Raw genomic sequence first — 111,652 nt, 5'->3', positions numbered from 1 at the left:
GTCGGGCCGGGTAGGGTCGAGCCCCAGCTTGACCACCAGCTTTTTCCCCGACTGCAGTTTTTTGAGTAAGTCTTCCTGGGGGATGATTTCCACTGCCCCGATTCGCAGTAAGCCGAATGCTTCCTCCGCTGTCATGCTCCCAAGTATACCGATTTGAGCAGGGTATTTTAGGTTTCTAGGAATTTTGGGCAAGGCAAATCCAGACTTGTCTTATACTTGAACCGTGCGAATGCTTTTATTTCTGGCCCTGATTGCAGGTGGTGTGTACTTTTATGCCGAGCGCTATGGCCTGGCGGTGGGTTATGCCCCTTTTACCCCGGTTTACTACTGGAACTACACCGGCGAGACCCGCAACCAGGTGCGTGTGACAGGCATTCGGTCTTTTGTCAAAGTAATGGTGAGCGGCGAGTTGCGCCAAGGGAGCTTTGAAGTGGAGATTCGCCGCGCGGGCCAGAGCAGCCCTGGCCTGATTAAGCGTTACCAGGGCCGCTTTTCGGATGAAATTCGCTACCCCGCCGATGCCAACCTGTACGATGTTTATTTCCGCTTCAAGGATGCGCGCGGCCAGGTGCGTATGGACTGGGTTGCGGCCCGCAACGAGTTTTGAGGGTCTAGGCATGGGGGCTGGCCTTATGCTAGACTTGTGAGCGGTTTGCCTCGAGGCTGCTTTTTCGCCATTGGTGCGAACTCCGCAGCCCCCAATTTGGCAATATTGGAGAACTATGGCACAGAAAAAGACAGCACGTAACCCCTCGGCCATCAAGCGCCACCGGCAGTCGCTTAAGCGTCGTGCCCGCAACAAGTCCAAGATGTCGGCCATCAAGACCATCAGCAAGAAAGCGGTGGCCCTGGCCAAAGAAGGCAATGCGGGCGAAGCGGTTCGGGTCATGCGCTATGCCGAAAGCCTGATCGATAAGGCCGCCAAAGGCTCTACCCTGCACAAGAACGCGGCCAGCCGTCGTAAGTCCCGCCTGATGAGCAAGGTGAACCAGCTTTTGGGCGGAGCCAAAGCTTAGGAGTAAAACATGGGCAAAGGTGATCGTCGCACCCGTCGTGGAAAAATCTTCCGTGGTTCCCACGGTAAATACCGTCCCCGCAAAAAGTAATACCTGTTGGGCCTGACCGGAGGACTTTCCTCCGGTTTTTTTGTGGCAGTTTTGCCACCTGTTTGTTGTACTGCGGAACAATGGCCGTCAACCTCGCAATTTGAACTTTGAAGACCTGCTTTGGGTAGGTGCCCGCGAATGCAGGGGTCAAATGCGCTGTGTGGCGTCTAAACCAAACTGCCTGCTGCTCACCCCAGGTCAGCCTGATGTGTTTGCCAGGCTGCTCGAGCTGCCTCAAGGGCTTCGGTCAACTGGGCCTCGAGCTGCCGCTTGTAGGCCGCAGGCACCCTGCTACCTTCGGCCTCAAAGGCGGCCAGGTACCTCAAGGTGAAGCTCAGGTCGCCCACCTGCCCGAAAATCTCCTGGAGGGCCTTCTCGTCCTGGCTGTCCAGCCCCAGCCACTCCCTGGCGTAGCGCAGGCGGCGCAGGGCCCGGCGCAAGGCGTGTAGGCTTTCGATGCTGTCCTGATTACGCCATTCCTCGGCTTTGCGCGCGGCTTGACGAACAAAGCGCTTTAGTCGAGCTTTGGCTGCTTCCTCGTCCAGGGGTGGCAGGTTGGCGAGGGCCTGAAGCAGCCCGGCCAGCCGAGGGTTATCCAGCAGCGGTACCAAGGCGGCTCGAGCTTGTTCCAGCCTGGAGGCGGCCCAGTTGCGGAAGGCTTTGGGCAGGTCGGGGTGCTGCAACAACACCTCCAGGTCGCGCACCTCGCCCGCCGCACGTACCAGCCAGGCCAGGTCGTCCTCGAGTACCCGCATTCCGGCCAGCCGCAGCCACACCCGCAGCCGCCGTACGGCCACCCGTACCTGGTGAACGCCTTCGGGGTCGCGGCCCTCTTTAGCCACGGGCAGGTGCTTTACGAGGTGCTGGAGCCAGCGGTCTAAGGCAATGGCCGGCATAAGAATAGCCTAACACCAAGGCCAGGCTGCCCATGTGGTGGATTGAGGCTGGCTTCTCCGGCGCAGTGCGGGCAGCCCTACCAGCGGTTGCGCGCACGGGTAATGCCCTGGGTTTGCGCTCTCGCTATAACGCGAGCATCAGTCTTTAATCTCGCCCAGCAACTTAGAAAGCTCGGCGGCCAGCTTGGTCTGGGTTTGGGGCAGGTGACCGCAGTCCACCTCGTTGAGGTTGGCCCCACAGACCGGGCATAGGCCCTTGCAGTCTTCTTTGCAGAGGGCGGTGTAGGGCAGATCGAGGGCAAAAGCTTCGCTCAGAAGCGGTTCTAAGTCGAGGTCGGGATGACCAAAAAGCAGAATTTCCTCTTCGTCCTCCTCGATGGCCTCGAGGTGCTGCAAGCCCGCCTGGTAGCGAAGCAGATACTGAAAATGGGCCCGTACAGGGGTAGGGGTAGGGGTCAGGCAGCGACGGCATTCCATGATGGCGTTGCCGGCAATCTCACCCGAAAGCCAGAACTCCAGCCCCCCCTCACCTTCTATCCGGGTGACCGTTGCCTTCCAGAGCGCTTTTCCTTCCAGGGGTATGCGCTCGTTGTGCAGGGCAATGTAATCCTGGATTTCGTCCCTGGCGCTGGTGCTGCCTCCCTCGCGTAGGAGCTGCGCGAGGTTGATGTTTTGTAAAGGTCGGTGTTTCATTTTTCCCAATGCTTGCGCGCTAAGCGTAGCTCTTTATGTTAGCGCCGAAATGGCTTCAGGTCAATGGCCCCAGCAGGCTGGCTGCATCGCTGCACGCCCGACGGTAGACTGTGGGGGTATGAAGGATATCGGTATCTTAGGCGTTCCGATGGATCTGGGTCAGGGTCGGCGTGGGGTAGACATGGGCCCCAGCGCCATGCGCTACGGACGTTTACAGGAGGTGCTTCAGGGCCTGGGCCACCGTGTGCACGATTACGGCGATATCAAGGTGCCGGTGGTTGAGAGTCTGCGCGCCCAGCAAGCGCTGGGAGGACTGGGCTACCTCGAGGCCATCCGGGCAGTCTGCCTCGACACCATCGAAGCCTTGAACCAGATGCCCGCTGGGGTGTTTCCCATTGTGCTGGGGGGCGACCACTCCATTGCCATGGGGTCGGTAACGGGGGCCAGTCGGGGTGAGCGCATCGGGGTGATCTGGGTAGACGCCCACGCCGATTTCAACACCCCCCAGACCAGCCCCAGCGGCAACATTCACGGGATGCCGCTGGCGCACCTGTGCGGCCTGGGCGACCCCCGCCTAGTAGACCTGGGTCGCCCGGGGGCCAAGGTGCGGCCCGAAGACGTGGTCCTCATTGGGATTCGCAGCCTGGATCCGGGCGAGGTGCGGCTGCTGCGCGAGCGGGGGGTTACGGTATTCACCATGAAAGAGGTGGATGTGCAGGGCATTCCGGCCATTGCTCAGCAGGTTGCGGCAAAGTTCGCTGGTTTTTCCCGGGTGCACGTTTCGCTGGATGCCGACGTGCTGGACCCCGAAATAGCGCCGGGGGTGGGTACGCCCGTGCCAGGGGGCCTGACCTACCGCGAGGCCCACTTGCTTATGGAGCTGCTGGCCGATGCCAGCCTGGTTACCAGCCTGGATCTGGTTGAGGTGAACCCCATTCTGGACATCGCTAACCGCACCGCCCGGATGATGGTCGAGCTGGCCAGCAGTTTGTTGGGGAAGAAAATTTACTGATGATTTTGCTCTGGCAGGCTTGATACAATCCCCCAATGTTGGTGATTCCTGCGGTAGACATCCAGTCCGGGCGGGCCGTTCGCTTGTTTGAGGGCGACCCCCGCCAGGAAACCGTCTATTACGAAAACCCGCTGGAGGCCGCCCTGCACTGGCAGAAGCAAGGGGCCAGGATGCTACACCTGGTCGACCTGGACGCGGCTTTGGGACGGGGAGAAAACCGGGCGGTGTTGCGTACGCTGGCTGCCTCTTTGGCTATCCCCTTTGAAGTAGGGGGTGGGATACGCAGCCTGGAGGCGGCCAGGGAGGTGTTGGCCCTGGGAGCCAGCCGGGTGGTGGTGGGTACGGTGGCTGTAAAAGCGCCGGAAGTGCTGGAGCGGATGCTAGGGGAGTTTGGCGCCGAGCGGGTGGTGGTCAGCCTGGATGCGCGGGGCCTGGAGGTGGTGGTCTCGGGCTGGGCGGAGGAAACAGCCCTCAGGGTGCAGGATTTGGGCCTGCGGATGTGGGAGCTGGGGGTGCGTACCCTTATCTACACCGATGTGCGGCGGGATGGAACCCTGGCCGGGCTCGACCTCGAGGTGATCCGCGAGGTTCGCGCAGCCTGGCCGGGCTTCTTGATTGCGGGGGGTGGCATCGCTTCGGACGCCGACCTCGAGGGCCTGAGGCGCCTGGGTGTGGAGGGCGCCATTACCGGCAAAGCCATTTACGAGGGCCGCATCGACCTGAAGAAATGGGTTTGAGCCAGGGCCCGATGCCATGGAGTAAACTTCTAGCATGAAAGTGCTCAACGCACTGGCCTTCGTGGTGGTATTGGGGGTGGCTGCTCTGGCCTGGGCAGTGTATGTTCTGGAACCGGGTCTTTTGATTGGCACACCCTGGGGCCTGGTACATCTGAGCTTTTTATTGGTGACGGCCTTTGGGCTGGGCTTGAGTGTGATGGGGCTGTACGGGCTTACCGGCTGGGTGAATGCCCAGGCTGCTCTCAACCGGCGCGACCGAGAATTACGCCAGGTTAAGGCTGAACTCGAGGCCCTCAAAAAGCAGCACCCCGAAGAAACCCCGGTCATTCCCGACCGGCAGACCTGATGGGCTGGTTGGGGGTCGTCTCATCCCAGGTAGATGCCCAGGTAGATGCCTTAGATGGCCTGCCCTTGGCAGGTGTTGGTTGGGAGATCTTGCATGATCTGGAAATTTCGTGAATGGCCGCCAGTCTCCGAACTCCGCCCGCTAGTGGAACAACTAGGCATCCCCCCGCTGGCTGCGGCGGTTTTGTGGAACCGGGGCTTCAAGCGGGTCGAAGACCTCGAGCCCCCTCTAAAGCTGCTGCCCATCGAAGGCCTGAGGCAAGCGGCGGTTCGCATTATCGAGGCTTTAGAAAAACGTGAGCGCATCCGCGTGCACGGCGACTACGATGCCGACGGCCTTACCGGAACGGCCATCCTGCTCAACGGCCTGGGAAAACTGGGGGCCGACATCCACCCCTTCATTCCCCATCGCTTGAGCGAAGGCTACGGTGTCTTGATGGAGCGGGTGCCAGAGCATCTAGAAGCCTGCGACCTGTTCATTACTGTAGACTGCGGCATCTCCAATCACGCCGAATTGCGCGAGCTGGTAGAAAATGGGGTCTCGGTGCTGGTAACCGACCACCACACGCCGGGTGCTTCCTCGCCGCCAGGTCTGATTGTGCATCCGGCCCTTTCGCCCTGGCTGGAAGGTCAGGCCCACCCTACGGGTTCGGGGGTGGCGTTTTTGCTGCTGTGGCAGGTGTACGAGCTGCTGGGGAAAGACCCGCCCCTGGAGTATGCCGACCTGGCCGCCATCGGCACGGTGGCCGATGTGGCCCCCTTGCGGGGCTTTAACCGGGCTTTGGTCAAAGAGGGGCTCTCCCGCCTGCGCGACTCGAGCAATCTGGGCCTGAAGGTGCTGGCCGCCGAGCACTGCCGTGAGTTTAGCGCCAGCGAGATTGCTTTTCGCATTGCCCCCCGAATCAATGCGGCCTCGAGGTTGGGACAGGCCGAGGTGGCCCTGGAGCTCCTCACCACCCAGGATCCGCTGCAAGCCCCCTCCCTGGCCGAGCACCTGACCCGCCTCAACCAGCAGCGCCAGCGCATCGAGGAGGAGATGCTACAGCGCATCTGGCCCAGCATAGACCCCACTCAGCCTGCCCTGGTTATTCACGATGCCGAGGGTCATCCGGGCGTGATGGGCATCGTGGCCAGCCGGGTGCTCGAGCGCTACTACAAACCGGTCTTTATCATTGCCGATGGCAAGGGCTCGGTGCGCTCGACGCCTGGTATTAGCGCGGTGGGGGCTTTGCAGGCTGCTAGGTCTTTCCTCAAACGCTTTGGGGGCCATGCCCAGGCGGCGGGTTTTGCCATTCAGGAGGAACAGATTCCCGCTTTCACTGAAGCCATTCACCGCTACGCAGCCCAGTTTCCGGTGCCAGTGCCTGAAATTGTTCTGGACGGATGGCTGGATGGGGAAGACCTGGCCGAACTACACCAGGCTTTGAGGCTACTCGAGCCCCTGGGGGAGGGCAACCCTGAGCCGCTGTTTTATACCCAGGGCAAACCGGAGCATGTGCGCACTATGGGCGAAGGCAAGCACCTGTCGTTCCGACTGAATGGCATCCGGGTCATCAAATGGCGTGACAATGGCGAAAGCCTGCCAGAACACATCGAGCTGGCTGCGGGCCTGGTGCTAAGCGAGTGGAACGGTGAGCAAAACGTCGAACTGAGGGCGCAAGCCTACCGCCCCTTGCCCACCCCTAAAGCGGGGTGGGCCATTCCAGTGCCATTTGCCCAAGCGGTGCGCCAGGCGGTGGCCCAGGCGGCCCGGGTCTATGTTCACCCGGAGGGTGCCGACTGGTTTACCAGCAGGGGGGCCGCGGTGGTCAAACCCGAGGAGGCTAGCTACTGGTTCAGCCTGCCGCCCGTACCGGCCCATCCGGAGCAGGTATACATAGCCCTTTCAGAGAAAGCCCTGGCAGCCCTGGAGGCCAGCTCCGATTCCCTGGCTCGTGCACTGGGCAAGCGGGTGGCCACTGCGTATCGCTTGGGTCTGGCCCAGCAGTTGGCGGAGGACCTCGAGCGCTACTGGCAGGCCCTGGCTGACCACACCCCCGCAGCCTATTGAGCCATGCCATTCCTGGGCTCCGAGGGCTTTTTGCACTCATTTGCGCCGGTTATGGCCAGGCTCCAGCAAAGTTTGCAGCTCATGCCGCAGGTTCTCGCGGGCGGGTTGCTCCAGCATGGCAAAAGCAGGGGTCTGGTAGATGCGCTGGCGCGACAGAAACTTTTGTAGCACCTGGGCGCGTCGTTCCCGGAACAGCGCCTCTGGAACCCAGGCGTACTCGTCCCGGATGGCCTGGGCATAGGCTTTGTAGGTTTTGCGGTCGGCGCCCAGAATGGAGAGGTCGGCGTCCAGAAACAAAGCCGTATCGGGGTCGTTCGACTGATGGCTTTGCGTGGCCAAGATGATATCTACTACAGCTTGGATAAGCTCTGGGTCTATCCCTAGGCGTTTTAGGCTCTGTTCGGCCAGGTGTGCGCTTTTGGCTTCGTTGTCGGTGCGGGTGGGGTCGTAGATGGCATCGTGGAACCAAATGGCGAACTCGAGGTGGGGCTTTGCCGGTAACAGCGAGAACAGGGTGCTGAGGTGGAGCAGATTGTGGTAGTGCCGCTGGGGCTCGCTGTGGCGAGTGAATAGGTCTTCCAGCATGTGAAAGTGCGAATTGGGGTCTATCCCAAGCGAGCTAAGCAAGGCCTTCCAGCGGCCAATGAGCCGCTTGCGGCCCCCGTGTGAAAGTTCGAAATTGCGTCCCATGTGCTGCAGGGCCAACTGAAGGAGAGCTTATCATGGTTCCTCTGCAGCGAAAACCAGGGTGCTTTTGGCTTGTGGCGGCGTGAGGGCGTATAAGTTGCGCCAGGGCAGATTGGCAAAACCAGCGGAATGAGTCAATGCATACCTGGCGCAATTCCCCGACAAACTTTCGGTATGGCATCTTGCATTTCGCTTATGGAGACACTTAGTCGCTCAAGTTTTCAAGGGGATGCCCAAAGCCTTGGCCTCATACATGCGGTTGTCTGCAGCGACAAGTAGTTTATCTGGATTAGAGCCATCTTCGGGATAAGCCGCTAGCCCTATACTTACGCCGAGGCGTTGCTGGCCAAAGCTGATCGATTCGATTATCTGTGCGTAGCGTTTGGCCACAACCAAGGCTTCGCCCTTGTCGGTATGTGGGAAGATGGCTGCGAACTCGTCGCCGCCCCAGCGGAAAAGATGGTCTCCGCCACGACGTTCTTCTTCCAGCAACTGGGCCACCCGGATGAGCGCGAGGTCGCCGGTGGCGTGGCCCAGTTTGTCGTTTACGGCTTTGAAGCCCTTTAAGTCCATGATCGCCAGCGAAAGCGGATAACCATACCGAACGGCCCGCTCGAGCTCCTCAGAGAGCACCTTGTCGAAGGCCCGACGGTTGGGCAGCCCGGTCAGGGAGTCGGTAAGGGCTGCTTCCTCCAGCAGACGATGAATTCTGACATCGTGCAGCAGGGTGGCCAGTGGCGCTGCGAAAAATTGGGCTGCGTGCAGGCTATCCTCTGCGAAGGCCTGCGGATCGTGCAGGTTGTCCAGGTTGAGGTAGGCCAGCACCTCGCCCCGGTAAGCGATGGGCAAGCAAAGGTTGGCCTTAATCTCGCGCGCCCTGCCGGCAGTGTCCATGATTTCTGGTGGCGCAGTCTGGTAGCTGACCTTGTAGATTTCGGTCTCCTCTGCACTCAGGATGCGGGGTTCCCCCTGGCGGGAGCGTTCTTCTCCCAGGCCATACCAATCGAGCATATCCGCCGGGCTGCTGGGTGCGGCCTGTAACCCCACAAGGTCGTATCCTACAGCGGCCTTGTAGCGGTATTTTCCATCCTCGAGCACCAGGAGGCTTCCCGCTTCGCTTCCGGGCACCTGCTCGATGGCCTCCACCAGCACCAAATGGTAAAGATTCTCCGAGGGCTCTTCCAGCAGTTCTTGCGTCAGGCGATTTACCCCCTCGTGATGGAGCCGCTCGATCAGCCGCTCAAAGCCAATGCCCAGGTTGCGGCAAAACAGCAGCAGGAGTTCCTTTTCTGCTCTTCTCCAGGCTCTTTCCTGGGGGGAGCCTACCACCAGCACAAAGCGGCTTCTCTTGCTGCCGGCGGTGGGGATGGGGTGTGCCACGAAGGTTTGCCAGCCCAAATCCTGTAGGGGTTTTACACCGCGTGTCTCTTCCGCATAGCGCTGGGTAAAGTACGGTTTTCCTGTGGCATAAACCTCCCAGGCCAGGCCATACCCATAGGGCAGCCCGTTGTGCAACACCTCCAGCAGGCTGGGTTCGTTTACCCCCTGGTGGGCCAAGGCCCGCATCCTTGCGCCTCGAGCCTCCCAAACCACCCCGGCCTCGAGGGATAGACCGTGCAAGAGGAGCAAAAGTGCCAGCTCGGCAGCTTCCTGCAGAGATCGTACCTTTTGCATCTGGATGGAAAGGTCGGAGAGCAGGCGGCGGATCTCGAGGTCGGCCAGTCGGTCTAGTTGCAGGCTGACCGTTTCGGCAAAGCGAATTAGTCCATCCACTTCTTCGGACAGAAAGGGCCTGGCCCTTTCCAGATTGAGCACTGCCACCACTTCCCCCCGTTCAAATAGGGGAAGGGCCAGTTCGGCTACACTGGTAAGGCCAGGTGTTGCGATAAAACTCGAGTCTTTTCGTACATCGGGCACATACTGGGGTTTGCCCTCACGAAATGCCCGGCCCACCACACCCTGGGCTGAAATTTCCTGTAGGCCAATATCAGGGACACAGGCGAGAAGGCGGAAACTGTGCGCTTGGGGTAGCCAGATGCCCACGTGGCCGCCTGAGGCAAAGCTGACCAGACGCTCTGGGAGGCTTTCCAACAAGGCCTGACGTTTGTCGATCTTGGGAAAAATCTCCAAGGTCTCTGCAATTAACTGGTGGCTGCGGGCCAGCGCTTTAGCGTGGCGGTGGGCCGTGCGAAGGCTGCTCCCGATGCTACTGGCAAGAACCACCGACAATAGCAGCAACACCCCGTCCAATGCCTGAAGCCCCATCCACTGGGCCAGCAGCAAGGCCGACGCCCCAGCGGCCAAAAACCCCCAGCCCATACCATAGATGCTGGCGGTGGTGGCCGTAAAAACCATCAGAAAGGGCAGCCTGTACGTCTGATGGGACTCGAGGGAATCTGGCAACAACACAAACACCAGCACACAGAGCACCACTGCACCATAGAGTAGGTTAGCAGCTGAGCGACTAAATACGCGGCTCATGGGCCTCCTTGCTGTAAGGCCTGCAGTTGCGCGTAGGACTCAATTGCAGTGGGTCTTCCGAGCAGGTAGCCCTGACCCAGCGAAAACCCCTCGGCCAATAGAAACTGAAGCTGGGCTTCGCTCTCGATGCCCTCCACGATTACCTTGAGCCCCAGGCCGCTGCCCAGGGCCTGTACTGCCCGCAACAGGCGGGCCTCAGAGGTTTGGGCACTGGGGTCGGAACCCAGGTTTTTGATGAACCCCTGGCCCAGCTTGATGGCCGCCAGGGGCAGGGCGGTAATTCGCTCCAGGGAGGAAAACCCGGTGCCAAAATCGTCGAGATGCAGGGGATGCCCCTGCAGGGCCAGTTGCCGCAGCACCGACAGGCTGGTCTCGTCCAGGGCCACCTGTTCGGTCACCTCGAGGATCAGTGCTTGTGGGGCCAGGCCGTGGCGCTGTAGATGTGCGCTGATCTGCTGGGGAAGCCAGGGCTCGAGCTGGCTTGCGGCCAGGTTGACCGCAATCGGCACCCCCCATCTCGCAGAACATGCCACAGCCTCCCCTATAATCCAGTCGCCCAGCTCTCCCATCCAGCCTTCTTCTTCGATGATGGGCAAAAACTTGGCCGGAGAAATCAGGCCCCGTTCGGGGTGCTGCCAGCGCAGCAGGGCCTCGAGGTGCTGCAGTTGCCCGCTGGCAAGGGCCCGGATGGGCTGGAAGTGGAGACGGAAGCCCAGGGGCGCTTCGCCAGACTTGAGCGGCCGCAGGGCCTGCCCCAGGGCCTGGTGGAGCCAGTCGTCCTCGAGCACGTTTTGCTCCAGCGAGGATTCATAAAAGCGCACCTGACCAGGCTGCTGGGCTTGCTTAAGGGCTATTTCGGCGGCCTGGGGCAGCTTGAGCGTGGCGATACCGGGCTGGGCGAAAGCCACCCCCACCCGTGGGTTAAAGTTGAGCTGACGCCAGCGCGGGGCCAGTTTGCTGTTTATGCTTTGGTATAGCCGCGAGAGCACCGCCTGAATGCCTGATGGGTTGTCTACCCCTTCCAGAAGCAACCAGAAGGTGTTCTTTTCGTAAGCCAGATGGTCGGCTGGGCGTAGCTCGGCCAGCATTGCATTGGCTACGGCTTGCACCACTGCCGCCCAGACCTCCTCGCCTTCCAGCCGCCGAATGCGCTCGAGCGAGTGGCAGTGCAGGGCCACTAAGGCCCGGGGGGCCGGCAACCGCTTGGACAGCGTTTCCGTAAGGCTTTGCAGATTGGTCAACCCGGTTTGAGGGTCATGGTAGCGTCTAAAGTGAACCTCGCTGCGCAGCTCACTTCCGTAAAGCAGCCCGGCCACATGGTGGGCTAGCCCCTCCAGGTGGTGTAGGTCAACCTCGTCGAAGGCGTCGGGACGGTCGAAGTGGTCGAGGTACAGGTAGGCTCGAGCCGTACCCTTGACCACTACCGGGGTTGCCAGCATAGCCTGGATGGCGCTGGCATGCCCCGGCCCCTCCAAAACGGCCCGCCGCTCGGGGTCGAGGCGTTCGTTAAATCGGATGATATCGGCATGGGTAAATATCCTGGCTTGAATATGCTGGCTTAGCGAAAGCGGCTCCTGGGGGAACAGATGAACCTTCTGCAGTGCTGCCAGATCGTAGCCGTGGGCCGCCACAAAGCGAAAATGGCCTTCTGGATAGAGGAGGGTTGCGCTGCCCGCCTGGGCTACCGGGACTACCTTCAACGCTGCTTCCAGTGCCTGCTTTAGAACCTGCTCGGGCGACAGCGTTTCCTTCAATCCCGAGGCCAGAAGCTCCAGCGAGGCCTCCTGGAAGCGGGCCTGGCGGTAGCTGTCGCCAACCTCGTAGCCTATACACTGAATGCCCACAGGCTTGCCCTGTTGGTCTACCAGGGCCATAAACTCCCAGCGGCCCAGGTTCCAGGGTTTATTAAATGGCTTGCTGAACTCTACCCAACCGGTTTGACCGGGATGCTCGAGTACCTTTTTTACGGTCTCCACTACAGCCGGTAAGTCTTTAGGGGCGATGTGTTGCAAAGCGCTTGTTCCTATAGGCAGGGTTTGCAGCCCCATATATCCCAGGTAGGCCCGGTTTGCATAAACAAAACGCCCCTCGAGGTCGGTACGCACCACCATAATCCCCTGGGATAAGTCCAGTGGATCGGGGGTGGGGCAGGCGGCAGGGCGGCGGTCTGGCTTAGCCATTAGCGACCCTCCCTTTTCCTGTAAAAAAGACACATAGCACCTCCTGCTACCGAAAAGATAGCAGAAGCGGGTGCGTTAAAGTTGGTTATTTGAACCAAAGCTGCATTTAGCGGGAGGGCTGCTGGTTATTACCAGGTGTTTTGTTGGTCAGACGGACTTTCGGCTTCGATGCGATAGCGGCAGCAGTCGCCTCCGGCAGAAATGCGCTTTTCGCGGGTTACGGGCACGCCCAGCAGCTTCTGGTACAGCTCGAGCTCGGTCTGACAAAACTCACTGTGCTCGAGCGAAAGGGCCAGCTTGGGGCAGCGCCCCTGCTCCAGGTACCAGCGTCCATTTTCGTAGAAAAAACTGGCCTGATAGCCCTGTTCGGTGAGAAACTCGGCCAGGCGGTAAAGTTTTTGTTCCAGGCTCAGACCTTCTAGGTGTGGGGCGAGTTCCTCGAGCAGCTTGTTGTTACGCCGGTTCAATACCTCCAGCACCAGCCCTTCACCAAAAAGCTCTTTGAGGTGGGTGAGCACATCGGCGCACATGCGGGCATAGGGGGCTTGCTCGTCTACGGCCTGATAGACCTGCTTGGGGCGGCCTCGGCCTTCGTTTTTTTCCAGGCGGGCCCGCACCAAACCTTCGCGCTCGAGGTCCTCTAAATGGCGGTGCACCGCAACCTTGGAGATGCCCAGCGACTCGGCCAGCGAGCCGGCACAGCTCGACCTCGAGCGCAGGGTCTCCAGGATTCGCAGTTTGGTCTCGCCCATTCCCAAAGCCATAACACCCCTAGGCCATCGGCAGCAGCAGGTGAGACTGTACCGACAACTGACCTGCTAAATTGCGCGCAGCCTGACGGAAAGCCAAAGCTTCTGGCGAATCGGGGGCCCCAATCACCACCGGCACGCCGCTGTCGCCCCCCTCGCGCACCGAGAGCGCAATAGGGATTTCACCCAGGAAAGCGGTTTTGTATTGCTCGGCCATTTTGCGGCCCCCGCCCTGCCCAAAGATGTAGGTTTTTTGTCCATTTTGCTCAAAAAACGACATGTTCTCGATTACGCCCAGGATACTGACCTGTACCCGCTTGAACATGTCCAATGCCCGCTCTGCGTCGATGCGCGCTACGTCCTGTGGTGTGGTGACGATGACGCCCCCCGAAAGCTGGGTGAGCTGCGATAAGGAAAGTTGCACATCACCGGTGCCAGGAGGCAAATCCACGATTAGATAGTCGAGCTCGCCCCAGGCCACCTCCTGCAAAAATTGCTTGATGGTGCCGTGCAAAATGGGGCCGCGCCAGACCATGGCCTGGCCCGGCGGGACGATGTTGGCGATGCTGATGAGCTTGATGCCATAGCGCTTTAGCGGAACCATCCGCTTTTGCTCGTCTACGCGCAACTTCTCACCCTGGGTGCCAAACATCTGAGCCTGGCTGGGGCCGTAGATGTCGGCGTCCAGCAAACCCACACGGGCGCCTTCCTGGGCCAGCGCGATGGCCAGGTTGGCAGCAACGGTGCTTTTGCCCACGCCCCCCTTGCCCGAGCCGATCGCCACAATGTGCTTGATGCCGGGCAGAGGCAGGTTCTGAGGCCCGCGCACCTGGGCGCCAAAATGCACTTCGACCTCGCTCGCACCAATCTTGCCAAGGGCCGCGCGCACGTCCCCCGCGATTTTTTCCTTTAGAGGGCAGGCCGGGGTGGTTAGGTTGATTTTGACTGTGGCTTTGCTTCCTTCTACAGCAATTTGCTCGACCATCCCCAGCGACACCAGGTCCTTATGTAGCTCAGGGTCGTTGACGGTTTTCAGGGCTTCCAGTACCAGGGCTTCGCTGAGCGTACTCATCTCGTATTCAGATTATGCCTGGAAATGCTCTGATGAACGGGGCTGGGGTCACATTACAGGTGACCAAAAACACAATTTTGTCAATCCAACCAATGGTGGATACGCAGAAACACGTGATGGTCAAATCGCACAAACGGTAGCCACCCGCCCCCATATAATCCGCTGCAAGATGAGCACGGAAAAGCTGCGTGATGAAGATATTAAACTGCTGCAAATGCTCGAGCAGATGCGTAATCAGATTGCACAGTCCAGCAGCAGCCTCGATTCGCTAAAGGATATTCTGGAGTCGGTAGAGCGCTTGGTAAAAGAACGCAACCATAGCCTGATCAATGCCCGTAGCCCCCTGCTGGAGGGCTATGGAATTGAAGCCGATGACCCACTGACCGGCCTGCCGGGCAAAGTTGCTTTTGAAAAGGCCCTCGAGCGGGTTTTTGCCAGCGGCGAAGTTTTTACAGTGGTCAGCTTTGACCTGGATGGCTTCCAGGCCATAAACGAGCGCTTTGGCCAGTCCACCGGCGATGAGGTCTTGCGCCGCATCGGACAACTGGCGCGCAAAGCCCTGCGCGCCTCAGATGTGGCCGGAAGGCTCGGAGGTGAGGAGTTTGCCCTGATTTTGCGTGGCATCACCGGCGACCGGGCTTTTGGGGTGTGCGAGCGGCTGCGTATGTCGGTGCAGAAATACCCCTGGAACCAGCTCCACCCCGAACTTAAGGTAACCATCAGCCTGGGCTTTGCCAGCCGCGACGACGAAGCCACCGCTCAGGCCGTACTGGCCCGCGCCGACCGCTTTCAGGCCGAGGCCAAAAGCTCAGGCCGCAATCAAACCTTCCCCGGAATGTATTACTAAAAAGGAGTGATGCCCCATGGCCAGCCGCAACCCAAACCTCCTCAAAAGCATTTTTGGCCGCAGTGCAGCTGATAAGACCTCTGTACGCTACGCCATAGCGGTATTCTCGGCGGTTTTCTTCTTGGGCTGGCTCGTTCTGGAGTTAACCCAGGCCTTTTAGGCGCTTGCCGAATCCACCTGACCGCAGTTCGGCACGCCATTACTGGCCTTTGGGGGCCGATCCAAAGGCCCTTGGGATTGCTGTATAATGCCATTAGGCGTAGACCGGGAAGAGTAGGTTTGCTGCCCCCACAGAAAGGGTGCCCCACAGGCTGAGAGGGCATCTGGGAACGGCACAAACCGAACGTCGCCCGCGAGCCAGCAGGAAGAAACTCCTACGGGAGCGTAGAGCCTGCCGGGGGTGCCCGATACAGCACGTTAGAGTGCCTGAAGCGCCTGGAATCGGTGCTTCAGGAAGCGCGGTGGTACCGCGGGGAAAGCCCTCGTCCGTGCAGCCAAGTCTGCAGGGGCGTTTTTGTTTTACAAGTGAGGTATGAAGGAACAATGGATGAGACACAACGCCAAGGATGATTTAGTCAATGCACCGCTTCGGGCTGTAAGAGCTTGATGCGGTATCAATTTGGGCGATATGCAGGAGGTTACATGAACAGCATCCCTAAAGAATGGCAGCTCGAGCCCCACTACGAGCCCGGCCTGCTGTGGCTGAGCCGGACGCCCCGGTTCTTCAAGCTTCTGGGGAAGGAAATCCCAGCCGTGGAATCCAAGGAGTATCCCGGCTGGTACTTCTTGCAAAGGGGCGATGCCATGCGGATTGTGGATAGCCTCGAGGAAGCGCTTGGCGAGCTGAAGTCCCGCCTCAAGCACTGGAAGATGGAAGATTTCTTGGGCCGAGGTGCACCCATAGAGGTTAGTGGCAAGGCACGCAAGCGGATGGTCGTCGAGCTGCTCAACGCGCCCATCGCCACCCCTCCGCCCGACCACGACCCCGACCGGGACGAGCCGCTGCCGCCCTTGCTGGAGTGCAAATGGGAGCTGGGCGAGTACATGCTGGTGGCGCTCATCGAATACACCCCCTTCCGTCCGGAGTTCAGCACCCGCTTCGGTCAGCCCAACAACCCCGTCCGCAGCCTGGTGGGTCAGGTCTGTACCCTCAGCGCGATTGACCTGGACGACCTCGAGGAGGACGATGACGACCTGGACGACCTGGACGAAGGCGACTATGAGCTCCTCGGCATAGAAGACTTTGAAGTGGATGAAGAATTGGATCAAGGCGACCTCGACCATGACGACGAAGACGAAGATGAAGACGGGTGGAAGGAAATAGCGGTAGGTACGGTGAGCCTCGAGGGCAACCGCCTGACCGTGGGCTTCTGGAGCCACACCTTTGACGAAAATACCAGGGTGGTTGGGGTGGCTTACGAGGAAGCCAGCTTCCAGGACGAAAAACAAATATACCACCTGTCACCCCGGAGCAACCATGACTGAACCTAAGGAACTACCCAAAACCTACGACCCCCAGACCGTGGAACCCCGCTGGGCCGAGGAATGGGCCCGCAATCCCCTCAAGCCCGAACTCAACGCCCACAAGGGTAAAGGCCCTTTTACCATCGTGATCCCACCCCCCAACGTGACCGGCAACCTGCACCTGGGGCACGCGCTGGACAACACCATCATCGACACCCTGATCCGCTTCAAACGCATGCAGGGCTACGAGGCTTTGTACCTGCCCGGCACCGACCACGCCGGTATTACTACCCAGGTGCTGGTGGAGAAAGAACTGGCCCAGGAGGGGCTATCCCGCCACGACCTGGGACGCGAGAAGTTTTTAGAGCGGGTCTGGGCCTTTAAGGAGAAAAACGGGGGGGCCATCCTGCACCAGCTCAGGCGCATTGGGGCTTCCTGCGACTGGACTCGAGAACGCTTCACCATGGACGAGGGGCTTTCCCGCGCGGTGCGTCGGGCCTTCATCGAGTACTACCACCAGGGCCTGGCCTACCGCGGCCAGCGCATCGTGAACTGGGACCCGGTGGCCCAGACCGTGGTGAGCGACCTCGAGGTCAATGTCGAACCCACCCCCGGCAAGCTCTACACCCTGGCCTACCCCCTTTTGGGCGGCGGCGAGATCCAGATCGCCACGGTGCGCCCCGAGACCATCTTTGCCGATGTGGCCATTGCGGTGAACCCCGCCGACGAACGCTACCGTCACCTGGTGGGCCAGAAAGCCCGTATTCCCCTGACCGAGCGCTACATCCCCATCGTCGCCGATGAGGCGGTGTTGATGGACTTTGGTACGGGGGCTTTGAAGATTACCCCGGCCCACGACCCCACCGACTTCGAGATCGGCAGCCGACACAACCTCGAGATGCCCAGCGTGATTGACCTGAAGGGCTGCCTTACGGGCGAGCGGGTGCCAGAGGCCTTTAGGGGCCTCGAGCGCTTCGAGGCCCGCAAGCGGGTGGTACAGGCCCTGGAAGAAGCCGGCCATCTGCGCGAGGTGCGGGACTACACCATCGCCCTGGGCTACTCCGAGCGCACCAAAGCCCCGGTGGAGCCGATGTTGCTCGAGCAGTGGTTCGTGCGCATGAAGCCGGTGGCCGAGAAGGTGCTGGCGGGCCTGGACAGAGGCGAGATGCGCTTTGTACCCGAGCGCTGGGAAAAGGTCAACCGCGACTGGCTGGAAAACATCAAGGACTGGGCCATCGCCCGGCAGCTCTGGTGGGGCCACCAGATTCCGGCCTGGTACGACGAAGAGGGCAACATCTACGTGCCCGACCCCTCCAACCCCGACCTCGACTGCGACCAGGACCCCCGCTACGCCCACCTCAAGCTGCGGCGCGATGAGGATGTGTTTGATACCTGGTTCTCCTCGGCGCTGTGGCCCTTTTCCACCCTGGGCTGGCCCGATGCTACCGACGACCTGCAGAAGTTCTACCCCACCGATGTGCTGGTCACGGGCTACGACATCATCTTTTTCTGGGTGGCCCGTATGCAGATGTCGGGCTACCAGTTCACCGGCCAGGCCCCTTTCCACACCATCGTGCTGCACGGGCTGTACCTCGATGCCAAGGGCCAGAAGATGTCCAAGAGCAAGGGCAACGGCATCGACCCCCTCGAGCTCATCGACAAATACGGGGCCGATGCCTGCCGCTTCGCCTGGGACTACCTGGCCACCGGCGGGCAGGACATCCGCCACGACGAGCGGCGCTACGAGCAGGGGCGCAACTTTGCCAACAAGCTCTACAACGCCGCGCGGTTTGTGCTGATGAACAAGGACGCACTCCGCCAGGTGCCCGAGGCCAAAGGCCAGGATCTGACCCTGGCCGACCGCTGGATGCGCTCGCGCCTTAGCCGGGGCATCGCCGAGATTACCGAGGCTTATGAGGCCTTCGACCTGGGCCGCGCCGCCCGGCTGGTCTACGAGCTGGTCTGGAGCGAGTTCTGCGACTGGTACCTGGAGGCCGCCAAGCCGGCCTTGCGCGAGGGCAACCGGGCCACCTTGCAGACCCTGGAGTCTACCCTAGCGGCCCTGCTCAAGCTGCTGCACCCCATCATGCCCTTCATCACCTCCGAGCTTTACGAAGCCCTGACCGGCGATACCAAGCAGCTGGCCCTGCAGGACTGGCCGGAGGTGGGGGAACGCGACCTCGAGGCCGAAAAAGCCTTCGAGACCCTGCAACAAACCATTACCGCCACCCGCAACCTGCGGGCCGAGCTGGGCCTTGCGCCCCAGCAGGAGATCGTGGTGCATTTGGACGGGCCAGGGGCCGAGTTGGTGATGGATAACCTGTCTTTGTTCCGCTTTCTTAGCAAAGCCCAGCCTGCGCTGGGGATGCCCCAGAAGGCCATCGCTCAGGTGACCGCCAACACCACTGTGTACCTCCAGCCCGAGGGCGACCTGTCGAGTTTTTTGGAACGCCAGCGCAAGCGGCTGCTCGAGCTGGAAAAGCAGGTTGAGCAGGGGCAGAAGAAGCTAGCTAACCCTGGTTTTGTGGAGCGGGCCGACCCGGCTATTGTGCAGGCCGAGCGGGAGCGGCTGGCCGAGAACCAGGCCCAGCTCGAGCGCATCCGGCAAAACCTGGCCCGGCTTTCCTGACCTGCGGCTAGCGCTTTTCGTCGGGCTCGAGGCCGAAGTAGCCCAGCTCGTACAAGTGCTGCCAGACCCGGCTCACGGGCAGGCCCATCACGGTGTAGAAGTCGCCCTCAATGCGCTCCAGCAAGACCATGCCCAGCCCCTGTGCGCCGTATCCTCCGGCCTTGTCCAGCCCTTCGCCGCTCTGGGCATACCACTCGAGCTCCCACGATCGCAAAGGGCGGAATGTTACCTGGGCCAGAGCCACCTCGCGGTGCAAGAAGCCATCCGGCTTCAGGATGGCAAAGCCCGTGTAGACCGTATGGGTACGACCCGAAAGGCGCCTTAAGAAGGCCTTGTTTTCCTCCAGGTCTTTGGGTTTGCCCAGGGTCTCGCCTTCCAGCGCGACCACCGTATCGGCAGCCAGCACCCAAAGCCCCGGTTGCCAGATGACCCTGGCTTTTTGCGCGGCCAGTTCCTGGGCCATCTGAGCGGGCTCGAGGTGCCTTAGGGCTTCTTCGTCAATATCAGCAGGGCGCGCTTCAAAAGGCAGTGCCAGCCGCTTTAAAAGCTCGGCCCGGCGCGGGCTTTGCGAGGCCAAAATCAAGGTGGGGAGGTTTTTCATAAGCGGCTTCCGGCACGCCAGATGGCCTCTACCTCACGCTGGTAGCGCTGGGCTAAGCTGCTGTCGCGCAAGATCAGCAGGTTTTCGTTGTTGCGGCCAAAACCCGAATTGGTGAAATTGTAACTGCCGGTAACCACCCATTCCCCGTCCACCACCATTACCTTGTGGTGCATGGTGTAGGGGTTGCCGTCTTTGCGCACGTCTATACCGGCCTGCTTTAAGGTTTCGTCCCGAGAATTGGCCAGGTTGCGCGCATCAATCACCACCCGCACCCGAACCCCACGCTGGTGGGCTTTGACCAGCGCCTGGGTGATGCGGGTATCGGTCAGGACATAAGCAGCCACCCAGATTTCCCGGCTGGCGCGCCCCAGCACCTCGAGGATGGCGCCGCGGGCTTCGCGGCCACCGGCGGGGCTGAAGTAGACCGTGCCCAGGGTGTTGCCTATCTGGAAGCGTTCAAAGCGGCCCAGGCCGTTTTCCTGACCGGCAAACAGGGCTTCGAACTCGGCCCGGTACACCTGCACCAGCCCCTCCACAGGAAGCCATAGGCTGTTTTCGTTGTTGCGCTCAAAGGCGTTCCAGGTCAGGTTGGTGCTGCCGGTCCAGACCCCCAGGTTGTCTATGAGTACAAACTTGTGGTGCATCAGGGCGTGGGCGCGGCTGTCATAGCAGACCTGCACCCGCTTTAAGGTTTCGCAGCGGGCCGGATTGTTGCTGCGCACGCCCAGGCTTTCGCGGGTCTCGCGGCGGTAGTCGCTGTCGTTGAGCATTCGCACCTGCACCCCGCGGGCTGCTGCCTGCAGGAGGGCCTGGCCAATTTCGCGGTCTTCGAGCTCGAGCGCAGCCACCTCGACCCGGTTCTGTGCAGTGCTGATCAGGCCAATCAGACGGCCCTTGGCCTCGCGCCCTTGCTGGGGGGCAAAGTACAGCTCGAGGCCCCCGCTGGACTTGTACGCCTGAGGGATCGGGCGCAGGTAGGCGTCCCAGAGCAGATAACCCACCACGCCCAGAAAAAGCAGGAATAGCCAAAGCCGGTCGCCACCAGAGCGGCCCCGGCGGCGGCTTGTTCTGGGGCGGAACAGGCTCCACACAGCCCCAAGCAGATTTAAATTGGCACGACGACGCATAGCAGATGTCTACTGTACAACGCTGGGCAGCTTTTGTTCGTTTGCCGTCGAGGCCAGGGACGTGGGCTACGGGCAGCGCATCCTCAGCTCGAAGTGGTTTTCTGAAACGGCTCTACCGGGATCTACCCTATGCTATGCGAAGAGATATTTCCGACCAGGTGCCGACTAGCACATTTTATTGGACTTGGGTACAATCTCATCATGCCCACGCTTCGGGAAAGGCAAAAGCAGCGCCGTCGAGACCGCATTTTCCGCACCGCCATCAACCTGTTCCGTGAAAAGGGTTTTCACCACACCACAGCCACCGATATTGCCAAGGCTTCCCACGTTTCGCGGGGAACTTTTTTCAACTATTACGCCTATAAAGAGGCTGTGCTGCTCGATTTTGGGGCGCAACAGCTGGGCGAGCTACGCGAACAGGCCCTGGCAGAATTGGCTCAGGGCGAGCCGCCGCTTCAGATCCTGCGCCGCTTGTGGAACCGCCTGGCCGCGCTGAGCGAGCGCGAGCGGGCCTTGCTATCGCCCCTGGCCTACGAGCTTTTGAACCCAGACCCCCAGCGGGCCAAAGCAGCTTTCGAGGCCCTGCCCCTGGGTGACCTGATAGCCGAGATCCTGCGCCCACTAAAAGCACAGGGCCAGCTGCGGCAAGACATGTCGCTCGAGCGCATCTCCCGTTCGATTGCCGATGTGTACCTGCTCTCGGCGTTGCGCTGGGCGGCCTATACCCCAGGGCGACAGCTCTCAGACGAGATGACCAAATTCCTCGACCTGATGTTGGAAGGCGCCCTCGCCAGGGAAACCGGCAAACCCGAGAAGGCCGCGCGAACTGCACAAAAGTCATGACCTGGGTTTGTCTTTGCTGTTATGTACAGCCTGCTGATTCCCACCCCCATTGGCCCCTTATACGCCAGGGCCAGCACCCAGACCTTGCAGTCGCTGGAGCTGCTGGTGCTGGGCGAGGGTCTGCCAGAGCGCCCCAACCCCTTGCTGCACGACCTGGCCCGGCGGGTACAGGGTTATTTTTCCGGCAGGGGCGAGACTTTTTTGCAGGTGCCCCTGGATTATGGGGGCCTCGAGCCAAGGCGGGCAGCTTTGTATGAGGAGGTTCGGCGTATTCCCATGGGCCAGACCCGCAGCTATGCCCAGATGGGGCGCTTGTGTGGCCTTTCCCCCAGGGCGGTGGGGGCGGGTATGCGGGCCTGTCCGTTCTTCCTGGTGGTTCCGGCCCAGCGGGTCATCCACGCCGATGGTCGCCTGGGCGGGTTTGCCGGGCGCGAGGGTGTTAAGGAGTGGTTGCTGCGGTTTGAGGGGGTTGCCTGAAGGGGGCAATTTTTACCAGCAAGGCTTGCGCCGGCTTTTGCCCACGCTTGATGAAGCCAGTTTTTCTGGGTGTACTGCGCCATGAACTGGGAGCTGCGAGGTAGGTTGCTGCGTTTGTTTTTTACCCAACAGGATTGGATTCTTGCGGTCGGGCGGGCCAAGCGCAGCATGCCCGAGTTTGCCGCCCGCCTCAAAGCAGCCGAGAAAGAGGCTGTGGCTAGAGGCGTGCCCCTGCCGTTTGTTTTTCATGCCGCCCTGCGTAGATACCCACAGCCCCAGCCTGCTCTGGTGCGGGGCTACCTGTCGGCTGTGGAGGCCTCCAATAGGCTGCTCTGGGAGGCGATTCAAACGGGCTGGCCGGGCAGGCGGGTGGTTGGGGCAGCAGGGGCTTTTGCGGCTGCCGTGCTGCTGGCCCACGCCGACGACGACCCCCTTTTGCGCCAGGCGGCGCTAAGGCCAATGCGGGTGGCCGTAGAAAAGCGGGAGGCCGACCCCCGGGCCTATGCCCACATTGTGGATCGGGCGCGGGCTTTTGAGGGCAGGCCCACCCTTTTTGCCACCTTTGGCCTGGGCGGTCTGGGGGAGTGGCCCTCGGAGGCCCTCGAGGTGGTGGCGTTGCAGCGCGAACTGCTGGGCCTGCCCAGCCTCGAGGCCGACCTGCAGCGCTTTGCGAAAGGGGCCCGCCCCGGCCCCTTTCTGGCCCCCTATACCCAGTGGGACTGGTTCAAGCTGGCTTTTTTGTTGGGCACCGCCCGCCTGAGTCTGGGGCCCCGCTTGCCGCGCTACGAAACTTCCCTTTAGGCGCCGTAGGGAACCCAGATGTTTTTGACCTGGGTGGCCTGCCGCAGAATCTCCTGGGTGTCGGGCAGCGGGCCGCTATGGGGCAGGGTCCAGGTGCGCTTCATATTGCCAGCGCTGGCCTTTTCCACCAGGGCCCACGCCGCCTGCGGGCCGGCGTACCAGACGGCGTCCACGTCGTCGTGCTCGGCCAGGGTACGGGCTAATTCGTCGCGCTCGCCGGTGACGATGTTAAAGGTTCCGGCAGGGACGTCGGAGGTCTCCAGCACCTGATAAAAATCGGTGGCGCTCAAGGGGGCCAGCGGCGAAGGCACCACCACCAGGGTGTTGCCCATGGCCAGGGCGGTTCCAGCCAGGCGGGCCAGCGCCAGCAGGGGCTGGTCGTCGGGGCAGAGAATGCCCATTACCCCAATCGGTTCCGGGATGGCCAGGGTTACGTTGCGGAGCGGGGTGGGGTGCACCAGGCCCTCGTATTTGTCGGCCCAGGCTGCGGCGGTGAACAGGGCCTCGAGGGCCGCCTCGACCTCGGCCCCTCCATCCTGCCCGGTCTGCTCGCTGAGGCGGCGGGCAAACTCCTCGGCCCGCTCGGAGAGGTTTTCGGCCAGGAAGTAAAGGATCTGGGCCTTGCTGTGTGCAGCGGTTTTGCGCCAGCCCTCCTGGGCTGAGCGGGCGGCTTCCACGGCGTTGCGGATGTCCTTGCGGTTGCCCAGCCCCACCTCGCCCACCAGGCGCCCATCCGGGGCGTACACAGCCTTGCTGTAGCCGCTATCGGGGCGAACCTGCTTACCCCCGATGAAGAGTTTGGCGGTGCGGTCAATGGGGGGGAGGGACTCGGCGCTGGCCCTGGCTGTGAGGCCCCGGGCACTGGACGTTTGGCCCTGGGCGGTACGATGCTGCTCGATTTTCTTGACGTACTCCCACAGCCCCTCTTTGCCCCCCTCGCGCCCAAAGCCCGACTCGCGGTAGCCGCCAAAGCCGCTGGCGGCATCGAAGAGGTTGGTGCTGTTGATCCAGATGGTGCCCGCCTTAATCTGGGTGGCAACGTCGAGGGCCAGGTTGATGTCCTCGCTCCAGATGGAGGCGGCCAGGCCGTAACGGGTGTTGTTGGCCAGCCGGACGGCCTCCTCGGGGGTGCGGAAGGTCAGGGCGGCCAGCACCGGCCCGAAGATCTCTTCCTGGGCGATGGTCGAGGCGGGGGCCACCTCGGTGAAAAGGGTGGGGGGGTAGAAGCAGCCCTCGGCAGGGACAGCCCAGCTCGGTTGCCAGAGTTTGGCCCCTTCCTCTACGCCCTTTTGCACCAACTGCTGGATTTTTTGTAGTTGCACGGGCGCGATGATGGCCCCGATGTCCACCGCCTTGTCCAGCGGATCACCTACCCGCAGTTTTTCCATGCGGGCGCGAAGTTTGGTGTACATATTTTCGGCGATGCCCTCCTGCACCAAGAGCCTCGAGCCCGCACAGCAGACCTGCCCCTGGTTGAACCAGATGGCATCCACCACACCCTCTACGGCGCTGTCGAGGTCGGCATCCTCGAACACCACAAAAGGCGACTTGCCCCCCAGCTCGAGCGAGAGCTTTTTGCCGCTTCCAGCGGTGGCCTTGCGGATGATTCGCCCCACCTCGGTGGAGCCGGTAAAGGCAATTTTGTCGACACCGGGGTGCTCCACCAGGGCTGCACCGGTTTTACCGTCGCCGGTAATGATGTTGACCACGCCCGGCGGAAGGCCGATGTTCTGACAGATTTCTGCAAACAGCAGTGCGGTCAGGGGGGTAAACTCGGCGGGCTTGAGCACCACCGTGTTGCCCATGGCCAGCGCGGGGGCTACCTTCCAGGCCAGCATCAGCAGGGGAAAGTTCCAGGGGATGATCTGCCCCACCACGCCCAATGGCGCATAGCCCGCCAGCTCGCTTTCCATAAGCTGGGCCCAGCCGGCGTGGTAGTAGAAGTGGCGGGCTACCAGGGGAATGTCGATATCGCGGGTCTCGCGGATGGGCTTGCCATTGTCCAGGGTTTCCAGCACGGCAAACAGGCGGGCGTGCTTCTGAATCTGGCGGGCCATGGCATACAGGTAGCGGGCCCGCACATGGCCCTTGGTCTGGCTCCAGCCTGCAAAGGCTTTGCGGGCCGCCTTGACGGCCTCGTCCACGTCGGCGGCGCTGGCCTGGGCCACTTCGGCCAGCTTCTGGGCGGTGGCCGGGTTGATGGTGGTGAACCATTCCTTGCTGGCGGGGTTGCGCCACTTGCCCGCGATGAAAAGCTGAAATTTGCCCTTATGGGCTTTGAGCCAGTCCATGGCGGGCTGGGCAGCCTCGGGGGCGGGGCCGTAGGGGAGGGTTTCCATAATTTCTGTGAGGGTCATGGGTGGCTCCTGGATTTGATAGTGCAATATGGCTCTGGGCCGACCACGCTCGAGTTTTGCGCGCCGCTGCTTTTATCCCAGCGGCTGGTACTGCATGGAGGCATAGCGCCCGTAAGCGAAGTGCTCGAGCTGCCGTTCGATGTCGTTCAGAAGGGCGCTGGCCCCAATCCGGAAGAGGTGGGGCTGCATCCATTCGTGGCCGAGTTCTTCTTTCATCAGGATGAGCCAGTCCAGGGCCTGCTTGGCGGTGCGGATGCCCCCGGCGGGCTTGAAGCCTACTTTGTAGCCGGTCTGCTGGTAGAAAGTCCGGATGGCCCGAACCATCACTAGGCTGTTTTGCAGGGTGGCATTAACGGCTTCTTTGCCGGTGGAGGTTTTGATGAAATCGGAGCCGGCCTGCATGCAGACCATGCTGGCTTTATAGATATTCTTGAAGGTACCCAGCTCGCCCACCGCCAGGATGCTTTTCATGTGGGCCGGGCCGCAGGCCTCGCGGAAGTCACGCACCTCCTGGTAGAGGGCCTTCCAGTTGCCCAGGAGGACATGGCGGCGCGAGATGACGATGTCTATTTCGCTGGCCCCAGCCGCTACCGAGGCCTCAATTTCTTGCAGCTTGAGGCGGTGCGGATTGAGGCCCGCCGGGAACCCCGTCGAAACCGCAGCCACCGGGATGCCGGAGCCCTCGAGGGCAGCTACCGCAGTGGGCACCATTTCGTGATAAACGCAGACTGCGCCGGTGGTGAGCCGCAGGTGAGGCACACCCAGATCCCGCAGGAGCTCTGGGCGTACCGGCTGGCGGGCTTTGGCGCACAGGCGTCGCACCGTGCCGGGGGTGTCGTCGCCCGAGAGGGTGGTGAGGTCTATGGTTTTGATGGCGTGAAGAAGCCAGGCCGCCTGCCACTCCTTCTTGACGGTACGGCGGGTGGGCAGAGTGGCGGCCCGACGCTCAACGGCGCTCTTGTTGACCAGAGCGCCCTCGAGCACACCGGGATCGAAGGGGGTGCCGGGGTTGCGTTCCGGCAGTGGATGGGCTTGAGGTATGGTTGCGGTTGCCATAAGTGGGCCTCGTAGGGCTCGAGTACAGCCGATTATAGCTTAGCGCCAGCCAGCCTGTAGGGTTCGGAGATAACGCCTGTGAAGAGTGCGATAAGCTGGTGCTGAAAACCAGCATGGGTTGTTGCCCGGTGGCTACGACTCGAGCTGTAACAGTCGCGCTGGGACATTCGATCCACCCCAACCTGCCATGCTGGTGCTGGGTACAACAGTTTGGGTGCGGTCAAAGCTGTGGGAGGTGAGCATGGAAACCCTGGAAGCTGCACAATGTCCGGTCTGTAGCGAGCTGATCGAGGTGCCCAACCCCTGGGTGGGCCTCGAGGTGGAGTGTCCCGAATGCGGCGAGGTGCTGCGGGTGGTCGAGGTGCATCCGCTCAAGTTTTACTACGCCTTCGACCCCGACGACGAGCCCCTGCCCGACGAGTAGCAGCGGGCCCCGGGGTGCAGGAGGCCGCGCAAGGGATGCTTGCTCAGGCGGGCCCCAGCACAATAATCACATCGTAACCCCTGGGCTCGAGGCGAATGCGGGTTTGCAGGGGCAGGTGGAGCAGATCGGCGTAATCTTTGGCCAGCAAGAACGCCGGGGATTCACGCCCCACCACCGAAACCCCGCTGCGCACCAGAACCATGCTCGAGCCCCCTACCTCCCCCACCTGCACGTCGGGCGCGGGAATGCCCATTTCTATAAAGCCCTGGCGGTAACGCTCACCCAGCCTAGTACCGCTCTGGTCGAGCAAAAGGCTTTTGAGACCCAGGGCCTCGGCCTGCACCAGCCGGGCCATCGCCTCGGCATCGGAGGCGTGGCCCAGGAGCCCGGCGGTAAAGGAAGACATGGCGGCCTGGTCGAGGATCAGGTAGTTGCCCTCCTCCAGCGTGGGCAGGGTAGCGCTCCTCAGGCTCAGGCTACGCAGGCTGGGCAGCAGCCGCAGGGCTTCGCTGGCGGGAAGGCTGGTCTCGAGGGAGTCCCATACCGCGCTGGCAACCCCCGGCAGGCGCGGCCAGTAGCGGGGGCTTTGGGCCTTGCGGAGGGCCAGCCCCATCACCTCCTTAATGCGATCCAGCCGGCCCAGGTCGGAGCCTTCCCAGCGGCGAAAGCGCATGTACTTAACGGCATCTTTGCCGTCGAGGTGCACGGGCCCTGCCGGAAAATCTATGTACAGCCCGGCGGCCCGGTCGGTGTACTTCATGGGATAGGGCAGCACCACATCCACCCCGTCCACCGCATTCACCAGCTTCATCACGGCTTCAAAGGTTAGAATCAGGTAATGCTGCACCGGTACACCCAGCAGGTCTTCTACTGCTAGGCGCAGGGCATCGGCCCCACCCCCTCGCTCGTAGACGGCGTTAATCTTGCCCTCGAAGTAGCCTGCTGGCGTTTCGCCGCTGTAGCGCAAATCGCGGGGAATGGCCACCACGGTGGCCTCCGAGCCGCGCAAGCGCATATAAAAGATGGTATCGGTGCGTAGCCCCGGTCCGCAGGGGGTATGGTAGCCGCAGTATTCGGTGTCGCGGGCTGCGACCACCAGACTGAGCTCTTCGGGAGGGCTGCCTCCCTGGTATTCGCCAAACAGCCCAGCCCGCACTTCCTGAAGCGCAGGCCCATAGGCCAGGGCCCCGGCCAGGGCCAGCAGGGCCAGCCCCAGAAAAATTAGTGAAAAGCGTGGCCCAGCCCGGTGGTAAGCCAACGACCCCGATTTGCTGTGGGGGGGTCTGTGCGGTTGCGCCATGACCACTAGATTACAAAATTGAACGGCCTATGGCCTTCCCGGCTGGGCCACATAGCAGGTTATACCGGATTCAAAAAGATAATCTTCAAACAAAAAGCGCTAAGAGGCTATCTTTTTGAATCCTAGAGCACTCCCTTCGGTCGGGTTAGTTCGTCACCGTTCGGTGACGAACTAACCGAATCTGGTATTAGAGGCATGGTGGGCTATGGCTCATCTGGCGCTGCTCGCAGCGCTTGATAGGCGGCCCAGGTGCGCGGGTGGGGCTCGATGCCCTTTTTCTGCAGATACCGGACTTTGCAGATCACGGCTTTCTGGTAGGCCTCCTCGAGCTGCCCCGCCAGCGCCATTTCGCGGATCTCCTGATTGACCCCGCGGCCCGGCTCGGAGACATCGGCGATGTAGAGCGCCATGCCGATTTTATGTTCGGGATCAACCCCGTAGACGTGGCCCTCGATGGCCTCGAGCACCTCTTGATCCTCGATGCCCCATTCCTGGGCCAGTCGTCGGCCCGCCCGCCCATGCAGGGCCAGGGGATTCTGACGCTCGATATCGTTTTCGGGTGGAGCAAGCTGCTGCAGGCGTTCGGCGCTGAGGTCGCGCGCCGCGTCGTGCAGGATTGCTGCCAAATAAGCTTTCTCCTGGTCAAGCCCGTTGGCTGCGGCAATCTGGGCGGCCAACTCGGCTACCCGCAGAATATGTTCGTAGCGCTCAGGTTTGACCAGCTGGCGCACCTTTTCAGCGTAATCAACGACAGAGCTTGTGCTTATCAATCTAAGCCTCCGCCGAGGGCGGGAGCAGGTTTGGAAACTCCTGCCCATCCGCAAAAGAGAGCCTACCACATTTTTGGAAGTTTCCAGCAAGCGCCCCCACTGGGGCCGCGAGGCCGCGACAAGCACTTGAAACAATTGGCCATAGCCGCTATAGTTGTCAGTTGGCTGGGTCAAAAGGCCCGAGCCGTTTGGTTGGATTGCACCTGCATCCCGGACGGCTAACTGGAGAGTGTGGTCATGTACGCAATCATTAAATCCGGTGGTAAACAGTACCGCGCAGAAGCGGGCAGCAAGCTGCGTGTGGAGAAGCTCGAGGCCAACCCCGGCGATACCGTGGAGTTCGACGCCCTGATGCTGGGTGGCGAGAAGACTGTGATTGGCAGCCCCACCGTACCCGGCGCCAAGGTGGTGGCCGAGGTGCTCGAGCACGGCAAAGGCAAAAAGGTAGTGGTGGCCAAATTCAAGGCCAAAGTCCAGTACCGCCGTCGGCGGGGCCACCGCCAGCCCTACACCGAGATTGTGGTGAAGGAGATTCGCGCTTAGCTGATAGCCGATAGCTTTTAGCCATCTGCTATGAGCTATCGGCGCCCTGAAGGAGCTCACTATGGCACACAAGAAAGGTCTGGGTTCAACCAAAAACGGGCGCGACAGCCAAGCCAAGCGCCTGGGGGTCAAGCGTTTCGAGGGCCAGGTGGTCAAGGCGGGTAACGTGCTGGTGCGCCAGCGTGGTACCAAGTTCCGCGCCGGTGCGGGCGTGGGCCAGGGCCGCGACTACACCCTGTTTGCGCTCATTGACGGCGTGGTGGAGTTTGCCGACAAGGGCCGCATGGGCCGCTTCGTGCGGGTCAAGCCCCTGGAAGTAGCACAGGCGGGCGACTAACCAGAATTTGCCCCGAAGGCGGAAGCCTGTGCTTCTGGCCTTCGTTTTTTTTGGTGAAGGATTTATGTTCAGAGATGTGCTCGAGATTAGCGTGACCGCCGGACGTGGGGGTGACGGCTGTATTAGCTTTTGGCGTGAAAAATATATCGCCAAAGGTGGCCCTGATGGGGGCGACGGGGGCGATGGAGGCTCGATTATCCTGCGCGCCCTGGGCCAGGTGGACTCGCTTTCCAACCTTTCCAAGCGGGTGTACAAAGCCGAGAACGGCCAGCACGGGATGGGCAAAGGGCTGTTTGGTAAGTCGGGCAAAGACCTGGTTATCGAGGTGCCGCGAGGAACCCGGGTCTACGATGCCGAGACCGGCGAACTGCTGGCCGACCTGATTGAGGAGGGCCAGACCCTGGTGGCTGCCCGAGGGGGGCGGGGAGGCTGGGGTAATACCCGTTTCGTGACCCCTACCCGGCAGGCCCCCCGGTTTGCCGAAGCCGGCGAGGAAGGACAGAAGCGCAGACTGCGCCTCGAGCTGATGCTTCTGGCCGATGTGGGGCTGGTGGGCTACCCCAACGCCGGCAAGAGCAGCCTTCTGGCGGCCTTGACCCATGCCCATCCCAAAATTGCCAGCTATCCTTTTACTACCCTTTCGCCCAACCTGGGGGTAATTGAGCGCGACCTCGAGCGCATCACCATGGCCGACATCCCTGGCATCATCGAGGGGGCCGCCCAGGGCCGGGGCCTGGGGCTGGAGTTCCTACGCCACATCGCCCGGACTAGAGTTCTCTTGTACGTGCTCGATGGCACCGACCAGCCGGTGCAGACCCTGCACACCCTCCGGGCCGAACTGCGGGCTTACAACCCCGAGCTCTTAGGGCGCCAGGCCCTGATTGCCCTCAATAAAATAGACCTGCTGACCCCAGAAGAGGTGCAGACCCTGGTGGGCGAGCTGAGCCAGACGGGCCTGCCGGTGCTGCCCATCTCTACCCAGACCCGCGCGGGGTTGTCCGAGCTGGTAGAGGCCCTGTTTGCCCTGGTGCAGGCCGCGCCCAAACCCATCATGGAACAGCCCAGGCCCAGGCCCGAGGCCCCCGATTACATCAAGGTGACCCAGGTAGAAGAAGGGGTGTTTGAGCTCGAGGCCCCCCAGGTGCAGCGCCACCTGGATCGTCTTAAGGGCGACCTTATGGAGGCTGCGGGCTACCTGCAAGAACTGTTCAAGCGCTACCGGGTGGAGCAGGCCCTTAAAGCCCACGGGGTGCGGGCGGGGGATACCGTGCGCTTTGGGCAGCACGAGTTCGAGTACATCCCCGAGGTCAGGTAGCCTGTCCTGCCCACTTGTGTACAATAAGGACGAATGGTCAAAGCCATTGATACCCAAACACTCATCCGCCAGATCAAAGAAGCCCTGGAAGACAAGAAGGCCGAGAATGTGGTGGCGCTGGACCTGACCGCTGTCTCCGACTCGCTCGACTACTTTGTAATTGCCACCGGAACCTCCCAACCCCACCTGCAAGCCCTCGAGCGGGCCGTGCGGGAAAAACTACAGGAAGAAGAAGGTATCCGGGCCAACAAGGTCGAAGGCCCCAGCCCACGCTGGGTGCTCCTGGACTATGGCCCGGTGCTGGTGCACCTGATGAGTGCCGAGGCCCGTGAGTACTACGACCTGGAAGGCTTCTGGGCTGACGCAAAGCGAATTTAGAGCACATTGACCCCCTACCACCTTGATGGCTGTGCCCTGCACAGCACAGTTGCCCCCCGGATGGGAGGCAACGTCTGTGAAGGGTGCGATAACGCCAACAACACATCTGACGCCCCACCTCCTGCTTGAGGCGGTTGTGTGGGGCCTCGGCAGCATGTGCCCTCCCTAAAAAACAGCCCTGGTGTGTTGTGGTTGCACGGTGTGCCGGCGGGGCTACCACGCCAGGGGTATACCAGGAAACTTTGTGCACGCGGCCAAAGACAGGCCGCGACAAAGGCAACTACTTGGCTTTGGGCGTGCTGGAGGGGTTGGCCTGCACAGGTCGGTAGTTGCGGATGGGGCCAAAGATAAACTTGTTGAACACGATGTAAGCCGCCAGATAAGCCCCCATCTGTACCCAGAAGTTGTTGAACAGCGTAACCCCACTGCCGCCCAGGATGGTCATGAGCAGGGTTAGCGGCATGACCACAATAAAAGCCCGCAGGAGCAGACTGGGGAATATACGCAGCATGTCCCGGCCCGAGAGCGGTACGCGCTGCTGTGTTTTGCGTTTGAGCTTTTCTTCCCGACGCTTCTTACCCATGCCTCCAAGTTTAAGCCCTGGGCTTGGTGGGGACAAAGGGCCTTTCGCACAAAGTGTGATGCAAAACCCCCAGACCCCCCGTGTCCTGTTTTTTGTCTGCAGCGTTAAGCTACAGCCATGCGCCACCTCTGGGAAGAACTCTGTGCCCTGCCCCACCGGGGGAGCGCCACGGCTTGCGAGGCCCTGGCAGCCCGGAAAATTAAAGCCTACCTCGAGCAGACCAGCCCCCGCACTGCGGAGGATCCCGAATATCAGGTGGAAGTGCAGCCCTTTATGGCCCCGCGCAGCTATGGCCCTGAGCTCATCCTGATCAGCCTGTTGCTGGCCCTGGGAGGCTGGCTGGGGCTTTGGTGGCTGGCCCTGGTGGGCGCCCTCGGCTTCTGGGCGCATTTTTCGGGCTGGTGGGTACCCTGGCGGAAGCTTTTTGACCGCTACCCCTCGCAAAATGTGCTGGCCCAGACTGGACAGGGCCGCAAGACCCTGGCTTTGATGGCCCACTACGATACGGCCAAGACCTTTTTCCTCTACCACCCCAAACGGGTACGGTTTTTTCGCCACAACTTTCTGATTAATGCAGCGCTGGCTACGCTGCTGCCCTTGGGGGCTTTGTGGACAGGGGTTTCGCAGCTACTGGGCCTGTATTTTCTGGTACAGGCAGTGCTTCTGGCTTTGCGTGAACTGGGCGCGCCTTATGTCAATGGAGCCAACGACAACGCGACAGGAGTGGCGGTGGCGGTGGCCTTGTTCGAGGAGCTGCGCCGGGATCCCCTACCCGACCACCGGGTGGTGCTGGCCCTTACAGGCAGCGAGGAGGTTGGAGCAAAGGGGGCCGAGTTCCTGGTGCGCTCGGGGCGAATCCCACCCGATGCCCTGGTGCTTAACATCGACAACGTGGGTCAGGGCGAGCTGTTTTATGCCACCGGCGAGGGGATGCTGATCTACCATGCCTATCGGGGGGCCCTGCTCGAGCGGGCCAAGGCCACCCCAGGCGCGCAACCTTTGGCCTATCGCCTGGCCTACTTCGATACCCGCCCTTTTGCCGCAAGAAAAATCCCCTGCCTGACGCTTATTCGTTTGAAGAACGGGATACCACCCAACTGGCACTGGCCTACCGACCGGCCCGATGGGGTCGACTGGGAGGCAGTGCAGGAAACCCTGTTTTATGCCCGTACACTGGTGCGCCAGCTGGTTTGAGCAGAACCGGCCCGGAGGCTGGGTTAGCCTGGGTATTGACATTCGGGATGGCTACCTGAAATTTGACCCATGGATTGCCAGCGGGGGCTCGAGCTACAAGGACTGGTACCGCGACCTGCCAGGTTACCGCGAGACCAGCAAGCTGATGAACCTTCCCTCGCTGGCTCATCCGGGCTCCAACCGCTTTAAGTAAGATTTTCCCCTGGACTGCCCAATCGGTAGGGCCAAACCAGCTACCGATTGATTGCTGGCCGGGCCTGCCCGAAGACCAGAGGGTGTAGACTTGAACAGGTTCAGGCTACAAAGAGGACTATAATCTGCTAGTGCTGCGGATCCTACTGGCGACCCAAAACCCTCACGATGACCCGCTTATTCAGCGAAGCCTCGAGGGTTTGCGGGCAGAGTGGCATACGGCCAGAGACCTGCCCACGCTCCAGCAGCTTCTGAGTAAAGGGGCCTGCGATGTGGTAATTCTCTGTGCCGGGCCAGGGTATGGCCTGGAGGCGCTGCGCCTTGTAAAAACTTTTGCCCCCGATACCCCGGTGGTCGCGCTGGTGCCCGCCGAGTTCGAGGCCCTGGCGCTGGTGGAAGCAGCACCCACCTTGACCGAGTTTGTGAGCGCCTCGAGGCTTCCCCACGGCCTGCAAGAAGCGTTGGACAAGCTCCTCGAGCGCAAGCGCCGCTGGGAACTTTTCGAGTCGGTACCGGTGGGCCTGTACCGCTCGACGCCGGACGGGCATATCCTCGAGGCCAACTCCACCCTCTGCACCATGCTGGGCTACAGCCGAGAAGAGCTTTTGGGCCTGAATGCCCGGGCGCTGTACCTCGAGGTCGCAGAGCGCGAACAACTTATTCAGCAGGCCGCTAAATCCGGCTTGATGCTGGCCCAGCGCATTCGCCTGCGGCGCAAGGATGGCCAGGTGCTGTGGGTGCAGGCGTACTCCCTTCCGGTGCGGGATAGCCGCGGGCAGGTGCTCTATTTCGAGGGCAGTTTAATTGACATCAGCGAGCAAGCCCGGCTGGAGGAGCGCTTCCGGGCCCTGGTGGAGAATACTTCCGACCTTATATACCTGATGGACGAAGCCGGCACCATGCGCTACGTCAGCCCCAATGTGGGGCAGGTGCTGGGCTACAACCCCGAAGGCTATTTGCACCAGCCGATAAATATCCTCGACTTCGTGCACCCCGACGACCGCCCCTATGCCGAGGCCGCGCTCGAGTACATGGTGCACCACCCCGGCGAGACCCGCGAGTACCGTGTGCGCATCCTGGATGCCTCTGGGGAAGACCGCCATGCGCGCATCTGGGGGCGCAACCTGCTGCACCACCCCGCGGTGCGGGGCATTGTGCTCAACGTGCGCGACATCACCGAGGAAGACCGGCTCCGGCGCTCGCTGGAGCAGGAAAAAAGCCGCTTCAAGGCCATGGTGGAAGCACTTTCGGGGGTGGTGTTCCAGGTGGAATTCCTACCGGGAGAGCCCGGCCGGCTGCTTTATGTCAGCCCCCAGGCCCAGACAATCCTGGGCCACGCCCCCGAGGCCCTGCTGCACAACCCCTCTTTGTGGTGGGACAACATCCACCCCGAAGATCGGGCCAGCCTGCCCAACAATGCGGGCACCCCTGGCGAGGTTAAGGTGCTGCGCTACCGCTACCGCCACGGCCAGAGCGGGCGGTGGATCTGGCTCCAGGAGCAGCGGGTGGCCGCCCCAGAAGGCCAGCTCCTGACCGGTTTTGCCTACGACGCCACCGCCGAAATTGAGGCCCAGCGCGCCCTGGCCGAGCAGGAAGCCCTCTTCCGCACCCTCTCCGAGACCGCACCCGCCCTCACCCTGATGTGGCAGGAGGATCGTCTGGTTTTTGCCAACCTCGAGGCCAAGCGCATCACGGGCTACTCGCTGGAGGAAATCAAAAGCCGCCCGATCTGGGAGTTTATACACCCCCTCGACCGGGAGATGGTGCGCGCCCGCGGCCAGACCCGCTTGCGGGGCGAGGAGGTGGAGGGCCGCTACCGCTTCCGCATCCAGACCAAAAGCGGCCAGACGCGCTGGCTGGACTACTCGGCGGCCCGCGTAGACTTGGGGGGGCATCCAGCGGTTCTGGGTGTGGGCTTCGACGTTACCGAGGCCCAGGAGCGCCAGCTCGACCTCGAGGCGGTGGTTCGGCTTTCCGAGGCCCTGCGCCGCTCCGACGACCTCAAGGAGATGCTCCAGGCCGCCCTGGACGAGACGCTGGCCCTCCTGGAGACCCCTGTGGGCAGCATACTGCTCTACGACCCCGAGACCCACGCCCTGGAGGAGATGGCCAGCCAGGGCTGGTTGCTCAAAATCCCCACCCCGCCGGTCGCCCGGGAAGAAAGCATAACCGGCTGGGTGCTGCTGCAGGGGATGCTCTACCAGAGCCGCGAGTTTGCCGCCGACCCCAGGGTGCGCCCGGGCATCCGCCACCTGGTACCACCCGGCTGGGGTGGGGTGGTGCTGCCCCTGCGGGCGGGAAGCTTGCGGGTGGGCGTGCTCACGCTGGCGGTGGCCCACCCCCGCGAGCTTAGCGCGCGCGAAGTGCAGCGCCTGGAGCTTATGGGCGAGGTGATTGGCAACGCGGTGCGCCGGGCCTCGCTGCGACGCAAGCTCGAGGCGCGTGTGGGCCAGCTCGAGGCCTTACGCACCGTTGACCAGGCCATCAATTCCAGCCTGGACCTGCGCCTGGCCCTGGGGGTCTTGTGCGACCAGCTTATGCGACTGTCCCTGGATGCGGTCGCGGTGCTGCTGTACCGCAAGGAAAGCCACCGGCTCGAGCCGGTTGTGGCCCGCGGCTTCCACTCTCCCTTTGCGGAGATCCACCGCTACAGCATTCCGCTGGGGCAGGGGCACGCGGGCCGGGCCGCCCTGGAGCGGAGGCCGGTGGTGGTAGACGACCTTAGCCGCGACCCTGGCTTCGATCCCGAGTTCACCCTGCGCGAGGGCTTTTTGGCCATGCGGGCCTGGCCCCTGCTGGCCAAGGGGGAGCTGCTGGGGGCGTTGGTGGCCTTCACCCGTGGCCCCTGGGAGCTCTCGGGCGAGGAGGAGGAGGTTTTGCAGGCCATGGTCACCCAGGGGGCCATCGCCATCGAGAACAGCCAGCTCTTCGAGAATTTGCAACGGGCCAAGCTCGAGCTGGAAGTGGCCTACGACCTGACCCTTATGGGCTGGGCCCAGGCGGTGGAGCTGCGCGACCAGGAGACCGCCGGCCATACCCAGCGCGTTACCGAACTGACGGTGAAGCTGGCCCGCAAGCTGGGGTTGTCGGAAGAAGACATCGAACACCTGCGGCGCGGGGCCATCCTGCACGATGTGGGCAAGCTGGGCGTGCCCGACGCCGTGCTGCTCAAGCCTGGCCAGCTCAACGAGGAGGAGTGGGCGCTCATGCGCAAGCACCCCACCCTGGCCTATCAGTGGCTCTCGGGTATTCCCTTCCTGCGCAAGGCCCTGGCCATCCCCTATGCCCACCACGAGCGCTGGGACGGCTCGGGCTACCCGCGGGGGCTCCAGGGCGAGGCCATCCCCCTCGAGGCCCGTATCTTTGCGGTGATCGACGTCTACGACGCCCTCACCTCCGACCGGCCTTACCGCCAGGCCTGGCCAAAGGAGAAAGCCCTGGACTACATCCGCGAGCAAAGCGGGAAGCAGTTTGACCCCCGGGTGGTGGAGGCCTTCATCGAGCTCATCGACCAGGACATGCACTCCGCTGAGCCCCCTGGTTAAGCGTTTTGGCTTGTTCATTTAAGGGGGATGAGGCCGGGCAGGTATTCTATACTCATGGGCGTGGATTTCAGATGGACACCGACCGTGCGGCCAGGCCGGTATGGATACCAGGCACTCATCGCAATAGCGGCTGGGTCGCGGTGGTTGGTGGACTCGAGCACAATCCACCCCGTCAAGTGTGGACACAAGGGAGCCTTCAGATGAGTACCACCCAAACCCCCACTCCCATCGCTGAAATGCTGCGCAGCATGGTGCAGGCTCGAGCCTCCGATATTCACCTACAGGCCGGTGCGCCCCCTACCGTTCGCATAGATGGCAAACTCAAGCCCTTTGGCAACAAGGTTCTCTCGCCGAGCGACATCGAGGCCATTGTTCGAAGCCTGCTCAACCCCGTGCAGCTCGAGGAGCTCGAGTACAAAAAAGAGATGGATTTTGCCTACACCGTGCCGGGCTTGGCGCGGTTTCGCTGCAACCTGCTGCACCAGCGTGGCAGCTTTGGGCTGGTAATGCGGGTAGTGGCCGAAACCATCCCCAGCTTTGAGGCCCTGGGGCTACCCCGCCCGGTGATGGAAGAGCTGGCCTGCAAGGAACGCGGCCTGGTGCTGGTTACCGGCCCCACCGGCTCGGGCAAGTCCACCACCCTGGCCGCCCTGATTGACCACATCAACCTGCACTACCCCAAAAACATCGTCACCATCGAAGACCCCATCGAGTTTTTGCACAAGCACAAGAAAAGCCTGGTGGTGCAGCGCGAGGTGGGAGTAGACACCGACTCGTTTAGCTCGGGCCTCAAGTACGCCATGCGGCAAGACCCGGACGTGATTCTGATTGGCGAGATGCGCGACCGCGAAACGGTGGAAGCGGCCATTATGGCAGCCCAGACCGGTCATCTGGTTTTTTCCACCCTGCATACCCTGGATGCGGCGCGCACCATTAACCGCATCATCGACTTCTTCCCCCTGCACGAACACCAGCAAATTCGCATCCTCCTGGCCGAGTCGCTCCTGGGCATCATCTCGCAACGCCTGCTGTCGCGCGCCGACGGCCACGGCCGTGTGCTGGCCCTGGAAATTCTGCTGGCCACCCCCTTTGTGCGCGACCTCATCAAGGATGAGAACAAGACCTCTCAAATAAAGGACGCCATGCTACAGGACAACCTGCGGGGCATGCAAACCTTCGACCAGCACCTGGTCGAGCTTTACAACCAGGGATACATCAGCCTCGAGGACGCCGAGGGTTCGGCCACCAGCCCGCACGAACTCCGGCTCATGCTGACCAAGGCCACCGGACGGTCTTTTTAGTCGGCATAATCCCCAGAGCCTCTCATACCGGATTCAAAAAGATAATCTTCAAACAAAAAGCGCTAAGAGGCTATCTTTTTGAATCCTAGAGCACTCCCTTCGGTCGGGTTAGTTCGTCACCGTTCGGTGACGAACTAACCGAATCTGGTATCACATCGGGGCAGGCCAAAGCCGACCGGATGCCAGGGCAGCTCCTGGCGCAGCTTCGGGTGGGGCCCCAGCAAAAAGACATTTCTTACGAGGGGGCCTTGCTACCTGGCGATCTGTTGAATGGCCTCTACCGCCTGGGGGTTCTCGAGGGCCGATAAGTCGCCAGGGTTCTGGCCCAGAAAAGCCGCGCGGATCACCCGGCGCATCACCTTGGCGTTGCGGGTTTTGGGCAGGTCGGGCACGAACAGTATGCGTTCGGGTTTGAGGGCCTTGCCCAGGCGGTGTGCGATGGTCTCAGCGATGGCTTGCTCGAGCTCGGGGCTGGGGGCCTGCCCGCTTCGCAAGACCACAAACACCACTGCGGCCTCGCCCTTTACCGGGTGGGGAATGCCGATGGCCGCGGCTTCTTTTACGGCGGGGTGCTCCACCGCGGCGCTTTCGTACTCGGCAGGCCCTACCCGTTTGCCGGCAATCTTGAGGGTGTCGTCGCTGCGGCCCTGGATGACCCAGTGGCCTTCCCGATCCAAAATGGCCCAGTCGCCGTGTACCCAGATGTTTTCGAAGCGGCTCCAGTAGGCCTCCAGGTAGCGCTCGGGGGCTTTCCAGAAACCTTTGGTCTGGCCCGGCCAGGGGGCCAGCACGGCCAGCTCACCCACCTCGTCCCGTACCGGCTGGCCCGTGCTGTCGAGTACCTCGGCGTGCATGCCCGGTACGGCGGTGTTGAAGCCCATGGGCTTGATGGGCCGCCAGGCCGTACAGCCCAGGATGCCGCCGCCGATCTCGGTGCCGCCCGAGTAGTTGATGATGGGGATACGGCCCTGCCCCACAGTTTTGAAGAACCAGAGATAGGGCTCCAGGTTCCACGGCTCGCCGGTGGAGCCCAGCATACGCAGGCTGGATAGGTCGTGCCTGCGAACAAATTCGTCCCCCAGGGGCATCAAAGCCCGCACCAGGGTAGGGGAGAGGCCCAGGTGGGTAACCCGGTGCCGCTCGCAGATGGCCCACAGCCGGCCTGCATCGGGGTAGTCGGGGGCCCCTTCATAGAGCAGCACCGTACCGCCAATGGTCAGGCTGCCCAGAATCGCCCAGGGCCCCATCATCCAGCCCATATCGGTAAACCAGAACAAGGTTTCGTGTGGGCGCAGATCAAACAGGTGGGCCATATCCTGTGCGGCTTTAATGGGAAAGCCGGCGTGGTAGTGCACGGTGCCCTTGGGTTTGCCGGTGGTGCCGGAGGTGTAGATCAGCATGAAGGGATCCATGCTGTCCATAGGCTCGTAAGGTGCGGCTGTAGGCTGGGCTAAAACGATCTGATCCCAGGCCAGCTCGTTTTGGGCCAGGGCCACGTCCCCAAAGCGGCGCACCACCAGGAGCTTCTCTACGCTGGGCGATAGGGCGGCTGCGCTGCGGGCGTTGTCCAGCAGGCCCACCCGACCACCCCGGCGATAAAAGCCATCGGCGGTGATGAGCAGTCTGGCCTCGGCATCCTGCAGCCGGGTAGCGGCGGCCTCGGCGGCGTAGCCCGAGAAGATGGGAACGATAATTGCCCCGACCTGGGCCACCGCCAAAGCGCTAATGGCGGTCTCGGGCAGCATGGGCAAAAAAAGGCCCACCCGGTCGCCTTTCTGCAACCCCAACGACTTAAGCGCATGGGCAGCCTGGGCCACGGCGGCCTCGAGCTCGCCATAGCTTAGCCGTACCACTGCCCCGTCCTCACCTTCCCACAGAAGGGCAGGGTCGGCTGGCCGGGTTCTGGCATGGTGCAGGGCGTTGTGGGCTAAATTGAGCTGCCCCCCCACAAACCAGCGGGGCCACTGCGGCCCCTGGGCGATGTCCAGCATCTGCCGATAAGGGCTAAACCACTCAATGCCCAAAAGCTTCAGGGTGGCTTCCCAAAAAGCCTCGGGCTGCTGGATGCTAAAGTCATAAAGCGCTTCATAGCTACCCAGGTTCAGGTGCTTGAGCAGGGCTTCAATATGGCTGCCGTGCTTGTACGCGTCGGATGGAAACCAGATGGGTTCGCTCATAACGGGCCTCACTTTGCTTGCCTATAGTTTATCGGCAGAAGCTCTATCGCACCCTTCACAGACGTTGCCTCCCATCCGGGAGGCAACTGTGCTGTGCAGGACAAAGCAATCGAGTTTTGAGCGGCTCAATTGTTGTGAAGAGCGCTCTGATGCGCCCACCAACACCCTGAAAGCATTTTGTGCGGACTTGTTGGGAGGCGTTCTTGATGGGTGCTTTTCGTTGAGGCCCCCACCTGCAGCAGGCGGTTTTGACCAACAAAATTGCGCTGAGTAGCGCAGCGCGCATTTGAGAGACACCGTTCACACGGTTTTTGTGGGCAGCGGCTTCTAGCGCTTGCGAAACAAGCCAAACAGCCCCTTGCCCCTGGAAGGCTTCTCTTCCGGGGAGCTTTTGCTGGGGGTAGCCTCGGTCTGGGTGTTGCCCTGCACGACCTGGAGAAAGGCTTTGGGGGTGGCCCGGAGGGCGGGGTCTTTGGCCAGGAGGTTGCGTACAATCCGGTCGAGGTGGGGTGGAAGGTTGGTGGGGGGCGGCAGGCGGTGCAGGTGGGCGTGGGAGATTTCTTCCAGGGTTTCGCCCACAAAGGGCCGCTTGCCAGCCAGCAGCTCAAAGGCCATTACCCCAAACGAATAGGCGTCCGAAGCGGGGGTGGCTGGTTCCCCCAGAAATAGCTCGGGGGCCATGTAGAAGGGGCTTCCGGCCCGTTCCAGGGGTTTGGGGTTTTCGCGGGTCTTGGCTACGCCAAAGTCGCCGAGTTTGAAGAGCGTGCCAGCGATAAAAATGTTGGACGGTTTGACGTCCTGGTGGATGATGCCGCGGTCGTGGAGGTAAATGAGCGCATGGGCAATTTGACACAAGCACTCGAGGGCTTCTTCGCGGCTAAGGGGGCCTTTTTTGAGCCTGTCCTCGAGGGTGCCTTCCTCGAAGTACTCCAGCGCCAGAAAGGCCCCTTCCCCCTCAGGGCGGCCCGAAAGCCCCCGCACCAGGTTGGCGTGGTTCAGCGTAAGCGACAGGGCAACCTCCTGGGCAAAACGCTCGGTGAGGGCCCGGTCGGTGCGCACCTCGCGGCGCGGCACCTTGAGGGCCACTTTGGTGCCGTCGGGGGCATGGGCCAGATACACCTGGGACGATCGCCCCAGGCCCAGGAGCATCTCGAGCTTATAGTGTTGTCGGGTCAGTCGGCGATAGTCCATGAGGTTGTGGCTAATTGCAACAAAGGGCCTGTTACGAAAGCGTTATGTGTTCACCTGGTTGAAGGGCCTGGCCCCCCACCCCCAGCAGGCCGGCCCGCTGGACAAAGGCCGCACCGTCCTGGGCAATGGGGGGAAAGGTGTTGTAGTGCACGGGTAAAACTTGTTTGGCGCGGGTTAGCTCGAGGGCTTTTAGCGCATCGTCTGGCCCCATGGTGAAATGGTCGCCAATGGGCAAAATAGCCAGGTCGGGGCTGTACTGGGCGACCAGGGCCATATCGCTAAAAAGGGCGGTATCGCCAGCGTTGTAAATGCGCTTGCCGCCGAGCTCGAGCACAAAGCCCTGGGCTAGCCCACCATAGGTGCCATCCGGGAACGACGAGGAGTGCCAGGCCGGAAACCACTTGAGCCAGCCGCCTTTAAACTTATAGGTACCGCCCAGATTCATACCCACCCCCTTAGCACCCTGCTTTTCGGCGTAGCTGACAATCTCGAAGTTGGAGATGATGGGGGCTCCGGTGCGCTGGCTGATGGCCACGCTGTCGCCGTAGTGGTCGCCGTGGGCATGGGTAAGCACAATCAGGTCGGCGGCTACCTGGTTGGCTGCCAGGGCTGCTTTGGGGTTGCCGGTAAGGAAGGGGTCTACCACGATGCGGGTGGTGCCATCGCTAATGAGCAGCGCCGAATGTCCCAGATAGCGTACCTCGAGCATAGTTCCACCTCCGACAGTTACTAGTATATGTCCGAAGCTGTGTTTGGGCCTGCTGAACCAGCCTGGCCGGGGTTGGTGATGGGGGTCAGCCCTGGGTAAGGCGCTCTAAAACCCGCTCCACATTGCGCTCGAAGGCGGCTTCGGCCAGGCGCCCCAGGGCCCGTCCGCCCCATTTTTCGCCCTGGGGCAAGGTGGCGTGGATGCGAAGGGTGAGCTGGTAGACCAGGCCCCCCTCGACCACCTCGCCGTGGCCCTCGAGCTCGGCCCAGAAGGCCGGGGGGTCGGGGAGGCGCAGGGCCTCGAGGCGAGCCGTTATGCCCTGTGGGTGAATACGGCTCTGGAAAGGAAAATGGATTTCTCCAAACAGCGGGGCCTCGGCCACCAGATAGCCCTGGAGGGTGGTATCCGTGCGGGTCAGTTCGCCAAAAGGGGGTTTGCCAGCAAACACCCGCTCGGGCTGGAGCAGCCGCTCAGGGGGTTCTGCCAGCCGTAGGTTGAAAGACTTTTCCAGTACCATCAGTTGACCCACTCGATGCGTAGCTGCCCGGCCTGGGCTAGTTGCTCGATTTCCTCATCGGATACGTTACGCAGGCGTGCAAGATGGCCGAACTCGGGGGTGGCTGAGGCCAGCCCGACCCGTACCACCAGCACCTCCTCACCCTCGGCCTTACCAATGCGCCAGACCAGATAGTTTCCCAGCCGTTCGAGTAGGTCGTCCATGCCACTAGGGTATCGGTTGGTGGGGCCTGGGTAAAGAGAGGCAGGCAACCAAGGGTAAACTAAGCGGGTGGAAGCGATTGTGTTGGCCGGAGGCTATGCCAGCGATCCCCTAGCGCAAAAGTTTGGCGTGGCCAGCAAAACCCTGGTGCCCTACCGGGGCCGTCCGCTGGTGGAGTACACCCTCGAGGCCCTGACGCAGGCCGGGTTGGAGGTAATTTTGGTGGGGCCGCCCGTGCCCCTGAGCCCTCCACCCAGGGTAGCCCTGCCCGACCAGGGCAGCCTGATTGCCAACCTCGAGGCGGGAATTAATGCCGTCGAGGGCGACAAGGTGCTGGTCGCTACCGGCGACATGCCGTTTTTGCGCCAGGAAGCTGTACGCTGGGTGCTGGAAAACGCGCCCCAGGCGGGTTTCGTTTATACCATCATTGCCAAAGCAACCATTGAGCAGCGCTTCCCTGGGATGCGCCGCACCTATGCCCGGGTTCGCGAGGGCTACTTTACCGGGGGTAATCTGGTCATCATCGACAAAAAACTCTTTTTTACAGCCCTGCCTTTGCTCAGGCGGGCCCTGGAGCTGCGTAAAAAACCCCTGGCGCTGGCCCAGATGATTGGCTTTGCAACCCTGCTTAAGGTGCTTTTGGGTCAGGCCGATATTGCCGGGCTCGAGGCCAGGGTCTCGCAAATTATCGGGGTTCCGGCCAGAGCGCTCATTACCCCTTATGCCGAGGTGGGCGTGGACATCGACAAAGTAGAGGATTTGCAGTGGCTCGAGCCATAGCCCGCAAACACTCCGTACCACGGCCCAGGCTGTGCCGGAGGTGATGGTGCACCCGCGCAAACCCTGTGGCCTCAGGTTCTGCTGTAGACACCCCTTGGGCCGGTGTAGACTAGAAGCCAGATGCGAACTGTTCGTGACTTACGCCTGGCGGGTCTAATTGCTTATCTCGCAGCCCTGATTGCAGGGCTGGTTGTTTCGGGGCTTATACACCTGGCTTTGGGTGGGCGAGGCCGCTTTGGGTGGGAGGGCTTTAACTTTTTTGGTGTCCTCGAGGGGCTGGCTTTCTTGCTGGTTTTTACCCTCAGCCTTTTGCTTGCCAAAAAAGCGGTCAAAGTAACCACCACCACCCTGCTTTCTGCTGGTATTTTGGCCCCCACCTCGGCCCGCAAGCTGGCCAGGCCGGTGCCGGTTATCACCGCGCTACAATCCTTCGAGGGCAATATTGCTGTTTTGCTCGAGGCCGGGCATCCGGTGGGCGTTATCGGCATCGCCGACTCACTGGTGCCCTGGGACGAGGCCCCGGTGGTTTCTGGCGATACCGCCGCAGGTGAGCTGGGTTCGCTGTTCCGCCAGCACCCGATTGTGTTTGTGGCCGATGGCGATACCGTGCACGGCATGATTACGCGCGAGCGCTACTTCAAATACCTGGGTGCCAAGTAGGGCCAGGTGCTGCAAGCGCAAAACATTGGTCGGTGGGGGCTGCGCCAGCGACCTTCAAAAGCTTTGCTTGGGCATATAAACATACCCGGCCCTCGACCTGGCGTATCCTAATTGGCAACTGGAGAGGCCTATGAGTAAAGCACCTGATATTGTAGACCTGCTTAACCTGGCGGTAGAACGAAGCGCCTCAGACCTGGTAATCACGGTGGGTCTTCCGCCGATGGTCAAGGTGGATGGCGAGTTTCACCCCACCGAATTTGAACCCCTGACCCCCCAGGAAACCCGGCGCCTGACCTATGCCCTGATGGACGAAAAGCAGCAGCGGGTTTTTGAGGAAGAAAAAGAGCTCGACTTCTCCTTTAGCCTGCCCGGCAAAGGCCGCTTCCGGGTCAACATCTTTTTGCAGCGCGGCAGTGTGGGTGGGGTGTTGCGGGTGGTGCCTTCCAGCATCAAAAGCTTTGAGGAGCTGGGCCTGCCCAAAGGCGTGGCCGATATTGCCCTGAACCCGCGGGGCCTGGTGTTGGTGACCGGGCCTACCGGCTCGGGCAAGTCCACCACCCTGGCCTCGATGATTGACTACATCAACGAGAAGAAGCGCTGCCACATTGTGACCATCGAGGATCCCATCGAGTTTTTCCACCGCCATAAGTCTTCCATCATCAACCAGCGCGAAATCGGCTCCGATACCCACGGTTTCGACAAAGCCCTGCGCTCGGTGCTGCGCCAGGCCCCCGACGTGATTCTGGTAGGGGAGATGCGCGACTACGAAACCATCGCAGCAGCTATTACTGCTGCCGAGACCGGCCACCTGGTCATGGGCACGCTGCATACCAACAGCGCCCCCGAGACCATTGACCGCATCATCGACGTGTTTCCGGAGTCGCAGCAAGAACAGGTACGGGTACAGCTTTCCAACAACTTAGTAGCGGTGCTGACCCAGCAGCTTCTACCCAAGGCCTTTGGCGGTGGGCGGGTGCTGGCCTATGAGCTGATGATTGCAACCCCGGCCGTGCGGGCGCTCATCCGCGAAGGCAAGAGCCACCAGCTGATCAACGTGATTCAAACGGGTGGCCAGCTCGGCATGATTACCATGGACGCTCACCTGGCCGACCTGTACAAGCGCAAGCTGATTACCTACGAAATGGGGATGTCGCGCGCGGTAGACCCCAAGGAGTTTGCCCGCCTGGCCGGTGTGGGTGCCTCTGCTCCGCAGGCCACAGGCGCACGCCGACCGTAGATACTGGCATCCATCACAGGTGTTCCCTTTACCTGTTACCGCTCAGGCTCACCACATCAAGGGAACAACCCAGCGAGATTTCATATCACGTGCCGGAGCGCATGAAGCGGCTCGCCTGAGCCCCATCCTGACTTTGCCAGGATGGGGCACGCACAAAGCGTTCAAGAAATGTCTTTGATTTGGTCTTTTCTGGGGCCCCCGCCTGAAGCGCGGGCAGCAACAGCCTGAAAAACGATGATGCCCTAACCTCTGTGTAACGGAACGATTCAGGCGGGGTTCATATTACCCAGTCCAACGGTTTTGGTTGGACTGGGTATTCAGGCGTGCCGCGACTAGTCCAGCAGCCCCGACCGGGCCAGCAGGGCCTTGGGGTCGGGGTCGCGCCCCAGGAAGCGGCGGAAGAGTTCGGCCGGATCGGCCGCGTTGCCCTTGCTAAGGATGTGGGTGATGAAGTCTTCGCCGGTCTGGCGGTTGAAGATGCCTTCGGCCTTGAAGCGCGAGAAGGCATCGGCGTCGAGCACCTCCGACCACTTGTAGGAATAGTAGCCGGCAGCGTAGCCCACCGGATGACCGAATAGATGAGCAAAACCAGCCACGAAGGCGAAGTCCTGGGGAAGCGGGGCGGGCATGAAGGGTTGCATGACCTGCCGGGCGTAGGTGACGACATCGCCATCGCTGGGGGTGTAGTGAACGTGCAGGGCCAGGTCAAGCGTACCAAAGGCCAGTTGGCGCATGCCCAGGTTGGCGGCCCAGTAGTTCCTGGCCCGCAGCATTTTCTCAAAAAGCTCGTCCGGGATGGGCTCACCGGTCTGGTAGTGACGGGCAAACAGATCCAGGGCCTGGCGTTCCCAGCACCAGTTTTCCATAATCTGGCTGGGCAGCTCCACAAAATCGCGGGCCACCTGGGTGCCCACCAGGCTGCGAACCTCTACGCTCGAGAGCGCCAGGTGCAGCAGGTGGCCGAATTCGTGGAAGATGGTCTCGACCTCGCGGTGGGTCAGCAGGGCAGGCTGGTCGCCCACGGGTGGGGTCAGGTTGCCGCACATCAGGCCCAGGTGGGGCTCCGTAGTTTCGCCCTGGCGCACCCCGCGGATGAGTGAGTTCATCCAGGCCCCACCGCGTTTGTTCTCGCGGGGGTGCCAGTCGGTGAAGAAGCGGCAGATGCGCCGGCCCTCGCGGTAAATCTCGTAGGTTTTGACCTCGGGGTGCCAGGTGTCCACGCCCTGTACTTCCCGCACCTCGAGGCCAAACACCCGCTGCGCCACCTCGAAAAGCCCGCTGAGCACCTGGGGCAGGGCAAAGTAAGGCCGCAGTTCTTCCTCGTCGAAGTGGTAGAGGGCCTTGCGCTGCTTTTCCGCATAGTAGGCGATGTCCCAGGGCTCCAGCGGGGGTGCTTGAGGGCCCTCGAGCTCCCGGCGAAAGGCCTCGAGGGCCGCCAGCTCTTTTTTGAAGTAGGGCTCATAGGCGGCCTTCAGGTCTTGCTCGAAGCGAAGGGCCGTCTCGGCTTTGCCCGCCATGCGGTTTTCCAGCACGTAGTCGGCAAAGTTGGCATAGCCCAGGAGCGCGGCTTTCTCGCGGCGGAGGGCGAGAATTTCGTCAATCAGGGGGCGGTTGTCGCGGCCCAGCTCGGTGGCGCGGCGGTGGTAGGCCAGGTAGACCTGTTTGCGAATTTCGCCGTCGTCCAGGTAGGTTTGCAAGGCCAGATAGCTGGGCTGCTGCAGGGTGAAGCGGTAGCCCTCCCGCCCCTTGGCGCGGGCGCTCTGGCGGGCGGCCTCGAGGGCACTGGGCGGCAGGCCCGCGACCTGGGTCTCGTCCAGGTAGAGCTCCCAGTCGGCGGTGGAGTCGGTGAGGTTCTGCTCGAACTGGGTGGTGACCTCCGAAAGCCGGGTGTTGAGGGCCTCGAGGCGGGCTTTCTTTTCGGGCGGAAGGTCGGCCCCCTGGCGGCGGAACTCGTCCAGCCGCAGCTTGAGGAAGCGGGCCCAGTCGGGGCTGAGCTGCTGGGCCTCGGGGGAGGCCGCAAAGTCTTTTAGGGCCTGGTACAGCTCGGCAGAAATCTGCACCCGGGTGTAGAAAGCGGAGATGGCGGGGATGACGGCGTTGTAGGCGGCCCGTAGCTCGGGGCTCGAGACCACGCTCTCGAGGTGGGCCACCAGCCCAAAGGCGTAGCCCAGCCCCTCGCCCAGCCGATCCAGGGGCAGCAGGGTGTTTTCGAAGGTGCGCGGGCCATCTACCTGCAAAATGGCCTGAAATTCGGCTTCGGCCTGGGCCAGCAGGCTCTGGATGGCGGGCTCGATGTGCTCAGGGCGGATCTGGCTAAAAGGAATATCGTAGCGGATTTGCAGTAAGGGGTTTTCCGGCATAGCAACTCAGTATAAAGGGGTCTGGGTCTATAGAATGTGCAGTATTCAGGCGTAGCTTTGCACCGCCCGCACCACTGCTTCTACCTCGGCCTCTTCCAGGAAAGGGTGCATGGGCAGGCTCAGCACCTCGCGGGCGGCTGCCTCCGCGGCGGGAAGGGAGCCTGCAGGGGCTAGCCCGCGGTAGGCGGGTTGCAGGTGTACCGGTACCGGGTAATGGATGCTGCTACCGATGCCCTGTTGTCTAAGGTGGGCAGCCAGCCGGTCGCGCTCGGGGTGGCGGATGGTGTACTGGTGATAGACGTGCAGCGCGTAGGGCATCTCGCAGGGGGTTTGCACGTAGCCCTTCAGGGCCTGGGTGTAGCGTGCGGCAATCTGGCGGCGGCGTGCGTTCCAGGCCTCCAGATGGGGCAGCTTGACCCGCAGGATGGCAGCCTGCATGGCGTCGAGCCTCGAGGTGTAACCAGCCGCACGCAGGTGGTGATAGCGCTCCCTGGAGCCGTGGTTGGCCAGCAGGCGCGACTCCTGAGCGATGGCCTCACTATGCGTGGTAATAAAGCCCCCATCGCCATAGGCACCGAGGTTCTTGCTGGGATACAGGCTAAATCCGGCGGCGTGGCCCAGGGTGCCGGCGTGGGCGTGGGGCTGGGCTGCTGGCTGGTCTGGGTAATATCGCGCGCCGATGGCCTGGGCAGCGTCTTCCAGCACCTGTAGCCCGTGCTTTTGGGCGAAGGCCAGAATTGCTTGCATGGGCGCGACCTGGCCGTACAGGTGCACGGGCAGTATGGCCTTGCTGCGCGGCGAGAGGACTGGCTCGAGGAGGTCGGGATTAAGGTTATAGGTCTGAGGGTCGATGTCTACCAGCACCGGCCTGGCCCCAGCGTGCTGGATGGCCTCGATGGTGGCAACGAAGGTAAAAGGCGTGGTAATGACTTCATCCCCTGGCCCAATTCCCATAGCCCGTAAGGCAATGGCCAGGGCATCGGTGCCGGAACCGCAAGAGACCACGTAAGGAACGCCCAAATAGGCGGCCAGATCGTCTTCCAGGGCAGCGACTTCGGGCCCCCCGATGAACCCGCCAGAGGTTAGAACCCGTTCTATGGCAGCATCAATTTCCCCTTTGAGCTCGAGGTACTCCCGCTTGAGATCCAGAATCGAAATCATAGAAAAAACACCCTTGGATTAGCATAATGCACCCTTCATAATCATCGAGCCTCTAAGCCTGATGGCAACGTTTGTGAAGGGTGCGGTGGTTTTTCGCTGGGGCCCAACAGCCTGAAAAATCAGCGCGTTTCGACGGCTTTTAGGGGTTCACAAGAAATGTCTTTGATTTGTTCTTTTTCTGGGGCCCCCGCCTGAAGCGCGGGTAGCAACAGCCTGAAAAACGATGGCGCTCCAACAATCCCCAACGGAACGATTCAGGCGGGGTTCATATCACATGACCCTGATCCCCAGCAGAGGTGAAGCCTAAGGCTGCAATGAACCGGGTCACCGTCAACGGTAGATGCCTTTCCCCATCCACAAACCCACCCCCAGGCCCAGCAGGTTTGCGCCCCAGGCCCCGACCTCGGGGGGAACCGGGCCAGAGAGGGCCAGTACCTTGCCGGTGCTAAAGGCCACGTAATAGGCGATGGTGAGCACCAGGGCTAGGGCCAGCGCGGTGCCTGGACTGGTGGCCCGGCGTACCGCAACAGGCAGGGCCAGCACCATCACCATCAGGTTGGCCAGGGCCAGGGCGATGGCGGAATGCCACTGGGCTTTGGCTTCGCGCAGCTCGCGGGGTGGGGTGCGGGGGTCTTGGAGCTTGCGCCACCACTCCGAAAGTGAAACCGGTACCTCGAAGCCGCCCCCGGCGTACTGGGCTTCCAGGTCTTGGCGGCTACGGGAGAGCTTTACTGAGAGTTCTGCTCCGGGCTGGCCGATGTTCTGGGCCTTAAAAACCGCCTGCAAGCCTTCCTGGGCTGCTTCCAGGCTGGCAAACTCGGGCAGGGGAAGCTGGGCAAAGTCCAGGGTGAACACCTTGTAATTCCGAAGCACGATTATCCGATCCTGCAGGCGGGCAGTCTGCGCCAGGATTACGGTCATGTTCTGGCCCTGCCAGCGCTCGAGGCGCACCTGCTGAAACTCGTCTTTGGCGGGGTCGAAGCCATCGTAGCGCAGGGTGTACTCGCCCACCGCAAGCTCGCGCCCAACCAGGTTGAACTGGGGGGTGCGCTCGGGGATGAGCTCGTTCCAGTACACCACCGCGGTGGCCCGGTTGGCCCAGGGCACCACCCACTCCGAAAGGGCCAGGGAAAGGCCGCTCAAGAGCAAGCCACCCAGCAAAAACAGCCGGGCTGTGCGCAGCAGCGAGATGCCGCCGGCCTGCATCACCAGCAGTTCGTTTTCCCGGGCCAGCCGCCCGAAGGCCAGCATGACCGCCAGAAGCCCGGCGATGGGTAAAGCCTGCACGCTGGCATAAGGCACCTGCAGGGCCAGCCACTTCAGGATGCTGCCGAGCTCGGCGGTGGTCATCCACTGGGCCCTGGGCAGGATATTGCTGATGAGCCCAAAGCTCACATAAAGCACCAGCCCGAACAAAAAGACGGGCAGGGCTTCGCGCAGAATGTAACGGTCCAGGCGGGTCATCGAATTTCCAGTCCAAACACTAGTTTGCCATTGGGTACTTCGCTGGGGTCCTGGGCGATGCGGACTTCCTGGTAGCCCAGCCGCCAGATCAAGCAGCAGTCGGCATAGCGCAGCTCCAGCCCCCAGCGGCTCACCCCCTGGCGCAGGAAATCATACCCGAGCAGGGGGCTCAGGTTGAGGTCGTAGGTGCAAGTTAGAGGAACGGGGGTAAAGCCCACCACCAGCTCCCGGCGCTCCCAGTCGTCCCGCCCGTTGCTGAGAGTTTTGCCTACGCAATTCCAGCAGCTATTAAGTTGGGCCCAGACCTCGCCATAGCTTTGCGCATAGCCGATGCGCAGGCTAGCCTGGGTCTGGTTTTTGAGGAAGTCGTGTTCGGTCTGAAGCTGAATTTGCTGGTACTGCAGGCTGCCCGAGAGCTTTTGTGTGGTCTCGCGGCGCTCGAGCCAGAAGCGTCCGGGGGTAGACTCGATGGCCCAGGCATAGCCCAGGCGTACGCTAAAATCGGCCCGGTAGTGGCCTTCGACCTGCCCGCCGTAGGCCAGGTACTGCTGGGGCTGGTTGTAAAAGCCCAGCACCCCAAAAGGCTCGAGGCGAAAGCGAAAAGGCCCCTCCTGCAACTCGAAGCGGTAGCGCAGCTCGGCGCCAGCGGCCAGGCCCTGCTCCTGGGTGGCCGGGGTTCCGTCCCGCCAGTCCTGCGCAAACCAGGCGTAAGGAATCAGGGTAAAGCCATCCAGCGCAAAAGACTGTTTGAGGCCAAAGGCAAAGCGTCCTTTTTCGCTATCGTGCGTAAAAAACACCGGACCATCTACCACCTCGCCCCGGCTGGCCGGGCCGCTGGACTTAAGGTCGAGCTCGAGCCGAGCCCGCCTGCCTTCCTCCTGCCCTGAAAACCCCAGCCTGAGCACCGGGTCGGGGCTACCTAAGCGCAGGCCCAGCAGGGTGATGCGGGTGCTGAACCTACCGCTAAAGGTGTTCGACAGGGGAAACTCGCTCAGGCCCAGGTTTAAGCCCTGGTCGAAGTCTAGCCGCAGGGGGAAAATCAAAGTGCTGGCCTCTGTGCTGTGCAGGCCCAGGTTTTCGCTCAGGGGCTGGTTTACATCCAGGCGCAGCGCGTCGAAGCGGGCCAGGCCCAGCCGATAGGCCTCGAGCCGGCTGTCTTCCAGTACTACCTCGCCGCTCTTGGTGTCAAAGCGCAGGCTTTGCGACAGCATTCGCAGGTCGTCGCCGCACCGGCAGGTGGTTACACGAATTCCGTGGGCTTGCAAGACCTGGTTTTTGATCTGACTTTCTTCGGCCCAGAAGCGGTAGCGAGGGGTTTCTACCTCAATTTGCTGGGCGGTCAGCAGGCCTTCGGCCTGGTCGTAGCGCAGGCTAGGGGCTTGCAGCCGCAGGCCTTTGGTTTCCAGGCAGGCCCCATCGGTAAAGATAGCCACGTCGCCGTCGAACTCGAGGTTGCCCCCACCTGCCAGCCCTTCAGGCGTCTCCAGGGTGTAGGGTTGTTCGGAGCAGGGCGTGCCGGGGCTGGCCCAGGCCAGGCCGGATAGCAGAACCACCACAAAAAGCAGGCGCACAGGACAACCAGAGGGAAGGGAAAGCAGCGGCTGTTTGTTGCCGATGGGCATCTGAACCGCCAGGCTGCCCTGGCAACCCGCGAAAGCCTTTGCAGCCGCGGCGGGTTCAGTGGGTTTGCTGCACTTGCTCGGATGCTCAGCAAAAAACGAGCTCAGCACAGCTTTTTTGTGTTCGGTTGGGGCGGGGTTACTGTGGAAAACAGCTTTAAATGCGGCCAGACCTGGGCTCTTCCACCCGATGCTCTCCATGCGCACGCCCTACAGTTTATCGGCATAAGGGCGCAGGCGGTTCAAGACCTCGGCAGGAACACGGGTGTTGGCCCGCACTTTACCGCTGCCAAAGGTCAGCAGCAGGGTGCTGTCGGGCCGGTTGCCGCGCAGGGTGGTGGCCCCATCGCGGAAGGTGAAGGCCCCCAGCACCAGGGCCTGGTCTTTGCTGGTGTCCACAATCAGGGTGCTGGCCTCGAGGGCCGGGTCGCTCGAGCGCACCTCGCCCTTCAGTACCAGCACCTCTTCCTTGAGCAAAAGCCCCTGCTGGGCCGAGAGGGCTTTGAACTCTTTGGAGCTAAAGCGCACACCGCTCATCCGCAGGGTATCGGGCTTTTGCAGGTACTCGAGGCTATTGGCGCTAAACTCGCCCTCCCTGGCCTTGAGGGTGGCTCCCTGGGCCCGGATAAACTCGCCGTCCTTGTACTGGATATAACGGGCTTCCAGCACCAGCCCGCTCTTGTTATCGGTGATGGTGCCACCGGTGGGCAGGGTGTAGATGCCGGTGCCCACGTCGAGTTCGGAGTTGCCCTTAGGCCTGACCTCGAAGCCGGCAAACCTCGAGGCAGACGCCACCACCGATAAAAGGGTGAGCAAAATCAACCAGCGCTTCATCCCCAAAATCTTAGAGCCTCCCGCATGAATCGAATGAGCAAATCTTCAACCCTGCCCGGTTTGGTTATGGCGCTACGTTTGAGGCCAGGTTTGCTTTGGCCCCGGCATCTGGATCATGGGCTTTGGCCGGGCAGGTATGGTCGAATCCCCAGAACGGTTGGGGTTTTTTGGCTATACTCCGAGGAGATGCGCTTGCTGGCTTTTCTGGGGGTAGTTCTGGCCTCAGCCCTGGCTTTTCCACGCTTGGGCCTGCACGAAGGCTATACCCGACTGGTATTCGACCTCGAGGCCAAAACACAGTACCAGATTGCACAATCGCCCGATACCCTGACCATCCGCTTCCAGGGTATCAAGGTGGGGGCCGCCGATGTGGACGTAAGTTCGCCCCAGGTGGCCTCGTACCAGGTGGTCGTTGCCAGCAACAGCGTTACAGTGTTCGTGCGCCTGAAGCCCAGTGTCGAGATTAAGAGTGTGGTTCTGGAGGATGGAAACCGGCGCCGCCTGGTGGTGGACGTGCTGGCCTCGGCGCAGGCCCCCGCAAAACCGAACCCCCCACCAAAGGGCCTCGAGCCCCCCAGACCCCGCACCCAGCCCAAGGTGGTGGTAATTGACCCCGGCCACGGCGGTGTGGACTCCGGCGCGGTGGGTTTTGTGGTGGAAAAAGAGGTAACCCTCGACCTGGCCCTGCGCCTCAGGCAGCTCTTGCAAAAAGAGGGCATTGAGGTGGTGCTCACCCGCAGCAGCGACACCCACCTTTCACCCGACAAGGCCACCGACCTGGGCTTGCGGGCCGAGATGGCCAACTCCAAGCGCAACCTGTTTGTCTCAATTCACGTCAACAGTGCGCCCAACGTGGCCCAGGGCATCGAGACCTACTACTTTGGCAGTGTCCTGGACCCCAGTTTGCTGGCCCAGGTTATCCGCGAAAACGGTGGTGGGGAGCTGGGACGCCGCCTGACCCAGGAGGCCCAGAGCGTAGGGGAGCGGCTGGTGCGCGACCTGATTGCCCAGTCCAACCTGAAGTTTTCCCGCCAGCTGGCGCACTACGTGCAGGGTGCGCTGGTACAGGCTACCGGGGCGGTGGATCGGGGGGTGCGTCAGGCGCCGTTTTATGTGATTCGCAACGCCCGCATACCCGCCATTCTGGTTGAGGTGGGCTTTGCCAACCACCCCGAAGAAGGCCGCCGCCTCCAGACCGAGGCGTACCGCCAGACCCTGGCTCAGGCCCTGGCCCGTGGCATTTTGCGCTTTCTAAGCAATGGGGAATAGGTGGGTAGGTCGTTTCTGCTGGGCGATGCGCAGTAAGTCCCACAGCGCAAGGTCGCATAGACAGCTGAGCAGCAGGTCGGCCTGGCTCAGGTCAAGGTGTTGGGTAAGGGCGTTGGGAATAGCCACCGTAAAAGCCCCCGCCGACCTGGCCGCCAGCACCCCGTTAAGCGAGTCCTCGAGCACGATGGTCTGAGCGGGAGAAACCCCCAGCCCTTCGGCAGCCCGCAGAAAAAGGGCTGGGTCGGGTTTGGTAAGGGCCACGTCCTCCTTGGTGCGGATGACCTGGAAATACCCCAACAACCCCAAGCGCTCCAGGTGACCTTCCACCCAGGCCCGTCTGGAACTGCTGGCGACCCCTAGTTTGAGGCCCATAGCCTGGGCGGCCTCGAGGTAGTCCAGCACCCCCGGCAGGGGCTGTAAAGACTGATTGAGGGTTTGCTTGCGGGCTTCCACCCATCGCTCGAGGCCTTTTTTGTCCAGGGGTTTGCCCAAAAGCTTTTCCAGGTTGTCGGCAGGGTCGAAAGAAATCGAGTTATTGCCGATGAAGGGGAGCCAGTAATCCAGCGGGAGCTCGAGGTCGTACTGCCGATACACCTCCTGCCAGGCCTGGAACTCGCTGCTTTCGGTATCCAGAATGGTGCCGTCGAAATCGAAGATGAGTGCTTGCATATGCTGTGCATTGTAAATCATGCCCGCTTTGAGGAGTCCGCAGGAGATTACAGGAATACTGTGCTAAGCAAGCACCAAACTTTTGTAGATGGCGATATAAACAACATCCTGGTCGCTTAAAATGTTGACCTGATTCAATTCTGACACAAGCTGGTGTAGGCTATTCGGCGTATGAAACGCAGCCTGTTTCTCATTTTGGCTTTGCTGGCTTTTGCGCTGTCGATGGGTCTGGCTCAGAACCCAATCAAGGTGCGCATTGGCTTCAACCCCACCCAGAACTCTGACCAGCTTCGTCCGGCGGCTCAGGCCATCGCAGACTATCTCGAGCGCCGCTTCCAGGGGGCCATCGAGGTGGAAATCTTCATCCCTACCGAGTACCGGGGCCTGATTGAGGCCATGCGCGGGGGCAACCTCGACTTTGCCTTCTTCCCCCCCGATGGCTACGTGATTGCCAACCAGGATGTGGGGGCTCAGGTGCTCCTCAAGAGCGTGCGCGGCTCCAGCCCCTTCTACTGGAGCGCCATTATCGTGCGTAAAGACTCAGGCATTAAGAACCTCCAGGGGCTTGATGGTAAGAGCATCGCCTGGGTTGATAAGAACTCGGCCGCCGGGTACGTTTTCCCCCGTGCAGCGGTGGTAGGGGCCGGCTTCGACCCCGACAAGCTGTTCGCCAAGCAGACCTTTGCGGGCCGGCACGATGCCTGCGTGCTGGCTGTGCTTAACAAGTCGGTGGATGCCTGCGCTACTTTTGCCAACGATACCCGCAACAAAAGCGGGGCCTGGACGCAGTTCCTCAAACCCGAGGAAGCCGCCCAGCTCACAGCAATTTTCTACTCCAGGCCTATCCCTGGCGATACCTTCTCGGTTTCTAAGCAATTCATTACCAAGTACCCCACCCTTTCGCGGGGCATTGCCGCTGCTTTGCAGGGCATCAAAACTCCGGAAAATAAGCTTCTGTTCAACCTTTACCGCATCGACTACATGATTCCTGCCCAGGACTCCGACTACGATGTGGTGCGCCAGGCCCGCAAAGTGGCCGGTCAATAAGACCAAATAGACCTCTGGCGCTCTTTTGCCCCCGGTGCTGGCTGGGGGCTTATGATTTGATGAAAAAGCCGGGCGAAAGAGGACGAAACCGGATACGAAGAGCTTTGCCACATCCGAAAGCAAAAAAACTGTGCTGGACGTGTGTTTTGCCGACAGGACTGGTGGCAAAAAGGCAAGCCAATGCAAAGCTATGCGCCCTGGAGGACACATGATTGAAGTCCGAAACCTTAACCAGACCTTCCAAACCGCCAAGGGGCCCCTCAAGGTTTTGATGGATGTGAACCTCGAGATTGCCCCAGGTGATTTTGTCGCCGTAATTGGACGTTCGGGTGCTGGCAAGAGCACCTTTTTGCGTACCCTGAATGGGCTCTTGATTCCTACCTCGGGCTCGGTGGTGGTGAATGGCACCGACATTACCAAGCTGCCCAAGCGCGAACTGCAAAAGTACCGCCGCACCGTGGGGTTTATTTTTCAGCAGTTCAATCTGGTCAACCGTTTGAGCGCCCTCGATAACGTTTTGCATGGCCGCCTGGGCTACCTTCCGACCTGGCGTGGTTTGCTGGGTTTGTACAGTGAGGCCGACTACCGCATTGCTCGGCAGCAGCTCGAGCGGGTGGATCTGGCGGCCAAGGAGAACGCTCGAGTGGACTCGCTCTCGGGCGGGCAGCAACAGCGGGTGGCCGTTGCCCGGGCCATGGCCCAGCAACCCACCCTGATGCTGGCCGACGAGCCTGCCGCCAACCTCGACCCGGTTTTGTCGGAGGAGGTGATGCGCACCCTCAAGCGCTTCAACGAACAGGACGGGGTTACGGTGGTCATCAACATCCATGCCCTCGACCTGGCCTTGAAGTACGCCAAGCGCATCGTCGCCTTCAAACGGGGGCGACTGGTGTTTGATGGCCCGCCCGCGCAGCTTTCCGAGGCGATGGTGGACGACCTCTACGAACGCAAGGAGATGCTGGCATGACCGGACTGCTGCTTTACACCCTGTTCGGGCTGGCGCTGGCGGTGCTGATGGGCGTGGCCAGGGGTTCCATGCGACGCTGGATTGTAGGGGCGGGGATGGCCCTGCTGGTGGTGTTTGCGGCCTTCCCTTTTAGCCGGGCCAGGGGCTTCCTGAGCCGCGACACCATCGATCCCACGCTGCTAGGTTTAACGCCATTTTATCCCCTGCTGCTGCTGATTCCTTTGGGTGTGCTTGTAGCCCTGGTGCTGGCCCCTCGAGGTGGAAAAGCTGCTGGATGGGGTGGGGTGCTGGGGGGAGTAGCGGTGGTGGTGGCCGCCGGGAGCTGGTATTTGCAGCCAGCCCAGCTGGTTCGCTTGCAGCCCGTTAATGGTCTGATGGAACTGCTCGTGGCGGCTTTGGTAGCAGGCTCGATTGCCCTGCTTTCCTTTAGCCGACCCCAGCTACGCATTCCCATTCTGCTGCTGGCGGCTTTGGCAGGGGTTCTGGCCTTCTTCTGGTTTCACACGCCTCAAGGGGGTGGGGCTTACCTTCCCAAAAGCCTGGGCTACTACAAGCTGTTTTTCTCTACATCTCCCCAGAGCCAGCAGGAGATGGTTGAATCCTATAACCGGGCCCTGCCCGAGCTCAACGCAATACGCAAGGAACTGGGCCAGGACGAACTAAAGCCCATTCAGGGCCTCTCCGACCTGCAAGGGGCCATACCCCAGCAGGCCTCGAGCCAGGGCTTCCGTCTGGTGCAACCGGCCACCACCCAGTACGGGGCTTTTGGGGTTTTCTTTTTAGCGGGGCTAATGCTGGGGGCAGGGCTGGTGCTGCTGCGAAACCCGGCCCTGCAAGAGCCCGACGATTTCCGCGCAGGCATCCTGATTGCCCTGGTGGTGAGTTTCTTAATACCGGCGTTCGATGCCACCGAGTTCGACCTCAACAAACTGGTGGAGGGCTGGCCCTTCCTGCAGCAGTTCGCCGACAAAGCCTGGCCGCCCATGCTGGCCGATGTTGCTGCAGAGCGCTACCCCCTCCAGGAGGTGTTGAGCCAGATCGCCGTAACGGTGCAGATGGCCCTGGTGGGCACCTTTCTGGCCGCGATTTTTGCCATGCCCATCTCGTTTCTGGCGGCCCGCAACGTAACCGCGGGTACGCCCTTGATGCGTACGGTGTTTTACCTGACCCGCCTGTTTTTGAATGTGCTGCGGGGGGTGCCTACCCTGATTATTGCCCTGATTTTAGTGGCGGCGGTAGGACTGGGGCCTTTTGCGGGGGTGATGGCCATTGCCATTCACTCCCTGACCGAGCTGGGCAAACTCTACTCCGAGGCTATCGAAAACGCCGATAAAGGGCCGGTGGAGGCCCTCGAGTCCACCGGTGCTTCGGGAGTAAATGTGGTGCGCTGGGCCATTCTGCCCCAGGTGTTGCCGCTGTTTGTGTCGTACACGGTCTACAACTTCGAGATTAACTTCCGCTCCTCGCTGGTGCTGGGCCTGGTGGGCGCAGGTGGCATCGGCTACTTCATCAACGAGAAGATGGCCTCGGGGCAGTACGACCAGATGATTGTGGGGGTTATTGCGATTGTGATTGTGGTCAACATCATCGACTTTGCCTCTTCGTGGCTGCGCAGCCGACTTGTCTGATACCAGATTTGGTTGGTTCGTCACCGAATGGTGGCGAACCAACTTATTTTGTTTGAAGACTATCTTTTTGAATCCGGCATCACCTGCCATTGCTCAGGCTCACCACACCAAGGGAACAATCCAGTCAGGTCTGATAGCGTCCCAAGCCCCTGAAGCGCTGGTAGCGATCCTCAAAGAGCTCCTCGGGACCCAGGCTCGAGAGTTCTTTGAGCGTGGCTGCCAGGGCTTGCTTGATATTGACCAGGGTGGCAGCAGGGTCGCGGTGGGCGCCGCCGCTTGGTTCGGGGATGATCTGATCCACGATCCCCAGGCTCAGGAGGTCGGGGGCCGAGAGCTTGAGGGCCTCGGCGGCTTTGGCCGCTTCCTTGGCGTCGCGCCACAAGATGGCCGCGCAGGACTCGGGCGAGATGACCGAGTACCAAGCGTTTTCCAGAATCAGCACGCGGTTGCCCACGCCAATGGCCAGGGCCCCTCCTGAACCCCCCTCGCCCAGAATGATGGCAATGGCCGGTACCCGCAGGCGGGCCATGCGCTGGATGCTCTGGGCAATCACCCAGGCCTGGCCGCGCTCTTCGGCAGAGATGCCAGGGTAGGCTCCTGGGGTGTCGATGAAGGCGATAAAGGGCCGTCCGAACCGGTCGGCCAGATCCATCAGGCGCATGGCCTTGCGGTAGCCCTCGGGGTGGGGCATGGCAAAGTTGCGCCGGATGTTTTCCTTGGTATCGCGGCCTTTCTGGTGGCCTGCCACCACCACCGAGGTACCCTCGAAGCGGGCCAGCCCCCCCACCACAGCGGGGTCCTCACCATAGGTGCGATCTCCGTAGAGCTCCACAAACTCCGTCATGATGCCCCCGATGACCTCGAGAGTGGTGGGTCGGCCAGGGGCGCGGGCCAGTTGTACCCGTTCCCAGCGCGACAGGTTCTCGAAGGTTTCGGACTTGAGCTGGGCTAAGCGCTCCCGCAGAACCTGAATCTCTCCCGAGAGGTCTACCCCGCTGCTGGCGGCAAACCCCTCGAGCTCGGCTATTTTGGCCTCGAGCTCTTCAATGGGCTTCTCGAACTCAAGCGGCATGGGTACCCCCTTTAAGGCCCGCTGGGGTTGCCCACGCCAGTCCAGGCCTGACCCGACCCCTATTCAGCATGGTTCACCGTCCTGGGGTGCAGTAGCTTCAGTATTTTTGCCACAGTTTCCTTGAGCTTGCGACGGTCTACGACCTGATCCACCATGCCGTGCTTGAGCAAAAATTCCGAACGCTGGAAGCCCTCGGGCAAATCCTGGCGGATGGTCTGCTTAATGACCCGCGGCCCGGCAAAACCAATCAGGGCGCCTGGCTCGGCCAAAATCACATCGGCAATAGCGGCGAAGCTGGCCGTTACCCCCCCGGTGGTGGGGTCGGTGAGGATCGAGATATAGGGCAGTTTTTTAGCCCAAAGCCGGTCTAAGGCCAGGGTGGTTTTTGCCATCTGCATGAGCGAGAGGGCTGCTTCCTGCATTCTGGCCCCACCCGAGACCGAGACGATCACCACCGCCCGGTTTTCCTGGGCCGCCAGCTCGATGCCACGGGTAATTTCTTCGCCCACCACGCTGCCCATCGAACCGCCCGCAAAGGCATAGTCCATCACCAACAGCACGCTCTCCACACCGCCAATGGTGCACCTCCCGCCCACTATGGCGTCGGGCCGCCCGGCTTCTTTCTGGTAGCGCTCGAGCCGCTTGGGGTAGGGTTCGGTGTCCACGAAGCCCAGGGGGTCGGTGGGTTTGAGGCCGGTAATCTGCTCAAAGCTACCTGCATCGGCCAGCATCTCGATGCGCTTATCGGCAGACATACGCAGGTGATGCTCGCATTTGGGGCATACGTGCAGGTTGGTCTCGAGGTCCTTCTTGTATATCTGCGCGTCGCACTTGGGGCACTTGACCCACAGCTCGGGAATATCCCTTGCCTCGCCCTGTGCCCGGCGACGGCGGAAAAGCCGCTCTAAGGCCATAACGCCCTATCTTATACCGCAGAATGAGAATCGGGCGAAACCCCCTTTGTTTGAACAAGGTACAAACAACATCCGAATACTGCAAAACTAAAAACCCCCTGGGAAGCGGGTTTTTCATGGCAAGAATTTTTAGGAGCGGCTTATGGCGGCGACGCGCTCTTCGTCAAACTTCGGGTTGTCTGCCAGTGTTTTCTCGCGTGCAATGGCGTACAGCAGGAAGCCAAAGACCGGCTTAGCGAGCAGATCGGCCAGGCTGTAACCCACTTGTAAACCCACAATACCCACTGCATCGCCCACACCCAGGGTAGGAATCAGGTAAGCGATTGGGTAAAAGCCCCAGGAGGCGAGCAGCAAAAGGCGCATGTTTCTGGTAAGGAGCTTGACCCGCTCTGGCTGCTTATCCAGCGCCTTTGTCAGTTCAACCCAAAGCACGTACAGGATGTAGACAAAAGGTATGCTGGAAAGGGTTCCCCAAAGCCAGCGTGTGCCGTTATCGGTTGAAACTTCGCCTGGATACCCGAGTACAAGCATCAGGACTGCAGCAGTAATTAGCTTGAAAAGGAGGTTGTTTGTGGTTGCCCTTGGAAGTGCCAGCACAAGTATCAGTTCAGCTAAGAGAAGAGGAACGGTAAGCAACCAGTCTGCGTAGCGGTACGCGTCGTTGAACAGGGTGCCGCTGGGCAGGTATAAGCCAGCGTTGCTGCCTGTGCCAACAACGTACGCGTCCTGCCAGCTTTGGAAGATACGGTAGTAGTGGTAAGCGGCAATCCAGCAAACCAGAGTGGAGAGGTACATGGCCAGGTGGTACTTAGGGGAGATGAAGCTGCGGGCAAAGAGAAAAAACAGTCCCCCCGCAGCCATACCTGCGATGGTTAGGGAGAGCATGTTGTATACCAAAAGATACTGACCTGTGGTGATGGGTGTGTCTGCTCCGATCATAGCTGTTGCCTCCACGTTTGGTTTTTTTAAACCATGAACAGTATTTGGCTGGCCATCGCCAACTACCGTAGGCTAAGCAACTTTTGTATAAGGTGTGTATGATTCTTGTGTAACTTTAGATCGTTGTTTACAAGGCCCGGGTGCAAAAGCCCGATCTCTCAACGAATGCTTTTTCCGGATATAAAGGGCAAAGGGTCAACAGCTTTCCCGTAGCGATAGACGGTGTAGTGCAGGTGCGGCCCGGTGGAGCGTCCGGTAGAACCCACTGCGCCAATCAGGTGGCTCTGCCCGACCTGCTGGCCTTTTTCAACATATGAGGAGGCGAGGTGGCCATACAGGGTGTGCAGGCCATTGCCGTGGTCTAGCAGCACCATTAGCCCAAAAATGGGGTTCCAGCCCATCTCGCTTACCGTGCCGGTGGCGGTGGCATATACCGGGGTGCCTTCGGGGGCAGCAAAATCTACCCCGTTGTGGAATTCGTAGGCTCCGCCGCCAAAAGGGTTGGTGCGGTAGCCAAAGGCCGAGGTAAGGCTGGCTTCGACCAGCAAGGGCAGGCCGGTGGGGATGAATTGCGCCGGGTCGGGGGAGCGGTTTTGGGGTGTGCGGGCCAGGGTGGGGGGCGGAGGACGCCGCAAGATGCGTCCCGGTTGGGGGTCGGGTGGAGGTGGGTTGTTTAGGGCGAGGGCGGTGGCCTCGAGCTCGGCAGCAAAATTCCCAACCTGTGAGCGCAGGCTGAGCAGCAGGCTGCCCGGGTCGATGGGCTCACCAGCCCCTCTGGGGGCGCCGATCGGTTTGGGTACCGGGTTGGACTGGGATGGCTCGGGTACCAGGCGAATCCTGGGCAGACCGGCCTTGACCCGCAGCCGGTTAATTTCGGCCTCCAGCACGGTAAGGCTTTGCTGGAGCTGGACAGCTTCGATGCTGTAGGCTTCGTTGCGGCTTTTTTCGGCCTCGAGCTCCAGGCTAAGCTTGCGGGCCTGGGCCTCAAGCTGGGCCAACTGCTCACGTTGGCTCGAGCTTTTGACCCATCCCAGCAGCACCACCGCTACCAGCAAAATCGGCAAAACAGCCACCAGCCAGAGCGGCACCGTTAGGGTAACGCTCGAGGCGAGGGGGTGGGGCGCTCTGGCCATAACCTTACCAGCCTACACGGGACCGACTTTGGGTCGAGTGATTACTGACCCGCGCCCCAGGTGCTCAGCGGAAGGGGCAAAGCACTTCCGCTGGACTCCAGTCCGACAAGCCAACGCTGTAGGCTGCCAGGCTCAATGGCTCAGGCTGGCTTGGGTTACGGGCTGTTGCCTGTCCGGGTGTTCTGGGGGAGGGCACGGGGCTCGCCGGTCTGGCTGCGCCCGACAAAAACCGCGCCAGCCTCCACATCCAGCGACATCGCCCGCACGTCCCCTTCTACCCTGGCGCTCTTGGTGATGTGCAGCTTGCCGCTGGCGATAATCTGGGCGTGAATCTGCCCATGCACAATAATGTTATTGGCCTTGACTTGATCGCCTTCTATGTGGGCGTTGCTGCCGACCTCGAGGTCGCCCTCGACCACTACCGAACCCTTGACCCTGCCGTCAATACGCGTGTTGCCGGGGGTCTTCAGGTTGCCTTCGATCTCGCTGCCTTCGCTCAGGTAGGTGAGCGTAGCTGGGTTGGATTTACGTCCTGCGCCTAACACCGCCATAGTTTACACCCCCGCTCTGGTAGAACTTCCTGCAAACCAACCCCCGGATCATACCCTTTTGTGTCTGGGCCGATGCCTGATGCTAGTCGAGGTAGCGGTTTGGATTAACCTCGCCCCCGTTGCGGAAGACGGTGTAGTGCAGGTGCGGCCCGGTGGAGCGGCCTGTGGAACCCACCAGGCCCACCCGCTCACCGCGCTCGAGGCGCTGCCCAACCCGTACCGAGATGGAAGATAAATGCCCGTATAAGGTGCGGTAGCCGTAGCCATGATCCAACACCACCGCCAGGCCAAACGGGCCCTTCCAGCCGGCCTCGACCACCACACCAGCGCCAGTGGCCTGTACGGGGGTGCCGTAGGAGGCCGAGAAGTCGACCCCGTTGTGGAACTCAAAACCCCAGCCAAAAGGGTTACGGCGATAGCCGAAATACGAGGTGATGCGGGTCTGCCCGCGGATGGGGTAGCCATAGGGCATGGCCGCCTCGCGCCTTAGGGCCTCGTTCAGGGCTGGGGATACCTCGCCAAGCTTATCGGCAAGGGCCGCGGTTTGCTGGTCGGCATACCGCAGCACATCCTCCAGCGCCGCCGGAGCCGCAGCACCCCCACGTCCCCCGCCTTCGTTACGGCTTGGGGTGAGCTTGATTTTGGGCATTCCGGCCCGCTCGCGTAAGGTGTTGATCTCGTCCTCGAGCACCCGAAGCTGCTTAAGAATGTTTTGCGCGTCCTGGCTCAGGGCGTTGTTACGGGTGCGCTCGGCCGCCAACTGGTTGTTGAGCTTGCGGGCCTGATCCGAAAGGCTCACCAGCTGAATTTGAAGACTGCGCATCTCGGCGGTGCGCTGCCAGAGCCAGAGGTTCAGGCCGCTCCAACCGAGCAGCCCCAGCACCAGTACCACTGGAACCCACACCGGGAGCGAGAGCGTTTTAGGGGCGGCTCCGGTTCGGGCCAGCCACAGGGTGTAACGCACTGGGTGTCGGCGGGGTGGCATCAGGTGCTATAAGTAACGCCAGCCTGTGATTAAAGTCAAGGGCAATTTAGCTGGTTTCATTAATGTTTTCATGCAGGGTTGCCGGGTTTTTGCTTTTATCAAGCCCCAAATTGCCCTGGGGGCAGGGTCGCTGGTATGAGAGTTTCTTTAGGGTATGCGGGTGTTACATGAAAAGCTTGCTCCGTAGCCTGTATTACAATCTGGCGGAGCCGGGGCTTTTGGCCGCTCGTGCGCTACGCGAACTGCGCCGCAACCTCCATGGCCACATCTATGGCCCTCTGCACGGCCAAATCCTTGGCTTCCAGGATGGGCTGCTCGGCCTTGGTGCGCTGCGCGATGATGCCGCAGATGCAGGCTGCGGCAAACCCATAGACGTTGCCCATCTTGAATAGGGTTCCGGCCTCCATCTCGTAGTTGAGTACCCGCAGGTTGCGGTACTCTTCGGTGATGCCTTGCAAGGAGCGCAACAGATGCGGGTTGGCCGACCCGGTGCGCTCCTGGCCCTCATAGAAGGTATCCACCGAAGCAGTGATGCCCAGGGCGTACTCGATGCCCATCCGCTTGGCGGCCTCCACCAGGGCTACGGTGAGGAAAGGGTCGGCGCTGGCGGGGTACTCGGGTGGGGCAATGTCGTTGGCGGCTCCCTGGCGGCACAGGGCGGCTTTGGAAATCACCACGCTTCCGGGCCGTACCTCCTCCTGGATGGAGCCGCTGGTGCCTACCCGAATGATGGTGCGGATACCTACCTGCACCAGCTCGTTGACCACAATGCTCAGGCTGGGGGCGCCCATGCCGCTGGTGGCCGATATAACCGGGCGTCCGTTGGGCAGACGGCCCAGGTAACTATTCAGGCCACGGTTCTCCGAGAGGGTTTTGACCTGGCTTAGCTTGGTGTGGGCAATCCGGGTGGCGCGGTTGGGGTCGCCGCTCAGAATGGCCAGGGTGGGGGGATTGTCGCCTAGGTCTTGGGGCCCAAAGCCGATGTGATAGAGCTCTGCCATGGGCTCATTATGGCACTTGCGAGGGTTCAATCAAACCGCGCTGTAGCCCAACCAGGGATGATTTAGAGCGGTCTGCACAGGTTCTAAACTATGCTCAGCGCCTGGTGCAAGGTGGGGTGCTTTCCCCGGCGGCCCTGGCAGAAATGCGCCGCCGCTTTGGGCTGGCAAATCCCCCAGCCTGCTTTTAGTGGTGGCAGCCTGTGCAGCCGTCAGACCCTGGGCCACACCGGGTTTACCGGAACCGGCGTGTGGCTGGATTTTGAGCGGGGGTACGCCTGGGCTTTGCTGACCAACCGCGTACACCCCAGCCGGCACCAAGAACTGCGCCGCTCAGTTGGGAATGCCATTGCCGCAGCCTGGAAAGGCTGATCAGTCCGGTACTTCTTCTGCAGGGCTGTTCTCCAGGAGGCCCTGCCATAAGAGGGCAATAACCGGTAGGGCCACCACCAGCAGCAGCAATAACGCAAGCAAGCCTTCCACGCTTTAATGATGAGCCGCGCTGGTCAGCCCGGTATCAGCCAGAGGCTTCATCCCGGCTGGGGTTTTTGCGGCGCTGATTGGCGCGGATGCCTGCTTCGAAGTCGATCTCCGGGGGGGGGCTTGTCATCCATATCTACAAACACTGAGGGATGGCTGGGTTTTTGGTGAGGTCTGCCCGCAGGGCCAGTCGGTCGGCTCAGGCGTCCAAGCTGAAAGGAGACCAGCGCCACCAGCAGCAGCAAAATCAGAACCCCTAAGGCCCACTCGAGGGACATGGCCCCATGCTACCGCAAAAGGGCCCTTGCGGTTTGGGTTGGTAGCTTGCCTAACCCGAGATAGACCCTTGCCATTTATTGTTTGGTTTCGTTGTCCTGCACGTTCTGTTTTTGCTTGGCGGCCCAGCGGATAACCCAGGGCATCAGAAGCCAGTAAAGAGCCCCCGCCAGCAGGCCCAGCGGCAGGCCCGCCAGCAGCGAAGCCCAAAAGCCCATCTGCTGGATCTGCGCGACGATGCTAAAAATCCAGACAATGGCGAAGACCATTGCCACTTCCTGCCAATGCACCCTCATGGCTGGGCCTCTAACAGATCGGCCAGATAGACCAGCGCCATCTTGTAGGACATCGGCCCGAAGCCCGAGATGATGCCTTTAGTAGCCATGGCCGTAACCGAGTGGCGGCGGTACTCTTCGCGGGCGTGAAGGTTGGACAGGTGCACCTCCACTACGGGCAGGCGCTGCCCCCGGATGGCGTCCAGCAGGGCCAGCGAGTAGTGGGTGAAGGCTCCGGGGTTTAGCACAATGGCCCGGAAGCCCTCGTCTGCGGCTTGCTGAATCCATTCCACGAGCTGCCCTTCGAAGTTAGACTGGCGGCAGGCCACCCCCAGGCCCAGCTCGGCGCCCCAGGCTTCGCAGAGTTCCTCGAGCTCCTCGAGGGTGGTGTGGCCGTAAATTTCAGGCTCACGCCTACCCAGAAGGTTCAGGTTGGGGCCGTTGAGGATCAGGATCATTTGACCCTATGCTAAGGGAACATCGTCTCTATAAGCAATCAAAAGGTTCCTGGCCTCTGCCAAGCCACTCTCCCTTGCCCAGGGGGGCTTTGTTGGAATCGCGTTAACGACAGGATTACTGCTATACTCCCGGTATGCGCGACCGCATCCTGGCCCGTATAAGGCGGAGCCTCGAGCACCGTCCTCAGCCCGCACTGCCTGAGCCTTTAGTGCAGCCAGGACTGCCACAAGCGGAGGCCCTGGCCCTCTTCAGCGAGCGCCTGACGGGGAACGGGGGAGAGGTGGTGCGGCTAGAGCACCTCGAGGCCGCCCAGGAATGGCTGGCTCGCTTTGCCCAGACCTTTGCCGGGGTGGCGGTGGGCCGCACCGTTCCGCCGGAACTGCACCCCAGGTTGCCGGTTCTGCCCCCCGAAGAAGCTCCCCTGGGCATCTCCTGGGCCCTTGGCGCGGTGGCCGAGACCGGCACGGTCATCCTGAGCAGCCGGGAAGGCCGCCGTACCCAGCTTTTGCCGCCGTCCCACCTGGTGTTTGTGCCCGCGAGCAGGTTCTACGTAAGCCTTGGGGAGGCCCTGGATGTGCTAAAAGCCGAGCTGCCTGCGGCCCTGGGGCTGCACTCGGGCCCCAGCAAGTCTGCCGACATCGGCCAGATTATGGTCAAGGGGGTGCATGGGCCGGGGCGGCTGGTGGTGGCCCTGCTGCTTAGCGAATGAAGACTGCCGATGCTGGTATTGGTTCATTGGTTCAGCTCTACCACGTGCGTTTTTCGCAATACCAATCTGATTTACACAGTCTTGGGGCCAGCCGGTCTAGACTTGAGCCATGACCAAAGCCCGAACCCTCGGAGAACTCAAGCGCACCTACCCCCTGGAGAAACTCCGCCGTAGCGTAAAGGACGAGGCGCGGGAAAACTTGATTGCCAAACTTCGTGTAGGTGAGCGACTATTTCCTGGTATTCAAAGCTACGACGACTCGGTAATTCCCAACCTGGTCAATGCCATCCTGGCCCGCCACAACTTTATTCTGCTGGGGTTGCGCGGTCAGGCCAAAAGCCGTATCCTGCGCCAGCTTACCGAACTCCTGGACGACGAGATACCCGCCCTGCCCACCGAGATCCGCGATAACCCCCTCTTTCCGCTCTCGGCAGAGGCCAAACGCCTGCTGGAAGAAGCCGGCGACGAGGCCCCCATCGTCTGGATTCCCCGCTCGGAGCGGTATGTAGAGAAGCTGGCCACCCCCGACACCACCGTGGCCGACATCCTGGGCGACATCGACCCCATCAAGGCGGCCAAGCGGGGTACCGGCCTGGGTGATCTGGAAGCCGTCCACTACGGCCTTCTGCCCCGGGCCAACCGGGGTATCTTTGGCATCAACGAGGTAGCCGACCTGGCCCCCAAGGTACAGGTGGCCCTCTTCAACATCCTGCAGGAGGGCGATGTGCAGATCCGGGGCTACCCGGTGCGGCTGATGCTCGATGTGTGGATTGCCTTCACCGCCAACCCCCAGGACTACACCGCCCGGGGCAAGATCGTCACGCCCCTCAAAGACCGCATCGGCTCGGAAATCCGCACCCACTACCCCCGCACCCTCGAGGAAGGCCTTTCCATCACCCTTCAGGAAGCCTGGGTGGCTCGAGAGGAAGGCATGTACATACCCGCTTACGTGGCCGAGGCCTCGGAAGCGGTGGCTTTTGTGGCCCGCGAGGACAAGCGGGTGGACAAGACCTCGGGGGTCTCGCAGCGCCTCTCCATCAGCCTGCTCGAGCTGGTGGCTTCCAACGCCGAGCGCCGCGCGCTGCAGGTGGGCGAGCGCCCGGTGGCCCGGCCCTTAGACCTCTATGCGGCGCTGCCGGCCATTACCGGCAAAATCGAGCTGGAGTACGAGGGCGAGCTGCAGGGAGCCGAACGGGTGGCTAAGGACTTGCTCCTCAAAGCCTTTGGCCTGTCGTATGGCGAACGGGCCCGGGGCTTGCCGGTGGATGAAATCGTGCAGTACTTCGCCGAGGGCAACCTCCTCACCCTGCCCGAGGGCAGCTCTAAAGCGGTGCTGAAGGAAATGGAAAAAGTGCCGGGGCTGATTGCTGCCGCCCAAAAACTGGAACCCCAGTCCACCCCCGAAGCCCTGGTGGCGGCGGGGGAGTTTATCCTCGAAGGTCTGGCGGGCCGCAGAAAAATCGCCAGGGGTGAAGAAAGCTACAGCGCCCCCATCGAACGGGAGCGCGAACGCTGGGGAAGCGGCAACTGAACCCAAAGGAGCCACCCATGCGCGTCCGATACTCCAAATACGAACCCGGCTTCGACGACCTCACCGGCGCCGACCTGATGGACATGATCCAGGACTTCCTGATGGACTCGGGCTTTTCCGACCCCTACAACCGCTACCAGCCCGACCCCAACCGCGGCCCCACCGCCGAAGACCTGATGGACGCGCTGCTGCAAGCCCTGCTGGAACAAGACCGCATTCCCGAGGAGTGGCTGCAAGAGGCCCGCAATGCCCAGAACTTTCAGGAAACCCGGCTGGGCCAGGAGCTGCAGCGCCTGATGCAACGCCTACAGGACGAGGGCTTCATCCGGCTGCCCGGCAACGACCCCACCGCCCCCCAGGGCCAAGGTATGCGGGGTGAGGCCCAGGACACCCGCCTCGAGCTCACCAACAAATCGGTGGACTTTCTGGGCCTCAAAAGCCTGCGTACCCTGCTGGGTTCGTTGGGCAAAAACGCCCCAGGGGCGCACGTCACGCGGCACTTTGCCTCGGGGGTGGAATCGAGCGGCGAGACCAAGCCCTACGAGTTTGGCGACCAACCCAACATCAACATCGGCGAGACGCTCAAGCAGGTGGTGATGAAGGGGCTGGAAAATATCGAGGAGCGCGACCTGACCATCGAGCTATCCGAGTACACCGCCGCCATGAACACGGTGGTGCTGCTGGACTGCTCGCACTCCATGATTCTCTACGGCGAAGACCGCTTCACCCCCGCCAAGCGCGTGGCGTTGGGCCTGGCCCACCTGATCCGCACCCAGTACCCCGGCGACCAGGTGCGCTTTGGGGTCTTCCACGACAGCGCCGAGGAAGTACCGCTGGGCAGGCTCCCCACCGTGCAGGTGGGGCCCTACCACACCAACACCGCCGAGGGCCTCAAGCTGGCCCGCAAGATGCTCAAGAAGATGAGCGGCGAGATGAAGCAGATCATCATGATCACCGATGGCAAGCCCTCAGCGCTCACCCTGCCTTCGGGCCAGATTTACAAGAACGCCTGGGGCCTCGATCCCGTGATCCTGGCCGAGACCCTAAAAGAGGCCACCCTGGCCCGCAAGGAGGGCATTCCCATCCACACCTTTATGCTGGCAAGGGAGCCCGAGTTGCTGGCCTTCGTCAAGAAGCTCACCCAGATCACCAAGGGCAAGGCCTACCTCACCACCCCCGGCAACATCGGGCGGTATGTGCTGATGGACTTTTTGAACCGCAAGGTTAGCCGGAACTAGAGCGACAGCAGATTTGCTCTAACTCATCCTTTGCCTTCCGTTTCCGACTAGACTACCTCTTGTGAAAGCAGCTCAAAGCTGGGGAATCGCGGCCTATCTGGCCCTTCTTATCGAGCGTGTGTCCCAGGCGGTGCAGCTTCGGCCCCGGCCTGCCTTTAACCCGGCCCAGCTTCGCCGCTTTGAAGGGATAAGGCGAGAGCTCTCGCTCGAGGTGGCCTACTACCCTGCCCAAAGCCTGGGGGGTTATGTCTTCATTCCCAAAGACACCTACTTCCAGCAAGCAGAAGAGGTTTTGCGACAACTCTAGCGGGTTGGGCCGTAAGGTGCACTGCACCCTATAACTTTGTGGCGGTATGGCCTACCCTGGCGGTATGCACCGCGTGTGGGCTATCAGGCGGGCTTGGCGTGTGCGGCTCTGGCTGGCCGCAGGACTGGCCCTTTTGCTGTTGCCTTTGGCCCTGCTGGTACACCCGGCCTGGGTGCTGGCCTCTTTGCTGGGCTTGCTCTACCCCACGCGCTGGGAAGAACCGCGTGCGCTGGCCGAGCTTGACCGACGCTATGGCCTGGCCTACCGCAGTGCGCTGGAAGCCCCGCTTCATCATCCCTGGCGGAGCCAGCTACAAGCGGAAGCAGAAGCCAGCCTGCGCGAGGCGCGCCCGCCAAACTGGCCCTGGGTGCTGGCGCTGGCTTACCTGGCCCTGGTAGGAATGGCCTGGGTTTTGCCCCCGCTGCACTGGCCATCGGCAGCGCCGCCGGTGGTTGCTGACAGTCCTTCTGGCCCAGGCGATGCCCTGCCGCAAAATGGGGGTTCTGCCTCGAGCCCACCCCCACCCAACCCCGGCCTGCAAACTGAGCAAGGCCCAGAGGAAGCCCCTCCTGCGGAAAAGGAGCGTGTGCAAGGGGCAGCAGATCAGAATCAGACCCAGAATCCCGCCGCTCAGGACGCAGCCCGTACCGAGCAAACCGCTCAAAGCTCGCAGAACCGTGAGCAGCCCGCACCCAACACCGTTCAATCGCCGCAAAATACCCCCACGGGCCAACCCCAGCCCAACCAGACCGGGCCAGAGACCAACCCCGCGGAGCAGAGCCCGCCCACATCCCAACCCGGTCAGGCACAGCCCCGGCAACCTGGACAAGCGCAGCCTGCCCAACCTGGACAAGTGCAGCCACAACAACCTGGACAGGCAAGGCCACAACAACCTGGACAAACCCAGCCGCCTCAGACGGGCTCGCAGGGGGAGCAGGCGCCCCCTGCACCTGGGCCGCGGGCTTCAGAGACTGCCCCTCAACCTGGACAAACCCAGCCCGCCCAGCCTGGACAGGCGCAGCCCCAGCAACCTGGGCCGCAGCCGGGTCAGGGGCAGGCTTCGGACCAGAGCCAGCCTCGAGGTGAGCAAGGGAGCGGCCAGGTAACCAATCCTCCCTTGCGCCCTCCGACCAACGCACAGCGCCCGGCAGGAGAGGCCCCGCTTGGCCGGGGGGAAAACCGGCAGGGAAGACCCCAGCCCCTGCCCAGCCCCTGGCCCTCGGGCCAGCCCCCGCAAAACGTGCAGCGCCAGGCCGAGAAGTACCTCGAGTCCGAGCCCCTCCCCCCCGAGGTGCGCGACCTTTTGCGGCGCTACTTCGAGCTGCCGCAGCGGTGAAAAACACACGATTGGGAACAGCTCTCGCGACTACCCAGCGACAGCTTTTGTTGTGCTGGAACAAGCGCTCTGCACTTTGTTAGGATAGGCCGCTGCGCGGCTGTTCGACAGTGGGACGATCCCCATCGGTACGGGCCTCCTGTTTATAGCTTGATGGTACCTTTGCCAGCACCCCAAGTGATGGTGAGCGTGCAGCTCCCCACACTGGGGTGCGTGCTCACGGTTCCGCTGAGGGTGAGGGTGTTGGTGCCGCCTCCTTTGAGGATGGTGCCCACATTGCCTAGGTTGTTGAATACCAGCTCATTGCCCGAGAGGTTGCTCACGATGAAAGCGCCCCCACTGAGCGTGACAGAAAAGCTCAAATTGCTTGCGGTTGCGCTGGGTTGCTTGGAGGGATCGGTAAAGGCAGGGTCGGATAGCACCACTTTGAAGTTCTGGATTTGCACGGTGGTGTTGCCGGTGAGGGTGCAGCCACTACCAAAGTTCACGTTGCTTATGGCGACCGTGTAGCTGAAGCTGTTCGGCGTGAGGGGAATGTTGAGGTTTAGGTTGTCATCAAAGGTAAAAGTGGCGCTTGCGCCCCCGATTGTGCCCGTTGATTGGATGGATGCGGAACCCGTCCCTGTCAGCGTAATGTCTGTGGTTTTTCCGTTGAGCGCCAGCACATCCCCCACATCAATGGGAGGAATCAGGCCACAACCCACAAATGCTAACACCAGAAAACCGCCCAAGGCCAAGTTACGTTTCATAAATTCCTCCTGCTCGCTTTTTGAAGCAATGAAATTGTACACCCATGCCAGAGGGGTACTCAGTTACATTTGACCCAACATGGGTTTGCAGGGGCGTTGCATAACGTCCTTGCGGCCTACACGGTCTTAAAGCTTTCGAAGGGCTCCTTGCAATTGTTGCAGACGTAAATGGCTTTGCACAAGGTAGGGCCAAAGGTGTTCTTTACCGATGTGTTAAGGGAGCCGCAACGGGGGCAGGGGGTGGGGGAGGGCTCGAGCTCTATCAAAAAGTCCTGCTCGCTGCTGGGCTTGGGGGGTGCAATGCCGTACTGGCGCAGGCGTTCCTTGGCTTCGGGGGTAATCCAGTCGGTGCTCCAGGGCGGTGAGAGCACGGTCTGCACCTCGACTTCCTGGAAGCCCAGCGAGCGGGCGGTTTGCTCCAGTTGTGCTCGGATCAGGTGCAGGGCCGGGCAGCCCGAGAAGGTGGGGGTCATGGTGATGACGGCTTTGCGGCCCTCGATCACCACGTCCCGCACGATGCCCATCTCGACCACGTTGATTACCGGAATCTCGGGGTCGGGAATCTGGGCTAAAGCCTTCCAGACTTGCTTGGTATCGGGCAGGGTGGTCATGTTACCAAACCTTGGCTTCGGCATCCCAGCGGGCGGTGGACTGCATCTCGGCCAGGATGCTCCACAGATGCTCGGTGTGGTAGGTGCGGGAGGTGGGTTGATAGCCGGGGTTGATGGGCAGCTTGAGGCCAGCGTTTTGCAGGTGGCGGGTGCTGTGCTCGAGCCAACCTTCTTTTACCAGGGCCAGGTCGGGTACGATGCCCTCGGCCACCAGCAGCTCTTCGCCGGGGATGGGCACAAAAAGCTGCTGGGCATAGCCCCACTGCATATCCAGGGCCTGTTGCAAGCGCCGGTTGGATTCTTCGGTGCCCTGGCCCAGCCGTTCCACCCAGGCTTGGGTATGCTGGAGGTGGAAGCGCTCCTCGCGGATGATCTTTTGCACGGCGTCGGCTAAGGGTGGATAGCTGCTGTGCCGGGCGGCCTCGAGCCAGAGCGCTTCGTACAGGTCGAAGAGGTACTGGCGCAGCATGGTGAAGGCCCAGTCGCCTTTAGGTAGCTCGACCAGCTCGCAGCAACGGTACTCGTTGGCGTCGCGGAAGAAGGCCAGCCGGTCGGGGTCGGAGCCATCGAGCTGCTGGCGCAGGCCAAACCACAAGGTGGCGTGGCCCAGCTCGTCCTGCACGATGTTGGCCAGGGCAATGTCCTCTTCCAGAATGGGCCCGTGGCCGGTCCACTCGCTGTTGCGGTGGGCCAGAATCACCTCGTCGTCGGCCAGGGCGGTCAGTTTGGCGATCAGGGCCTCTTTAACAGCACTCGTCATCTTCCACCCCCCGCCCCAGCTTGTGCTTGCTGATATGTGAGCCCACTGTGGCGTAGAACTGTTGCTGTTTGTAGGTTTTGTCTTTGGCTGGGGCAAACCAGCTTTCGATGGTGTCCGGGCTGGGGTCGGTCTGGTAAACCTTGTCGGCGGGCACAACCCACCAGGCCAATGCTTCTGCATCGGTAAAAGTAGTCTGGGCCTGCGCCAGGGCCTCTTCGGGTGTGCGGGCCTCCACCTCGCCCACATGGTCTACAAAGGTCATGGAGCGTTTGTGGCTGGTTTTGCGGAAAACCAGATATTTGCGCGGCGAGGAAGGAGGGCTATAGGCCCTGTCGTGTTCTGCTTGCAGGAGCTGGCTTTGGGCAATTTCTTCTTTGGTCCAGGCGTAGATATCTTCTGCCCGCGCCACCCACATGCTCACGGCCTGGGGCCGCCGGGCGAAGACGTTGCGGGCAGTTAGGAGGGCATGTTCGGGGTCGGCAGCATGCACCGAACCCACCGCCTGATGGGGCTTGTGGGGGGTGTCCTGCTTGAAGACTTCCCAGCGGGGCCACTGTGTGTCCATAAAACCTCAAATGCGGGAAAAGAGGAAAGAGAAACCCAAGAGATTAACTTTGCTTTCCGCTTTCCACCATTCTCTTTCCTCGCTGTTAGACGGCCACGGCCGTCTGCCGTGTGGCGTATGCTTCTAACGCTTCACGCACCCAGGCCCCCTCGGCATGGGCGCGCCGGCGGGCTTCTAAGCGCTCTTTGTTCATGGGCCCGTTGCCCTTCACAACTTGCCAGAACTCGTCCCAATTGATGGGGCCGTGCAGCCAGTTGCCCGTGGCCTCGTCGTAGCGCAGGTCGGGGTCGGGGAGGGTGAGGCCGGCCTCGAGGATCTCGGGCGCGTGCTCGTTGATGAACTCCTGGCGTACCTGGTCGTTGGTCTTGGTCTTGATGCCCCAGCGCACCAAAACTTCGGTGTTGGGGCTGTCTTTATCGTGGGGGCCCATCATCATCAGGGCGGGCCACCACCAGCGGTTGATGGCGTCCTGGGCCATCTGGCGCTGCTTGGGGGTACCTTTGGCGTACAGCAGCACCATCTCCTTGCCCTGTTTGTGGTGGAAGGTCTCCTCGGCGCAGATGCGCACCATGGCCCGGCTGTAGGGGCCGTAGGAGCACTGGGCCAGCATGGTCTGGTTCTTGATGGCTGCCCCGTCTACCAGCCAGCCGATGGTGCCGATGTCGGCCCAGGTGAGGGTGGGGTAGTTGAAGATGGAGGAGTATTTGGCCTTGCCCGACAGAAGGGCCTCGAGCATAGCTTCACGGCTGATGCCCAGGGTCTCGGCGGCATGGTAGAGGTACTGACCGTGGCCCGCTTCGTCCTGCACTTTGGCCACCAGAATCATCTTGCGCTTGAGGGTGGGGGCGCGGGTAATCCAGGCCCCTTCCGGCAGCATTCCCACCACCTCGGAGTGGGCGTGCTGCGAAATCATGCGGATGAGCTGGCGGCGGTACTCTTCGGGCATCCAGTCGCCGGGCTCGATCTTTTCGCCCCGCTTTATGCGGGCTTCGAACTCGGCCAGGCGCTCGGGGTAATCGGGGTCGCTGGGTACTCCGTACTTTACTGGCATCTTTCCTCCCACTTGCCAAACTAACGCTTGTTAGTTTTCGCTAGTTTAGCTCGAGTTCCCCCAAATTTCAAAGTGGCCCGACCCAGCTTGCTATACTAAAGCCATGGTGAAGCACCGTTTCACCGTCGAGGACTACCACAAAGCCTACGCCGCCGGGGCCTTGGGGCAGGGCCGGGTGGAGCTGTTGAATGGTGAGGTCTATCACATGTCGCCGATGGGTTATCGTCATCGCTATTTCGTCACGGCACTCACCGAGATGCTGGTCAAAACCTTTTCCGAACGTGCCGTGGTGATGCCGCAGTGCTCACTGATGGTTGCGCCCGACTCCGAGCCCGAGCCCGACCTGATGCTCTTGAAACCGCCCCTCTCTACCTACAAAGATCGCGACCCCAATCCCCAGGACGTGCTACTGCTGATCGAGGTAAGCGACACCACCCTGGCCCAAGACCGTAGCCTGAAGGTGCCGTTGTACGCCCAGGCGGGAATTCCAGAGGTATGGCTTGTGAACCTGCTGGAAGAGAAGCTGGAAGTTTACCGCGCCCCAGACTACCAGCCCATCTACTTCGATAAGGGCACACGGGTTGCGCCGCTGGCGTTTGGGGAGGATGGGCTCGAGTGGTGGGTGTAGGAGTTATGTGAACTACCAGACAGGCCAGACCCTGCGCGTCGAGTTCTGGAAGTATCCTGCCGATAAGGTGCACTACTGGTGGGAGGCTCGGGTGTGCGAGATTCGCCCGGAGGCAGTGCTGGTTCATATGCCCCTGGGTTTTGAATTTCATCATGTCAGCAAAAACCGGGTGCTGCGGGTAGACCACCAGGCGTATGTAGCTTTTTTTCTGGGGCGCTGGTACTCGGGTGGGCCGGATTTGGATGCTTCAGGAAGGGTATTGGAATACTACTGGAACATCCAGACCCCACCCCGCTTTGAGCCAGATTGCATCTGGCAATACGACCTGGAAATTGACGTGAAGTGCAGGGCCGACCACCGCTGCCAGACCTTCGACCTCGAGGAGTTCGCCGCCAAAGCCCCGCTCTATCCTGCCGAATGGGTGGAGCAGGCCAGCCGGGCCGTGCAGCAGATTGAGCGGCACATGCGCCTAAAAGCGTGGCCGGTTTTGCCGCCGGGGCAGGGCAGAGCCTGGCTCGAGCGGCTCTAGCCCGTTGCAGGTCTTGACCCCCGACCCTCAACCCCAGACAATCTACAAATATGCGAGGCCTGTCCAAGCGCGTCAAAACCATGAAGCCCTCCTCCACGGTAGCGGTTAATGCTAAAGCCCTCGAGCTGCGTCGTCAGGGGGTAGACCTGATCGCCATGACGGCAGGCGAGCCCGACTTCGATACCCCGCAGTTCGTCAAGGATGCGGCAGCCCGGGCTATGGCCGCCGGCAAAACCAAATATGCCCCGCCGGCAGGCATTCCCGAGCTGCGCGAGGCCATCAGCGCCAAGTTCAAGCGGGAAAACGGCCTCGAGATTCCCCCCGATCAGATCGTGGTGACGGTAGGCGGCAAGCAGGCCCTGTTCAACCTGTTCCAGGCCATCCTCGACCCCGGTGACGAGGTGATTGTGATTGGCCCCTACTGGGTCAGCTATCCAGAGATGGCCCGCTTTGCTGAAGGCGTGCCGGTAGAGGTCAACACCGGCCCCGAGTCGGGCTTTATCCCCGACCCACAGGAGGTCGAGCGCAAGATTACCCCCCGCACCAAGGCCATCGTGCTCAACTCGCCGGGCAACCCCACGGGGGCGGTTTATCCCAAAGAAGTGCTGGTGGCCATTGCCGAACTGGCCAACAAGCACGACCTTTACATTGTTTCCGACGAAATTTATGAGCACCTCATCTACGAGGGCGAACACTTCTCGCCGGCCCATGTGGCCCCCGACCGCACCATCACCATCAACGGTGCGGCCAAAGCCTACGCCATGACCGGCTGGCGCATTGGCTACGCCGGTGGCCCCAAGGATGTGATCAAGGGCATTATCGACGTCTCCAGCCAGTCCACCACCAGCCCCGATACCATCGCCCAGTGGGCCATGGTGGAAGCCCTTAATAATGTGGAGGAAGCGCAAAAGTTTATTTCCATGGCCCGCGAAGCCTACCGGGCGCGGCGCAGCATTATTGTGGACGGCTTGAACGCGCTGGGGCTCCCTACCCCCAGAGTCAACGGGGCTTTTTACGTCCTATCGGATGTTTCCAAAATTGACCCCGACGAGAACAAGGCGGCCCTCAAACTGCTCAACGAAGCCCGGGTAGCCGTGGTGCCCGGAACCGATTTTGCAGCGCCCCACCACGTGCGCTTTAGCTATGCCACCAGCGAGGCCAATATCCGCCAGGCCCTGGAACGCATCGCCTCGATTCTCTAGAGCACTCTTCACAAATATTGAACTGCTCACAGCTCGATTGCTTAATCCTGCACAGCACAGTTGCCTCCCAGATGGGAGGCAACGTCTGTGAAGAGTGCGATAGAAGCGATTGCACGCTGCCAGGCCAGAGGCTGGCGGCTGCTGATTCTGCTTGCACGGCGCCCTGGTTTATGTGGGGTGAGCAGGAAGTAAAGTTGACTGCACAGGCTCTAAAAACCCAAACTGGCCGAATATTAAGACCAAAAAGCCTTTCGTAACGCTTGCGTAACGCCTTGCCGTTTATCATCGGCCCACGGTGTGAGCCAGCTACACCGAATTGCGTCCCGGTGCTTTGTGCGCAGAAGTACACTGGGAGAAACGGAGGGGGTATGTCCCAGAAAACCCTGCAAGCGCTGATCGAACAGCACACCCCCAGCCTGATGGCCCTACCCAATGTGGTGGGGGTGGGGTGGGGGGAAGAGCAGGGCCGCGAGGTGGTGGTGGTGCTGGTAAGCCGCAAGCTGCCACCAGAGGCTTTGCAGCCCCACGAGCGGGTGCCCAGGAACCTCGAGGGGGTGCGGGTGCGGGTGCGCGAGATAGGCGCGGTTGAGGCTCAAAAAAACCACAAGTAGGGTTTTCTGGTAGGTGCGGTGTCGAGGCCATCGGTTTTAGGTGCCTCTTTTTGTATTCCGTCGAATTGAGGGGAGTATTACCCAACCGCAGGGGGTAGGTATGCCTATAAATGAAGCCAAAGCCATGCTTTCGGCCAGTGCCCAGGCCGAGGCCGAAAAGGCCAAACAGGCTACGCAGGACGACTTTCTGACACCCGAGGCCATGCGCGCCAATGTGCGTGGAATGGGTGTGGGGGTCAAGTGGAAGAACGGTGAGCCGACCGGTGAGCCGGCCCTGGTGGTGCTGGTCAGCCAGAAGCTGGAACGCAACCAGCTCAGCCGGGCCGACCTGATTCCGGCCAAGCTGGGGGATATGCAGACCGACGTGCTGGCCATTGGGGAGGTTTTTGCCGGAAATGCTGGGGAGCCTGGGGTGCAGACCCTCACCAGAAGGGTCAGGCCTGCCGAGGGGGGCTACAGTGTAGGCCACTTCAAAATTACTGCTGGCACAATGGCCACAGCGGTCTACGACTTTTTGCCGGGGGCTACCGTGAGCCCTCCGGCCCATGGTCTGGGTATTCCGCCCCGCTTTTACATCCTCAGCAACAACCACGTTTTGGCTAATTCCAATGGCGCCAGCCTTGGCGACCCCATTCTGCAACCGGGGGTCTTCGATGGGGGCACCCTACCGGCAGACCTCATTGCCCGGCTGAGCCGCTTTGTTCCCATCACCTTCGAACCCCCGGTGCCAAGGTCTAACCACCGCAACCTGGTGGATGCCGCCATAGCCGAGGGGCAGTTCCACGACCTCGACCGGGAGATTTACTGGAACGGCTATGTGCAGGGCTGGCAGCCCCGCTCCAAGACCCTGGTGGGGCAGCGGGTCAAGAAAACCGGCCGCACCACCAACATGACCACGGGACGCATTACGGTGCTGGGGGCTACGGTAGACGTTAACTATGGCGGTGGGCGAATTGCACGCTTCATTGACCAGATTGTGACCACCAACATCTCGGCGCCGGGGGATTCGGGCTCGCTGGTGCTGAGCGAGCGGGGCAATTTGGCCCTTGGGTTGTTGTTTGCTGGCTCCCCGGTGGCCACCATCGTCAACCACTTTGAGCATGTGCGCTCACTGCTGCGTATAGAAGTGGCCGAAGGCATTGGTTGATACTCGAAAAACCCTGGGGAGCGCGTTTGGCGCTCCCCTTTGGCATCCCTATTTTCGCGCAATCCAGCTACGAAAGACGCTGCCGCTATCTTCAGCCTGGCCGCTCAGAGCCAGCCCCACCCGGCGGATTTGCAGGCGGTCGGCACCTGGGTATATATCGCGAAAGGCTCGGTACAGCACAGGTTCGTCGTCGAGGTAGGCTTGAAACTGCTCGCCGTCGCAGACCACCCGGAGCCGCACGGGCACACCGTGGTAGAGCCGATCGGGCACACGGGTCCACACCTTGCCGTAAGGGTCTTCGTAGCCAGCAAAGCGCAGCATGCCCACCACGGCACGCTCGGTGTGGTCGAGGGAGAGGGCCACCACCAGATGATGCTGGGCGTCCTGCCAGAAACAGACCCCGGCCCGGCTTTGCTGCCCGGATGGAAGAATCTCGCTTTCCAGGTCGGCAAAGTTGGGTTTATCCCAGGGGATGGTGTACAGGGTGCGCTCGGTTCCTGCTGCTTCGATGGCGAGGCCGCCCTCTTCAGGCACCAGAGCCCCCGGGCCTAAAGTGGGTTCCCACGAGACCAGCAAGCTTTCGGCAGGCTGGTTCAGGTAGGGCGCAAAAGCTATTTTTTGTCCCCTGGCTTGCCAGGGCTGGCCCAGCTCCAGGGTAGCTGGCAACACTATTTCGCGTGGGTGCACCTCGAGGTCGGCGGCCTGGCCTATCAACCCAACGCCGGTTTCGCTGCTTAGACGGGGCTCGAGCAGGGGGAGTTCGGAGAAAAGGGCTCGGCCATCCAGACTGATGTTGAGGGCCTGCCCATCGTCGAGCACCTGCACCCAGTGGGGTTGCTGGTTGGTCTCGGTGTGGCGCTCGCTGGCCAGCACATACTGCCCTGCACCAAACCGCAGGCACAGCCGGACTTCCCGGGGGGTGAGCTGAAGCGCCAGGTAATGCCTGGGGTCGCGGTAGCGCCAGATCAGACTGGCAGGCGCCGTAAGCCGCACATGGAACAGCCCGCCCGGCTCTTTGGTCTGCAGCAGCATACCTGGATCGTTTAGCTGCCATACTCCACCCAGAGCGGCCTTGCGCCCGAGCTGTGGTTGTGGGTCCGCCACTAGGGCTGTACCATGCCCTTGCCACTCTGGGATAACCGCCACCCGTACCCCGTAGATGCGGGTGTCTGCCCGGTGTCCATTCTCGCCCAGGATGGACTGGTAAACCCCAGCATATAAAGCCGCAGCGCCGAGGTCGTAGGGGTCTATGGCTACGGGTCGCACCCTGGGCAGCGCCGGTAAGTGCCGACTGCCCTCGAGCGAACCGGCGTAAAAGGCCACCCCCTTTTTGCGCAGCACCGTGAGGAAGTAGATGGGGTTGTTCGGAATGTCCAGTAACAAATGGTGCAAACCCTGTACCTTGGTTGCACATAACCTGCCATTGACGCTGCGATGTCCTTGCATCACAAAAGCCTGACCGGCCTCGAGGGGATTGGAGGGTGCAGGATGATTAAACCAGCCCACGGCCAGATTTTCACGCAGCGGAGTGGACGAAAAGTGCGCCTTGAATGGGAGTTGTATTTCAGGCTTGGCGCTGCGCAGCTGCAAGGGGCTTTCGCTTAGGGTTTGCGAATTGTTGTGCCCATTGAGCATGAAGACCCCAAAGGCCAGACCCGCTTTGTGGGCAAAAGGCCCGTAGGCAATTCCCTGGCGACCCCAGCCTGGGGTATCCAGCGGCGCAAAGCGCACCCCTCCTGCCTCGACCGAGATTTTGGCCTCCGCATCTACCCCCAGGCGTACAACGCCACAATCGCTGGTGCTACCAACCACCTCGCCATACAACACTTCCTGTGTAAAGCGATCGAGAATTTCGTCGAGGGAGGGCTTGAGGCTTTTCATTGAATCGCTCTGTGATTTTCAAATTTATGAAACCACGCATAACGGCAACGTGAAACGCGAATAGCGCTATGCTTAACAACCTGTGTCTTAAACCGTTACAGGTATTTGCGCGGTGGCTGAAAGCGAAACGAGTCCATAACGCCCTCAGATAACGGCCCGCTGCACCTCGACAAAAACCTTTGGGCATTTGGAGTCCTCCATGTACCCTTAGGGTATGCGCCTCAGGATGAAATTCTGGCTCGAGTCTGAATCGGGCGATTATATGTTGGGCCCTGGCACCTTGCGCCTGTTGCTGGCTGTTGCCGAGCAGGGCAGCCTCAAGGCGGGGGCCAGGGCAGTTGGGCTTGGCTACCGAACGGCATGGGATCGGCTCAAAAAAGCCGAGGAGGGCCTGGGGTTTGCTTTGCTCGAGCGCTTCTCGGGCGGCGAAGGGGGTGGCGGCAGCTCCCTGACGGCAGAGGCCCTGGAACTGGTGGAGCGATACCGCTGGTTCGTCCTGGGTACGCAAGAGATGCTCGAGGCCCGCTTTTATGAGGCTTTTGCGGGCTGGTCTCAAACCAGGCCTGATGTGCCAGATGTCAAAGAAAAAGGTGCAAAGTAGCTATATTTACATGTACGTTATGCAATAAATACGCAATACCGTGTAAAGTGTTGACAAAAAACAAGTCATATGTTATGTTTTTCTTGCCAGACGCTTCATGTGCCCCCGGTCGCCAGCCGGGGGTCCTCCCTATTAAGGGAACAATCCAGCGAGATTTCATATGAACGGCGTTTTCTGGGTGGGTTTCAGAATGTCGGGGTGGGGTAAGGCAACGATAAACTTGCCGCCCCCGTGCAAGTATGCCTCGAGCGGCGCTTTCATTTCATGTGTGGGGGGGTTAAGCAGAAGCAGGTAGTCGGGTTGTTCATCGAGCAGCTTTTTTACTCCGTATATGGGGATATGCACCCCAGCTAAAAAGCGCCCCTGCTTGCCTGCATCAGGGTCAACCACAAATTCAATTACTTCGCGCCCCAAACCCGCATAGTTGAGCAAAACCATACCCTGGGTGCTGGCTCCGTAGGCCGCTGCCCTTCGTCCGCGCGCGCGCAGCTCGGTAAGCAAAGCCACCAGGGCTTCACGCACTGCTGCTGTGCGTGAGGCAAACTCGAGGTAGTAGGCAGTATCGCTCAGACCCAGCTTTTGCTCTTGCTCCATATAGCGGCCAGCCGGAGTTTCGACCTGGCGGCTTTTGCTCAGAAAATAGCGCAGATAGCCCTCCGCCAAAGGTTCAACCTGTTGAATCCAGAGGCCATGACGGCGTGCAAGCTCGTGTATGGCCCGAACCGAGAAGTAGTGCGGCTGCTGGTGGCAAAAATGCTCGAACTGCCGGGCCTCGAGCAGCTCCAGCACATAAAGCAGCTCCATTACGACCACGCCGTTATCGCTCAGAAGCATGGCCAGGCCTTCGAACAGCCCATTGAGGTCGGTGTGATAGGAAGGTAGTTGATTGGCCAGTATCACCTCGGCCTGTAGCCCCTCGTTGTGCAGTGTGGCGGCATAGCTGCGCTCAAAACGCTCATTTCGGATAAGGAGATTCTTGCCAGAAACCGCTTTAACCCGCTCTGAATGGGGCTCGAGGTAAACCACTTTAGCCCCTGCTTGCCCGAACTCGTGCAGCTGCGCCGGGCTACTGCCTTCCAGGGCCAGAACCACAGAACCTGGGCCGAGCTGGTGGCTACCTGGAAGCCCCTCGAGTAAGTCTTCTACTGGAAATGCCGGGGGTGTCGGGGTACTGCCTACTGGGTCGCCAGTGAGCTGAACCAGCCCGCAACGCTTACAAAAAGCGACCTCGAGGCTGCGTCGCTCTTCGGGGGTGGCCAGTTGATCACTGCTCAGGATGCTAACGAGGGGAATCCTTCCCAGGCTCAGAAAGAGCATTAGCTCCCCCGAACCACACGAGCGACAGGTCTTGCGCTTTTTCATTTAATCCCCTGGCCACATGCGCGGCTTTATTGCAAGAAGGTACAAACTCGGCCGTAATCGTACCGTTATCGGATTTTGCTTGCTTTGATTGCGGGTTGCGGCGATTCGTTAAGCGGAATTGCGGGTGCTTTGATAAATAAAACGTACCCGTAACGCAACAATTAACGAGATGGCTCTAAGGGTACAGGCTATCCGAATCTTGGCGGTTTCCCAGCGTCGAGCCTGGCGCAGGCCGTTAAAGCAAGAACGCCTTGAGGGCCTGTAGGGTTGGGCCAATGGTCTGCACGCGGGTTGGGCGGTTGTAGAGTACCTGCAGGGCTTGCTCTGGAGGGGGCTCCTGGCCCAGGGCGCTAAAGACCACCTCGGGAAACTTGGCTGGATGGGCGCAGGCCAGGCTGATCGTGGGGGTGGGGTCGGCGGTTTGCGCCCGGTAGCGGGCCTGGGCTTCCAGGCCCACCGCCGTGTGGGGACAGGCCATATAGCCGCAGGTCTGGTGGGTTTTTTTCATGCGTGCCAGGGTGGCCTCGTTCGAAACCGTGGTGCCCCAGACCCACGCGCGCAGCTTTTCCGGCCCCAGCAGGGTGTACAGGCGCTCGAAGTTGCTGGGCGAACCCACGTCCATGGCGTTGGAAAGGGTGGCGATGGTGGGGTGAAACTGATAGGCCTCCGCCTTGCCCTGCAAGAAGTCGGGGAAAAAGTGGTTGTCGTTGTGGGCAGCAATGAACTTATGCACTGGCTGTCCCATCAGCGCGGCCAGGATGCCAGCGGTAAGGTTGCCCAGGTTGCCGCTGGGAACGCAAAAATTGATTTCCGCCCCCACCCTTTCCCCGAGCGAGTTGACCTGACGGGCGGCCCACAGGTAGTACAAAGCCTGGGGGAGCAGGCGCCCAATGTTGATGGAATTGGCGCTGCTTAAAGGCAGGTGGGCCAGCTCGGGGTCTACGAAGGCTTCCTTGACCATGCGCTGGCAGTCGTCGAAGGTGCCCTCCACCGCAAAACTGCGTACGCCGGGGCGCTCTGTGATGAGCTGGCGCTCCTGCACCTCGCTCACCATGCCTTTGGGGTAGAGCAAGACCACCTCGATATTGTCCTGCCCGGCGAAGCCATCGGCCACGGCGCTGCCGGTATCGCCGGAGGTGGCTACCAATATGATGCGGCGTTCGCCCCGCTGGCGCAGGAAATACTGCATCAGGCGGGCCATAGTGCGGGCCCCAAAGTCCTTGAAGGAAAGGGTGGGGCCGTGGAAGAGCTCGAGCACGAACAGGTCGTCCGAGAGCGGCACCAGCGGGCAGGGGAAGTTCAGGGCATCGCGGACGATGGCTTCCAGGTCGGTGGCGGGAATCTCGTCCTTGAGCCAGGTGCCCAGTACCGCTATTCCCACCTCGGCGATGGAGCGGGCCTCGAGCCAGGCTTCCGGCTCAATCTTTGGAATGCGGTTGGGGATGTACAGGCCCCCATCCGGGGCCAGGCCTTTGAGCAGGGCCTCCTCGAAGCGCACCAGGTTCTTGTGGGGGTCGCGGGTGCTGTAGTAGCGGATCATAGTGGGTACTTATACCATCTCTGCGTGCTCATTTCGCACTGTGGGCTTCTACATGGCACTCGGGGGAGCTCTACATCAGACCTCCTCGAGCTGCTCCAGCGGCTGCTGGGGTGTGGGAACCGAGTCCGGAATGGGCAGGTGGCCGGGTGCGCCCAGCAGCAGCCGGTACAAATCGCCCAGCACCGCACTGGCCGTTACATCCCCACCGGCCCCGGCCCCGGCGAAGACCAACTGCCCCACCGGGTCGCCCCTGTAGACCAGGGCGTTACGACCGCTGCCCATGCTGACCAGGGGGTGCGACTCGGGCAGGCGCACTGGACGTACCGCCGCCACCCATTCGCCCTGTTCGGGGTAGAGGCTAGCCACCAGCTTGATGGCGTGGCCTTCGGCCCTGGCCTGCTGGAGCAGCTCAGGGGTGAGGTGCTGGATGCCCCGGGTGCGCTGTAAGACCTTGTTCCAGGAAAGCCCGGGGTCTACCGTGAGTCGTCCCAGCACGCAAATTTTGTGGGCCGAGTCAATGCCGCCCACATCCAGGTTGGGGTCTGCTTCCAGGTAGCCCAGTTGTTCCGCTTCCTGGAAGGCCTGGTCGTAGGTAGCACCCTCCTCCATGCGCCGGATCAGGTAGCTGCAGGTGCCGTTCACGATGCCGTGCACCTCCAAGGTTTGGTTGCCCCACAGGCTTTGCAGAGCGCCCAGGATGGGTGTTCCGGCCATCACGCTGGCCTCGTAGTAGAGGCTGCCTTCCTCGGCATATTCGCGCAGTTCGCCCCAGCGCTCGGCCAGCAAGGCTTTGTTGGCGGTTACCACCGGCAGGCCCATCTCCAGCGCCTGCAAGACCAGATCCCCGGCCAGGGTGGTGCCGCCCGCCACTTCTACCAGCACGTCCACATCCTCGAGGAAGCCTTTGGGGTTGTTGGTCAGAAGCCTAGCGGGAATACCCGGGCGGCTTTTCTGGGTGTCGCGCACCAGCACCCGGGTTAGCTCTACCTCGACGTCCAGCGCCCTGAAGCGCGACCGATGAGCAGGTAAAAGCTGGGCAAAAGCGCTCCCGACAGTTCCGCCCCCCATCAGGGCCACACGCACGGTTTCCATAGGCGTAAGCCTACCGTGTTGAAAAGGGGAATGCCAGTCTGCTTAGCGGAGGGAGCCGTCAGGACTCGAGCTGACTCAAACAGATGACCCCTGAGAAGCGGTGGCTACGCCCAGCGCCTTCAGAACCGCCTGTGCGCTGCGCTTGTCGAGGCCCGGCAGCCGGGCCAGCTCCTCCACGCTCATGGCCTTCAGTTCCTCCAGGGTGGAGAAATGGTTCATCAGGGCCAGCTTGCGGGCCGGGCCAATGCCCTTGATGTCGTCGAAGATGCTTTTGAGGGCTTTTTGGTTGCGTAGCTTGCGGTGGAACTCGAGGCCATTGCGGTGGGTTTCATCGCGCTGGTAAATCAGGAGCTGCAAGGCTGGATGGCTCTGGGGAAGGGCGATGGTCTTGCCGTCGGGCAGCACCAGGGTCTCCTCGCGCTTGGCCAGCCCCACCAGCGGGATCTCCAGTCCGGCCTGCTTGAGTGCTTTCTGCGCGGCCCGCACCTGGCCTAGGCCCCCGTCCACCAGGATCAGATCGGGGATGGGCATCTGCTGGGCCAGGCTGCCGGTGAAGCGCCGGAGGATGGTTTGTTCCATCGAGAAAAAGTCGTCGGGCTGCTGCAGGCCCCTGATTTTGATGCGGCGGTACTCGGCTTTTTTGGGCCGACCCCCCTCGAAGACCGTGATGGAGCCCACCACGCTATCGCCCAGCAGGTTCGAGATGTCGTAGCCCTCGATGCGATAAGGGCGGCGGGAAAGCCCCAGCACCTCCATCAGCCCCTTGAGGCCGGGGTGGTCGCCTTTGCGCTCCAGAAGCTTGAGTTCGGTTTGCAAGGCGGTCTGGGCGTTGTGCTGGGCTAGCTCGATCAGCCGGGTCTTGTCGCCGCGCTGGGGGATGCGCACCTCCACCTTGCGCCCTTTGGAACTCAAGAAGGCCGAGAAAGCTTCCTGGGCTTCCAGTTCGAAGGGCAAGAGCACCAGCGGGGGCAGCGGGGTGGCCTCGAGGTAGTAGTCGCGCAGGAAGGCTTCCAGCAACTCCGCATCGCTGGCCTCCTTTACCCCCTCCACGAAGCGGCTGATGCGCCCCAAGATCTGGCCCCCGCGCACCTGGTAGTGCTGCAAGAGGGCATAATCGCCCGCCCGGGCAAAGCCCAGAAAGTCCAGGTCGCCCAGATCGGGGTCGTAGGCCTGCTGAGCAGTACCAAAAAAACTCTGTACAGCGCTTATCTGATCGCGTATTTCAGCCGCCCGCTCGAAATCCTGGTTTTGAGCCGCGGCCCGCATCTGCTTTTCCAGGCTTTCGTATAGGGCCTCCATCTTGCCATCCAGCAGATTTTCTACCTGCTGCACGGCTATGCGGTACTGCTCTGGGTCAGCTTTGCCCACGCAGGGGGCCAGACAGCGCCCCATCGAGTAGTTAAGGCAGGGGTAGCGCCTTTTTTTGAAGGGGTAGCCTGAGTTCTGGCGCAAAGGGAAAAAGCGATCCACCAGGCGCTTGATGCGCCGCACTGCCGAAGCCTCGGGAAATGGCCCCCAGTAGCGGGCCCCATCGTCCTCCACCCGCCGCACCACCATCAGCATGGGCCACTCCTCGCGGGTGAGCTTCAGGAAGGGGTAGTGCTTATCGTCCTTCATCAGGACGTTGTAGTGAGGGCGGTGGTGCTTGATCAGGTTGGCTTCCAAGAGCAGGGCTTCTACCTCGTCGCGCACCACGATAAAGTCGAGGTGGGTGGCTTCCTGGCAGATGCGCAGGCTCTTGCCCTCGCCATGAAAATAGCTGGTTACGCGGGCTTTGAGGTTTTTGGCCTTGCCCACGTAGATGATAGCCTCGCCGGTTTTCCACAAGTAGACCCCCGGTGTTTCGGGTAGCGGGGGCAAGTCTTCCAGCCGCATCTGAACCCTATCCTAGTACACCCTCATGCAGCCAGTGTGACCTGGTGCCAATCCTGGCTGGGGGCCCGCCCCTCAGTATCTGTCGGTTAAAAAGCCAACTCCGTCTAAGACATTTTGGGGGGTTTTGGGCGTTCTTTAGACTTTATCACCCCAAACCGATAAACTAAAAGCCATGAGCGCTGCTCACGACCATCACCATGACGAGATGCTTTACCAGGCCTGGGTGCAGGTTATCGAGTGGATGAAGGAGTACGCCACCGAGAAAGGCGTGCAGTTTTCCAAGGAATCCGATTTCCCCGACTTCATCTACCGCATGGAGCGCCCTTACGAACTGCCCACCACCATGATGGCGGTTTCGCTTTCGGACGAGCGGGGAGAACCGTTCTTCTTTGCCTCGGTCTCGCCCCGCCATGCCAAGCTCAAGCATGTGGCTTTCCGGGTTCCGGGTGGGCATATCCACTACCACGCCCACTGGGAGGATGGCAAAGGGCTGGTTCTCGAGGGCAAGTTCCCCGTTACCAAAGAAAAGCTATACCAGATGGCCGACCGGGCCAAAACCGCACTGGCCAAGGCATAAAGTGCTATTTTTGGCACAATCCCCCCAGCCAAGGGGGATTTTCCTTTCCCCAAAGGGCAATCTGTCCCGCTTCATAGGGGCATGATGGATGGGGGAGGCGGGATGCTCGAGCTGCTGAGGGAAAACTCTTTGTTGCTGCTGTTTTTGGTGGCTGCGGTTGGCTATCTGCTGGGCCAAATTCGCATCGGGAGCTTCAGCCTAGGGGTTTCGGCAGTGCTGTTTGTGGGGTTGGCTTTTGGGGCGCTCTCGCCTGAACTCAAGCTGCCGGATTTTGTCTACCTGTTCGGCCTGGTGCTGTTTGTCTATACCATTGCGCTGGCCAGTGGGCCGGGGTTTTTTGCTTCGTTTGGCAAACGCGGGCTGCGTTATAACCTGCTGGTGGTAGGGGTGATAGGGGTAGCGGCCATTGCGGTAGCAGCGGTTGGTTCGCTATTTGGCCTGAATGGCGCCCTAAAGGCCGGTTTATTTGCAGGTGCACTCACCAATACCCCGGCCCTAGCAGCGGCCCTGGAAGCCCTGAAGGGAAGGGGGACCGCCGAGGCAGTGCAGGGCTTGCCGGTGGCGGCCTATGCGGTGGCCTATCCCATGGGTGTCATCGGGATGCTGCTGGCTTTTCACCTGGCCTGGCGCAGGTGGGGTCGTCGGGAGAAAACCCAAGCAGCCGAGGCAGAGGGCCTGGTTTCCCAGACTGTAGAGGTCACCCAGGCCAAGGTGGTGGGTTGGACGGTTGAACAACTGACCCGTGCGCACCGGTGGCGGGTGGTGTTTGGACGTCTGCAACGGGATGGAAAACAGCAGGTCATCACCTCCGATACCGAGTTGCAACTGGGTGATCGCCTGAGCGTGGTGGGCACTGCCGGCGAACTGAAGCGCGTAGTGGAAACCCTGGGGGTCGTGGTGCCGGAGCGGCTGGAAGAAGACCGGCACGCTTTAGATTTCCGCAGGGTCTTTGTGAGCAGCCGGGAGGTTGCGGGGCGCAGCCTGGCCGAGCTCGAGCTACCCCAACGCTTTGGCGTGGTGATTACCCGGGTGCGCCGGGGTGAGGTAGAGTTTTTGCCCGACAAGGAGACCGTCCTCGAGCTTGGCGACCGGGTGCGGGTGGTGGGCCCCAAGGACCGTATTTGGGCGGTGAGCCGCTACCTGGGCGATTCATATCGGGCCCTGGCCGAGGTAGATGTGGTCAGCTTCAGTCTAGGGATTGCACTAGGCTTGCTGCTGGGCAGCCTCCCTATTCCTTTGCCAGGGGGCCAGACCTTTGAGCTGGGTTTTGCCGGCGGGCCGCTGGTGGTGGGCCTTCTGCTGGGTGCCCTGGGGCGCACCGGCCCCATCCTGTGGCAGATTCCCTTTAGCGCCAACCTAACTCTGCGCCAGCTCGGACTCATCTTGTTCCTGGCCGGGATTGGCACCCGCTCGGGCTATGCCTTTGTGCAGACCCTGACCCAGGGCGAAGGCCTGAAGCTCTTTTTTATCGGGGCCGCGATTACGCTGGGGGCGGCCCTGCTAACTCTATGGATTGGCTACCGCTGGCTCAAGATTCCACTGGATGTGTTAGGGGGCGTGTTGGCAGGGCTTCAGACCCAGCCGGCGGTGCTGGCTTTTGCCTTGGAAAAAACTGCCAACGACCGGCCCAACCTCGGCTATGCCACCGTCTACCCCTTCGCGATGCTGCTCAAGATACTGCTGGTGCAGTTGTTGCTGCTGGGTGGCTAGAGTGCTCTTCACATCTACTGAGCCACCCGAAACCCAATTGCTGAGTCCAGAACAGCACAGTTGCCTCCCGGATGGGAGGCAACGGCTGTGAAGAGCGCGATAAAGGGCGCTACCAGATGGCCGACCGGGCCAGAAACGCGCTGGCCAAGGCCTAAGGCGTAACCGTGGGAACGATCCTCCTGCTAAGGGGGATTTTACCTTTTCCAAAGGCAATCTGCTCCACCCTAGGGACACGATGGATGGGGGAATGTTATTGCGGTCTTCGCTGTTTTTGCCGCTGCACGAAAACCCCCTGCCAACATTTCGGGTGGGGCCCCAGCCTTATGATACCAGATTCGGTTAGTTCGTCGCCGAACGGTGACGAACTAACCCGACCGAAGGGAGTGCTCTAGGATTCAAAAAGATAGCCCCTTGATGTTTTTTGTTTGAAGAGTATCTTTTTGAATCCGGTATGACAAGGCTGGCATCTACATGTATAAGTTGACGCTTCCCTGTTGGAAGGCATGGCTCGAGCCTGTAATCGCTTTGGCCCGGTATGGGAGAGGGTTTACACCGGGGGTATCTGGCTGGGGTTGACCTTGACTTGCGCGGCTTCCTTCCAGACTGCCCGAAGCCTGCGCCATACAGTAAACCCAAGCAGGGATGCAATCCCAGTGGCGGTAACCCCTATGACCAGCGGGTTCACCCCTTGAACCCACATGGCTACCAGGTTCAATACCAGGGTCGCTATCCAAAGTATGACGGTGGTGCGACGCTGAGAGAAGCCTCGGGCTAAAAGCTGGTGATGGATGTGGTCTTTACCGGGTGTAGACAGGGGGTTTTGCTTTCTAAAAAGACGACGGATGAAAACCTGGGTGGTATCCAGAATGGGCAACAGCAGAAACAGCGCTATGGGAACAAGCGAAAATACCGTAGCAACTTTCAGGCTGCCCAGCAGGGCTGTTGCGGCCAGAACATAGCCAAAAAAGTAGGCTCCAGCATCGCCCATGATGATGCGCGAAGGGTAAAAGTTGTGCCGCAAAAATCCCAGAGCAGCTCCCCCGAGTGCGGCCAGCACCAGGGTGGCAGCGGCCCAGTGCGGATTCTGGGCCGAGACAGCCAGCAGGCTCATGGCAGTAATAAAAGCGATGCCGCCGGCTAGCCCGTCTATGCCGTCCATCAGATTGACCGCGTTGGTAACGCCAATGACCCATACTATGGTCAGGACCATACCCCAAAAAGGATCCAGTGCGGTGCCGAAAGCAGCATGGAAACGAATGTCTACAGCCACCAGCAACAAGGCTGCGAGCAATTGCACCAAAAGCCTAAATAGCGGTGGTAGACCAAACTGATCGTCAACAAAGCCAACCAACACCAAAATAGCCCCGCCCAATAAGATGGCCAGTACCTGTACCTGCACTTCCTGGATCAGGATTGGGCGAAGGGTAGTGGCTACAATCAGGGCGGCAACCACCCCGGCAAAAATCGCCAATCCCCCGGCGTTGGGCAAGGGCTCCTTGTTCAGACGGCGGGCGTTGGGCTGGTCTGCCCAGCCAACCTTGAGGGCAAACTGCCGTACCCGGGGCATAAACCGCCAGGTTACTACCCAGGCCACTATAAACGTAAATACCACAATGAGCCAGCCCGAGCCGCTTGGGTTGGCTATGCCGATCGACTTCAGAAACTCGCTCATCCCAATTCCCCTAGCTTAGAGTGTTTGGGTGAGGAATGGGATAGCCTTATTTGGTTCCATAGATTCGGTCGCCCGCGTCGCCCAGTCCAGGCACGATATAGCCATGGTCGTTGAGGTGGCTGTCCACGGCGGCCACCACAATCTCCACATCGGGATGTGCTTCCTGGACGCGTTTGATGCCCTCTGGCGCAGCAATGATGCTCATCAGCTTAATTTGCTGAGCCCCTTTGGACTTCAGGATTGATATGGCGTGCACTGCGCTACCCGCGGTGGCCAGCATGGGGTCGGTCAGGAAAACCCGTCGCTCGGCGATATCGGAAGGCAGCTTGCAGTAATACTCCACCGGCTGCAGGGTTTCGGGGTCGCGGTAAAGGCCAATATGCCCTACTTTGGCGGCGGGTACCAGCTTCAGGATGCCATCCACCATGATCAGCCCGGCCCGCAGGATGGCTACCACGGCGAGCTTTTTGCCTGAAAGCATATAGGCGGTCATGCTGGTGAGGGGGGTTTCGATGGTGACCGGGGCAAGCTCGAGGTCACGCATGGCCTCATAAGCCATCAGCATGGTGACTTCTTCCATTAGCTCGCGGAACTCTTTGTTGCCGGTGTACTTGTCGCGAATGATGGCCAGCTTGTGTTGTACCAGGGGGTGGTCTACTACGGTCAGTTTCATGCTGCTTGAATCGTAACACCGCTACTTGTTAGCGGGCAAACGTGAATGTGATTTGAATACCACCCACAACCTGCTGTTCAGGCCAGCTCGAGCTTTTTTTGATAAAACCTCAGCGCTTTGGGCATTTTTTCGGCTACTGCAGCCTCGAAACCCGATGGTTCTTTGGTGCGGAACCAGTGCATATCGTGCAGGTAGGTGAGGGGTATCCAGAAGCGTAATCGGCGCCAAAGGGCGTTGGGCTCAGGGTAGTGGGCCACAATGTGCTGCAGAGACGCCAAAGCCTGCTCTTCCCCCAGCATGGCCAGGGTTCCGGTGGTCAGGATAGCCAGGTCGCGAGCAGGGTCGTCGGCCTGGGCGCGAATCCAATCCACGACCAAGGCCTCTGGTACCCCGTGGGCTTCTGGGTGCTTCAGAAGAATGTTGCCGGCATGAGGGTCGCGGTGGCAGAAAGCCTGGGGCGTTCCGGCGATCTCCTCGAGGTGTTGCCAGAGCCAGCCGACCAGCTGCTGGGCCTGGGGCAGGTCGTGCAGGGTGCTGCCAAACTGGCGCAGGCGGTCTTGTAGGCGCGAGCGACTGACCACCCCAGGCTCCTGGATGGCATGAAGGCGGACAAAAAACTGTGCCAGTTCGTCCAGGGCAGCCTGGCTAAAGCGCTCGGGGGTGAAGTTTGCCCCAGGGTAACGCCGGGTGACCAGGATGCCGTATTGCTCCAGGCTGTAGGCTTCCACCACCCACTCGCCCAGCCCGGCTTTGGTCATGTTGAGGGCCTCGAGCCGCGCGGCATAAATGCCACCGGGCTGAGAAGCTTGGGGCGGATAAACCTTGAAAACCAGCCCATCCCCCGCAAAGGTACGGGCTTCAGCGCCGCCCACCAGCGGAGTAAGTCGCATCCGATAGCGGGCCTCGAGGGCCGGAACAATCTCCATCTTGCACAGAATACTCGGGCCAGGTCAGTCTGAGGCAACCTGGGGAGGTGGTATGGGCGGCTCAACTTTAGGGGCTGGCGCAGGGGTTAGTACTTTGGGCCAGGGAAGCCGGATCATCCAGAGGGCGGCCAAAAGGGTGAGCAGGCCCATGGTGGCCACACCGAAGCGGGCCCCCAGGGTGTCTATCAGCCAACCAGAAATATAGGCCCCCAGCGGGCCGGAGCCCAATAAAACCATAGAATAAACCGACATCACCCGGCCTCGGATGCGGTCGGGGGCCAGCAGTTGCACGGTGGTGTTGGAGTTTATCAGGGTGGTAATCATGCCCAGCCCAGCTAGGCCAAAAGTGAAGGCCACCCAGCCGGTGGGCAGAGGTAGGGCCAGGGCGATAAGCGCCAAACCCAGCAAAGCACTGCCCAGCACAGCCCGCAAGGGCCGGGCCCGGGAAGCAAGGGCCTGCATCAGGGCCGCCACGATGGAGCCCAGTCCTACCGCTGACATCAAGAAGCCAAAGCCCTGGGCGTCGAGTTTTAGCTCGAGCCTTGCGTAGGCCGGCACGATGGTTTGAAAGTTCATGCCCAGCAGGCTGGTGAGGCCCACCAGCACCACCACCTGCCGCACCAGCGGATGCCCCCATACAAAGCGCATGCCCTCGAGGGCTTCCTTTATGACCCCGTCGCGCCGGGCCTCGAGCCTCGAGTTGGGCACACTAAACAACACCAGAATTAATGGAAAAAAGGAGAGTGCGTTGGCCAGGTAGCTCCAGGAAAGGCCCAAACCTGCAATCAGCAACCCGGCTAAAGCGGGCCCTACCAACCTCGAGGTATTGAAGCCAAAGGAGTTAAGCGCGATGGCACCCGGGTAGCGTTCTTTGCCCGCTAGCTCCACGGTGAAAGCTTGCCGCACCGGCAGGTCGGCGGCATTGAAGATGCCGTATAGAAAAGCAAACACCAGCACGTGCTCGTAGCGCACCAGCCCACTGGCAATGAGTGCAAACATGCCAAAAGCCAGCATGGCCATGCCGCCCTGGGTTATGAAAAGCAGGTTGCGGCGGCTATAGCGATCGGAGAGCACCCCTGCGGGTATCGAGAAAAGCAAAGAGGGCAAAAACTGTAGCGCTACCACCAGACCCAGCCGCTCGGCACTGCCAGTGAGCTCGAGCACCAGCCAGCCCTGGGTGGCCGCCTGCATCCAGGTGCCCATCTGGGAAAGAAACAGCGCAATCCAGTAAGTGCGGTATTTGGGGTCGCGCAATAAGGCCAACGCCAGCACCTGTCCATCATACCCCTAAACTGACCGCTGGGTCAGTTTAGGCTGGCTTTTGCAAAGGGCGCTAGCCTCTTGCAGCCAGCCAACTTTCCAGGCTTTCGCGGATGCGCTCGAAGTGTTTTTGCAGGGCTCTGGCGGCTTGCGGGGCACTGCGGGCCTCGAGGGCCTTTAGCACCTCCTGATGTTCCTGGAACCCCCGCTCGAGCTGACCCAGGCTGCGGGCTGCGGGTTCTAAGGCCAGGTGGAACTGATCCTTGAGTAGCCCCACCATGCGCTCCAGTACGGGGTTATAGCTCAGGCTGCCCAGCATTTTGTGAAACTGCAGGTCGGTGGCCTGATAGCCCTCGAGGTCGCCGTTTTGAACAGTTTCGGCCTGTGCTTGCAAGATACGCTGGAGCTCCTCCAGGTCGCGCGTGGTAGCGCGGCGGACGCCCAGCTGCACCGAGGCCAGCTCCAGCGCTTCCCGGGCCTCGAGTATTTGCAGGGCGTCCTCGAGGCCAAAATGGGCTACCACAGCTCCCTTGTGGGCCTCTTCCTGGGCCAGGCCATCGGCTACGAGCTGCAAGACCGCCTCGCGCACCGGACTGCGTGAAACCCCCAGCAGACGGGAGAGCTTGGGAACGCTCAGGGCATGCCCTGGAGGCAGCTCGCCATTTAGAATTTGGGCACGAAGCAAGGCGTAGGCCTGATCGGCCAGGCGTTGGGACTGCAGCCTGGCTTTTGGTAAAACTTTTTGCCTGGGGGCCGAATCAGCTTTCATCTGAGTGCTTTCCCTCTCGTCCCTTGACATGTTACATGCAAAATGTAAACTGTCGAAAGCCGGAAGCTTAACCCGTGGCCGCATCAGTTCGTGGCTTTTTTTGATGTGGCCAAACGTTTGCTCCCAAGCCGGTTTCAGGAGGTTTGCTAATGAAATTGTGGAAACTTGCGATGGTTGTTTTGATGCTGCTGGTAGGCACGGCGTTTGCTCAGCAGCGTCCCAGGGTGGTTATCCCTACAGGCAGCACCGGTGGGGTATTTTTCTTTTACGGGCAGGCTATCGCCAAGATTTTGAGCGAGGCGGGCGTTGCCGACGCCACAGCCCAGCAGACGGGCGGCTCCTACGACAACCTGCTGCTCTTGCGCGACCGCACCGACCCCCGCTCCAACACCTACTACTGCGCCCTTGCCACCACCGACTCGGCCCTGGTTACCTACACCGGTGAGGAACCCCGCTTTGCCCAGCGCAAGGCCGATATGCAGCGCATCATGTTCTACATGTACCCCAGCCTGATTCATATCGTGACCACCGAAAAGTCGGGCATCAAGTATGTGGGTGATCTGCGCGGTAAAAGGGTATCGACCGGGCAGCCCGGCTCCTCCACGGAAAACCTGGCCCTGCTGGTGCTCAAAGGCGCCGGGGTGGATGTGCGTGAGTTTGCCAAGCGCGAGCGCCTGCCCGCTGCCGAGTCGGCCAAGGCCCTTTCCGAAGGCACCATCGACGCCTACTTCTGGGTGGGGGGTGTGCCCACCTCGAGCGTAGTCGAGCTGGCCCAGAGTCTGGCCCGTAAAGGCGACCAGATTAAGTTGGTGGACTCGCCCCGCACAGGCCCCACCGCGCAACTTTTGCTCAAGGAGTTCCCCGGTATTATCACCACCGGTAAGCTGCCAAAGAGTGCCTACGGCACTAAAGACGACGTATTTGCACTCTACACGGGCAACGTCTTTCTGTGTCCGGCCTCCATGCCCGACGACCTGGCCGCCGCCATCATGAAAGCGGTGTTCAGCAACCTGCAGACCCTGGTGACCACCACCGCTGCCGCACGGGACACCACCATCAAGAACACCGTAGACCTGTACAACCAGAAAATGGTGGTTCCCTTCCACCCTGGCGCCGTGCGCTACCTGCGTGAAGTTGGCGCCATTCGCTAAACTGGGCCAGTTTTTGTAAGCTCCCTCGAGCCTGGGGGAGCTTTTTCACAGCAGCCGGGGCTTTAAGCAATCCCGGCAGAAGCTAAAGGCCCGTTATAATCACGCACATAGCAGGTTTTTGGAGGTCGGCTTATGGAGATACCCAAGGACAGCGCAGGTAGAACCACCCCGCTGGGACGCATCATCTGGTTCATCCTCCTGGTGGCGGCTTTGTTCAGCCTGTACCTGGTGCTTCATCCTTTCACGCCGTTGAGTCGGGAGAATATCAGCATTCTGGATCAGGTGCAGCTACGACGGGCCACCCACGTGCTGCTGCTGCTGGTGGCTGGCTACCTGATTACCTCGCAACTGCATGCCGCAAAGCCCACCATGGGCTCCTGGGTTTTTGCGCTTTTGTCGCTACCGTTCTTGTACACCTTCTGGGTGCCTAACGTGCCTGGGGTGGATATTCCCCTGCTCGGCAAGCTAATGGGCACCCTGGCCTGGGCCCTTGCGGTAGGCCCCAACCTGCTGCCGCGGTTGCGGCGCTACGCCGATATAGCCGCAGCTTTACTGGCCATTGCGCCCTGGGCCTACCAGGTGCGCTACTACGAAGAACTGGTCAACCGGGCGGTAATTCCCGCAGGCTGGGACATGGCCATGTCCTTCACCATCATCATTCTGGTGCTGGGGCTGGTGAGCAGGCTGCTGGGCCCCATCATGCCCTCGCTGGTGCTTATTTTCCTGACCTACAACATGTACGGCCAGTATGTGCCCGGTACCTTCCGGGGGGCCAAAAACGGCATCGACCTGATCCTGGGCAAAACCTTCAACGAAACCGAGGCCGGCATCTATGGCCTTATCACTGGGGTTTCGGCCAAATATATCGTCTACTTCACCATTCTCTCGGGACTCATTGGAGCCCTGGGGCTGGGTAAGGTGGTGGCCAATATGGCCCTGGCCATGGTGGGCCGCACCCCCCAGACCCCTGGCCGGGTAACCGGCATCGCCTCGGTGTTTATGGGTATGTTTAGCGGCTCTGGGGCTGCCGATACCCAGTTCGTGGCTACCCTGACCAAGCCCCTTTACGAAAGAGCCAACTACGACAAGATGATCGCCGCTGGCCTGGTGGCCACCGCCGGCACCATTGCCCTGATTACGCCGCCAGTTCTAGGCTCCATCGCCTTTGTGATGGTGGAAATCCTGCAGATCAGCTACCTCTGGGTGGTGATTATGGCCCTGGGGCCCATGCTGCTGTATCTGTTGGGGATTCTCACCTTCAACGAGTTCTATGCCCGCAAGGCCAAGCTACCCCCGGTGGGAGCGGATATTCCTCTGGGACGACGCTACGCCCTGCGCTACAGCACCATCTTTATCCCGATTGTTTTAATCGTGACTTTGCTATACCTGGGCACTGAAGTGGCCACTGCAGTCTATCTGGCGGCGCTGGCCTTTGTGTTGATCACCTACCTCGACCCTACCCTGCGGCCTGCCCCGCTGAACGAGGCCATGCAGGGATCGGCCTACAAGATTGGGCTGCCCCTGGGCATTGTTCTGGGCATCGTGGGTAGTTTGACCCCATTGCTGGCGGGGTGGAACCTGGGCAACATCCCGGTGCTGCCCATTACGCTGGCGGTGTTGGGACTGCTGTTGGGTACGTTTGTGTACCCTGCTGCGGTCACAGGCAAGTTGCGCGCGGCCATCGAACCCATTGCCCAGGGTTTGGTGGAGGGTTTTCGCCAACTGATTCCCATCGGCTCGGCCATTGTGGCGGCCAACCTTATTTTCGGCATGATGGTGATCACCGGGCTACCCTCCAAATTCTCGATTTTTCTGGGGCAGGTCTCGGGGGAAAGCCTGCTGCTGGCTACGCTGGTCACGGCGGTTTTTAGCCTGGTTCTGGGGATGGGCGTACCCCCAACGGCCACCTACGTGCTCACTGCCTCGCTCACGGCGCCGGCCATCATCAAAATTGCCGCGGCCAATTTCCAAGGCTATGGCCTCGAGCCCCAGCAGGCTGTGCTGGCCGCGACCCTGGCCACCCACATGTTCCTCTTCTACTATGCGGTGCTGGCCGACGTCACCCCACCGGTAGCGCTCTCCGGCTATGCGGCGGCCTCGGTGTTCAAAACCAACCCCATCCTGACCGGGGTGTATGCGGCACGGGTGGCGCTGGCCAAGTACATCATCGGCTTCTTCTTCCTGCTCTCCTTTACCGGCACCGGCCTGCTCATTCTGCCGGTGCTGCAGAATGTGCCGGGAATAGAGGGGTGGTTGATTATCCTCGAGCGCTTCTTCTTTACGGCGGTCGCCATTATTTTCCTGGCTGCGGCCACGGTGGGTTATACCCGTCACCCGTTGCGGCGCTGGGAAAGCTGGGTGATGGGCCTCTTGGCCCTGGCCCTGTTCTATCCTTATCCCAACCTTTGGATGGCCTTTGTTCCCTTTGCGCTGGGGCTGCTGTTCTTTTTGCGGGGCGAGCAGAAGGCAACCCCCCGGCCCCAGTCAGCCGACTAGAGTGCCCTTGAAGGATTATTGCGCCACACACCAACTTGATAGCTGTGCAGGGTGCGATAGGTTGGCTTAACGTCCTGGTTGGTCAGAAGCACCGAAGGCCAGCCCCGGAATGGATAAACTTGAACCATGTTGACGCTGATGCGACGGGGTGGTTTTCGCTTTTATGTCAAGTCGGGCAGCGCCCAGGAAAAACCGCATATTTTTGTGACCCGCGACGGGGAGGCATGGGCCAAGTTCACCCTGAAACCGGTGGGTGTGGTCATCAACAACGGCCTGGCCCGCAACGAGCTGGTTCGCCTACAAGGAATGGTGGCCGACCTCGAGCCCCAGCTTTTACAGCTCTGGTGGGAATATGCTGTTACCCAGGGGGTCAAGCCCGAGCCTGAGAAAGACGCCAAACATGGACATAAGCCTGACGCGTCCGTCGAAACACCTTTAACACCGGTCGAGCAGACAGCCGAAGTGGGCTCGCTAGAGCCTGTTTAATCGCGCACGTGGTCGCATGGGTGCTGTCTATCCTGGCAGTTGCAGGCGAAATTGAGCACAATGGAGGCAGCCTATGTTGCGGCTGGAATTGCTAGGGCCTCCACAGGTTGTGCATATAGAACACGAGCTGGTGCTGCCCCGCAAGGCGGTGGCGCTGGTGGCCTACCTGGCCCTCGAGGGTCGCAGCGAACGCGGCCGACTGGTGGAGCTGCTGTGGGGAAGTCTGCCGGAGGCCAAAGGACAGCATAGCCTGCGGCAGACCCTCTACCAACTGACCAAAACCCCACTGCACAGCCAACTGCATATCTGTCGTAGCTGGCTCGAGCTCCATGCTGGCTTTGCGCTGGATGTGATTGAGTTTCGGCAGCAGGTGGAGGCGGGCCACTGGGCAGAGGCCCGGCGGCTGTACCGGGGGGAGTTTTTGCAAGGCTGGGAGCTGGAGGAGGAAGCCTATACGTTGTGGTTGGGTCAACAGCGCGAACGGCTGAGGGAACAACTGCAAGCGGCCATGCGGGCGCAAGCCAGGGACCTCGAGGCCCAGGGAGCGCTGCAACAGGCCCTGGAACTCTACCTCGAGCTGCTTCGCTGTGATGAACTACAAGAGCAGCTTTACCGTGATGTGATGCGATTGTATGCAGCTTTGGGCCAACCGGAGCGGGCCCTGGCCCAGTATCAGCAGCTCCAAAGGGTGTTGGAGCGCGAGTTGGCCCTGGAGCCCCTCCCCGAAATCCAGGCACTGGCCGAGCAAATCCGCCTGCGCCCATCTGCCCCTGCTGCGAAGCCACAATCCTACCGCAGTCTCGCCCATAAGCCGCCTCTGGTGGGGCGGGAAGACACCCTCCAGCGAATGCAAGCAGCCTGGCAAGACGGAAAAACACTGCTGCTGGCAGGTCCTGCGGGCATAGGCAAGAGTCGGCTTGCGGAAGCGTTTTTGTCCCGCCAGGGCTCCTACACCGTGCTCTCAGGCCAGCCGGAAGAGACCCAGACCCCCTATGCCTCCATGAGCCGCTGGCTGCGACAGGCTTTGCGGGCCAACCCAAAGGTCAGGCTCAAACCCTGGGTGCGTCTCGAGGCGGCCCGTCTACTGCCCGAGCTCTCGCCCACCCTTCCGCCCCCTTTGGAAGAAAGCACCCAGGTGCGCTTCTTTTCAGCCCTGTTGGAGCTGCTGACTCAGGCCTACGGCTGTAGCACCTTCCTGAGCGAAGACGAACACTACAGCGACCCCTGGAGCCTGCGGGTGTTGGCGGCTGGGCGGGGGGCGATACGCTTGGTGGCCACCTTTCGACCTGAAGAGCTGCTGCCCGAGGTAGCCAAGCGCTATGCAGACTGGTGCAGCAGCAGAGTGGCGCAATGGTTCGACCTCGAGCCCCTGAGCGAGCTTGCAGTCGCCGAGCTAATTGCCCATCTCTCGGGACGTCCGGCTAGTTTGTTCCCCCGGCGGATCTACCAGGTAACCTCGGGCAACCCACTTTTCGTGCTCGAGACCCTGCAGAGCCTGTTTGAATTGGGCGAGTTGCGGTTGGGTGAGGGTGGGGTCTGGGAGACCCCATACGACGAGGCTACCCACGACTATACCGAGTTGCAGATTGCCCCCAGCGTGCGCCAGACCATCCTGGGCCGCCTCGAGCGCCAGGGGGCGGCGGTGCGGCGCTGCTTGGAGGTGGCCGCACTAATTGCCGACAGCAGTTTTGATTCAAAAACCCTGGCCGAGGCCACTGCCCTTTCAGACTGGGAGGTTTGCGAGGCCCTCGAGCGGGCCGCTCAAGCCCGGCTGCTCGAGGCCACCGCACAGGGCTATGGCTTTAGTCACGACCTGATCGCCCGTACGATTGCCGAATCCCTCAAACCCGACCGCAAGCGCCTCATCTCGGCCCGTCTGGCCCGGCACTATGCCGGACAAGCCGTGCATCCGGCCAGGGTAGCGGGTTATTTTCAAACTGCAGGCCAGCTCGAGCAGGCGGCCGGCTGGTGGCACAAAGCCGCCCTTCAGGCCCGCGCAGTGCTGGCTTTTCGTGAGGCGGATATCTACTATGGTTTGGCCCTGGAAGCCCTGCCGCCGGAGCATCCAGAGCGATTCGAGCTTCTCAACCAGCGCTTTTATCTGGGTCGACAAACCGGGACGACCTGCCTCGAGCAACAGCTCGAGCTACTCGATGTTTTGCAGCGCAATGCCCAAACCGCTCGAGAGCGCTCCAACGTCTGGTTTTACCGGGGGATGGTGCTCGACGACCAGCAAGACCTTTTGGGTGCGATGGAAGCCAGTTGGCGGGCCTATGCGTTTGCCCTTCAAGTCTCGGTAGCTGAGGCCTTTTATCCCTTGGTATTTGTGACCCATTATCAGCGCGATTTGGGGCTGCTTGAGGAAGCCATGCGGGATGGGCAGCAGTTATTTGAGTTGGCCTCGGGGCTATCGCCCTTCTACACCGTCGAGGCCCAAGTCTGCCACAGCCTGACCCTGATGCTGCAGCAACAAGCCCAGGCGGCGCTGGACTTGCTGGCGGAAGCCGAAACCCTGATGCAGCAGCACGGCCCCGCGCCTTCGGATTTTTGGTTGTTGCAAGAGCGCATTGGCATTGTGCGGGCGCGGGTTTTGAACAGCCTGGGACGATTTGCCGAGGTGGCCCCCCAGCTCGAGCCTCTGCTCGAGAAGGCGCGCCAAGGTGGGGTACAGCGGCAGGAGCTGGTCGCCTTGCTGGTGCGGGCCGAGGCTGGGTTGGGTTTGGGCGACACCGCCCAGGTCACCCAGGATCTGGAGCGCGGCCTCGAGCTGGCCCAGGCTCTTAACTGGGGCTGGTCGGAGGTGCGGCAGCTTTACGCCGAGCTCGAGCTTCTGCAAAACAACCCCAAGGCCGCCCTGCGCCTGGCTGAGCAGGCCCTTCAGGATGCCAGGGGCAACCTCGTTAACCGGATTAACGCCCTGTTCAGCCGCGGCGGGGCTTGGCTGGCTTTGGGCGAACCGGTGAAAGCTGAAGAAGACCTGCAGCAGGCCCTGGCCTTGCGCGCGAGCATCAACCGTTTTCGCTCCGTCACCCAGGCCAAAATTGAGGCCCGTCGGTTAATGACGATCCACTGACGCCCCCTCCGCTACCCTGCACTTTGTGGAAGGGGAAGGTGTTCCAGTGCCGCTTGATCTGGTGGTGCACATCGAGCCACCGAGCCCCGAGCGGCCCTGGTCAGCAGTGCTAGAAAACCCTCAGACCGGCCAGCGCATCCCCTGTGCCAGTCCTCTGGAGCTGTTGCGCAACCTCGAGCGGCTTTGCCGCGAGACCGGCGGGCAGGTATTCGGGATCCGCTAGCCCCTCTTCCACAAGGAGTGTGAGCATGAGAAGAAACCTTGGGAAGCTGGCCCTGGCTCTACTACTGGTATTGCTGGCCGCCTGTGGGGGTGGTGGCGGTAGCAGCAGCGCTGGGGTGTGGGATCGAAGCAATTGGGACTCGGCCACTTGGCAATAAAGGAGCAATTATGCGTGGAAAAAACCTCTTCTTTTTTACCCTGGGCGCAGGTTGTGTGGCAGCGGGGCTGTGGGGCCTCAGCGTAGGGGCTCTGACCGACTTCACGGCGGGTTCGCCGATTAGGGCCAGCGAGGTGAATAGCAACTTCACCACTCTGCGTACCGCCATCCAGGCCCTCGAGCAGCCGGTAGGGGTCAGCCGCCTGGCGATTGGGGGAACCATCGGGGATGGCAAGGTGCTCACGGCCCAGGGCGGTAACCTGGTCTGGGGCGATGCGACGGGCGGGGCGGCCTTTGGGGCCAACCTTACGGGTAACAACGCCGCCGCACCGGGTTTCAAGGTTCGCAACGAAGCCACCAACAGCACCGGCATCCAGGGCGAGGTCGCCACTACGGGCTATGGGGTAAGGGGCGTCGCCATCGGAGCCGGTGTGGGGGTTTTTGGAGAAACGCAGACCAGCGGGGGTGTGGGGGTGTTGGGGCAGACCCCAGGGACCGGCTACGGGGTGAGGGGAGTCTCCGACGGGAGTGGTGTTGGGGTCGCTGGCGAAGCGCAGGGCAATTTCGGAGCAGGGGTGCTGGGAAGAGTACCAGGAACGGGCTGGGGGGTGCGGGGGATCTCCAGTAACAGTGGCATAGGCGTTGAAGGGGAGTCCCAAGCTGGACCTGGAGCTGGGGTTTCGGCCAAGGCTTCTCTTGCGGGCACCGCTTTACTAATTGATGGCAGCATCGGGGTAAGAGGCAACGCACCGGCCTTCCTCCACACCGCCACTCCCACCAACGTCGACGCCAGCCGTACCATCATAGATAACCCCATGACCAACGGCGACCCCAACGCCATGCTCGTCGTTACCTACGTCATCAGCGCAACTGACCCCCTTATCACCGCGCCCATTGGCGTCTACTACGATAGTGGCTCCGGGCGCTGGCTCATCTTCCGCGCCGATGGGAACAATATGCCCTTTGGGGCCAAGTTCAATGTCTTGGTGATTAAGAAGGTACCATGAACCCCAAAGAACTTCGTAACCTTGTTTTTGCCCTGGCCCTGGGGCTGCTTGGCGCGGGTGCGCTGGCGGGTATCAGCCTGCCGCACACCTTCAGCGCCGGCAGCCCCATCCGGGCTGCCGAGGTTAACGCCAACTTTGCTGCGCTCAACAACGCTTTGCCCGGCGTGGCCCAGACCGCCGCTGCCGAGGCCGTTGCCATAACTGCCGCCACCCCCGCCGTGGCCAGCGTGAGCATCAACGTACCGGGGCCAGGGTTCGTCAAGGTCAGCGCCAGCGCCCAACTCAACATTGAATACAGCGGCCTCAGCAGCGCGACCTTCACAGTGGCTGTGACCAATGCCCCCGACACCATCCGCCCCGACCAGGACAAGCGCATCTCGCTGCCCGCAGGGTTGCCCGCGTGGAACTACAGCTACATCGTTAGCAGCGAGCGGGTGTTTCCTGTAGACAGCGCTGGCCCCAAAACCTTTTACCTGATCGCCGAGGAGAATAGCGGTGTGCAAGGCACAGTTTCCAAACGCACCCTCAGTGCGACCTACCTGACGGCAATGGGGGAAGTGCAAAACCCATAGGTGTTGTATGAATGCGAAAAAACTACTTGCGTGGTTGATGGTAGCGGTACTGGGTCTGGTTTTGGCCCAGGCCGTACAGCGGCAGCTCAACCTGGTCATCAACGGTCAGGCCAGCAACGCCAAAGCCATCGTGGTGAATGGGCAAAGCTACGTGCCGGTGAGCGCCTTACAGGCACTGGGTATCACCACCAGCCTATCTGGGAGTACCCTCAATCTGAGCAACCAGGCTGCCGGAGGGGCCAACCAGCGGGCCAGCCTCGAGGGCTGCCTGAACGAGTGGCTGTTCAACGGCATCTGGCGGGCCCGGGTCACCAAAGTTGAGGCCATCGAAGTCTTCGGGCTAAAGGGCTGGGGAGTAACCCTCGAGATGCGCAACGGCACAAATCGGACGCTCGAGCCGGGCCAGACCGGGGTGCGCGATTCGTCGGGCCTGAGCCTGGTTTTTGCTGATGGTAGCACTACCAACATCAATGCCAGCGCACTCAGCCGCGAGTACGAGGGCGAGCTGCGCTACAAGCAAATTGCCCAAGGCGCAGCCGTAATCTATCAAATCAAGTTCGACACTGCGAAAGCCGAAGCCCCCACCAAGCTGCTGCTGGAAATTGACCCCAGCAGGTTACAGCGCGACCTGGGGGTTAGCTACTCTACCCCCGCGCCCAGCTTACGCTTCAAGCTGGACTGTACCAAGTAGCGTTCGACGCATCCAGCGTATACCCTCATCTGCGTATGATGGCGCAGAGTACGCTACCGTCGCGGTTCGCACCAATACGCTGCAGGTCGTGCAGCGTATTTTATTGCCAGGAGTGGTTCTGGTATTCTGCCCTGGTAGATGATTCAGGTCTTTACCGGAGACAGCTTTCTGGCCAGGGAAGCCCTGCTGCAAGAGGCAGGTTTGCAGGGCCTACCCCCACGCCTGATGCCCCCTGAGCCAGCCCTGATAGCTCAGGAGGCCAGCGGCGGGCTGTTTGGCCCTGGCGGGGCTCTGGTGGATCTGCGCGACCTTACCGAGGCCGAATGGAAGCCCCTCAAGGAAGTGCTGGAGAGCGTGCCGCCCGATGCGGTGGTGCTGCTGCTCGACCCCCGGCCTACGGCGGCTCGCAGCAAGTGGTACGCCGAAAAGGCCACCCGGCGTGACCACCCCACCCCGGGCCCCAAGGAAATGACCAACTGGGTGGTGAACCGGGCCCGCTACTACGACCTGAAGCTACCGGGGGCCATTGCTTCGTACCTGGCGGGTCTGGTGGGGGGGAAAGGCAGCGCCGAGAACCCCGCTATGGGGTTGGAAGCCCTCGACCAGGAACTCAGGAAGCTGTGTCTTGTATCACCCCCCATTACCCTCGAGAAAGTGCAAGCGCTGGCAGCGTTGGATACCCCCATCTCTGGTTTTGACCTGGTGCGTTCGACCACCGAGGGCAAACCCACCCAGGCCTTCAAGTACGCCCGCGATCTCCTGGAGCGGGGCGAAGACCCCTTGCGCATACTGGGCGCGCTTTCCTGGCAGTATGTGCGGGTCGCCAAAGCCTGGGCCTTGCTACAAGACGATCCCATGATGGGGGAGGGGATGGCCGCCAGCGCCCTGAGCATGCACCCCTACGCGGCCAAACAAACCCTGCTGCTGGCCAAGAGAATGTCCGGCGAGGCCATTACGCGAGCCCTGGAAATCCTGATAGAGGCCGAGGAAGCCGCTAAAACCGGCAAGGACATGCGCCTGGCTTTGGAGCGGGCCATCGTCATGCTGGCCCAGGCGCATCAACCCGCGCCGTGTTGAGAGGCGCTGTTGATGAGAAAAGCCACATAGGCCACATACAGCCCTAGAAAAACGCCGCCCTCCCGGCGCCCCAGCCGGTATCCGGTAGCCAGAAACGGCCATAGCAGCACGCTGGCTGCCAGCATCGTCCACATATCGCGCTGGATGCTCTCCCAGGGCAGGCCCACGGGCTGTACCAGGGCGGTAAGGCCCAGAATGCCCAGGATGTTAAACACGTTTGAGCCCACGATGTTGCCCAGGGCGATGTCCGGCTCGCGCCGCAGGGCCGCAGTGATGGAGGCGGCCACCTCTGGTAGGCTGGTGCCCAGCGCCACGATGGTCAGGCCGATCACCAGCTCAGGAACCCCGAAGGCCCGGGCCAGCTCCACCGCCCCAATAGTCAGGAGGCGGGCCCCTACCCCCAGCAGCACCAGTCCCAGCACTAACCCCGCGTAGGTTCGCCAGCCTGTTTGGACGGGTTGGCCATACTCCTGGTCGAACTCATCAAGCACCTCAGGGTTCTCGTCTGCGCTGCTGCGGTACAAAAACCAGATGTACAGACCCAGCAGCACCACCGATGCCAGCCCTTCCCAACGGCCCACCTGCTCACCCGTGTACATAAACACGAACAGCAACAATGATGCGCCAATCATGATGGGCACCTCGCGCTTGATGAACTGGGCCTGGGCCCGGATGGGTGCTAGCAGGGCCGTGACCCCCAGGATGAGCAGGATGTTCAGGATGTTGGAACCCACCACATTCCCGATGGCAACGTCCGGGCTACCCGTAAGTGCGGCGGCCAGGCTGGCGGCCAGCTCGGGGCTGCTGGTGCCATAGGCCACCACCGTCAGGCCCACCACCATGCTGCTGATGCCCCAGGTGCGGGCCAACACCACTGCGTTTTTTACCAGGGCCTCGCCCCCAAAGTACAAAAGAACGATACCGCCTGCAATCAGCAGCAGATTGAACACAAGCTCCATGCCGAGTATGGTATCAGAAACGCTAGGGGGTTTGCAGGGGGTTTTTGCCGGCCGCAAGGCCTCCTGGGGCTGCCCTGGAACCGCCTTCAAAAGGGTTTAGCGGTAACTTCCCCGGAACTCCTGGCGAATCTGGGCTGCCAGGATACGGGCCAGCTCGCTCTCGCCCGCAGCCAGTAGGTAACTGTAGGCAGCGGGGGCATAGCCGATATGGCTGGTAAGCCAGAGGGCCAGCGCGGCCTCGCGGGGTGTTTCGGCTTCCACCTGGGCAAAAAGGTGTACCCAGCGCACGGGGGCCCGGTACACCACCACCCCCGAGCGACTGCTGACCTCGAGGTGTGTGGCTTTGCGCAGCACGATACTGGGAATTGCAAACTCCTCGCTGCTGGCGTCAATTCGGGCGAGTTCCTTCTGGTTTTCGAGTAGGCGCAGGGTTTGTCCGGCGGCCACAACCAGATACAGCGTTTCCAGCCGGTAGTCGGTGGGCAGGTACAGCACCGGGATGTTTTCCTCCAGGCCCCGGCTTCTGGCCTCCTTGACGAAGGCGGCTTCGGCCTGCTTTTTGCAGACCCCAAGGTCCTGGCAACTGGCCACCAGGCTCTGCCAGAGCGACCGGGGCCGGGCTACCTCGAAGCATGCAGCTCCCCTGGCTTCCAGGGTAAAAGCCCGCACCCCATACTGGAGGCGGCCCTTGCCTTGGGTGACGCACAGACGGTCGCCGACCTCGAGGTTGAGCACCAGCGCTGGGCCACTGCTGCGGGTATAGGTCTGTACCGTCTGGTCGGGGCGCTCGAGGCGGGCCTTGCCGCTGAGTTCTAAGCGGGCCGGTTCGGCCAGACCCACTGCGCCCAAACCTACTAGGGCAAGCAGGAATCTAACCATCGCCGGTACCCTGGACAACCTCCTTGAGCTTGTCGGCCACTTCCTGGCCTTTATCGCTGGCTTTGTTTTCATCTTTTTTCCCTCCGGCAAATAGCTTGAGGAGCAAGGCCCCCATCTGAAAAGCCACAATGGGATACAGGTAATCCAGAAAGTGGCCGGTGTACTGCAAGATCAGCACCCCGGCAAAAAACAAGAACCAGGCCGCCACAGCGGTTTCGATGAGGGCCTGCACAAAGCCCTGGAAGCGGCTGGCCCGAAGCCAGCCATCGGTGATGCTGTAGGTGAGCCACAGGGCCACAAACACCACCAGCGGCACCACCAACAGCACCGGCCCCCAGCCCAGGGTTTCGGAAAAACTGCGGTAGGTAGCCAGGGTCAGGAGGGCATTGGCGTGAATGTCTATACCCTGCACCGGCCCCATTGCCGTGAAGTGTACGTCGTCGGCCTGGGGGTAGGTGCGCCCCACCAGGAACAAAGCCCCCTGGGTTGCCTCGGACTGCACCAGCCCGTCGTTAAGGAAATCCAGCCCGCTTATCACCACCAGGTTGGGCCAGAGCTGGCTTCCAGTGGCGTTGGCCGCAAAGCGCCGAATCTCGCGGTAGACGATGCGTTTGCCATCCGAGCGGGGGTTTCCCGGCGCCACCGACTGCTGACAGCGATGGCCGTCGCGCAGATCTATGCCCAGGCCCAGGCAGTACAGGCCCAGCGAGGCCGCGAGCGGCTGGCCCGGACGGGGGCGGGGGATTTTGCGGGTTTGCCCGTCGCTATCGTAGAAAACCTGGGCCTGCACCGTGTGCAGGAAGGGGTTTAGACGGCTCAGGGGTTGGCCCAGCGCCACCGGGTCGGGCAGCAGTAGGGGTGTTCGCACCTCCCTGAATAGCGCCAGGAGCTGTTGGTCGCCTGCCGAGCGTACCCCTCCTTCGTTGCTGGGGTAGCGCAGGTCAAAGTCGAGGAAGATGCCCTTGGGCTGGTAGCCCAGAATTTTTCGGGTGATGCGGGCCAGTTGGCCCCGGTGGAAGACATTGCTGCCGGGGCTAAGCTGGGTAATGCTTTGCTGCTCGAGCTCCAGCAGAACCACCAGTGGAAAATCCCGTACCGGAACTGGCGAGCCCCAGCGGTGCACCACCCGCGCCAGCCGGTCGAGCGAGGCCCCCTGCGGCCCCTTTATAAACGCGCTAAAGGGCCCCAACAGGTTATTGTTCAGAATGTAAGAAGAAATCAGCATCACCAGCACCACCAGGCCGGTGCGCCAGAGGGCTTTGCCAACGTATGGCGACATGGTGCGGCGTGGTGGGGGGGTGGGTATTGGTTTATCCACATTGTCCCTGCCTGCTCCTGCTGGGATGCCAGGCCCCGAATGGTTCATACGGAAACAGCCCAATTACGCAACATCTAGTATGAAAACAAAAGCCATGCACTAAGAGTAGTGCCCTTTGGGACAGCAAAAAGCCAGTGAAGAAAGGGTTTGTACCATGATATACTACAAATCCGCCCTTTTCGCTGGATTAACACCGTCTCGCGCATTGCTTAGCTTGCTTTCATCTCTCTCTAACCCGAAGGAATGAGGGGTGAAGGCCCATATTTGGAGGGTTGCGCTTATGCCGCATAACTCGAGCCTGTTTGTAACCTGGCTGGTAGGGCTGGGGATGCTGGCTCTGGGTGTCGCCCAGCCTATGCCCAAACCAGAAACCTACGCCCTGGTCATCGGAATTAACAACTACCGGCCCTACCCCGATACCCCCAGCCTGCCTCCCCTTAGCTATGCCGAGAGTGACGCTCGCAAAATGGCCCAGGCCCTGCGAGACCCCAACAAGGGGCAGCTCAGCAAGGTACGGGTACTGCTGGACACCGAGGCCAGCAAGACTGCTATCGAGGCCGAGCTCCGAGGCCTGGCCCGCCGCATGGGGATAAGCGATACGCTCATCGTCTACTACTCCGGCCACGGGATGCCGAGCCGGCTGGGGCAGGCCGCCCTGATGCCCAGCGACGCCAAAATCAACGACGAGGAAACCTGGCTACCCCTGGATTGGCTGCAGGAGCTTGTGCGGAAGGCCAGCCAGGGTAAAGGCCGCCTGATCCTGATTGTGGATGCGTGCTTTAGCGGACAATCCCTTGCTGGCTCGCGCAGCTTCGCCATGCCGGGTCGCAAAAGTTTTCCCAAGCCGCAAAAACCAGACCTGAACGGGGCCAATGTGCTGCTGGCCTCTTCCGCCGACACCCAGCCCAGCTGGGAAGATGCCGAGGTGGGTGGCGGTATCTTTACCGCTTATTTGCTCGAGGCCATTTCGGGTAAGGCCGATGCAAATGGAGACGGCTACGTAACCATTGGCGAGGCGTATCGCTATGCAGCCGTGCAGGTCGAGGCCTTCAGCCAGCGCAAGGGCACGCCGCAAACCCCCCAGCTCTACGGCCCCGACGATTACACCCTGGCACTCAACCCCCTTGCAGTAGCCAAAAGCCGACTGGCAGGCCTCAAACTGGCCGGCCACATCTCTGGCGAGCAGTTCGATGCACTGGTAGAGCGGGTGGAGGGCAGGGTTCAGCCCGAGGATTTGCTGCTGTACCTCTCGGGTAACCTGACCAGCGGTCAGTTTGTGAGCCTGGTACAGGCGGGGGCCATTCCTGGCGTTCCGCCCCTGGGGCCGGTGGATGCGCGCCTGCAAAAAATAGGGAAGCTCCGGCGCGAAGGCAAGATTCGCCTGGAGCAGCTTTGGGTGCTCTTCCGCATGATTCAAACCGGCAAAGCAGCCCCCGACCTGAGCGAGTATCTGGCTGGGCGTTTGCCGGAGGTGAGGTTTTTGCAACGCTTGCGCGCGGGGGCGATTCAGGGGGTGCCGCGGTAATATGAACCCCACCCGAAGCTTTCTGTTTAGGGCAGGTTAAAACCAACCGGATGCAGGGGCAGCTCTTGGCGCAGCTTCAGGTGGGGGCCCCAGAAAAAATCAAAGGCATCTCTTGCGGTAGCGCGTTTGGGTGAGGCGCAACTAAGAGACTGTCTTAAAACCGTCTAGGAAGCCAATCTTCTGACCATAAGTCGGATCATCGCCGTGTAGATAAAGGTTTCTGAGGTTTCGGGCAGGAACTCGTAGTCCCGATTGAGCCTACGATTGAAACTTAGCCAGGCAAAGGTGCGCTCCACTACCCACCTCCTGGGGATGACCACAAAGCCACGATGCCCTCGGGTCTTCTTGAGTAGCTCCTCGGCTAAGTCATCAGGGATGGGTTTTTCATCGGGCCACCAGATACCGCGAAAGTTGGCATCGGGTCGCTGCATGACCTGCACCGTCCAGCCTAAAGTTCGCCTGA

At 61.2% G+C, this 111,652-nt stretch carries 107 protein-coding genes (1 of these 107 cut by a window edge); 53 read left to right on the top strand and 54 right to left on the bottom strand.

Annotation, left to right across the window (positions count from 1 at the left end; all coding sequences use genetic code 11):
- Positions 1-135, bottom strand: partial view of a tyrosine--tRNA ligase gene (gene tyrS / locus Q355_RS0100570; protein WP_036258361.1) — the 5' end (the start) only. It extends 1,149 nt beyond the left edge of the window; the window shows 135 of its 1,284 coding nt (coding positions 1-135); it begins with the start codon at positions 133-135; its stop codon lies beyond the left edge, outside the window.
- Between the two features lie 94 nt (positions 136-229).
- Here tyrS and Q355_RS0100565 point away from each other — a divergent pair, with 94 nt between their 5' ends.
- The 3 genes from Q355_RS0100565 to Q355_RS16290 all read left to right on the top strand — a co-directional run bounded on the left by Q355_RS0100565 (position 230) and on the right by Q355_RS16290 (position 1,106).
- Positions 230-607, top strand: coding sequence for a hypothetical protein (locus Q355_RS0100565; RefSeq protein ID WP_245597444.1), 378 nt, complete (start codon positions 230-232; stop codon positions 605-607).
- Between the two features lie 115 nt (positions 608-722).
- Positions 723-1,016 carry a 30S ribosomal protein S20 gene (gene rpsT, locus Q355_RS0100560; protein ID WP_027875979.1) on the top strand — a complete coding sequence of 98 codons (294 nt, stop codon included), beginning with the start codon at positions 723-725 and terminating at the stop codon, positions 1,014-1,016.
- Positions 1,017-1,025: 9 nt separating this feature from the next.
- Entirely contained in the window at positions 1,026-1,106 is an 81-nt protein-coding gene (locus Q355_RS16290) for a 30S ribosomal protein THX (protein WP_084495969.1), read from the top strand.
- A gap of 188 nt (positions 1,107-1,294) precedes the next feature.
- Here Q355_RS16290 and Q355_RS0100555 read toward each other — a convergent pair whose 3' ends face one another.
- Together Q355_RS0100555 and Q355_RS0100550 are read right to left on the bottom strand one after the other, a co-directional pair.
- Positions 1,295-2,002 (bottom strand): CHAD domain-containing protein, encoded by a 708-nt coding sequence (locus Q355_RS0100555; protein WP_027875978.1) that lies wholly within the window; start codon positions 2,000-2,002, stop codon positions 1,295-1,297.
- 138 nt (positions 2,003-2,140) lie between these two features.
- Entirely contained in the window at positions 2,141-2,695 is a 555-nt protein-coding gene (locus Q355_RS0100550) for a DUF177 domain-containing protein (RefSeq protein WP_027875977.1), read from the bottom strand.
- Positions 2,696-2,813: 118 nt separating this feature from the next.
- Here Q355_RS0100550 and rocF point away from each other — a divergent pair, with 118 nt between their 5' ends.
- The 4 genes from rocF to Q355_RS0100530 all read left to right on the top strand — a co-directional run bounded on the left by rocF (position 2,814) and on the right by Q355_RS0100530 (position 6,839).
- Positions 2,814-3,707: an arginase gene (gene rocF / locus Q355_RS0100545; RefSeq protein WP_027875976.1), complete on the top strand. Its 894-nt coding sequence runs from the start codon at positions 2,814-2,816 to the stop codon at positions 3,705-3,707.
- A gap of 35 nt (positions 3,708-3,742) precedes the next feature.
- The gene (gene hisA / locus Q355_RS0100540; protein WP_027875975.1) at positions 3,743-4,444 is read left to right on the top strand and encodes a 1-(5-phosphoribosyl)-5-[(5-phosphoribosylamino)methylideneamino]imidazole-4-carboxamide isomerase; all 702 of its coding nucleotides are present in this window, start codon (positions 3,743-3,745) and stop codon (positions 4,442-4,444) included.
- Positions 4,445-4,478: 34 nt separating this feature from the next.
- On the top strand, positions 4,479-4,790 hold the full coding sequence (locus Q355_RS0100535; RefSeq protein WP_027875974.1) for a LapA family protein: 312 nt from the start codon (positions 4,479-4,481) through the stop codon (positions 4,788-4,790).
- Positions 4,791-4,883: 93 nt separating this feature from the next.
- Complete coding sequence (locus Q355_RS0100530) at positions 4,884-6,839, top strand: single-stranded-DNA-specific exonuclease RecJ (RefSeq protein ID WP_027875973.1); 1,956 nt, start codon at positions 4,884-4,886, stop codon at positions 6,837-6,839.
- Between the two features lie 36 nt (positions 6,840-6,875).
- Here Q355_RS0100530 and Q355_RS0100525 read toward each other — a convergent pair whose 3' ends face one another.
- The 5 genes from Q355_RS0100525 to Q355_RS0100505 form a co-directional block, all read right to left on the bottom strand.
- Complete coding sequence (locus tag Q355_RS0100525; protein WP_036258405.1) at positions 6,876-7,529, bottom strand: HD domain-containing protein; 654 nt, start codon at positions 7,527-7,529, stop codon at positions 6,876-6,878.
- A 210-nt stretch (positions 7,530-7,739) separates the two neighbouring features.
- Positions 7,740-10,007 (bottom strand): diguanylate cyclase, encoded by a 2,268-nt coding sequence (locus Q355_RS0100520; RefSeq protein ID WP_027875971.1) that lies wholly within the window; start codon positions 10,005-10,007, stop codon positions 7,740-7,742.
- Entirely contained in the window at positions 10,004-12,187 is a 2,184-nt protein-coding gene (locus tag Q355_RS0100515; protein WP_027875970.1) for an EAL domain-containing protein, read from the bottom strand. The genes Q355_RS0100520 and Q355_RS0100515 overlap by 4 nt, the downstream gene beginning before the upstream one ends.
- A gap of 128 nt (positions 12,188-12,315) precedes the next feature.
- Positions 12,316-12,951 carry a helix-turn-helix transcriptional regulator gene (locus Q355_RS0100510; protein WP_027875969.1) on the bottom strand — a complete coding sequence of 212 codons (636 nt, stop codon included), beginning with the start codon at positions 12,949-12,951 and terminating at the stop codon, positions 12,316-12,318.
- Positions 12,952-12,958: 7 nt separating this feature from the next.
- Positions 12,959-14,008 carry an Mrp/NBP35 family ATP-binding protein gene (locus tag Q355_RS0100505; protein ID WP_027875968.1) on the bottom strand — a complete coding sequence of 350 codons (1,050 nt, stop codon included), beginning with the start codon at positions 14,006-14,008 and terminating at the stop codon, positions 12,959-12,961.
- 169 nt (positions 14,009-14,177) lie between these two features.
- Here Q355_RS0100505 and Q355_RS0100500 point away from each other — a divergent pair, with 169 nt between their 5' ends.
- The 3 genes from Q355_RS0100500 (at position 14,178) to Q355_RS0100485 (ending at position 18,948) form a co-directional block, all read left to right on the top strand.
- Positions 14,178-14,855 carry a GGDEF domain-containing protein gene (locus tag Q355_RS0100500; protein ID WP_027875967.1) on the top strand — a complete coding sequence of 226 codons (678 nt, stop codon included), beginning with the start codon at positions 14,178-14,180 and terminating at the stop codon, positions 14,853-14,855.
- Positions 14,856-15,497: 642 nt separating this feature from the next.
- Positions 15,498-16,340: a hypothetical protein gene (locus Q355_RS0100490; RefSeq protein WP_027875966.1), complete on the top strand. Its 843-nt coding sequence runs from the start codon at positions 15,498-15,500 to the stop codon at positions 16,338-16,340.
- On the top strand, positions 16,333-18,948 hold the full coding sequence (locus tag Q355_RS0100485) for a valine--tRNA ligase (protein ID WP_027875965.1): 2,616 nt from the start codon (positions 16,333-16,335) through the stop codon (positions 18,946-18,948). Before Q355_RS0100490 ends, Q355_RS0100485 begins: the two co-directional genes overlap by 8 nt.
- Before the next feature lie 7 nt (positions 18,949-18,955).
- Here Q355_RS0100485 and Q355_RS0100480 read toward each other — a convergent pair whose 3' ends face one another.
- Positions 18,956-19,549: a Maf family protein gene (locus Q355_RS0100480; protein WP_027875964.1), complete on the bottom strand. Its 594-nt coding sequence runs from the start codon at positions 19,547-19,549 to the stop codon at positions 18,956-18,958.
- Positions 19,546-20,676 (bottom strand): phospholipase D-like domain-containing protein, encoded by a 1,131-nt coding sequence (locus tag Q355_RS0100475; protein ID WP_245597435.1) that lies wholly within the window; start codon positions 20,674-20,676, stop codon positions 19,546-19,548. The genes Q355_RS0100480 and Q355_RS0100475 overlap by 4 nt, the downstream gene beginning before the upstream one ends.
- A 201-nt stretch (positions 20,677-20,877) precedes the next feature.
- Here Q355_RS0100475 and Q355_RS0100470 point away from each other — a divergent pair, with 201 nt between their 5' ends.
- The 3 genes from Q355_RS0100470 to Q355_RS0100460 all read left to right on the top strand — a co-directional run bounded on the left by Q355_RS0100470 (position 20,878) and on the right by Q355_RS0100460 (position 22,797).
- Complete coding sequence (locus Q355_RS0100470) at positions 20,878-21,519, top strand: TetR/AcrR family transcriptional regulator (protein ID WP_027875962.1); 642 nt, start codon at positions 20,878-20,880, stop codon at positions 21,517-21,519.
- Positions 21,520-21,540: 21 nt separating this feature from the next.
- Positions 21,541-21,996, top strand: coding sequence for a methylated-DNA--[protein]-cysteine S-methyltransferase (locus Q355_RS0100465; RefSeq protein WP_036258357.1), 456 nt, complete (start codon positions 21,541-21,543; stop codon positions 21,994-21,996).
- Between the two features lie 81 nt (positions 21,997-22,077).
- Complete coding sequence (locus Q355_RS0100460; protein WP_027875960.1) at positions 22,078-22,797, top strand: hypothetical protein; 720 nt, start codon at positions 22,078-22,080, stop codon at positions 22,795-22,797.
- Here Q355_RS0100460 and Q355_RS0100455 read toward each other — a convergent pair.
- Both Q355_RS0100455 and deoC read right to left on the bottom strand, forming a co-directional pair.
- Positions 22,794-25,154 (bottom strand): aldehyde dehydrogenase family protein, encoded by a 2,361-nt coding sequence (locus Q355_RS0100455; protein ID WP_027875959.1) that lies wholly within the window; start codon positions 25,152-25,154, stop codon positions 22,794-22,796. The two genes, Q355_RS0100460 and Q355_RS0100455, sit on opposite strands and share 4 nt — an antisense overlap.
- Before the next feature lie 72 nt (positions 25,155-25,226).
- On the bottom strand, positions 25,227-26,210 hold the full coding sequence (deoC, locus tag Q355_RS0100450; RefSeq protein WP_027875958.1) for a deoxyribose-phosphate aldolase: 984 nt from the start codon (positions 26,208-26,210) through the stop codon (positions 25,227-25,229).
- A 241-nt stretch (positions 26,211-26,451) separates the two neighbouring features.
- Between deoC and Q355_RS0100445 the strand changes: the two genes are divergently transcribed.
- Positions 26,452-26,634, top strand: coding sequence for a hypothetical protein (locus Q355_RS0100445; RefSeq protein ID WP_027875957.1), 183 nt, complete (start codon positions 26,452-26,454; stop codon positions 26,632-26,634).
- Between the two features lie 43 nt (positions 26,635-26,677).
- Here Q355_RS0100445 and Q355_RS0100440 read toward each other — a convergent pair whose 3' ends face one another.
- Together Q355_RS0100440 and yqeK are read right to left on the bottom strand one after the other, a co-directional pair.
- Positions 26,678-27,934, bottom strand: a complete 1,257-nt coding sequence (locus tag Q355_RS0100440) for an LCP family protein (protein ID WP_051529242.1) — start codon at positions 27,932-27,934, stop codon at positions 26,678-26,680.
- Positions 27,935-28,137: 203 nt separating this feature from the next.
- Positions 28,138-28,704: a bis(5'-nucleosyl)-tetraphosphatase (symmetrical) YqeK gene (gene yqeK, locus Q355_RS0100435; RefSeq protein ID WP_027875955.1), complete on the bottom strand. Its 567-nt coding sequence runs from the start codon at positions 28,702-28,704 to the stop codon at positions 28,138-28,140.
- Positions 28,705-28,941: 237 nt separating this feature from the next.
- Here yqeK and rplU point away from each other — a divergent pair, with 237 nt between their 5' ends.
- The 4 genes from rplU to rsfS all read left to right on the top strand — a co-directional run bounded on the left by rplU (position 28,942) and on the right by rsfS (position 31,277).
- A complete protein-coding gene (rplU, locus tag Q355_RS0100430; RefSeq protein ID WP_027875954.1) occupies positions 28,942-29,247 on the top strand; it encodes a 50S ribosomal protein L21 in 306 nt (101 codons plus the stop codon).
- A 61-nt stretch (positions 29,248-29,308) separates the two neighbouring features.
- Positions 29,309-29,584 carry a 50S ribosomal protein L27 gene (gene rpmA, locus Q355_RS0100425; protein ID WP_027875953.1) on the top strand — a complete coding sequence of 92 codons (276 nt, stop codon included), beginning with the start codon at positions 29,309-29,311 and terminating at the stop codon, positions 29,582-29,584.
- 64 nt (positions 29,585-29,648) lie between these two features.
- Positions 29,649-30,899, top strand: coding sequence for a GTPase ObgE (gene obgE, locus Q355_RS0100420; RefSeq protein WP_027875952.1), 1,251 nt, complete (start codon positions 29,649-29,651; stop codon positions 30,897-30,899).
- A 33-nt stretch (positions 30,900-30,932) separates the two neighbouring features.
- Positions 30,933-31,277, top strand: coding sequence for a ribosome silencing factor (rsfS, locus tag Q355_RS0100415; RefSeq protein WP_027875951.1), 345 nt, complete (start codon positions 30,933-30,935; stop codon positions 31,275-31,277).
- A 280-nt stretch (positions 31,278-31,557) separates the two neighbouring features.
- Here the strand turns inward: rsfS and Q355_RS0100410 are convergent, their stop codons facing one another.
- Positions 31,558-31,860 carry a hypothetical protein gene (locus Q355_RS0100410; protein ID WP_027875950.1) on the bottom strand — a complete coding sequence of 101 codons (303 nt, stop codon included), beginning with the start codon at positions 31,858-31,860 and terminating at the stop codon, positions 31,558-31,560.
- A 117-nt stretch (positions 31,861-31,977) separates the two neighbouring features.
- On the opposite strand from Q355_RS0100410, the gene Q355_RS0100405 reads away from it, so the two are divergent.
- The 4 genes from Q355_RS0100405 (at position 31,978) to Q355_RS0100390 (ending at position 38,092) form a co-directional block, all read left to right on the top strand.
- The gene (locus Q355_RS0100405; RefSeq protein ID WP_027875949.1) at positions 31,978-33,054 is read left to right on the top strand and encodes a M28 family metallopeptidase; all 1,077 of its coding nucleotides are present in this window, start codon (positions 31,978-31,980) and stop codon (positions 33,052-33,054) included.
- Positions 33,023-33,247: a DUF4842 domain-containing protein gene (locus tag Q355_RS0100400; protein WP_027875948.1), complete on the top strand. Its 225-nt coding sequence runs from the start codon at positions 33,023-33,025 to the stop codon at positions 33,245-33,247. The genes Q355_RS0100405 and Q355_RS0100400 overlap by 32 nt, the downstream gene beginning before the upstream one ends.
- A 130-nt stretch (positions 33,248-33,377) precedes the next feature.
- Positions 33,378-36,791, top strand: coding sequence for a PAS domain S-box protein (locus tag Q355_RS0100395; protein WP_084495967.1), 3,414 nt, complete (start codon positions 33,378-33,380; stop codon positions 36,789-36,791).
- 200 nt (positions 36,792-36,991) lie between these two features.
- Positions 36,992-38,092 carry a type IV pilus twitching motility protein PilT gene (locus Q355_RS0100390; RefSeq protein ID WP_027875946.1) on the top strand — a complete coding sequence of 367 codons (1,101 nt, stop codon included), beginning with the start codon at positions 36,992-36,994 and terminating at the stop codon, positions 38,090-38,092.
- A gap of 251 nt (positions 38,093-38,343) precedes the next feature.
- Here the strand turns inward: Q355_RS0100390 and Q355_RS0100385 are convergent, their stop codons facing one another.
- The 5 genes from Q355_RS0100385 to Q355_RS0100365 form a co-directional block, all read right to left on the bottom strand.
- On the bottom strand, positions 38,344-40,269 hold the full coding sequence (locus Q355_RS0100385; RefSeq protein ID WP_027875945.1) for an AMP-binding protein: 1,926 nt from the start codon (positions 40,267-40,269) through the stop codon (positions 38,344-38,346).
- 327 nt (positions 40,270-40,596) lie between these two features.
- Positions 40,597-41,460, bottom strand: coding sequence for a serine/threonine-protein kinase (locus Q355_RS0100380; protein ID WP_027875944.1), 864 nt, complete (start codon positions 41,458-41,460; stop codon positions 40,597-40,599).
- A 31-nt stretch (positions 41,461-41,491) separates the two neighbouring features.
- The gene (locus tag Q355_RS0100375; protein ID WP_027875943.1) at positions 41,492-42,169 is read right to left on the bottom strand and encodes a metal-dependent hydrolase; all 678 of its coding nucleotides are present in this window, start codon (positions 42,167-42,169) and stop codon (positions 41,492-41,494) included.
- 85 nt (positions 42,170-42,254) lie between these two features.
- Positions 42,255-42,686 carry a DUF3809 family protein gene (locus tag Q355_RS0100370; protein ID WP_027875942.1) on the bottom strand — a complete coding sequence of 144 codons (432 nt, stop codon included), beginning with the start codon at positions 42,684-42,686 and terminating at the stop codon, positions 42,255-42,257.
- Positions 42,686-42,889, bottom strand: coding sequence for a DUF3248 domain-containing protein (locus tag Q355_RS0100365; RefSeq protein WP_027875941.1), 204 nt, complete (start codon positions 42,887-42,889; stop codon positions 42,686-42,688). The genes Q355_RS0100370 and Q355_RS0100365 overlap by 1 nt, the downstream gene beginning before the upstream one ends.
- A gap of 67 nt (positions 42,890-42,956) precedes the next feature.
- On the opposite strand from Q355_RS0100365, the gene Q355_RS0100360 reads away from it, so the two are divergent.
- The 3 genes from Q355_RS0100360 (at position 42,957) to Q355_RS0100350 (ending at position 45,564) form a co-directional block, all read left to right on the top strand.
- The gene (locus Q355_RS0100360) at positions 42,957-43,667 is read left to right on the top strand and encodes an NTP transferase domain-containing protein (protein ID WP_027875940.1); all 711 of its coding nucleotides are present in this window, start codon (positions 42,957-42,959) and stop codon (positions 43,665-43,667) included.
- Positions 43,668-43,787: 120 nt separating this feature from the next.
- A complete protein-coding gene (locus tag Q355_RS0100355) occupies positions 43,788-44,327 on the top strand; it encodes a hypothetical protein (RefSeq protein WP_027875939.1) in 540 nt (179 codons plus the stop codon).
- Between the two features lie 130 nt (positions 44,328-44,457).
- The gene (locus tag Q355_RS0100350; protein ID WP_027875938.1) at positions 44,458-45,564 is read left to right on the top strand and encodes a type IV pilus twitching motility protein PilT; all 1,107 of its coding nucleotides are present in this window, start codon (positions 44,458-44,460) and stop codon (positions 45,562-45,564) included.
- A gap of 332 nt (positions 45,565-45,896) precedes the next feature.
- Here Q355_RS0100350 and Q355_RS0100345 read toward each other — a convergent pair whose 3' ends face one another.
- The 5 genes from Q355_RS0100345 to Q355_RS0100325 form a co-directional block, all read right to left on the bottom strand.
- The gene (locus Q355_RS0100345) at positions 45,897-47,924 is read right to left on the bottom strand and encodes a M3 family metallopeptidase (RefSeq protein WP_027875937.1); all 2,028 of its coding nucleotides are present in this window, start codon (positions 47,922-47,924) and stop codon (positions 45,897-45,899) included.
- 45 nt (positions 47,925-47,969) lie between these two features.
- Positions 47,970-49,085, bottom strand: a complete 1,116-nt coding sequence (locus tag Q355_RS0100340; protein ID WP_027875936.1) for a DegT/DnrJ/EryC1/StrS family aminotransferase — start codon at positions 49,083-49,085, stop codon at positions 47,970-47,972.
- A 330-nt stretch (positions 49,086-49,415) separates the two neighbouring features.
- Positions 49,416-50,549: an LptF/LptG family permease gene (locus Q355_RS0100335; protein ID WP_027875935.1), complete on the bottom strand. Its 1,134-nt coding sequence runs from the start codon at positions 50,547-50,549 to the stop codon at positions 49,416-49,418.
- Positions 50,546-52,279 carry a hypothetical protein gene (locus tag Q355_RS15180; RefSeq protein ID WP_245597434.1) on the bottom strand — a complete coding sequence of 578 codons (1,734 nt, stop codon included), beginning with the start codon at positions 52,277-52,279 and terminating at the stop codon, positions 50,546-50,548. The genes Q355_RS0100335 and Q355_RS15180 overlap by 4 nt, the downstream gene beginning before the upstream one ends.
- Before the next feature lie 99 nt (positions 52,280-52,378).
- Entirely contained in the window at positions 52,379-53,002 is a 624-nt protein-coding gene (locus Q355_RS0100325; protein ID WP_027875934.1) for a hypothetical protein, read from the bottom strand.
- Positions 53,003-53,188: 186 nt separating this feature from the next.
- Here Q355_RS0100325 and Q355_RS0100320 point away from each other — a divergent pair, with 186 nt between their 5' ends.
- Complete coding sequence (locus Q355_RS0100320; RefSeq protein ID WP_027875933.1) at positions 53,189-54,271, top strand: N-acetylmuramoyl-L-alanine amidase family protein; 1,083 nt, start codon at positions 53,189-53,191, stop codon at positions 54,269-54,271.
- Here Q355_RS0100320 and Q355_RS0100315 read toward each other — a convergent pair.
- Positions 54,254-54,940, bottom strand: coding sequence for an HAD family hydrolase (locus Q355_RS0100315; RefSeq protein ID WP_027875932.1), 687 nt, complete (start codon positions 54,938-54,940; stop codon positions 54,254-54,256). The genes Q355_RS0100320 and Q355_RS0100315 overlap by 18 nt on opposite strands.
- A 171-nt stretch (positions 54,941-55,111) precedes the next feature.
- On the opposite strand from Q355_RS0100315, the gene Q355_RS0100305 reads away from it, so the two are divergent.
- The 3 genes from Q355_RS0100305 to phnE all read left to right on the top strand — a co-directional run bounded on the left by Q355_RS0100305 (position 55,112) and on the right by phnE (position 58,582).
- Positions 55,112-55,987 carry a phosphate/phosphite/phosphonate ABC transporter substrate-binding protein gene (locus Q355_RS0100305; RefSeq protein ID WP_027875931.1) on the top strand — a complete coding sequence of 292 codons (876 nt, stop codon included), beginning with the start codon at positions 55,112-55,114 and terminating at the stop codon, positions 55,985-55,987.
- Between the two features lie 208 nt (positions 55,988-56,195).
- Entirely contained in the window at positions 56,196-56,954 is a 759-nt protein-coding gene (phnC, locus tag Q355_RS0100300; protein WP_027875930.1) for a phosphonate ABC transporter ATP-binding protein, read from the top strand.
- Positions 56,951-58,582: a phosphonate ABC transporter, permease protein PhnE gene (phnE, locus tag Q355_RS0100295; protein WP_027875929.1), complete on the top strand. Its 1,632-nt coding sequence runs from the start codon at positions 56,951-56,953 to the stop codon at positions 58,580-58,582. The genes phnC and phnE overlap by 4 nt, the downstream gene beginning before the upstream one ends.
- Before the next feature lie 124 nt (positions 58,583-58,706).
- Here phnE and Q355_RS0100290 read toward each other — a convergent pair whose 3' ends face one another.
- The 7 genes from Q355_RS0100290 to Q355_RS0100255 all read right to left on the bottom strand — a co-directional run bounded on the left by Q355_RS0100290 (position 58,707) and on the right by Q355_RS0100255 (position 65,177).
- Positions 58,707-59,654 (bottom strand): acetyl-CoA carboxylase carboxyltransferase subunit alpha, encoded by a 948-nt coding sequence (locus tag Q355_RS0100290; protein ID WP_027875928.1) that lies wholly within the window; start codon positions 59,652-59,654, stop codon positions 58,707-58,709.
- A 59-nt stretch (positions 59,655-59,713) separates the two neighbouring features.
- Entirely contained in the window at positions 59,714-60,568 is an 855-nt protein-coding gene (gene accD / locus Q355_RS0100285) for an acetyl-CoA carboxylase, carboxyltransferase subunit beta (protein ID WP_027875927.1), read from the bottom strand.
- 129 nt (positions 60,569-60,697) lie between these two features.
- Positions 60,698-61,507: a bacteriorhodopsin-like gene (locus tag Q355_RS15175; protein WP_036258353.1), complete on the bottom strand. Its 810-nt coding sequence runs from the start codon at positions 61,505-61,507 to the stop codon at positions 60,698-60,700.
- A gap of 158 nt (positions 61,508-61,665) precedes the next feature.
- Positions 61,666-62,640, bottom strand: a complete 975-nt coding sequence (locus Q355_RS0100275; RefSeq protein ID WP_027875926.1) for a M23 family metallopeptidase — start codon at positions 62,638-62,640, stop codon at positions 61,666-61,668.
- Positions 62,641-62,795: 155 nt separating this feature from the next.
- Positions 62,796-63,191, bottom strand: coding sequence for a bactofilin family protein (locus Q355_RS0100270; protein ID WP_051529241.1), 396 nt, complete (start codon positions 63,189-63,191; stop codon positions 62,796-62,798).
- Between the two features lie 82 nt (positions 63,192-63,273).
- On the bottom strand, positions 63,274-64,176 hold the full coding sequence (locus tag Q355_RS0100265) for a M23 family metallopeptidase (protein WP_027875924.1): 903 nt from the start codon (positions 64,174-64,176) through the stop codon (positions 63,274-63,276).
- A gap of 233 nt (positions 64,177-64,409) precedes the next feature.
- Positions 64,410-65,177 (bottom strand): nucleoside phosphorylase, encoded by a 768-nt coding sequence (locus Q355_RS0100255; RefSeq protein WP_027875923.1) that lies wholly within the window; start codon positions 65,175-65,177, stop codon positions 64,410-64,412.
- Between the two features lie 90 nt (positions 65,178-65,267).
- On the opposite strand from Q355_RS0100255, the gene Q355_RS0100250 reads away from it, so the two are divergent.
- On the top strand, positions 65,268-65,546 hold the full coding sequence (locus tag Q355_RS0100250) for a serine hydrolase (protein ID WP_027875922.1): 279 nt from the start codon (positions 65,268-65,270) through the stop codon (positions 65,544-65,546).
- Positions 65,547-66,007: 461 nt separating this feature from the next.
- Here the strand turns inward: Q355_RS0100250 and Q355_RS0100235 are convergent, their stop codons facing one another.
- Positions 66,008-66,226 carry a hypothetical protein gene (locus Q355_RS0100235; protein ID WP_027875921.1) on the bottom strand — a complete coding sequence of 73 codons (219 nt, stop codon included), beginning with the start codon at positions 66,224-66,226 and terminating at the stop codon, positions 66,008-66,010.
- Complete coding sequence (gene aroQ, locus Q355_RS0100230) at positions 66,223-66,663, bottom strand: type II 3-dehydroquinate dehydratase (RefSeq protein ID WP_027875920.1); 441 nt, start codon at positions 66,661-66,663, stop codon at positions 66,223-66,225. The genes Q355_RS0100235 and aroQ overlap by 4 nt, the downstream gene beginning before the upstream one ends.
- A 134-nt stretch (positions 66,664-66,797) precedes the next feature.
- Between aroQ and Q355_RS0100225 the strand changes: the two genes are divergently transcribed.
- From Q355_RS0100225 to Q355_RS16120, 5 genes are all read left to right on the top strand, one after another.
- Positions 66,798-67,373 carry a LutC/YkgG family protein gene (locus Q355_RS0100225; protein WP_027875919.1) on the top strand — a complete coding sequence of 192 codons (576 nt, stop codon included), beginning with the start codon at positions 66,798-66,800 and terminating at the stop codon, positions 67,371-67,373.
- 109 nt (positions 67,374-67,482) lie between these two features.
- Positions 67,483-68,904, top strand: coding sequence for a sigma 54-interacting transcriptional regulator (locus tag Q355_RS0100220; protein ID WP_027875918.1), 1,422 nt, complete (start codon positions 67,483-67,485; stop codon positions 68,902-68,904).
- Between the two features lie 17 nt (positions 68,905-68,921).
- Positions 68,922-70,142: a vWA domain-containing protein gene (locus tag Q355_RS0100215; protein ID WP_027875917.1), complete on the top strand. Its 1,221-nt coding sequence runs from the start codon at positions 68,922-68,924 to the stop codon at positions 70,140-70,142.
- A 61-nt stretch (positions 70,143-70,203) separates the two neighbouring features.
- Positions 70,204-70,449 carry a hypothetical protein gene (locus tag Q355_RS0100210; protein ID WP_036258351.1) on the top strand — a complete coding sequence of 82 codons (246 nt, stop codon included), beginning with the start codon at positions 70,204-70,206 and terminating at the stop codon, positions 70,447-70,449.
- Positions 70,450-70,513: 64 nt separating this feature from the next.
- Entirely contained in the window at positions 70,514-71,785 is a 1,272-nt protein-coding gene (locus tag Q355_RS16120) for a hypothetical protein (RefSeq protein ID WP_051529240.1), read from the top strand.
- 143 nt (positions 71,786-71,928) lie between these two features.
- Here the strand turns inward: Q355_RS16120 and Q355_RS0100200 are convergent, their stop codons facing one another.
- From Q355_RS0100200 to paaA, 5 genes are all read right to left on the bottom strand, one after another.
- Positions 71,929-72,534: a hypothetical protein gene (locus Q355_RS0100200; RefSeq protein ID WP_027875915.1), complete on the bottom strand. Its 606-nt coding sequence runs from the start codon at positions 72,532-72,534 to the stop codon at positions 71,929-71,931.
- Between the two features lie 116 nt (positions 72,535-72,650).
- Positions 72,651-73,145 carry a 1,2-phenylacetyl-CoA epoxidase subunit PaaD gene (paaD, locus tag Q355_RS0100195; RefSeq protein WP_027875914.1) on the bottom strand — a complete coding sequence of 165 codons (495 nt, stop codon included), beginning with the start codon at positions 73,143-73,145 and terminating at the stop codon, positions 72,651-72,653.
- A gap of 1 nt (position 73,146) precedes the next feature.
- Complete coding sequence (gene paaC, locus Q355_RS0100190) at positions 73,147-73,905, bottom strand: 1,2-phenylacetyl-CoA epoxidase subunit PaaC (protein ID WP_027875913.1); 759 nt, start codon at positions 73,903-73,905, stop codon at positions 73,147-73,149.
- A complete protein-coding gene (locus Q355_RS0100185) occupies positions 73,889-74,470 on the bottom strand; it encodes a phenylacetic acid degradation protein (RefSeq protein WP_027875912.1) in 582 nt (193 codons plus the stop codon). Before Q355_RS0100185 ends, paaC begins: the two co-directional genes overlap by 17 nt.
- 85 nt (positions 74,471-74,555) lie before the next feature.
- Positions 74,556-75,521 (bottom strand): 1,2-phenylacetyl-CoA epoxidase subunit PaaA, encoded by a 966-nt coding sequence (paaA, locus tag Q355_RS0100180; RefSeq protein ID WP_027875911.1) that lies wholly within the window; start codon positions 75,519-75,521, stop codon positions 74,556-74,558.
- Positions 75,522-75,624: 103 nt separating this feature from the next.
- On the opposite strand from paaA, the gene Q355_RS0100175 reads away from it, so the two are divergent.
- The 5 genes from Q355_RS0100175 to Q355_RS0100155 all read left to right on the top strand — a co-directional run bounded on the left by Q355_RS0100175 (position 75,625) and on the right by Q355_RS0100155 (position 79,638).
- Complete coding sequence (locus Q355_RS0100175; RefSeq protein WP_027875910.1) at positions 75,625-76,149, top strand: Uma2 family endonuclease; 525 nt, start codon at positions 75,625-75,627, stop codon at positions 76,147-76,149.
- Positions 76,127-76,678, top strand: a complete 552-nt coding sequence (locus Q355_RS0100170) for a ribonuclease FAU-1 family protein (protein WP_051529239.1) — start codon at positions 76,127-76,129, stop codon at positions 76,676-76,678. The genes Q355_RS0100175 and Q355_RS0100170 overlap by 23 nt, the downstream gene beginning before the upstream one ends.
- Positions 76,679-76,728: 50 nt before the next feature.
- Positions 76,729-77,880: a pyridoxal phosphate-dependent aminotransferase gene (locus tag Q355_RS0100165; protein ID WP_027875908.1), complete on the top strand. Its 1,152-nt coding sequence runs from the start codon at positions 76,729-76,731 to the stop codon at positions 77,878-77,880.
- 368 nt (positions 77,881-78,248) lie between these two features.
- Positions 78,249-78,491 (top strand): hypothetical protein, encoded by a 243-nt coding sequence (locus tag Q355_RS0100160; protein ID WP_027875907.1) that lies wholly within the window; start codon positions 78,249-78,251, stop codon positions 78,489-78,491.
- Positions 78,492-78,591: 100 nt separating this feature from the next.
- Entirely contained in the window at positions 78,592-79,638 is a 1,047-nt protein-coding gene (locus Q355_RS0100155; protein ID WP_027875906.1) for a chymotrypsin family serine protease, read from the top strand.
- Positions 79,639-79,686: 48 nt separating this feature from the next.
- Here Q355_RS0100155 and Q355_RS0100150 read toward each other — a convergent pair whose 3' ends face one another.
- Positions 79,687-81,519, bottom strand: coding sequence for a hypothetical protein (locus Q355_RS0100150; protein WP_027875905.1), 1,833 nt, complete (start codon positions 81,517-81,519; stop codon positions 79,687-79,689).
- A 214-nt stretch (positions 81,520-81,733) separates the two neighbouring features.
- Here Q355_RS0100150 and Q355_RS15165 point away from each other — a divergent pair, with 214 nt between their 5' ends.
- Positions 81,734-82,120, top strand: a complete 387-nt coding sequence (locus Q355_RS15165; RefSeq protein ID WP_051529238.1) for a winged helix-turn-helix domain-containing protein — start codon at positions 81,734-81,736, stop codon at positions 82,118-82,120.
- A 156-nt stretch (positions 82,121-82,276) separates the two neighbouring features.
- Here Q355_RS15165 and Q355_RS0100140 read toward each other — a convergent pair whose 3' ends face one another.
- The 4 genes from Q355_RS0100140 to uvrC all read right to left on the bottom strand — a co-directional run bounded on the left by Q355_RS0100140 (position 82,277) and on the right by uvrC (position 87,989).
- Positions 82,277-83,482, bottom strand: a complete 1,206-nt coding sequence (locus tag Q355_RS0100140) for a methyltransferase C-terminal domain-containing protein (RefSeq protein ID WP_027875904.1) — start codon at positions 83,480-83,482, stop codon at positions 82,277-82,279.
- A gap of 235 nt (positions 83,483-83,717) precedes the next feature.
- Complete coding sequence (gene thrC, locus Q355_RS0100135; RefSeq protein ID WP_027875903.1) at positions 83,718-85,022, bottom strand: threonine synthase; 1,305 nt, start codon at positions 85,020-85,022, stop codon at positions 83,718-83,720.
- Between the two features lie 75 nt (positions 85,023-85,097).
- A complete protein-coding gene (locus tag Q355_RS0100130) occupies positions 85,098-86,114 on the bottom strand; it encodes a homoserine dehydrogenase (protein WP_027875902.1) in 1,017 nt (338 codons plus the stop codon).
- Positions 86,115-86,189: 75 nt separating this feature from the next.
- Positions 86,190-87,989, bottom strand: a complete 1,800-nt coding sequence (gene uvrC, locus Q355_RS0100125; RefSeq protein WP_027875901.1) for an excinuclease ABC subunit UvrC — start codon at positions 87,987-87,989, stop codon at positions 86,190-86,192.
- 172 nt (positions 87,990-88,161) lie between these two features.
- Here uvrC and Q355_RS0100120 point away from each other — a divergent pair, with 172 nt between their 5' ends.
- Together Q355_RS0100120 and Q355_RS0100115 are read left to right on the top strand one after the other, a co-directional pair.
- Complete coding sequence (locus Q355_RS0100120; RefSeq protein WP_027875900.1) at positions 88,162-88,566, top strand: NADH-quinone oxidoreductase subunit 15; 405 nt, start codon at positions 88,162-88,164, stop codon at positions 88,564-88,566.
- A 102-nt stretch (positions 88,567-88,668) separates the two neighbouring features.
- Positions 88,669-90,276: an aspartate:alanine exchanger family transporter gene (locus Q355_RS0100115; RefSeq protein ID WP_027875899.1), complete on the top strand. Its 1,608-nt coding sequence runs from the start codon at positions 88,669-88,671 to the stop codon at positions 90,274-90,276.
- Positions 90,277-90,823: 547 nt separating this feature from the next.
- Here Q355_RS0100115 and Q355_RS0100105 read toward each other — a convergent pair.
- From Q355_RS0100105 to Q355_RS0100085, 5 genes are all read right to left on the bottom strand, one after another.
- Positions 90,824-91,948, bottom strand: a complete 1,125-nt coding sequence (locus tag Q355_RS0100105) for an MraY family glycosyltransferase (RefSeq protein ID WP_027875898.1) — start codon at positions 91,946-91,948, stop codon at positions 90,824-90,826.
- 46 nt (positions 91,949-91,994) lie between these two features.
- Positions 91,995-92,621, bottom strand: coding sequence for a uracil phosphoribosyltransferase (upp, locus tag Q355_RS0100100; protein ID WP_027875897.1), 627 nt, complete (start codon positions 92,619-92,621; stop codon positions 91,995-91,997).
- A gap of 77 nt (positions 92,622-92,698) precedes the next feature.
- Positions 92,699-93,547: a phosphotransferase family protein gene (locus Q355_RS0100095; RefSeq protein ID WP_036258348.1), complete on the bottom strand. Its 849-nt coding sequence runs from the start codon at positions 93,545-93,547 to the stop codon at positions 92,699-92,701.
- Between the two features lie 24 nt (positions 93,548-93,571).
- Positions 93,572-94,819: an MFS transporter gene (locus tag Q355_RS0100090; RefSeq protein WP_027875895.1), complete on the bottom strand. Its 1,248-nt coding sequence runs from the start codon at positions 94,817-94,819 to the stop codon at positions 93,572-93,574.
- 61 nt (positions 94,820-94,880) lie between these two features.
- Entirely contained in the window at positions 94,881-95,576 is a 696-nt protein-coding gene (locus Q355_RS0100085) for a GntR family transcriptional regulator (protein WP_027875894.1), read from the bottom strand.
- 149 nt (positions 95,577-95,725) lie between these two features.
- Between Q355_RS0100085 and Q355_RS0100080 the strand changes: the two genes are divergently transcribed.
- From Q355_RS0100080 to holA, 9 genes are all read left to right on the top strand, one after another.
- Positions 95,726-96,727 carry a TAXI family TRAP transporter solute-binding subunit gene (locus Q355_RS0100080; protein ID WP_036258346.1) on the top strand — a complete coding sequence of 334 codons (1,002 nt, stop codon included), beginning with the start codon at positions 95,726-95,728 and terminating at the stop codon, positions 96,725-96,727.
- Between the two features lie 132 nt (positions 96,728-96,859).
- Positions 96,860-99,223, top strand: coding sequence for a TRAP transporter permease (locus tag Q355_RS0100075; RefSeq protein ID WP_027875892.1), 2,364 nt, complete (start codon positions 96,860-96,862; stop codon positions 99,221-99,223).
- Positions 99,224-99,349: 126 nt separating this feature from the next.
- On the top strand, positions 99,350-99,709 hold the full coding sequence (locus tag Q355_RS0100070; protein ID WP_027875891.1) for a DUF4160 domain-containing protein: 360 nt from the start codon (positions 99,350-99,352) through the stop codon (positions 99,707-99,709).
- Between the two features lie 73 nt (positions 99,710-99,782).
- The gene (locus tag Q355_RS0100065) at positions 99,783-102,782 is read left to right on the top strand and encodes an ATP-binding protein (RefSeq protein WP_027875890.1); all 3,000 of its coding nucleotides are present in this window, start codon (positions 99,783-99,785) and stop codon (positions 102,780-102,782) included.
- A 25-nt stretch (positions 102,783-102,807) separates the two neighbouring features.
- On the top strand, positions 102,808-103,005 hold the full coding sequence (locus Q355_RS0100060) for a hypothetical protein (protein ID WP_027875889.1): 198 nt from the start codon (positions 102,808-102,810) through the stop codon (positions 103,003-103,005).
- A 167-nt stretch (positions 103,006-103,172) separates the two neighbouring features.
- On the top strand, positions 103,173-104,168 hold the full coding sequence (locus tag Q355_RS0100055) for a DUF7452 domain-containing protein (protein WP_027875888.1): 996 nt from the start codon (positions 103,173-103,175) through the stop codon (positions 104,166-104,168).
- A complete protein-coding gene (locus Q355_RS0100050) occupies positions 104,165-104,740 on the top strand; it encodes a hypothetical protein (protein WP_027875887.1) in 576 nt (191 codons plus the stop codon). Before Q355_RS0100055 ends, Q355_RS0100050 begins: the two co-directional genes overlap by 4 nt.
- A gap of 7 nt (positions 104,741-104,747) precedes the next feature.
- Positions 104,748-105,431, top strand: a complete 684-nt coding sequence (locus Q355_RS16115) for a hypothetical protein (protein WP_027875886.1) — start codon at positions 104,748-104,750, stop codon at positions 105,429-105,431.
- Between the two features lie 138 nt (positions 105,432-105,569).
- Positions 105,570-106,508 (top strand): DNA polymerase III subunit delta, encoded by a 939-nt coding sequence (holA, locus tag Q355_RS0100040; RefSeq protein ID WP_027875885.1) that lies wholly within the window; start codon positions 105,570-105,572, stop codon positions 106,506-106,508.
- On the opposite strand, the gene Q355_RS0100035 is transcribed toward holA, so the two are convergent.
- The 3 genes from Q355_RS0100035 to Q355_RS0100020 all read right to left on the bottom strand — a co-directional run bounded on the left by Q355_RS0100035 (position 106,490) and on the right by Q355_RS0100020 (position 109,625).
- Positions 106,490-107,467 (bottom strand): calcium/sodium antiporter, encoded by a 978-nt coding sequence (locus tag Q355_RS0100035; protein WP_027875884.1) that lies wholly within the window; start codon positions 107,465-107,467, stop codon positions 106,490-106,492. The two genes, holA and Q355_RS0100035, sit on opposite strands and share 19 nt — an antisense overlap.
- A gap of 96 nt (positions 107,468-107,563) precedes the next feature.
- Positions 107,564-108,346, bottom strand: coding sequence for a hypothetical protein (locus tag Q355_RS0100025; protein WP_027875883.1), 783 nt, complete (start codon positions 108,344-108,346; stop codon positions 107,564-107,566).
- Positions 108,339-109,625, bottom strand: a complete 1,287-nt coding sequence (locus Q355_RS0100020) for a CHASE2 domain-containing protein (RefSeq protein WP_027875882.1) — start codon at positions 109,623-109,625, stop codon at positions 108,339-108,341. Before Q355_RS0100020 ends, Q355_RS0100025 begins: the two co-directional genes overlap by 8 nt.
- 319 nt (positions 109,626-109,944) lie before the next feature.
- On the opposite strand from Q355_RS0100020, the gene Q355_RS0100015 reads away from it, so the two are divergent.
- Complete coding sequence (locus Q355_RS0100015) at positions 109,945-111,189, top strand: caspase family protein (RefSeq protein WP_027875881.1); 1,245 nt, start codon at positions 109,945-109,947, stop codon at positions 111,187-111,189.
- 164 nt (positions 111,190-111,353) lie between these two features.
- On the opposite strand, the gene Q355_RS16950 is transcribed toward Q355_RS0100015, so the two are convergent.
- Positions 111,354-111,652, bottom strand: a 299-nt coding sequence (locus Q355_RS16950) for a transposase (protein WP_027875880.1), incomplete at its 5' end; no start/stop codon positions are given.

This window comes from Meiothermus cerbereus DSM 11376 (genome assembly GCF_000620065.1).
Lineage (GTDB): Bacteria > Deinococcota > Deinococci > Deinococcales > Thermaceae > Meiothermus > Meiothermus cerbereus.
This window is presented reverse-complemented; position numbering and strand designations above follow the sequence as displayed.

Coding starts and splice junctions, on each gene's coding strand:
- Q355_RS0100565 (WP_245597444.1), top strand. CDS start 230: ATGCTTTTATTTCTGGCCCTGATTGCAGGTGGTGTGTACTTTTATGCC.
- rpsT (WP_027875979.1), top strand. CDS start 723: ATGGCACAGAAAAAGACAGCACGTAACCCCTCGGCCATCAAGCGCCAC.
- Q355_RS16290 (WP_084495969.1), top strand. CDS start 1,026: ATGGGCAAAGGTGATCGTCGCACCCGTCGTGGAAAAATCTTCCGTGGT.
- Q355_RS0100555 (WP_027875978.1), bottom strand. CDS start 2,002: ATGCCGGCCATTGCCTTAGACCGCTGGCTCCAGCACCTCGTAAAGCAC.
- Q355_RS0100550 (WP_027875977.1), bottom strand. CDS start 2,695: ATGAAACACCGACCTTTACAAAACATCAACCTCGCGCAGCTCCTACGC.
- rocF (WP_027875976.1), top strand. CDS start 2,814: ATGAAGGATATCGGTATCTTAGGCGTTCCGATGGATCTGGGTCAGGGT.
- hisA (WP_027875975.1), top strand. CDS start 3,743: ATGTTGGTGATTCCTGCGGTAGACATCCAGTCCGGGCGGGCCGTTCGC.
- Q355_RS0100535 (WP_027875974.1), top strand. CDS start 4,479: ATGAAAGTGCTCAACGCACTGGCCTTCGTGGTGGTATTGGGGGTGGCT.
- Q355_RS0100530 (WP_027875973.1), top strand. CDS start 4,884: ATGATCTGGAAATTTCGTGAATGGCCGCCAGTCTCCGAACTCCGCCCG.
- Q355_RS0100525 (WP_036258405.1), bottom strand. CDS start 7,529: ATGGGACGCAATTTCGAACTTTCACACGGGGGCCGCAAGCGGCTCATT.
- Q355_RS0100520 (WP_027875971.1), bottom strand. CDS start 10,007: ATGAGCCGCGTATTTAGTCGCTCAGCTGCTAACCTACTCTATGGTGCA.
- Q355_RS0100515 (WP_027875970.1), bottom strand. CDS start 12,187: ATGGCTAAGCCAGACCGCCGCCCTGCCGCCTGCCCCACCCCCGATCCA.
- Q355_RS0100510 (WP_027875969.1), bottom strand. CDS start 12,951: ATGGCTTTGGGAATGGGCGAGACCAAACTGCGAATCCTGGAGACCCTG.
- Q355_RS0100505 (WP_027875968.1), bottom strand. CDS start 14,008: ATGAGTACGCTCAGCGAAGCCCTGGTACTGGAAGCCCTGAAAACCGTC.
- Q355_RS0100500 (WP_027875967.1), top strand. CDS start 14,178: ATGAGCACGGAAAAGCTGCGTGATGAAGATATTAAACTGCTGCAAATG.
- Q355_RS0100490 (WP_027875966.1), top strand. CDS start 15,498: ATGAACAGCATCCCTAAAGAATGGCAGCTCGAGCCCCACTACGAGCCC.
- Q355_RS0100485 (WP_027875965.1), top strand. CDS start 16,333: ATGACTGAACCTAAGGAACTACCCAAAACCTACGACCCCCAGACCGTG.
- Q355_RS0100480 (WP_027875964.1), bottom strand. CDS start 19,549: ATGAAAAACCTCCCCACCTTGATTTTGGCCTCGCAAAGCCCGCGCCGG.
- Q355_RS0100475 (WP_245597435.1), bottom strand. CDS start 20,676: ATGCGTCGTCGTGCCAATTTAAATCTGCTTGGGGCTGTGTGGAGCCTG.
- Q355_RS0100470 (WP_027875962.1), top strand. CDS start 20,878: ATGCCCACGCTTCGGGAAAGGCAAAAGCAGCGCCGTCGAGACCGCATT.
- Q355_RS0100465 (WP_036258357.1), top strand. CDS start 21,541: ATGTACAGCCTGCTGATTCCCACCCCCATTGGCCCCTTATACGCCAGG.
- Q355_RS0100460 (WP_027875960.1), top strand. CDS start 22,078: ATGAACTGGGAGCTGCGAGGTAGGTTGCTGCGTTTGTTTTTTACCCAA.
- Q355_RS0100455 (WP_027875959.1), bottom strand. CDS start 25,154: ATGACCCTCACAGAAATTATGGAAACCCTCCCCTACGGCCCCGCCCCC.
- deoC (WP_027875958.1), bottom strand. CDS start 26,210: ATGGCAACCGCAACCATACCTCAAGCCCATCCACTGCCGGAACGCAAC.
- Q355_RS0100445 (WP_027875957.1), top strand. CDS start 26,452: ATGGAAACCCTGGAAGCTGCACAATGTCCGGTCTGTAGCGAGCTGATC.
- Q355_RS0100440 (WP_051529242.1), bottom strand. CDS start 27,934: ATGGCGCAACCGCACAGACCCCCCCACAGCAAATCGGGGTCGTTGGCT.
- rplU (WP_027875954.1), top strand. CDS start 28,942: ATGTACGCAATCATTAAATCCGGTGGTAAACAGTACCGCGCAGAAGCG.
- rpmA (WP_027875953.1), top strand. CDS start 29,309: ATGGCACACAAGAAAGGTCTGGGTTCAACCAAAAACGGGCGCGACAGC.
- obgE (WP_027875952.1), top strand. CDS start 29,649: ATGTTCAGAGATGTGCTCGAGATTAGCGTGACCGCCGGACGTGGGGGT.
- rsfS (WP_027875951.1), top strand. CDS start 30,933: ATGGTCAAAGCCATTGATACCCAAACACTCATCCGCCAGATCAAAGAA.
- Q355_RS0100410 (WP_027875950.1), bottom strand. CDS start 31,860: ATGGGTAAGAAGCGTCGGGAAGAAAAGCTCAAACGCAAAACACAGCAG.
- Q355_RS0100405 (WP_027875949.1), top strand. CDS start 31,978: ATGCGCCACCTCTGGGAAGAACTCTGTGCCCTGCCCCACCGGGGGAGC.
- Q355_RS0100400 (WP_027875948.1), top strand. CDS start 33,023: ATGCCCGTACACTGGTGCGCCAGCTGGTTTGAGCAGAACCGGCCCGGA.
- Q355_RS0100390 (WP_027875946.1), top strand. CDS start 36,992: ATGAGTACCACCCAAACCCCCACTCCCATCGCTGAAATGCTGCGCAGC.
- Q355_RS0100385 (WP_027875945.1), bottom strand. CDS start 40,269: ATGAGCGAACCCATCTGGTTTCCATCCGACGCGTACAAGCACGGCAGC.
- Q355_RS0100380 (WP_027875944.1), bottom strand. CDS start 41,460: ATGGACTATCGCCGACTGACCCGACAACACTATAAGCTCGAGATGCTC.
- Q355_RS0100375 (WP_027875943.1), bottom strand. CDS start 42,169: ATGCTCGAGGTACGCTATCTGGGACATTCGGCGCTGCTCATTAGCGAT.
- Q355_RS0100370 (WP_027875942.1), bottom strand. CDS start 42,686: ATGGTACTGGAAAAGTCTTTCAACCTACGGCTGGCAGAACCCCCTGAG.
- Q355_RS0100365 (WP_027875941.1), bottom strand. CDS start 42,889: ATGGACGACCTACTCGAACGGCTGGGAAACTATCTGGTCTGGCGCATT.
- Q355_RS0100355 (WP_027875939.1), top strand. CDS start 43,788: ATGCGAACTGTTCGTGACTTACGCCTGGCGGGTCTAATTGCTTATCTC.
- Q355_RS0100350 (WP_027875938.1), top strand. CDS start 44,458: ATGAGTAAAGCACCTGATATTGTAGACCTGCTTAACCTGGCGGTAGAA.
- Q355_RS0100345 (WP_027875937.1), bottom strand. CDS start 47,924: ATGCCGGAAAACCCCTTACTGCAAATCCGCTACGATATTCCTTTTAGC.
- Q355_RS0100340 (WP_027875936.1), bottom strand. CDS start 49,085: ATGATTTCGATTCTGGATCTCAAGCGGGAGTACCTCGAGCTCAAAGGG.
- Q355_RS0100335 (WP_027875935.1), bottom strand. CDS start 50,549: ATGACCCGCCTGGACCGTTACATTCTGCGCGAAGCCCTGCCCGTCTTT.
- Q355_RS0100325 (WP_027875934.1), bottom strand. CDS start 53,002: ATGAAGCGCTGGTTGATTTTGCTCACCCTTTTATCGGTGGTGGCGTCT.
- Q355_RS0100320 (WP_027875933.1), top strand. CDS start 53,189: ATGCGCTTGCTGGCTTTTCTGGGGGTAGTTCTGGCCTCAGCCCTGGCT.
- Q355_RS0100315 (WP_027875932.1), bottom strand. CDS start 54,940: ATGCAAGCACTCATCTTCGATTTCGACGGCACCATTCTGGATACCGAA.
- Q355_RS0100305 (WP_027875931.1), top strand. CDS start 55,112: ATGAAACGCAGCCTGTTTCTCATTTTGGCTTTGCTGGCTTTTGCGCTG.
- phnC (WP_027875930.1), top strand. CDS start 56,196: ATGATTGAAGTCCGAAACCTTAACCAGACCTTCCAAACCGCCAAGGGG.
- phnE (WP_027875929.1), top strand. CDS start 56,951: ATGACCGGACTGCTGCTTTACACCCTGTTCGGGCTGGCGCTGGCGGTG.
- Q355_RS0100290 (WP_027875928.1), bottom strand. CDS start 59,654: ATGCCGCTTGAGTTCGAGAAGCCCATTGAAGAGCTCGAGGCCAAAATA.
- accD (WP_027875927.1), bottom strand. CDS start 60,568: ATGGCCTTAGAGCGGCTTTTCCGCCGTCGCCGGGCACAGGGCGAGGCA.
- Q355_RS15175 (WP_036258353.1), bottom strand. CDS start 61,507: ATGATCGGAGCAGACACACCCATCACCACAGGTCAGTATCTTTTGGTA.
- Q355_RS0100275 (WP_027875926.1), bottom strand. CDS start 62,640: ATGGCCAGAGCGCCCCACCCCCTCGCCTCGAGCGTTACCCTAACGGTG.
- Q355_RS0100270 (WP_051529241.1), bottom strand. CDS start 63,191: ATGGCGGTGTTAGGCGCAGGACGTAAATCCAACCCAGCTACGCTCACC.
- Q355_RS0100265 (WP_027875924.1), bottom strand. CDS start 64,176: ATGCCACCCCGCCGACACCCAGTGCGTTACACCCTGTGGCTGGCCCGA.
- Q355_RS0100255 (WP_027875923.1), bottom strand. CDS start 65,177: ATGGCAGAGCTCTATCACATCGGCTTTGGGCCCCAAGACCTAGGCGAC.
- Q355_RS0100250 (WP_027875922.1), top strand. CDS start 65,268: ATGCTCAGCGCCTGGTGCAAGGTGGGGTGCTTTCCCCGGCGGCCCTGG.
- Q355_RS0100235 (WP_027875921.1), bottom strand. CDS start 66,226: ATGAGGGTGCATTGGCAGGAAGTGGCAATGGTCTTCGCCATTGTCTGG.
- aroQ (WP_027875920.1), bottom strand. CDS start 66,663: ATGATCCTGATCCTCAACGGCCCCAACCTGAACCTTCTGGGTAGGCGT.
- Q355_RS0100225 (WP_027875919.1), top strand. CDS start 66,798: ATGCGCGACCGCATCCTGGCCCGTATAAGGCGGAGCCTCGAGCACCGT.
- Q355_RS0100220 (WP_027875918.1), top strand. CDS start 67,483: ATGACCAAAGCCCGAACCCTCGGAGAACTCAAGCGCACCTACCCCCTG.
- Q355_RS0100215 (WP_027875917.1), top strand. CDS start 68,922: ATGCGCGTCCGATACTCCAAATACGAACCCGGCTTCGACGACCTCACC.
- Q355_RS16120 (WP_051529240.1), top strand. CDS start 70,514: ATGCACCGCGTGTGGGCTATCAGGCGGGCTTGGCGTGTGCGGCTCTGG.
- Q355_RS0100200 (WP_027875915.1), bottom strand. CDS start 72,534: ATGAAACGTAACTTGGCCTTGGGCGGTTTTCTGGTGTTAGCATTTGTG.
- paaD (WP_027875914.1), bottom strand. CDS start 73,145: ATGACCACCCTGCCCGATACCAAGCAAGTCTGGAAGGCTTTAGCCCAG.
- paaC (WP_027875913.1), bottom strand. CDS start 73,905: ATGACGAGTGCTGTTAAAGAGGCCCTGATCGCCAAACTGACCGCCCTG.
- Q355_RS0100185 (WP_027875912.1), bottom strand. CDS start 74,470: ATGGACACACAGTGGCCCCGCTGGGAAGTCTTCAAGCAGGACACCCCC.
- paaA (WP_027875911.1), bottom strand. CDS start 75,521: ATGCCAGTAAAGTACGGAGTACCCAGCGACCCCGATTACCCCGAGCGC.
- Q355_RS0100175 (WP_027875910.1), top strand. CDS start 75,625: ATGGTGAAGCACCGTTTCACCGTCGAGGACTACCACAAAGCCTACGCC.
- Q355_RS0100170 (WP_051529239.1), top strand. CDS start 76,127: ATGGGCTCGAGTGGTGGGTGTAGGAGTTATGTGAACTACCAGACAGGC.
- Q355_RS0100165 (WP_027875908.1), top strand. CDS start 76,729: ATGCGAGGCCTGTCCAAGCGCGTCAAAACCATGAAGCCCTCCTCCACG.
- Q355_RS0100160 (WP_027875907.1), top strand. CDS start 78,249: ATGTCCCAGAAAACCCTGCAAGCGCTGATCGAACAGCACACCCCCAGC.
- Q355_RS0100155 (WP_027875906.1), top strand. CDS start 78,592: ATGCCTATAAATGAAGCCAAAGCCATGCTTTCGGCCAGTGCCCAGGCC.
- Q355_RS0100150 (WP_027875905.1), bottom strand. CDS start 81,519: ATGAAAAGCCTCAAGCCCTCCCTCGACGAAATTCTCGATCGCTTTACA.
- Q355_RS15165 (WP_051529238.1), top strand. CDS start 81,734: ATGCGCCTCAGGATGAAATTCTGGCTCGAGTCTGAATCGGGCGATTAT.
- Q355_RS0100140 (WP_027875904.1), bottom strand. CDS start 83,482: ATGAAAAAGCGCAAGACCTGTCGCTCGTGTGGTTCGGGGGAGCTAATG.
- thrC (WP_027875903.1), bottom strand. CDS start 85,022: ATGATCCGCTACTACAGCACCCGCGACCCCCACAAGAACCTGGTGCGC.
- Q355_RS0100130 (WP_027875902.1), bottom strand. CDS start 86,114: ATGGAAACCGTGCGTGTGGCCCTGATGGGGGGCGGAACTGTCGGGAGC.
- uvrC (WP_027875901.1), bottom strand. CDS start 87,989: ATGCGGCTGGAAGACTTGCCCCCGCTACCCGAAACACCGGGGGTCTAC.
- Q355_RS0100120 (WP_027875900.1), top strand. CDS start 88,162: ATGAGCGCTGCTCACGACCATCACCATGACGAGATGCTTTACCAGGCC.
- Q355_RS0100115 (WP_027875899.1), top strand. CDS start 88,669: ATGCTCGAGCTGCTGAGGGAAAACTCTTTGTTGCTGCTGTTTTTGGTG.
- Q355_RS0100105 (WP_027875898.1), bottom strand. CDS start 91,948: ATGAGCGAGTTTCTGAAGTCGATCGGCATAGCCAACCCAAGCGGCTCG.
- upp (WP_027875897.1), bottom strand. CDS start 92,621: ATGAAACTGACCGTAGTAGACCACCCCCTGGTACAACACAAGCTGGCC.
- Q355_RS0100095 (WP_036258348.1), bottom strand. CDS start 93,547: ATGGAGATTGTTCCGGCCCTCGAGGCCCGCTATCGGATGCGACTTACT.
- Q355_RS0100085 (WP_027875894.1), bottom strand. CDS start 95,576: ATGAAAGCTGATTCGGCCCCCAGGCAAAAAGTTTTACCAAAAGCCAGG.
- Q355_RS0100080 (WP_036258346.1), top strand. CDS start 95,726: ATGAAATTGTGGAAACTTGCGATGGTTGTTTTGATGCTGCTGGTAGGC.
- Q355_RS0100075 (WP_027875892.1), top strand. CDS start 96,860: ATGGAGATACCCAAGGACAGCGCAGGTAGAACCACCCCGCTGGGACGC.
- Q355_RS0100070 (WP_027875891.1), top strand. CDS start 99,350: ATGTTGACGCTGATGCGACGGGGTGGTTTTCGCTTTTATGTCAAGTCG.
- Q355_RS0100065 (WP_027875890.1), top strand. CDS start 99,783: ATGTTGCGGCTGGAATTGCTAGGGCCTCCACAGGTTGTGCATATAGAA.
- Q355_RS0100055 (WP_027875888.1), top strand. CDS start 103,173: ATGCGTGGAAAAAACCTCTTCTTTTTTACCCTGGGCGCAGGTTGTGTG.
- Q355_RS0100050 (WP_027875887.1), top strand. CDS start 104,165: ATGAACCCCAAAGAACTTCGTAACCTTGTTTTTGCCCTGGCCCTGGGG.
- Q355_RS16115 (WP_027875886.1), top strand. CDS start 104,748: ATGAATGCGAAAAAACTACTTGCGTGGTTGATGGTAGCGGTACTGGGT.
- holA (WP_027875885.1), top strand. CDS start 105,570: ATGATTCAGGTCTTTACCGGAGACAGCTTTCTGGCCAGGGAAGCCCTG.
- Q355_RS0100035 (WP_027875884.1), bottom strand. CDS start 107,467: ATGGAGCTTGTGTTCAATCTGCTGCTGATTGCAGGCGGTATCGTTCTT.
- Q355_RS0100025 (WP_027875883.1), bottom strand. CDS start 108,346: ATGGTTAGATTCCTGCTTGCCCTAGTAGGTTTGGGCGCAGTGGGTCTG.
- Q355_RS0100020 (WP_027875882.1), bottom strand. CDS start 109,625: ATGTCGCCATACGTTGGCAAAGCCCTCTGGCGCACCGGCCTGGTGGTG.
- Q355_RS0100015 (WP_027875881.1), top strand. CDS start 109,945: ATGCCGCATAACTCGAGCCTGTTTGTAACCTGGCTGGTAGGGCTGGGG.